This is a genomic window from Bradyrhizobium sp. ISRA430, from assembly GCF_029909975.1.
Classification (GTDB): Bacteria; Pseudomonadota; Alphaproteobacteria; order Rhizobiales; family Xanthobacteraceae; genus Bradyrhizobium.
In genome coordinates, this window is record NZ_CP094516.1 from 4,642,116 (window position 1) to 4,757,458 (window position 115,343).

At 63.5% G+C, this 115,343-nt stretch carries 99 protein-coding genes and 3 pseudogenes (2 of these 102 cut by a window edge); 43 read left to right on the top strand and 59 right to left on the bottom strand.

Annotated features, from left to right (window positions below; translation table 11 throughout):
• The 3 genes from MTX21_RS22155 to MTX21_RS22165 form a co-directional block, all read left to right on the top strand.
• Nucleotides 1-603 carry the 3' portion of an AI-2E family transporter gene (locus MTX21_RS22155; protein ID WP_280966808.1) on the top strand. 513 nt of this gene lie to the left of the window's left edge, so 603 of the gene's 1,116 nt are visible here — the last part of the coding sequence; the start codon falls outside the window, past its left edge; its stop codon occupies nt 601-603.
• A gap of 78 nt (nt 604-681) precedes the next feature.
• On the top strand, nt 682-1,053 hold the full coding sequence (locus MTX21_RS22160) for a DUF883 family protein (protein WP_280971133.1): 372 nt from the start codon (nt 682-684) through the stop codon (nt 1,051-1,053).
• 79 nt (nt 1,054-1,132) lie between these two features.
• Nucleotides 1,133-1,588, top strand: coding sequence for a hypothetical protein (locus tag MTX21_RS22165; RefSeq protein WP_280966809.1), 456 nt, complete (start codon nt 1,133-1,135; stop codon nt 1,586-1,588).
• 91 nt (nt 1,589-1,679) lie between these two features.
• On the opposite strand, the gene MTX21_RS22170 is transcribed toward MTX21_RS22165, so the two are convergent.
• The 3 genes from MTX21_RS22170 to MTX21_RS22180 form a co-directional block, all read right to left on the bottom strand.
• Complete coding sequence (locus tag MTX21_RS22170) at nt 1,680-2,072, bottom strand: hypothetical protein (RefSeq protein ID WP_280966810.1); 393 nt, start codon at nt 2,070-2,072, stop codon at nt 1,680-1,682.
• A 254-nt stretch (nt 2,073-2,326) separates the two neighbouring features.
• Nucleotides 2,327-2,947 carry a nuclear transport factor 2 family protein gene (locus MTX21_RS22175; protein WP_280966811.1) on the bottom strand — a complete coding sequence of 207 codons (621 nt, stop codon included), beginning with the start codon at nt 2,945-2,947 and terminating at the stop codon, nt 2,327-2,329.
• A gap of 177 nt (nt 2,948-3,124) precedes the next feature.
• The gene (locus MTX21_RS22180) at nt 3,125-3,931 is read right to left on the bottom strand and encodes a response regulator (RefSeq protein WP_280966812.1); all 807 of its coding nucleotides are present in this window, start codon (nt 3,929-3,931) and stop codon (nt 3,125-3,127) included.
• A 236-nt stretch (nt 3,932-4,167) separates the two neighbouring features.
• Between MTX21_RS22180 and MTX21_RS22185 the strand changes: the two genes are divergently transcribed.
• The gene (locus MTX21_RS22185; RefSeq protein WP_280966813.1) at nt 4,168-4,398 is read left to right on the top strand and encodes a NepR family anti-sigma factor; all 231 of its coding nucleotides are present in this window, start codon (nt 4,168-4,170) and stop codon (nt 4,396-4,398) included.
• On the top strand, nt 4,398-4,946 hold the full coding sequence (locus MTX21_RS22190) for a sigma-70 family RNA polymerase sigma factor (RefSeq protein ID WP_027521710.1): 549 nt from the start codon (nt 4,398-4,400) through the stop codon (nt 4,944-4,946). Before MTX21_RS22185 ends, MTX21_RS22190 begins: the two co-directional genes overlap by 1 nt.
• Before the next feature lie 238 nt (nt 4,947-5,184).
• Here MTX21_RS22190 and MTX21_RS22195 read toward each other — a convergent pair whose 3' ends face one another.
• The 15 genes from MTX21_RS22195 to urtA all read right to left on the bottom strand — a co-directional run bounded on the left by MTX21_RS22195 (nt 5,185) and on the right by urtA (nt 19,489).
• Entirely contained in the window at nt 5,185-6,843 is a 1,659-nt protein-coding gene (locus MTX21_RS22195) for an HWE histidine kinase domain-containing protein (protein ID WP_280966814.1), read from the bottom strand.
• Nucleotides 6,844-7,121: 278 nt separating this feature from the next.
• Complete coding sequence (ureG, locus tag MTX21_RS22200) at nt 7,122-7,772, bottom strand: urease accessory protein UreG (protein WP_280966815.1); 651 nt, start codon at nt 7,770-7,772, stop codon at nt 7,122-7,124.
• 165 nt (nt 7,773-7,937) lie between these two features.
• Nucleotides 7,938-8,666 carry an urease accessory protein UreF gene (locus MTX21_RS22205; protein WP_280971134.1) on the bottom strand — a complete coding sequence of 243 codons (729 nt, stop codon included), beginning with the start codon at nt 8,664-8,666 and terminating at the stop codon, nt 7,938-7,940.
• The gene (locus MTX21_RS22210; protein ID WP_280966816.1) at nt 8,647-9,264 is read right to left on the bottom strand and encodes an urease accessory protein UreE; all 618 of its coding nucleotides are present in this window, start codon (nt 9,262-9,264) and stop codon (nt 8,647-8,649) included. The genes MTX21_RS22205 and MTX21_RS22210 overlap by 20 nt, the downstream gene beginning before the upstream one ends.
• 13 nt (nt 9,265-9,277) lie before the next feature.
• The gene (locus MTX21_RS22215) at nt 9,278-9,577 is read right to left on the bottom strand and encodes a putative quinol monooxygenase (protein WP_063699041.1); all 300 of its coding nucleotides are present in this window, start codon (nt 9,575-9,577) and stop codon (nt 9,278-9,280) included.
• Nucleotides 9,578-9,717: 140 nt separating this feature from the next.
• On the bottom strand, nt 9,718-11,433 hold the full coding sequence (ureC, locus tag MTX21_RS22220) for an urease subunit alpha (protein ID WP_280966817.1): 1,716 nt from the start codon (nt 11,431-11,433) through the stop codon (nt 9,718-9,720).
• 37 nt (nt 11,434-11,470) lie between these two features.
• Complete coding sequence (locus MTX21_RS22225; RefSeq protein ID WP_280966818.1) at nt 11,471-12,010, bottom strand: HD domain-containing protein; 540 nt, start codon at nt 12,008-12,010, stop codon at nt 11,471-11,473.
• 290 nt (nt 12,011-12,300) lie between these two features.
• Nucleotides 12,301-12,606: an urease subunit beta gene (locus MTX21_RS22230; protein WP_025576653.1), complete on the bottom strand. Its 306-nt coding sequence runs from the start codon at nt 12,604-12,606 to the stop codon at nt 12,301-12,303.
• A gap of 9 nt (nt 12,607-12,615) precedes the next feature.
• Entirely contained in the window at nt 12,616-12,918 is a 303-nt protein-coding gene (locus tag MTX21_RS22235) for an urease subunit gamma (protein WP_172110074.1), read from the bottom strand.
• A 24-nt stretch (nt 12,919-12,942) separates the two neighbouring features.
• A complete protein-coding gene (locus MTX21_RS22240) occupies nt 12,943-13,788 on the bottom strand; it encodes an urease accessory protein UreD (RefSeq protein ID WP_280966819.1) in 846 nt (281 codons plus the stop codon).
• Between the two features lie 37 nt (nt 13,789-13,825).
• Entirely contained in the window at nt 13,826-14,521 is a 696-nt protein-coding gene (gene urtE, locus MTX21_RS22245; protein ID WP_280966820.1) for an urea ABC transporter ATP-binding subunit UrtE, read from the bottom strand.
• A gap of 3 nt (nt 14,522-14,524) precedes the next feature.
• A complete protein-coding gene (gene urtD, locus MTX21_RS22250; RefSeq protein ID WP_280966821.1) occupies nt 14,525-15,286 on the bottom strand; it encodes an urea ABC transporter ATP-binding protein UrtD in 762 nt (253 codons plus the stop codon).
• Complete coding sequence (gene urtC, locus MTX21_RS22255) at nt 15,283-16,461, bottom strand: urea ABC transporter permease subunit UrtC (protein WP_280966822.1); 1,179 nt, start codon at nt 16,459-16,461, stop codon at nt 15,283-15,285. The genes urtD and urtC overlap by 4 nt, the downstream gene beginning before the upstream one ends.
• Complete coding sequence (gene urtB / locus MTX21_RS22260) at nt 16,458-18,068, bottom strand: urea ABC transporter permease subunit UrtB (RefSeq protein ID WP_280966823.1); 1,611 nt, start codon at nt 18,066-18,068, stop codon at nt 16,458-16,460. The genes urtC and urtB overlap by 4 nt, the downstream gene beginning before the upstream one ends.
• A 98-nt stretch (nt 18,069-18,166) precedes the next feature.
• Complete coding sequence (gene urtA / locus MTX21_RS22265) at nt 18,167-19,489, bottom strand: urea ABC transporter substrate-binding protein (protein WP_280966824.1); 1,323 nt, start codon at nt 19,487-19,489, stop codon at nt 18,167-18,169.
• A gap of 504 nt (nt 19,490-19,993) precedes the next feature.
• On the opposite strand from urtA, the gene MTX21_RS22270 reads away from it, so the two are divergent.
• The 3 genes from MTX21_RS22270 to MTX21_RS22280 all read left to right on the top strand — a co-directional run bounded on the left by MTX21_RS22270 (nt 19,994) and on the right by MTX21_RS22280 (nt 22,302).
• On the top strand, nt 19,994-21,502 hold the full coding sequence (locus tag MTX21_RS22270) for a DEAD/DEAH box helicase (RefSeq protein WP_280966825.1): 1,509 nt from the start codon (nt 19,994-19,996) through the stop codon (nt 21,500-21,502).
• 26 nt (nt 21,503-21,528) lie between these two features.
• Nucleotides 21,529-21,819: a translation initiation factor IF-1 gene (gene infA, locus MTX21_RS22275; RefSeq protein WP_280966826.1), complete on the top strand. Its 291-nt coding sequence runs from the start codon at nt 21,529-21,531 to the stop codon at nt 21,817-21,819.
• A 270-nt stretch (nt 21,820-22,089) separates the two neighbouring features.
• A complete protein-coding gene (locus tag MTX21_RS22280; RefSeq protein WP_063699053.1) occupies nt 22,090-22,302 on the top strand; it encodes a cold-shock protein in 213 nt (70 codons plus the stop codon).
• 28 nt (nt 22,303-22,330) lie between these two features.
• Here MTX21_RS22280 and MTX21_RS22285 read toward each other — a convergent pair whose 3' ends face one another.
• The 3 genes from MTX21_RS22285 to MTX21_RS22295 all read right to left on the bottom strand — a co-directional run bounded on the left by MTX21_RS22285 (nt 22,331) and on the right by MTX21_RS22295 (nt 24,516).
• Nucleotides 22,331-22,978 carry a TadE/TadG family type IV pilus assembly protein gene (locus MTX21_RS22285; RefSeq protein WP_280966827.1) on the bottom strand — a complete coding sequence of 216 codons (648 nt, stop codon included), beginning with the start codon at nt 22,976-22,978 and terminating at the stop codon, nt 22,331-22,333.
• A 48-nt stretch (nt 22,979-23,026) separates the two neighbouring features.
• Nucleotides 23,027-23,530, bottom strand: a complete 504-nt coding sequence (locus tag MTX21_RS22290; RefSeq protein WP_280966828.1) for a pilus assembly protein N-terminal domain-containing protein — start codon at nt 23,528-23,530, stop codon at nt 23,027-23,029.
• A 158-nt stretch (nt 23,531-23,688) separates the two neighbouring features.
• A complete protein-coding gene (locus tag MTX21_RS22295) occupies nt 23,689-24,516 on the bottom strand; it encodes a sterol desaturase family protein (RefSeq protein WP_280966829.1) in 828 nt (275 codons plus the stop codon).
• 282 nt (nt 24,517-24,798) lie between these two features.
• Here MTX21_RS22295 and MTX21_RS22300 point away from each other — a divergent pair, with 282 nt between their 5' ends.
• From MTX21_RS22300 to MTX21_RS22345, 10 genes are all read left to right on the top strand, one after another.
• Nucleotides 24,799-24,963, top strand: a complete 165-nt coding sequence (locus tag MTX21_RS22300; protein ID WP_280966830.1) for a Flp family type IVb pilin — start codon at nt 24,799-24,801, stop codon at nt 24,961-24,963.
• Nucleotides 24,964-25,037: 74 nt separating this feature from the next.
• A complete protein-coding gene (locus tag MTX21_RS22305) occupies nt 25,038-25,181 on the top strand; it encodes a hypothetical protein (RefSeq protein WP_280966831.1) in 144 nt (47 codons plus the stop codon).
• Between the two features lie 129 nt (nt 25,182-25,310).
• On the top strand, nt 25,311-25,835 hold the full coding sequence (locus tag MTX21_RS22310) for a prepilin peptidase (RefSeq protein WP_280966832.1): 525 nt from the start codon (nt 25,311-25,313) through the stop codon (nt 25,833-25,835).
• A gap of 128 nt (nt 25,836-25,963) precedes the next feature.
• Entirely contained in the window at nt 25,964-26,764 is an 801-nt protein-coding gene (gene cpaB / locus MTX21_RS22315) for a Flp pilus assembly protein CpaB (RefSeq protein WP_280966833.1), read from the top strand.
• An 11-nt stretch (nt 26,765-26,775) separates the two neighbouring features.
• Nucleotides 26,776-28,251 carry a type II and III secretion system protein family protein gene (locus tag MTX21_RS22320; RefSeq protein WP_280966834.1) on the top strand — a complete coding sequence of 492 codons (1,476 nt, stop codon included), beginning with the start codon at nt 26,776-26,778 and terminating at the stop codon, nt 28,249-28,251.
• A gap of 21 nt (nt 28,252-28,272) precedes the next feature.
• Nucleotides 28,273-29,007 carry a CpaD family pilus assembly protein gene (locus MTX21_RS22325; protein WP_280966835.1) on the top strand — a complete coding sequence of 245 codons (735 nt, stop codon included), beginning with the start codon at nt 28,273-28,275 and terminating at the stop codon, nt 29,005-29,007.
• Nucleotides 29,004-30,272 carry an AAA family ATPase gene (locus MTX21_RS22330; RefSeq protein WP_280966836.1) on the top strand — a complete coding sequence of 423 codons (1,269 nt, stop codon included), beginning with the start codon at nt 29,004-29,006 and terminating at the stop codon, nt 30,270-30,272. The genes MTX21_RS22325 and MTX21_RS22330 overlap by 4 nt, the downstream gene beginning before the upstream one ends.
• A 21-nt stretch (nt 30,273-30,293) precedes the next feature.
• Entirely contained in the window at nt 30,294-31,757 is a 1,464-nt protein-coding gene (locus MTX21_RS22335) for a CpaF family protein (RefSeq protein WP_280966837.1), read from the top strand.
• Nucleotides 31,758-31,770: 13 nt separating this feature from the next.
• Nucleotides 31,771-32,748 (top strand): type II secretion system F family protein, encoded by a 978-nt coding sequence (locus MTX21_RS22340; RefSeq protein WP_280966838.1) that lies wholly within the window; start codon nt 31,771-31,773, stop codon nt 32,746-32,748.
• A gap of 9 nt (nt 32,749-32,757) precedes the next feature.
• Nucleotides 32,758-33,732: a type II secretion system F family protein gene (locus MTX21_RS22345; RefSeq protein ID WP_280966839.1), complete on the top strand. Its 975-nt coding sequence runs from the start codon at nt 32,758-32,760 to the stop codon at nt 33,730-33,732.
• 185 nt (nt 33,733-33,917) lie between these two features.
• Here MTX21_RS22345 and MTX21_RS22350 read toward each other — a convergent pair whose 3' ends face one another.
• Nucleotides 33,918-34,730, bottom strand: coding sequence for a tetratricopeptide repeat protein (locus tag MTX21_RS22350; RefSeq protein WP_280966840.1), 813 nt, complete (start codon nt 34,728-34,730; stop codon nt 33,918-33,920).
• A gap of 93 nt (nt 34,731-34,823) precedes the next feature.
• Entirely contained in the window at nt 34,824-36,314 is a 1,491-nt protein-coding gene (locus tag MTX21_RS22355) for a metallophosphoesterase (protein WP_280966841.1), read from the bottom strand.
• A 554-nt stretch (nt 36,315-36,868) separates the two neighbouring features.
• On the opposite strand from MTX21_RS22355, the gene MTX21_RS22360 reads away from it, so the two are divergent.
• On the top strand, nt 36,869-39,928 hold the full coding sequence (locus tag MTX21_RS22360) for an adenylate/guanylate cyclase domain-containing protein (protein ID WP_280971311.1): 3,060 nt from the start codon (nt 36,869-36,871) through the stop codon (nt 39,926-39,928).
• Between the two features lie 191 nt (nt 39,929-40,119).
• Here MTX21_RS22360 and MTX21_RS22365 read toward each other — a convergent pair.
• The 12 genes and pseudogenes from MTX21_RS22365 to MTX21_RS22420 all read right to left on the bottom strand — a co-directional run.
• Nucleotides 40,120-40,578 (bottom strand): annotated as a pseudogene (locus MTX21_RS22365) (transposase); the annotation flags it as partial.
• A gap of 78 nt (nt 40,579-40,656) precedes the next feature.
• The gene (locus MTX21_RS22370; protein ID WP_280965647.1) at nt 40,657-42,018 is read right to left on the bottom strand and encodes an IS1182 family transposase; all 1,362 of its coding nucleotides are present in this window, start codon (nt 42,016-42,018) and stop codon (nt 40,657-40,659) included.
• A gap of 71 nt (nt 42,019-42,089) precedes the next feature.
• A pseudogene (locus MTX21_RS22375) lies at nt 42,090-42,836 on the bottom strand (IS256 family transposase); the annotation flags it as partial.
• Nucleotides 42,837-42,976: 140 nt separating this feature from the next.
• Nucleotides 42,977-43,918, bottom strand: a complete 942-nt coding sequence (locus MTX21_RS22380; RefSeq protein ID WP_280966842.1) for a polyprenyl synthetase family protein — start codon at nt 43,916-43,918, stop codon at nt 42,977-42,979.
• A 61-nt stretch (nt 43,919-43,979) separates the two neighbouring features.
• The gene (locus MTX21_RS22385; protein ID WP_280966843.1) at nt 43,980-46,019 is read right to left on the bottom strand and encodes an FAD-dependent oxidoreductase; all 2,040 of its coding nucleotides are present in this window, start codon (nt 46,017-46,019) and stop codon (nt 43,980-43,982) included.
• Between the two features lie 26 nt (nt 46,020-46,045).
• Nucleotides 46,046-47,503, bottom strand: a complete 1,458-nt coding sequence (locus MTX21_RS22390) for an NAD(P)/FAD-dependent oxidoreductase (RefSeq protein WP_280971413.1) — start codon at nt 47,501-47,503, stop codon at nt 46,046-46,048.
• A gap of 1,230 nt (nt 47,504-48,733) precedes the next feature.
• On the bottom strand, nt 48,734-49,681 hold the full coding sequence (locus MTX21_RS22395; protein WP_280966845.1) for an MBL fold metallo-hydrolase: 948 nt from the start codon (nt 49,679-49,681) through the stop codon (nt 48,734-48,736).
• Nucleotides 49,682-49,965: 284 nt separating this feature from the next.
• Nucleotides 49,966-50,712 carry an SDR family oxidoreductase gene (locus MTX21_RS22400; protein ID WP_280966846.1) on the bottom strand — a complete coding sequence of 249 codons (747 nt, stop codon included), beginning with the start codon at nt 50,710-50,712 and terminating at the stop codon, nt 49,966-49,968.
• A 100-nt stretch (nt 50,713-50,812) separates the two neighbouring features.
• The gene (locus tag MTX21_RS22405) at nt 50,813-52,018 is read right to left on the bottom strand and encodes an NAD(P)/FAD-dependent oxidoreductase (RefSeq protein ID WP_280966847.1); all 1,206 of its coding nucleotides are present in this window, start codon (nt 52,016-52,018) and stop codon (nt 50,813-50,815) included.
• Between the two features lie 55 nt (nt 52,019-52,073).
• Entirely contained in the window at nt 52,074-52,904 is an 831-nt protein-coding gene (locus MTX21_RS22410) for an alpha/beta hydrolase (protein ID WP_280971136.1), read from the bottom strand.
• A 253-nt stretch (nt 52,905-53,157) separates the two neighbouring features.
• The gene (locus tag MTX21_RS22415) at nt 53,158-54,108 is read right to left on the bottom strand and encodes an AraC family transcriptional regulator (protein WP_280971137.1); all 951 of its coding nucleotides are present in this window, start codon (nt 54,106-54,108) and stop codon (nt 53,158-53,160) included.
• A gap of 1,258 nt (nt 54,109-55,366) precedes the next feature.
• A complete protein-coding gene (locus tag MTX21_RS22420; protein WP_280966848.1) occupies nt 55,367-55,570 on the bottom strand; it encodes a hypothetical protein in 204 nt (67 codons plus the stop codon).
• Between the two features lie 206 nt (nt 55,571-55,776).
• Between MTX21_RS22420 and MTX21_RS22425 the strand changes: the two genes are divergently transcribed.
• A complete protein-coding gene (locus MTX21_RS22425) occupies nt 55,777-57,153 on the top strand; it encodes a leucyl aminopeptidase family protein (RefSeq protein ID WP_280966849.1) in 1,377 nt (458 codons plus the stop codon).
• The gene (locus tag MTX21_RS22430; RefSeq protein WP_280966850.1) at nt 57,146-57,988 is read left to right on the top strand and encodes a C40 family peptidase; all 843 of its coding nucleotides are present in this window, start codon (nt 57,146-57,148) and stop codon (nt 57,986-57,988) included. Before MTX21_RS22425 ends, MTX21_RS22430 begins: the two co-directional genes overlap by 8 nt.
• Nucleotides 57,989-58,115: 127 nt before the next feature.
• Here the strand turns inward: MTX21_RS22430 and MTX21_RS22435 are convergent, their stop codons facing one another.
• The 7 genes from MTX21_RS22435 to MTX21_RS22465 form a co-directional block, all read right to left on the bottom strand.
• Nucleotides 58,116-59,204, bottom strand: coding sequence for a winged helix-turn-helix domain-containing protein (locus MTX21_RS22435; protein ID WP_280966851.1), 1,089 nt, complete (start codon nt 59,202-59,204; stop codon nt 58,116-58,118).
• A 344-nt stretch (nt 59,205-59,548) separates the two neighbouring features.
• Nucleotides 59,549-61,186, bottom strand: coding sequence for an ABC transporter ATP-binding protein (locus MTX21_RS22440; protein ID WP_280966852.1), 1,638 nt, complete (start codon nt 61,184-61,186; stop codon nt 59,549-59,551).
• A gap of 3 nt (nt 61,187-61,189) precedes the next feature.
• On the bottom strand, nt 61,190-62,368 hold the full coding sequence (locus MTX21_RS22445) for an ABC transporter permease (RefSeq protein ID WP_280966853.1): 1,179 nt from the start codon (nt 62,366-62,368) through the stop codon (nt 61,190-61,192).
• Entirely contained in the window at nt 62,368-63,477 is a 1,110-nt protein-coding gene (locus MTX21_RS22450; protein ID WP_280966854.1) for a microcin C ABC transporter permease YejB, read from the bottom strand. Before MTX21_RS22450 ends, MTX21_RS22445 begins: the two co-directional genes overlap by 1 nt.
• Nucleotides 63,474-65,354 (bottom strand): extracellular solute-binding protein, encoded by a 1,881-nt coding sequence (locus MTX21_RS22455; protein ID WP_280966855.1) that lies wholly within the window; start codon nt 65,352-65,354, stop codon nt 63,474-63,476. Before MTX21_RS22455 ends, MTX21_RS22450 begins: the two co-directional genes overlap by 4 nt.
• A gap of 14 nt (nt 65,355-65,368) precedes the next feature.
• Nucleotides 65,369-67,279, bottom strand: coding sequence for an extracellular solute-binding protein (locus tag MTX21_RS22460; RefSeq protein ID WP_280966856.1), 1,911 nt, complete (start codon nt 67,277-67,279; stop codon nt 65,369-65,371).
• Nucleotides 67,280-67,491: 212 nt separating this feature from the next.
• Nucleotides 67,492-68,046 (bottom strand): c-type cytochrome, encoded by a 555-nt coding sequence (locus MTX21_RS22465; protein ID WP_280966857.1) that lies wholly within the window; start codon nt 68,044-68,046, stop codon nt 67,492-67,494.
• A gap of 219 nt (nt 68,047-68,265) precedes the next feature.
• On the opposite strand from MTX21_RS22465, the gene MTX21_RS22470 reads away from it, so the two are divergent.
• Together MTX21_RS22470 and MTX21_RS22475 are read left to right on the top strand one after the other, a co-directional pair.
• The gene (locus MTX21_RS22470) at nt 68,266-69,006 is read left to right on the top strand and encodes a 3-deoxy-manno-octulosonate cytidylyltransferase (protein ID WP_280966858.1); all 741 of its coding nucleotides are present in this window, start codon (nt 68,266-68,268) and stop codon (nt 69,004-69,006) included.
• A 21-nt stretch (nt 69,007-69,027) separates the two neighbouring features.
• Entirely contained in the window at nt 69,028-69,885 is an 858-nt protein-coding gene (locus tag MTX21_RS22475) for a prephenate dehydratase (protein WP_280966859.1), read from the top strand.
• A 147-nt stretch (nt 69,886-70,032) separates the two neighbouring features.
• Here MTX21_RS22475 and MTX21_RS22480 read toward each other — a convergent pair whose 3' ends face one another.
• Nucleotides 70,033-71,049, bottom strand: a complete 1,017-nt coding sequence (locus MTX21_RS22480; protein ID WP_280966860.1) for an LLM class flavin-dependent oxidoreductase — start codon at nt 71,047-71,049, stop codon at nt 70,033-70,035.
• 385 nt (nt 71,050-71,434) lie between these two features.
• Between MTX21_RS22480 and metF the strand changes: the two genes are divergently transcribed.
• The 3 genes from metF (at nt 71,435) to MTX21_RS22495 (ending at nt 76,826) form a co-directional block, all read left to right on the top strand.
• Complete coding sequence (gene metF / locus MTX21_RS22485; RefSeq protein WP_280966861.1) at nt 71,435-72,370, top strand: methylenetetrahydrofolate reductase [NAD(P)H]; 936 nt, start codon at nt 71,435-71,437, stop codon at nt 72,368-72,370.
• Between the two features lie 6 nt (nt 72,371-72,376).
• The gene (gene metH, locus MTX21_RS22490; RefSeq protein ID WP_280966862.1) at nt 72,377-76,237 is read left to right on the top strand and encodes a methionine synthase; all 3,861 of its coding nucleotides are present in this window, start codon (nt 72,377-72,379) and stop codon (nt 76,235-76,237) included.
• 172 nt (nt 76,238-76,409) lie between these two features.
• Nucleotides 76,410-76,826 (top strand): PaaI family thioesterase, encoded by a 417-nt coding sequence (locus tag MTX21_RS22495; protein ID WP_280966863.1) that lies wholly within the window; start codon nt 76,410-76,412, stop codon nt 76,824-76,826.
• A 58-nt stretch (nt 76,827-76,884) separates the two neighbouring features.
• Here MTX21_RS22495 and MTX21_RS22500 read toward each other — a convergent pair whose 3' ends face one another.
• Nucleotides 76,885-77,769: a LysR family transcriptional regulator gene (locus MTX21_RS22500; protein ID WP_280966864.1), complete on the bottom strand. Its 885-nt coding sequence runs from the start codon at nt 77,767-77,769 to the stop codon at nt 76,885-76,887.
• A 121-nt stretch (nt 77,770-77,890) separates the two neighbouring features.
• Here MTX21_RS22500 and MTX21_RS22505 point away from each other — a divergent pair, with 121 nt between their 5' ends.
• Entirely contained in the window at nt 77,891-78,517 is a 627-nt protein-coding gene (locus MTX21_RS22505; RefSeq protein ID WP_280966865.1) for a pyridoxamine 5'-phosphate oxidase family protein, read from the top strand.
• Nucleotides 78,518-78,815: 298 nt separating this feature from the next.
• On the opposite strand, the gene MTX21_RS22510 is transcribed toward MTX21_RS22505, so the two are convergent.
• Genes MTX21_RS22510 through MTX21_RS22520 form a run of 3 tightly spaced genes read right to left on the bottom strand, consistent with a single transcriptional unit; the run spans nt 78,816 to nt 82,360 of the window.
• Nucleotides 78,816-79,547: an ABC transporter ATP-binding protein gene (locus MTX21_RS22510; protein ID WP_280966866.1), complete on the bottom strand. Its 732-nt coding sequence runs from the start codon at nt 79,545-79,547 to the stop codon at nt 78,816-78,818.
• The gene (locus MTX21_RS22515; RefSeq protein WP_280966867.1) at nt 79,544-81,313 is read right to left on the bottom strand and encodes a branched-chain amino acid ABC transporter ATP-binding protein/permease; all 1,770 of its coding nucleotides are present in this window, start codon (nt 81,311-81,313) and stop codon (nt 79,544-79,546) included. The genes MTX21_RS22510 and MTX21_RS22515 overlap by 4 nt, the downstream gene beginning before the upstream one ends.
• A gap of 6 nt (nt 81,314-81,319) precedes the next feature.
• The gene (locus tag MTX21_RS22520) at nt 81,320-82,360 is read right to left on the bottom strand and encodes a branched-chain amino acid ABC transporter permease (RefSeq protein ID WP_280966868.1); all 1,041 of its coding nucleotides are present in this window, start codon (nt 82,358-82,360) and stop codon (nt 81,320-81,322) included.
• Between the two features lie 176 nt (nt 82,361-82,536).
• On the opposite strand from MTX21_RS22520, the gene MTX21_RS22525 reads away from it, so the two are divergent.
• The 8 genes from MTX21_RS22525 (at nt 82,537) to nuoB (ending at nt 90,644) form a co-directional block, all read left to right on the top strand.
• A complete protein-coding gene (locus tag MTX21_RS22525) occupies nt 82,537-83,058 on the top strand; it encodes a MarR family transcriptional regulator (RefSeq protein ID WP_280966869.1) in 522 nt (173 codons plus the stop codon).
• Between the two features lie 174 nt (nt 83,059-83,232).
• Complete coding sequence (locus MTX21_RS22530; RefSeq protein WP_280966870.1) at nt 83,233-83,502, top strand: helix-turn-helix domain-containing protein; 270 nt, start codon at nt 83,233-83,235, stop codon at nt 83,500-83,502.
• A 40-nt stretch (nt 83,503-83,542) separates the two neighbouring features.
• A complete protein-coding gene (gene hyfB / locus MTX21_RS22535) occupies nt 83,543-85,543 on the top strand; it encodes a hydrogenase 4 subunit B (RefSeq protein ID WP_280966871.1) in 2,001 nt (666 codons plus the stop codon).
• A gap of 35 nt (nt 85,544-85,578) precedes the next feature.
• Nucleotides 85,579-86,496, top strand: coding sequence for an NADH-quinone oxidoreductase subunit H (locus MTX21_RS22540; protein WP_280971138.1), 918 nt, complete (start codon nt 85,579-85,581; stop codon nt 86,494-86,496).
• 3 nt (nt 86,497-86,499) lie between these two features.
• Nucleotides 86,500-87,162: a hydrogenase-4 component E gene (locus tag MTX21_RS22545; protein ID WP_280966872.1), complete on the top strand. Its 663-nt coding sequence runs from the start codon at nt 86,500-86,502 to the stop codon at nt 87,160-87,162.
• On the top strand, nt 87,159-88,598 hold the full coding sequence (locus tag MTX21_RS22550; protein WP_280966873.1) for a hydrogenase 4 subunit F: 1,440 nt from the start codon (nt 87,159-87,161) through the stop codon (nt 88,596-88,598). Before MTX21_RS22545 ends, MTX21_RS22550 begins: the two co-directional genes overlap by 4 nt.
• 3 nt (nt 88,599-88,601) lie before the next feature.
• Nucleotides 88,602-90,116, top strand: a complete 1,515-nt coding sequence (locus MTX21_RS22555) for an NADH-quinone oxidoreductase subunit C (RefSeq protein ID WP_280966874.1) — start codon at nt 88,602-88,604, stop codon at nt 90,114-90,116.
• 3 nt (nt 90,117-90,119) lie between these two features.
• Nucleotides 90,120-90,644, top strand: a complete 525-nt coding sequence (gene nuoB / locus MTX21_RS22560) for an NADH-quinone oxidoreductase subunit NuoB (RefSeq protein ID WP_280966875.1) — start codon at nt 90,120-90,122, stop codon at nt 90,642-90,644.
• Between the two features lie 188 nt (nt 90,645-90,832).
• Here the strand turns inward: nuoB and MTX21_RS22565 are convergent, their stop codons facing one another.
• The 10 genes from MTX21_RS22565 to MTX21_RS22610 form a co-directional block, all read right to left on the bottom strand.
• Nucleotides 90,833-92,116, bottom strand: coding sequence for a glycerate kinase (locus tag MTX21_RS22565; RefSeq protein ID WP_280966876.1), 1,284 nt, complete (start codon nt 92,114-92,116; stop codon nt 90,833-90,835).
• Nucleotides 92,117-92,376: 260 nt separating this feature from the next.
• Nucleotides 92,377-93,606, bottom strand: a complete 1,230-nt coding sequence (locus MTX21_RS22570) for an ABC transporter substrate-binding protein (RefSeq protein ID WP_280966877.1) — start codon at nt 93,604-93,606, stop codon at nt 92,377-92,379.
• Between the two features lie 180 nt (nt 93,607-93,786).
• Nucleotides 93,787-95,016: an ABC transporter substrate-binding protein gene (locus MTX21_RS22575; protein WP_280966878.1), complete on the bottom strand. Its 1,230-nt coding sequence runs from the start codon at nt 95,014-95,016 to the stop codon at nt 93,787-93,789.
• 266 nt (nt 95,017-95,282) lie between these two features.
• On the bottom strand, nt 95,283-96,509 hold the full coding sequence (locus MTX21_RS22580) for an ABC transporter substrate-binding protein (RefSeq protein ID WP_280966879.1): 1,227 nt from the start codon (nt 96,507-96,509) through the stop codon (nt 95,283-95,285).
• Between the two features lie 119 nt (nt 96,510-96,628).
• Entirely contained in the window at nt 96,629-97,864 is a 1,236-nt protein-coding gene (locus MTX21_RS22585; RefSeq protein WP_280966880.1) for an ABC transporter substrate-binding protein, read from the bottom strand.
• A 25-nt stretch (nt 97,865-97,889) separates the two neighbouring features.
• Nucleotides 97,890-98,909: a branched-chain amino acid ABC transporter permease gene (locus tag MTX21_RS22590; protein WP_280966881.1), complete on the bottom strand. Its 1,020-nt coding sequence runs from the start codon at nt 98,907-98,909 to the stop codon at nt 97,890-97,892.
• A gap of 2 nt (nt 98,910-98,911) precedes the next feature.
• On the bottom strand, nt 98,912-99,790 hold the full coding sequence (locus MTX21_RS22595) for a branched-chain amino acid ABC transporter permease (protein WP_280966882.1): 879 nt from the start codon (nt 99,788-99,790) through the stop codon (nt 98,912-98,914).
• A gap of 11 nt (nt 99,791-99,801) precedes the next feature.
• Complete coding sequence (locus MTX21_RS22600; protein ID WP_280966883.1) at nt 99,802-100,515, bottom strand: ABC transporter ATP-binding protein; 714 nt, start codon at nt 100,513-100,515, stop codon at nt 99,802-99,804.
• Complete coding sequence (locus MTX21_RS22605) at nt 100,512-101,309, bottom strand: ABC transporter ATP-binding protein (protein ID WP_280966884.1); 798 nt, start codon at nt 101,307-101,309, stop codon at nt 100,512-100,514. The genes MTX21_RS22600 and MTX21_RS22605 overlap by 4 nt, the downstream gene beginning before the upstream one ends.
• A 66-nt stretch (nt 101,310-101,375) precedes the next feature.
• The gene (locus tag MTX21_RS22610) at nt 101,376-102,242 is read right to left on the bottom strand and encodes an IclR family transcriptional regulator (protein WP_280971139.1); all 867 of its coding nucleotides are present in this window, start codon (nt 102,240-102,242) and stop codon (nt 101,376-101,378) included.
• 130 nt (nt 102,243-102,372) lie between these two features.
• Between MTX21_RS22610 and MTX21_RS22615 the strand changes: the two genes are divergently transcribed.
• The 6 genes and pseudogenes from MTX21_RS22615 (at nt 102,373) to MTX21_RS22640 (ending at nt 111,127) form a co-directional block, all read left to right on the top strand.
• A complete protein-coding gene (locus tag MTX21_RS22615) occupies nt 102,373-104,469 on the top strand; it encodes a 3-hydroxyacyl-CoA dehydrogenase NAD-binding domain-containing protein (RefSeq protein ID WP_280966885.1) in 2,097 nt (698 codons plus the stop codon).
• 193 nt (nt 104,470-104,662) lie between these two features.
• A complete protein-coding gene (pimA, locus tag MTX21_RS22620; protein WP_280966886.1) occupies nt 104,663-106,348 on the top strand; it encodes a dicarboxylate--CoA ligase PimA in 1,686 nt (561 codons plus the stop codon).
• A pseudogene (locus MTX21_RS22625) lies at nt 106,345-107,528 on the top strand (acetyl-CoA C-acyltransferase). Before pimA ends, MTX21_RS22625 begins: the two are co-directional and overlap by 4 nt.
• A 166-nt stretch (nt 107,529-107,694) precedes the next feature.
• A complete protein-coding gene (gene pimC / locus MTX21_RS22630) occupies nt 107,695-108,885 on the top strand; it encodes a pimeloyl-CoA dehydrogenase large subunit (RefSeq protein ID WP_280966887.1) in 1,191 nt (396 codons plus the stop codon).
• A 177-nt stretch (nt 108,886-109,062) separates the two neighbouring features.
• Nucleotides 109,063-110,205 carry a pimeloyl-CoA dehydrogenase small subunit gene (gene pimD, locus MTX21_RS22635; RefSeq protein ID WP_280966888.1) on the top strand — a complete coding sequence of 381 codons (1,143 nt, stop codon included), beginning with the start codon at nt 109,063-109,065 and terminating at the stop codon, nt 110,203-110,205.
• Nucleotides 110,206-110,353: 148 nt separating this feature from the next.
• Nucleotides 110,354-111,127, top strand: a complete 774-nt coding sequence (locus MTX21_RS22640; protein ID WP_280966889.1) for an SDR family oxidoreductase — start codon at nt 110,354-110,356, stop codon at nt 111,125-111,127.
• A gap of 13 nt (nt 111,128-111,140) precedes the next feature.
• On the opposite strand, the gene MTX21_RS22645 is transcribed toward MTX21_RS22640, so the two are convergent.
• Together MTX21_RS22645 and MTX21_RS22650 are read right to left on the bottom strand one after the other, a co-directional pair.
• Nucleotides 111,141-112,025, bottom strand: coding sequence for a hypothetical protein (locus MTX21_RS22645; RefSeq protein ID WP_280966890.1), 885 nt, complete (start codon nt 112,023-112,025; stop codon nt 111,141-111,143).
• Nucleotides 112,026-112,036: 11 nt separating this feature from the next.
• Complete coding sequence (locus MTX21_RS22650; protein ID WP_280966891.1) at nt 112,037-113,395, bottom strand: MBOAT family O-acyltransferase; 1,359 nt, start codon at nt 113,393-113,395, stop codon at nt 112,037-112,039.
• A 193-nt stretch (nt 113,396-113,588) separates the two neighbouring features.
• Here MTX21_RS22650 and glpK point away from each other — a divergent pair, with 193 nt between their 5' ends.
• Nucleotides 113,589-115,091, top strand: a complete 1,503-nt coding sequence (glpK, locus tag MTX21_RS22655; RefSeq protein WP_280966892.1) for a glycerol kinase GlpK — start codon at nt 113,589-113,591, stop codon at nt 115,089-115,091.
• 44 nt (nt 115,092-115,135) lie between these two features.
• Nucleotides 115,136-115,343: the beginning of a penicillin acylase family protein gene (locus MTX21_RS22660; protein WP_280966893.1), read on the top strand. 2,240 nt of this gene lie beyond the right edge of the window; the window shows 208 of its 2,448 coding nt (coding positions 1-208); the start codon lies at nt 115,136-115,138; the stop codon falls past the right edge of the window.

A 115,343-nucleotide genomic window follows, 5' to 3' on the forward strand; every position in this document is an offset into this window, starting at 1 on the left:
CTGTCACCGACCTTCACCGAATTCCTGTTGTTCTTCGCCACCCTGATCCTGTTCATCGCGAGCTGGCGCGACCTGCGGCGGGCGCTGATCATGACTTTCAGCGACCACGACGCGCGACTGCGCACGCTTCGGATCCTCAACGAGATCGAGATTCATCTCGGCAATTACCTCTTGACCGTGACCGTCATCAATATCGGCGTCGGCATCGCCACCGGGATCGTCTGCGCGCTCACCGGCATGCCCAATCCCGCCGGGCTCGGCGCACTCGCCGCGACGCTGAACTTCATCCCGATCATCGGGCCGATCGCGATGTTCGCGGTGCTGGTGGTGGTGGGGCTTGTCGCCTTCCCGACCATCGGCGGCGGCCTCGCCGCCGCGCTCGCCTTCGGCGGCATCACCTTCATGGAAGGGCACTTCGTCACGCCGACGATCATCGGCCGGCACCTGGCGCTGAACGCACTGGCCGTCCTGCTCGCGCTGGCGTTCTGGACTTGGATGTGGGGACCGGTTGGCGCCTTCCTGTCGTCGCCGCTGCTGATCGTCGCCCTGATCGTGAAGGAGCATCTTTTGCCGGCGGATTCGCCGCAGCTTCCGCAGGACTGACCGGTTTCCGGTAACGGAACTTACGCGATGGCGAAACGTTTCCCGGTCATCTCAGCCGCCAACAATTCGGAGCTCGTGATGTCGACGACCAATGGCGAAACCGGGATGAGCGACTGGACCGACAAAGCCACCAGAGAACGCCTCGAGAAGGATGTAGCAGCCGTGAAAAGCGATATCGCAACCCTCACAGAACAGATCACCGATGCGCTCAACACCTTCGCCAATTCCGCCGGCAAGCAGGCGCGGCGCGGCTATCGCCAGGCGCGCCAGAACATGGATTCGACGATGGAGGACATGTCGGACCGCGGCAGCGCGATGATGGACGCTGCACAGGACGCCTACGGCTCGATCGAGGAGACGCTGGAGGACGCGATCACGCAGCGCCCGCTCGCGACCGTCGGGCTCGCACTCGGCATCGGCTTCCTGATCGGCATCGCCTGGCGTCGCTGACGATGCGGAACGACCGTTCATTGAATTGATGGCGGCGCTCCGCGCCGCCGCCGGCGTGTGGGGGTTGAGGAGCAAGGCCATGTTTCAGCGCATCATCGACAGCATCAGCGCCTCGACCGGCACGACGCTGCGGCTGACCTCGCTTGCTGCAGGCGCCGCCCTCGCGCTCTTCATCACGACAAGCTTCCTGTGCGCGGCAGCGTTCATCGCGGTCCTGGAGAAATATGGTCCGGTGCAGGCGTGCCTCACCGGCGCCGGGGTCTTCTTCCTGCTCACGCTCGCAGCGGCCGGCACGTATTTGGGCTACAAGCGGGCCGTGGAGAATCGCGCCCGCATCGCCGCCGAGCGCGCAGCGAAGTCGGCGGCGCACAGCATGCTGGCCGATCCCATGCTGCTCGCAACCGGGCTTCAGATCGTCCGTGCCATCGGCGTCAAGCGCCTGCTGCCGATCCTGGCCATCGGCGGCGTCGCGCTCGGAATCTTGGCGAGCCGCGCTGGCGCGCCTGAAGACGCCTCGGCCGAGCCGGCCGAATGAACGCCAGAGCAAATTGAATACGACCTATTGCTCAGGTACCTCTCCCGAGCGGGAAAAGGTGAACCGCGTTCTTGGCTCGCAACGAGCGGTATCAGGTCACGCAGCGACCAGGCTGAAGCAGCTTTGCGACCTCGGTGAGCGAACTCACCATCGGCTCGCAGGCGACCGTCGGCTTGCTGCGACCCTGCTTCTGCAGCAGAAGCGAAGGCTTGGCGTTGCCGGTCTCGATTACCGCAGGAACCCGCAGCAGGATCGACGTGTCGGCGAGATCGTTGAGCCGCATCGAGACGGTCCGGGTGGAAACCGCCGCCGGCTTCGGCTCGGCGAGCCGATCCGCCTTGCCGGCACGATTGACGAGGTGGCCTGGCTTGTCGGAAATCGCCTGCCAGCGGTCGGCGAGATCATGGCCGGAGGCCAACTGCACTGCACCAAGCGTCGCGGCAATTGCGACGGCGCTCAAAAATACCTTTTGAATCTGTGACATGAGTGTTCGTCCCTCGCCCCATGGCGATCGACGGAACAACGCTGCCGGAATGTCCGAAGTTCTTGGCTGTTACGATCACTTAACCGTGTGCGAAAAAATCGCGGGGTGCAAAAAATCTTGGAATGGCTTGGAACGACTTTCGCGCCTGGGAGTCGTCTCAGCAGCCGGTTATTCCCCCCTGCCCCATAAACCGGCGACGTAGGGCGCGACTGTGGTGATGCCAGTCGCGCCTTACTTTTATCTGCGGCTGACTTTCATGTGCGGCCTACGTGGCCTTCCTTGGCCTTCGCGACAAGCCACTCGCGTCCCTCGGCATAAAGCTTCTCGACCTCGGCGCCGGTCAGGCCCGGCATGTCGCGCTTGACCTTGTAGCCGATCAGCTCCTGCATGTAGGCGAGGTGGCGGTAGCCCTCGGGCAGTGCCGCCAGAGCGTGCGCATCGAGGCGGAGCGTCGCCGACGGATCGACCGGATCGATCCGGTCTTTCTCGTAGATCGGCTGGCGGCGGACGATGCCCCATTTGCCTTGCCGCTTCTCCAGGAAATCATAGAAGCGCCCGGTGCAGACGACGTCGCAGAGCACGTCATGCACGGCCGCGCGCTGCGAGATGGTCATCTTGGTCTGCGCGACGGCGCGCTCACCGGAGAGATCGATGCTGGTGCCGCCGAGGAAATGCAGGATGCGTACGCCCTTCGCAAAGCCTTCCTGGCTGACGCGGATGAAATCCCTCGCCGGCCCCTGAAACCAGGTGGCGGACATCCAGCCTTCCTCATGCCAGACGGTGGCAAAGCGCTCCCAGTCGCCGGCATCGCGCCACACCGCCCAGTTCTCGACGAGGTCGCGGATGGCGAGGCGATCGAGCTGCGGCTGGTCCATGAACACGTCTCCGGTTGCCTAGCGGCCGCAACGCGGCTGCTCCACGAGGTATGAGCGATGCATTCGGTGGCCGTCAAGCGCGGTAAGCCGGCAACAAAAATCCGGCGCACCTTCGGCACGCCGGATCTGATCGTCATCAAGCGCCGAGGCGCCTTCCTTACGCTGCAGGCGCCTTCTCTACGCCGCCGGCGCCTTGGGCGTGCGGTTGCGCGAGTTGCGCTGGAAGAACAGCGCCTGGCTCGCCACTGCCGACACCATCGCTGGCTGGAACGGCTTTGAGATCAGGAACGCCGGCTCGGGGCGCTCGCCGGTGAGGAAGCGCTCCGGATAGGCGGTGATGAACACCACCGGCACTTCGAAAGTGCGCAGGAGCTCGTTGACCGCATCGAGGCCCGAGGAGCCATCGGCGAGCTGGATGTCGGCGAGGATCAGGCCGGGCCGCTTGTTCTTGGCGAGCGCCACCGCATCCGAATGGGTGCGGGCGACACCGACGACGTTGTGGCCGAGATTCTTCACCAGACTCTCGAGGTCCATGGCGATGAAGGTCTCGTCCTCGATGATCAGCACATCCGTAGCGATCTCGGCCGCCATCTCGCGTCCCGCGGCGTCGGCGAGCCGGCGTGTCTCCGCAACATCGGTATTGAGGATGTAGGCGACCTCCTCTTCGGAGAATCCTTCGAGCGACAGCAGCAGGAATGCCTGCCGCGGCAGCGGCGTGATGTTCGACAGCCGCCGCTCGGGCGGCATCGGCAAGGGCGTGACCTCGGCGTCGTCGTTGACGGAGACCGAATTCCATATCTGGGTGAACAGCCGGAACAGGCCGGCCCGTGGTCCGTGGCTCTCGTCGAGCACCGACGGATCCCCGAGCATGGCTTCCAACATGGCTGCGACGTAGGCGTCACCGGACGGCTGGCTGCCCGTCAGGGCACGTGCATACCGCCGCAATAACGGCAAGTGCTCAGCAACAAGCTGTGAACGGGACATCCCCACTCCATTCATCTTCGGGCCAATCCGCACGAGACCCACACAAGGGCGGCCCGGACCTCCCCTGCTCGCCCAGTCTACGCCCGAACTCAAGAAAAGTTCCGGGACGGCTGGAACTTTTCCTCCGCCCTTGCATTAGGCCTATCCAGGGAACGGCTCCCGGTTGAGAAAAAGCCTCTGTTTTGCAGTCACTTAACTCGGGGAAACGTGGAACAGGTCATGAAAGATCTCAGGTCATGAAAGATCTAAAGTCTCAAGCAAGCAAGAACACGACCCCCGGCAAGGGTGGCCTCACGCCGGAGATTCAATCTCGGATTGGGCACCAGTTGCGCGCCATGTACGACGATGTCGTGCGGCAGGGCGTTCCCGACCGGTTCGCGGAGCTTATCAAAAAGCTTGATGCGCCGGGAGCGACACCCCAGGTGGAAAACGATGGGGGAACCAATGACAACAATGGGAGGGACTAATGCCCCTCACGGAATCCCTGCGCGACGACATCCTGGCGGCCGTGCCGAGCCTGCGCGCCTTCGCCATCTCACTCAGCGGCAACGCTGATCGCGCCGACGACCTGGTGCAGGAAACGCTGCTGCGGGCGCTCGCCAACATCGACTCGTTCCAACCCGGCTCCAACCTGCCGGCGTGGCTGTTTACGATCCTGCGCAACCTGTTCCGCTCCGACTATCGCAAGCGGCGGCGGGAGGTGGAGGATGCGGAAGGCAACTACGCCAAGACACTGAAGACGCAGCCGTCGCAGAACGCGCATCTCGAGTTCGAGGAGTTTCGCGCGGCGCTCGACAAGCTTCCGCAGGACCAGCGCGAAGCACTGATCCTGGTCGGCGCCTCCGGCTTCTCCTATGAGGACGCGGCCTCGATCTGCGGCTGCGCGGTCGGCACGATCAAGAGCCGTGTCAACCGCGCCCGCTCGAAGCTCGCGGCCCTGCTCTATGTCGACGGCGCCGAGGATTTCGGCCCGGACGAGACCGTGCGCGCCGTGATCGGCGGCAGCGGCGGCTAGAGGCCGGCAGTCAGAACAAGCGCACGAAGGTAGAGGCGGCCGCTTGAGCGGCCGCCTCTACGCGCGTGTCTTCCCTTCTCGCCTTCTTGTGGGAGAAGGTGTCGCGCTAAGCGCGACGGATGAGGGGTCTCGCTCCGCGCATCAATCTCTCGATTTGAACTCGCGGATAAAGCCCCTCATCCGGCGCTTCGCGCCACCTTTTTTCGGAAAACCGCTCCACGCTTTTCCGGATCATGCTCTAGCGCACCGGCCGCACCGGTGCCGAAAATTTCTCGGTGCGATCGCGCTCCGTCATGTCGACGACCGTCTCCATCGGCGCGGTCAGCTCGTAGATGTAGGAGGCGTCGGTGAAGTAGCGCTTGGCGGTGCCGCCGAGTGCTTCAGGGGCGACTCGATCGAGCAGGATCAAACCGAAATCGGAATCGGGGCGGCGCGTCGCTTCGCTGGTGTTGAGCTCCTCCCAGCGGAAATGGAACATCTCCTCGCCCTCTTCGCCCGTCACCGTCCAGTTCGCCGTGATGTGCGGATGCTTGCCGACCAGCGACAGCCCCTCGTCGGAATGCGAAGCGAGCTCGAAGAACAGCAGCGAGAGGCTTTGCGCTGCGCGCGCACTCACCGCGATGTCGGGCCCGCTGACGGCAATGCGATCGGCATGCGGGATGGCGCGCGCCTCGAACAGGCCCTTCAGCTTGACACCCTGCCACTGGCTCTCGCTCAGCAGCGAGACGACGTTGGACATGGCGTGAATGCGGCCGATCAGCAGCTCGCGCGCGACGTCGATATCGGAGCCGTGGCGCAGCGTGCGCGTCACGATCGACTGGATCACAGCCAGGATGTTCTTGACGCGATGGTTCAGCTCGTCGATCACCGCCGTCAGCCGACGCTCGAAGCCGATCCGCACCTGGATTTCCCGGCTGAGCCGCAAATTGTTGTAGGCGACATATCCGAACAGGCCGCACACCATCGCCGTGATGGCGAAACCGATCGCCGCGACGATGATGGCTGTCTGCTCGGCGCGCCGTGCCGAATTGGTCTTCGCGTAATAGCTGAGCTGCCAATCGCGGCCGCCGAAGCTCAGCGTGCGCGTTGCCGACCGCGCCGGTCCGTCGGCTGAGGCCATGCGTGTGGAGACCACGCCCTGGTCATTGGCCACGAGCTCGCCGCCATCCTTGCGCGGATCCTTCAGCGCGACGGAGAACAACGACATGTCGTCGTTGGTCAGCATCAGCGAGGCGAGCTCGTAGGAAAACGTGATGAAGCCCGCCGGCTCGGTCGCGCCTTCGGGAATCACGGGCGCGGCCACGATGACTCCGACTGGCCCGTTGCCGCGCAGCAGCGGGACCGGGTCGGAGGCAACCGACCTCTTCTCGACCCTGGCACGTGCCAGCATGGCGCTGAGAACCGGATCCTGGTCGTAGCTGCGGCCAGGCAGCGCCTTGGTCTCGTCGCTCCGCGGCTCGAGGTCCAACAGCACGTCAATCGGCTGGGTGACGGTGGCCGGATCGATCGGCTTGTCATCGTAGGTGCGGATCTTCGCATTTGGAAAGCCCGCGCCCGCGATCGCCGCCTGCGCCGCGGCCAGCTCGTTCGGCTTGAGGCGGGCGATCCAGCCGGCCACCACGAAATCGGTCTTGAAGGCGTAAATGGCCGAGCGCAGCGGCTCCAGCATGTTGGGCTTGATCACGGACGGCGCGCGGAACAGGCCCGAGGCGACACGCGCAAGCAGCTCACGCTCGGTCAGCCGGTCCTGGACCAGGCTCGCGTGAACGTCGATTGCGCGCGCCAGCGCGATGCGGTCGAGCGCCAGCTCCTGGTCGTGAACGCGATAGGCCGCGAGCCCGGAGAGCAGGACTCCGAGCAGAGCGATGAAGCCGATGATGAAACCCAGCCGGACCACGCGACTACTCAGGAGAAGGTGGGAAGTCGGCAATAAACACGAAGCATATGAACGCCGCTCGAACGGCCAAGTGCCGAAACAGAGTGGACCTCAGTAGGGGAGATAATGAAGGAGGAGGCATCAGTACGCAACTTGGGTCGCCCGAAAAGCTTAATTCGCCCGGCCGATCGTCCGGCCAAAGAGGTTTGCTCCGGACACCAAGTGCGTTAATCGCTGTGCCGCAAATTTGTTCCGCGGATACAGTTTGGCCGCAGGTGTTAACGGCCATAAAGACTGCGCTATGTCGTCGCGCTCCGCAAGCCGTCCTTCAAGCCGCGCTCCAAGCCGCCCTTGGCCTCGATGAAGCCGACGATGCGGTCGAGCCCCTCGCTCTTCTTCAGGTTGGTCATCACAAACGGACGCTCGCCGCGCATCCGCTTGGCGTCCGTCTGCATCTTCTCGAGGGAGGCGCCGACATGGGGGGCAAGGTCGATCTTGTTGATGACCAGGAGGTCGGACCGGGTGATGCCGGGACCGCCCTTGGACGGAATCTTGTCGCCAGCGGCCACGTCGATGACGTAGATCGTAATGTCGGCGAGCTCCGGGGAAAAAGTGGCAGCGAGGTTGTCACCGCCGGACTCGATCAGCACCAAGTCGAGATCGGGAAACTTCGCACGCATGTCCGCAACCGCCGCAAGGTTCATCGAGGCGTCCTCGCGGATCGCGGTGTGTGGACAGCCGCCGGTCTCGACGCCGGCGATACGATCCGGCGTCAGCGAGCCCGAGCGCACCAGGAATTCCGCATCCCACTTGGTGTAGATGTCGTTGGTGATCGCAGCGATGTCGTAGCGCTCGCGCATGGTCTTGCAGAGCAGGTCCATCAGCGCTGTCTTGCCCGATCCGACGGGGCCGCCGACACCGACACGCAGGGGGCCATGAGATTTAGCCATTGTAGCTTGCTCTTTCCTATCGTCGTCCCGGCGAAAGCCAGGACCCATTACCACCGAACTTTGTTGTCGCGGCAGGCTGAGGCCATACGGACGCATAACCACGGGCATTTGTGGCTATGGGTCCTGGCTTTCGCCTGGACGACGGCGGAGTGCGCGGCGCAGCCCTCACGACCTGAACAGCCGCGTATATTGCGTCTCGTGTCGCATGCTGGCGAGATCGGCGCGAAACGTCGCGCTGCCGAGATCGTCCAGTAGCGCATGCAGCGCACGATTGGCAGTCGCGGCGACCGCAGCTTCCAGCATCACCAGCACGCGCTGGCAGTCGGTCTGGCCGAGCGGAATGAGCCGGCTTGCCGCGGAGATCCAGTTCGAGACCAGCGCGTGCAGGAAGGCGTGCAGCGTCGGCGGCAGCGGCACGCCATGGGCGGCCGCAACGACACCGACCGCGACGGGATAGACCAATGGCGTACGGCATGCCGCGACCATGGCATCCAACCCGTCGGCATCCCACGCCGCTCGCGCGATGTCGATGAAGGCGCGCCCCTGCGAGGTCGTCTCGAGCTGCCGCTCGCGCGAAGGCACGAAGGCCGCAGCGAGCTCCGCGATCTCGCATAGCGAGGCGCCCTCGACCGCCTCGGCGGCGCGGTAAGCATGGACCAGAAAGATCGCGTCGCAAATGCCCGCGCCGTCGCCGAGCATCGCACCGAGCCAGTCGGCGAGCGTCACGGTGTCGGTGATGTCGCCCGCCTCGACTGCCCATTCAATGCCGCTGGAATAGGAGAAGCCGCCGACTGGAAACGCCGGCGACAGCCAGGTCATCAACCGGTACAGCGCCGCCGCCTCCCGCTCGGTCAAGCAGCCGGACTCGACCGGCTCATTTGTGGTCATGAGCATGGCTATGGCCATGGTGATGATCGGGGTGGTCGCAATGCTCGTCGTGGCGATGGTGATGATCGTGGCCATCATGATCGTGGTGATGGTCGCCGTGATCGTGATGGTGATGTCCGTGATCGTGATGCGCATGGGCGTCATGTCCATGCGCGTGGTCATGTGCATGAGCTGCATCGGCATAGGCGCCGCCCTCGGGATCGAATGGCGCCTCGATCTCGATCACGCGCGCGCCTAACCCCTTCACCATCGTCTCGATGACATGGTCGCGGCGGATGCGCAGGCTCTTGGCCATGATCTGCGTCGGCAAATGGCGATTGCCGAGATGCCAGGCGACGCGGATGAGATGGTGCGGATCGCGGCCGCGGATTTCCAGCAGCGGCTCGGGCTCCGCGACCACCTCGATCAGCCGGCCGTCCTCCAGTTCCAGGGCATCGCCGCCGCGAAGCGCGACGGCGTTTTCGAGGTCGAGCAGGAATTCGAGCCCGCGCGTGCCCGTCATCGCCATGCGGCGCCGGTGCCGGTCGTCGAAATCGAGCACGACCGTATCCGCCGGCGCCTCCGTGAAGCGGTGCTGTCCCCGTACCTGCGTCGCCCGGATCATGCGCTTTACCCTATTACCTGGTCTCGACCTTTTCCGGCGTGATCACCTCGATCTTCGGCGGTGCCGTGAAGCACTTCACCGCCACGCGGCCGAACGTCTTCATATGCTCCATGGCACGATGCGGAACCAGCGCCTCGGCATTCTCCCACTGCTCGACGAACACCATCTTGGTGGGATCGGTGACGCTCTCGTGCAGATCATAGGCGATGTTGCCGGGCTCCTTCCGCGTCTCCTTGATGCAGGCGGTGGCGGCTGCGATGAATTCGGCGCGCGTTTCGGGCTTGATGGTCAAGGTGGCAACAACGTAGATCACGAGAAATCCTCCCGGCTTTTCTTTCTAAGGTAAGATACCGGGCGCGACATTAGACCAGGCGGGATCGAACGCAAAACCGGAAAAACTGCCCCCGGACATCGCTCGGGACCTATTCTTGGGACATGTGTCGAGGCGCTATTTCAGTACATGAAATATCGCTGTGCCATCGGCAGTACCTCGGCCGGCGCGCAGGTCAAAAGTTCGCCGTCGGCGCGGACCTCGTAGGTCTCCGGATCGACCTCGATATTGGGCGTCGCGTCGTTGTGGATCATGCTCTTCTTGGAGATCTTTCCGCGGGTGTTCTGAACCGCATAGAGCTTCTTGTCGATGCCGAGTTTTCGCGCGAGGCCGGCGGTGACGGCAGCCTTCGAGGTGAACACGACGGATGATGCCGTGCGCGCCTTGCCGAAGGCACCGAACATCGGCTGGTAATGTACCGGCTGCGGCGTCGGGATCGAGGCGTTGGGGTCGCCCATGGGAGCTGCCACGATCGAGCCGCCCTTGATGATGCAGTCCGGCTTGACGCCGAAGAAGGCGGGCGACCACAGCACGAGGTCGGCGAGCTTGCCCTTTTCCACCGAGCCGATCAGCTTTGAGACGCCATGGGCGATCGCGGGATTGATCGTGTACTTGGCTATGTAACGCTTCACGCGGAAATTGTCGTTGTCCTTGCCCTGGTCCTGCGGCAGCGATCCGCGCTGCTTCTTCATCTTGTCGGCGGTCTGCCAGGTGCGGATGATGACCTCCCCTAACCGGCCCATCGCCTGCGAGTCCGAGGACATCATCGAGAGCGCGCCGAGGTCGTGCAGGATGTCTTCGGCGGCGATGGTTTCCTTGCGGATGCGGCTCTCGGCAAACGCAAGGTCTTCCGCGATCGACGGATCGAGGTGATGGCACACCATCAGCATGTCGAGATGCTCGTCGATGGTGTTGCGGGTGAACGGCCGCGTCGGATTGGTCGAGGACGGCAGCACGTTCTTCAGTCCTGCGACCTTGATGATATCAGGCGCGTGACCGCCGCCGGCGCCTTCGGTGTGGAAGGCGTGGATGGTGCGGCCCTTGAAAGCCTTGATGGTGTCCTCGACGAAGCCGGATTCGTTCAGCGTGTCGGTGTGGATCATGACCTGGATGTCATGATCGTCGGCGACCGACAGGCAGTTGTCGATCGCGGCCGGCGTCGTGCCCCAGTCCTCGTGCAGCTTCAGCGCACAGGCGCCGGCCTTGATCATCTCGACCAGGGCCGCCGGCCGCGAGGCGTTGCCCTTGCCGGAAATGCCGAGATTGACCGGGAAGGCATCGAACGACTGGATCATCCGCGCGATGTGCCAGGGGCCGGGCGTACACGTCGTGGCGAAGGTGCCGTGCGACGGACCGGTGCCGCCCCCGAGCATCGAGGTGACACCGCTCATCAAGGCGTGCTCAATCTGCTGCGGGCAGATGAAGTGGATGTGGCTGTCGAAGCCGCCGGCGGTGAGGATCTTGCCTTCTCCCGCGATGACGTCGGTGCCGGGGCCGATGATGATGGTGACACCCGGCTGGATGTCGGGATTGCCGGCCTTGCCGATCGCGGAGATCATGCCGTCCTTGATGGCGACGTCGGCCTTCACGATGCCCCAGTGGTCGACGATCAGCGCATTGGTGATGACGGTATCGGCCGCGCCCTGGCGGCTCGTGACCTGCGATTGCCCCATGCCGTCGCGGATCACCTTGCCGCCGCCGAACTTCACCTCCTCGCCATAGGTGGTGAAATCCTTCTCCACCTCGATGATGAGATCGGTGTCGGCCAGCCGCACCTTGTCGCCGGTGGTGGGGCCGAACATGTCGGCATAGACGGATCGCTTCATCTTCACGGACATCACAAGCCCCGTTCGCGTTTCAATGTTGTGTGAGTGCTCACAGCGAGGCCCTCGCTCGTTGCACTGCATCGTCAAACTTCGTCTCGAGGTAGGAATTGCTTCCGCGGCAGCCAGCGACCACCTGCTCGGCCCAATCGGTATAGTCAATCAGGTCGGCGCGCTCCTCAGTAGTGGGGTTGGAACGAATCCGTGCCTCGATGTTGCTGATCTTGTCGGCGATTTTGATCAGCTTGGCGCCGGCCGACTTTTTCGGCGCATCGACGACTTGTCGTCGTCGCCGCTCGGCTTTCGGCAGGTTCATATCGTCGGTGCATTCGACCACGATGGAAGCGACGCGCTCGGAGAATTTTTTCGCCAGCTCCTCGCGCGTGGTGTCGGTATCCTCGATCGAATCATGCAGCCAGCCGGCCGCGACCAGCTCGGCATCGGCACCATCGGTCGCAGCCGCAAGCAGGTTCGCGACCTCGGCAAGGTGGTTGATATAAGGCTCGTTGCCGCGCGCCTTGCGCGCCATGCCGTTATGGCGCCGCGCAGCAAGCTCGGCAGCTTCAGAGATGAGGCGAATGGCGGGCAGCATGATCTAGGCCTCCTCGACATCGTTTGACGTATCGCGCGATGCGTTCCCTCCCCCCTTGCGGGGGAGGATCAGGGAGGGGGGTGCACCTTGCTCGGCTGCACGACGTATCGTGAGGACCGTACTCTCGACGTCATCGATGACGTTGCCAATTTCGGTTACCCGAGCGTGCGATACCACTGCTGCCGGAGCCCGGGGCTTACCCCCCTCCCCGGCCCTCCCCCGCAAGGGGGGAGGGAGCGATCCAGTTTCGCTCACCTCACAGTGAATCACTGCGCCCGCCTTAGCCTGCCTCACAGCTTCCCCATGACGTCGCCGCGGAAGCCGTAGATGGTCTTCTTGCCGGCGAGCGCGACGAGCTGGACGTCCCGGGTCTGGCCGGGTTCGAAGCGGACGGCGGTGCCGGCGGCGATATCGAGGCGCATGCCGCGCGCCTTCTTGCGGTCGAACTTCAGCGCCGGGTTGGTCTCGAAGAAATGGTAGTGCGAGCCGACCTGGATCGGGCGGTCGCCGGTGTTGGCGACCGTCAGCGTCACGGTCTTGCGACCGGCATTGAGCTCGATCTCGCCGTCCTGGATGAAGAGTTCACCGGGGATCATGTTGCGCTCCTACCTGATCGGCTCATGCACGGTGACGAGCTTTGTCCCATCCGGAAAGGTCGCCTCGACCTGGATGTCGTGAATCATTTCGGGAATGCCCGGCATCACCTGGTCGCGGGTCAGCACTTGCGCACCCGTCTGCATCAGCTCGGCGACGGTGCGGCCGTCGCGCGCGCCTTCGAGAATGAAATCGGAGATGATCGCCACCGCCTCGGGATGGTTGAGCTTGACGCCGCGCTCGAGCCTGCGCCGCGCCACGATGGCCGCCATCGAAATCAGAAGCTTGTCCTTTTCGCGGGGAGACAGGTTCATGCGACTTCTCTTCCGTTCACATCATCAATTCAGCCACAACCGCGGCAAGGCCGCATCCGTGCGCGCCAGCACCGCCATCATGTCCGCGCGCAAACGGGCCGCATCTTGGGCACAGAAGCGCGCCATTGCAAAGCCGTTCCAGGCGGATATCCCGACCTCGCCGGCAAACGAGTCGGCCGCCTCGCGGAGACACTCGACCAAGGCCTCATCACCCGGCACGATCAATGCGGTGCCGATGGCGGCGCCCCCCTTGGCGAATGCGGGCCGCGCGAGCTTCTTGCCGATATCGCCGTCGAGCCTGACGGTCTCGGCGAAGACCAGCTTGCCGCCGCGGCGCAGCCGCCAGCGATCGACGAACTCGCCCTGCTCCATCCGCTCGCCCATGGCGGTGCGGCCGAACACGACGATCTCGCCAAGCAAAAGCGACGCGGCCTCATCGAGCTCGATGTCGAAGCGGCGCTGCACGCGCGCACGATCGAACAGGATGGTCTCCTGCGGCAGCCAGGAAAGATGCGCACCGGTCCCGACCGTCAAGGCGATGTTGAGCTGCGCCGCCGGTCCCGGGGTACGGTAGACCTTCTCGGCTGCCGCCGTGGTCAGCGTCAGCCGAGCGGCATCAGTGGCTGCGATCTCGATGTCAAAGCGATCGCCGCCGGCAACCCCGCCGGCCGTGTTGACGAACACGCCCGATAATCCCTCGTCCTCGGGCGAGGGAAAGCGCACGCGCAGGGAGCCGGACTCATGCAGGGTGCCGCGGCGCGTGACGCCGTCCCTGGCATGGACGTCGAACCGCACCGCGCCGCGGGCACGGTTGGCCTCGAAGACCGACGACTCCAACTCCGACAAATTGCCTGATAGCTCGCTGCGCATCCGCCTCCCCCAGCCGGTGGCCGCAGAATTTCCTGGCCTACAGCGCCATCTGGCGGCTGATTTCGCTCGCGTCGAGATTGCTGCGATCGCAGGTGTACTTCACCGCGCCGCGATCCATCACCGCAAAACTGTCGCCGAGTTCGCAGGCAAAGTCGAGATATTGTTCGACCAGCACGATGGCGATATTGCCGAGATTGCGCAGGTAGGAGATGGCACGGCCGATGTCCTTGATGATCGAGGGCTGGATGCCCTCGGTCGGCTCGTCGAGCAGGAGCAGTTTTGGCCGCATCACCAGCGCACGCCCGATCGCGAGCTGCTGCTGCTGACCGCCCGAGAGATCGCCGCCGCGCCGGCCCAGCATGGATTGCAGCACCGGAAACAGCGAGAATACATCGTCCGGGATGTGCTTGTCCTCGCGCTTCAGCGGACCGAAGCCGGTCTTGAGGTTCTCCTCGACCGTCAGCAGCGGAAAGATCTCGCGGCCCTGCGGCACGAAGCCGATCCCCTTGCGCGCCCGCTCGTAGGGCTTGAGCGAGCTGATGTCGCTGCCGTCGAACACGATCGATCCCGATGCGATCGGGTACTGGCCGACCATGGCGCGCAGCAGCGACGTCTTGCCGACGCCGTTGCGGCCAAGCACGCAGGTCACCTTGCCCGGCTCGGCCGAGATCGAGACGCCGCGCAGCGCTTGGGCAGCACCATAGAAGAGATTGATGTCCTTGACCTCGAGCATGCGTCAGCGTCCCAGATATACTTCGATGACCCGCTCGTTGGACGAGACCTGGTCGATGGTGCCTTCCGCGAGCACGGAGCCTTCGTGCAGGCAGGTGACCTTGACGCCGAGCTCGCGCACAAAAGTCATGTCATGCTCGACCACCATGACGGTGTGGGTCTTGTTGATCTCCTTGAGCAGCTCGGCCGTGAGATGCGTCTCGACGTCGGTCATCCCGGCGACCGGCTCGTCGACCAGCAGCAGTTTTGGATCCTGCGCAAGCAGCATGCCGATTTCGAGCCACTGTTTCTGGCCATGGCTGAGGCTGCCGGCGAGGCGGTTGCGCGCGTCGGTGAGGCGGATCGTCTCCAGCACCTTGTCGATGCGCTCGGACTCCGCCCTGCTGCCGCGCCAGAACAGGGTGCCGCGCACGGAGTGATCGACGTTGAGCGCGAGCAGCAGGTTGTCCTGCACGGTCTGGCTCTCGAACACGGTCGGCTTCTGGAATTTTCGGCCGATGCCGAGTTCGGCGATCCGGGTCTCATCCAGCCGCGTCAGGTCGGTGACGCCGTCGAACAGCACCGTACCCTCGTCGGGCTTGGTCTTGCCGGTGATGATGTCCATCATCGTGGTCTTGCCGGCACCGTTCGGGCCGATGATGGCGCGCATCTCGCCCGGCTCGAGCGTCAGCGACAGGTTGTTGATGGCATGGAAGCCGTCGAACGAGACGTGCACGCCGTCGAGATAGAGCATTGCGGAAGTCGCGCGGGAATCCATCACGTTCATGACCGCTCCTTCGCCATGTTCGGTTCCGCGATGCCATCTTCGGCCGCAGCGCTCGCAGCGGTCTCGGCCGGGCGTTTTTCCTTCGCCGCCTCCCACCAGGAATTGAAGGTGCCGACGATGCCTTTCGGCAGGAGCAGCGTCACCAAGATGAACAGCGCACCCAGCATGAACAGCCAGTACGGTGCCAGCACGCCGGAGGTGAAGAACGTCTTGGCGTAGTTGACGACGACCGCGCCGAGCGCGGCACCGACCAGGGTGCCGCGGCCGCCGACCGCGACCCAGATCACCGCCTCGATCGAGTTGCCCGGCGCGAATTCGGACGGGTTGATGATGCCGACCTGGGGCACGTAGAGCGCACCGGCGACGCCGGCCATGCAGGCCGACACCGTGAACACGAACAGCTTGTAGGATTCGACGCGGTAGCCGAGGAAGCGCGTCCGCGATTCCGCATCGCGCACCGCGATCAGAACCTTGCCGAGCTTGGACGAGACGATGGCGCGGCAGACCAGGAAGCCGACGATCAGCGCCAGGCAGCTCAGCGCGAACAGCGCGGCGCGCGTGCCTTCGGCCTGGACGTTGAAGCCGAGGATGTCCTTGAAGTCGGTCAGGCCGTTGTTACCGCCGAAGCCGAAATCATTGCGGAAGAAGGCGAGCAGCAGCGCATAGGTCATCGCCTGCGTGATGATCGACAGGTACACGCCGGTGACGCGGGAGCGGAAGGCGAGCCAGCCGAAGCAGAAGGCGAGCAGTCCCGGCACCACCAGCACCATCAGCGCCGCAAACCAGAACATGTCGAAGCCGTACCAGTACCACGGCAGCTTCTGCCAGTTCAGGAACACCATGAAGTCGGGCAGGATCGGGTTGCCGTAGACGCCGCGGGTGCCGATCTGCCGCATCAGATACATGCCCATGGCGTAGCCGCCGAGCGCGAAGAAGGCGCCGTGGCCGAGCGAGAGGATGCCGCAATAGCCCCAGATCAGGTCGATCGACAGCGCCAGGATGGCGTAGCAGACATATTTGCCCCAGAGCGCAACCAGATAGGTCGGCACCTGCAGGAACGAGCCCGCCGGCAGCAGCATGTTGGACAGCGGGATGAGGATCCCGCAAGCCGCGACGATGGCGAGGAAGATCGCCGCGCCGCGGTCCAGCGATCGGGTGAGCATGTGAGGGGTCATGCTTCCACCGCACGGCCCTTGAGCGCGAACAGGCCGCGCGGGCGCTTTTGAATGAACAGGATGATCAGAACCAGGATCGCGATCTTGCCGAGCACGGCGCCCGCAACCGGCTCCAGGAACTTGTTGGCGATACCGAGTGTGAAGGCGCCGACGAGGGTGCCCCAGAGATTGCCGACGCCGCCGAACACCACGACCATGAAACTGTCGATGATGTAGCTCTGGCCGAGATTGGGGCTGACATTGTCGATCTGCGACAGCGCCACCCCGGCGATACCGGCAATGCCGGAACCGAGGCCGAAGGTCAGCGCATCGACGCGTGAGGTGGCGATGCCCATCGAGGCCGCCATGCGGCGGTTCTGCGTCACCGCGCGCATCTCAAGGCCAAGCGCGGTGTAGCGCAGCATGGCGAGCAGGATTGCGAACACGGCGAGCGTGAAGATGAGGATCCAGAGCCGGTTATAAGTAATGGTGATCTGACCGAGCTCGAAGGCGCCGCTCATCCAGGAGGGGTTGCCGACCTCGCGGTTGGTTGGGCCGAACACGGTGCGCACGGCCTGCTGCAGCACCAGCGACAGGCCCCAGGTCGCAAGCAGCGTCTCCAGCGGACGACCATAGAGGAAGCGGATGATGCTGCGCTCGATCAGGACACCGATCGCACCGGCGACCAGGAAGGCGAGCGGCACGGCGATCAGCAGCGAATAGTCGAACAGGCCGGGGTAGCGGGTGCGGATCACCTCCTGCACCACGAAGGTGGTGTAGGCCCCGATCATCACCATCTCGCCATGGGCCATGTTGATGACGCCCATCACGCCGAAGGTGATGGCAAGTCCGATCGCCGCCAGCAGCAGCACCGATCCGAGCGAGAGGCCGTACCAGGCGTTCTGCACCGTCGACCAGACCGCGAGCGTGTTCTGGATCGAGCCGATCCCGCTCGCCGCCGCCTTGGTCACCGAGGGCGGCTGGTCGCTGCCGATACCGGTGAGCAGGGCCAGCGCTTCCTGGTCCCCGCGCGCCTTGATGGTGGCGACCGCCTCGAGCTTCTGCAACTCGGTGGCGTCGGACTTGTAGAGCAGAATCGCGGCGCGGGCTTCGCCCAGCGCTGACTTGACCGACTTGTTCGTTTCCTTGGCGAGTGCGCTCTCGACGGCGTCGAGCGCCGTCTCCTCGTGCGACTTGAACACGGATTGCGCGGCCTGCAGGCGCGTCGCGACATCCGGCGACTGCAGCGTCAGGCTGCCAAGCGCGGCGTCGACGCTGCGGCGCAGCCGGTTGTTGAGGCGGACCGCGCTGGCGCTGTCGGGAACGCTGGCGACCGGCTGCCCGGTCGCGGCGTCGATCGACTTGCCGTCGGTGCCGGTGACGTAGACCTTCTTGCTGTCGGAATCGGCCATCAGCCGGCCGTCCTGGAGCGCGCTGATGATCGGAAAGGCCAGCGGGTTGCCGCTGCTCGCGACCACTCCGATCGCCTCCTCCGTGTCGGAGAATTCGTCGTTGGCAAATTTGGCGACCGCATCCTCGAACGGACCGGCGAAAGCCGGCAGCGCGAACGCGATCAGAAACAGCGAGAGCGCAAGCGAGCAGAGACGAGCGGACAGTTTGGCTGGCACTGTGAAAATCCCGGCAGAAATGGATGGAGAAGGCGGCGGGATCGCCGCCCTCTCCAAGTGTGCAATGGGCCGTCAGGCCTTGGTCGAGTGCTCTTGGATCAGGATCCCGAGCCGAGGCACTTGTTGGTCTTGACGTTGAAGTTGCCGCACTTCTTCTCGACCCAGTCGCCGATCAGGTCCTTGGAGCCGTCGAGCTCCTTCGACCAGGCGTCGCCCGGAACGAGGCCCGGGGTCTTCCAGACCACGTCGAACTGGCCGTTGCCCTTGATCTCGCCGATGAACACCGGCTTGGTGATGTGGTGGTTGGGCAGCATCTTCGACACGCCACCGGTCAGGTTCGGCGCCTCGATGCCGGGCAGCGCGTCGATCACCTTGTCCGGATCGGTCGACTTCACCTTCTCGACCGCCTTCACCCACATGTTGAAGCCGATCACGTGCGCTTCCATCGGATCGTTGGTCACGCGCTTCGGATTCTTGGTGTAGGCCTGCCAGTCCTTGATGAACTTCTCGTTCGCCGGAGTCTTGATCGACTCGAAGTAGTTCCAGGCGGCGAGATGGCCGACCAGCGGCTTGGTGTCGATGCCGGCGAGCTCTTCCTCGCCCACCGAGAACGCGACCACCGGGATGTCCTTCGCCTTGATGCCCTGGTTGCCGAGCTCCTTGTAGAAGGGAACGTTGGCGTCGCCGTTGATGGTCGAGACCACCGCGGTCTTCTTGCCGGCCGAGCCGAACTTCTTGATGTCGGCCACGATCGTCTGCCAGTCGGAATGACCGAACGGCGTGTAGTTGATCATGATGTCTTCCTGGGCGACCCCCTTCGACTTCAGATAGGCTTCCAGGATCTTGTTGGTGGTGCGCGGATAGACGTAGTCGGTGCCCGCGAGCACCCAGCGCTTCACCTTCTCTTCCTTCATCAGGTAGTCGACGGCGGGGATAGCCTGCTGGTTGGGCGCCGCACCCGTGTAGAACACGTTGCGCTCGCTCTCCTCACCCTCGTACTGCACGGGGTAGAACAGAATGTTGTTCAGCTCCTTGAAGACCGGGAGCACGGACTTGCGGGACACCGAGGTCCAGCAGCCGAACACGACCGAGACCTTGTCCTTGGTGATCAGCTCGCGCGCCTTCTCGGCGAACAGCGGCCAGTTGGAAGCGGGATCGACGACGACGGCCTCGAGCTTCTTGCCGAGCACGCCGCCCTTCTTGTTCTGCTCGTCGATCAGGAAGAGGATGGTGTCCTTCAGCGTGGTTTCGCTGATGGCCATGGTGCCGGACAGGGAATGAAGCACGCCGACCTTGATGGTGTCGTCCGCGGCCTTCGCGCCGGTCAATGAGGCCAGACCGAGCATCAGTCCGGCGGTCGCGGCGAGCACGCCGCGGCGGCTAAATGACGCCGCTATATCGTGAGTGGATTTGGTAAGCATGATTGTATCATCTCCCTGACGCAGACGTGGAAAGAACGCTGCGAAACGGCCCCACGGCCGCCTGCGATTAATGGAATCGCAAGAACCGTGCCATGGGTTGAGCACCCGGCAAGCCACTGGTTCTATTCAGGAATTTTGCAAAAATCGAAGTTTCATGGCGACGCGCCTGCTTAAAACTTGGGCGAATGAAATGTATGCCAATGCGGCAGTCAGTCTAATTTTTGAGCAAAAAGGTATTTCTGTCTAAATTTCCGGCATAACAATTTTTGCGCCGCAATCGATCTCCGCAACGTCCGCGCCTTGAAAGCGCCCCCTCGATGTTCCATATGGGGGCAGAGATCCCTTGCGAATCAAGGGATCGTAGCGAGCCGCGTGTTCTTAAGCCCTTTCGGGCCTCTGGCTTGCCCATATCTCCCAAGCCATCCGACACCCCAAACACGCAGGTGTCTTCTCGACACCTTGTTGCGCGCGCCCCGCCGACTGCGCCGGGCGTTCGCTTTTGACATGGAAAGAACCCATCTTTTGACTTCGTTTCAGGACTTCGGCCTCGCCGAACCCATCGCCCGCGCGCTTCGTGAAGAAAATTACGTTACACCCACGCCCGTCCAGGCCCAGACCATCCCGCTGGCACTGACCGGCCGCGACGTCGTCGGCATTGCCCAGACCGGCACCGGCAAGACCGCGTCCTTCGCGCTGCCGATCCTGCACCGCCTGCTCGAACACCGCATCAGACCGCAAGCCAAGACCTGCCGCGTCCTCGTGCTGTCGCCGACCCGCGAGTTGTCCGGCCAGATCCTCGACAGCTTCAACGCCTACGGCCGCCACGTCCGCCTCACCTCGGCGCTCGCCATCGGCGGCGTGCCGATGGGCCGTCAGGTCCGCGCGCTGATGCAGGGCGTCGAGGTCCTGGTCGCGACCCCCGGCCGCCTGCTCGACCTCGTGCAGAGCAACGGGTTGAAGCTTTCGAGCGTCGAATTCCTCGTGCTGGACGAGGCCGACCGCATGCTCGACATGGGATTCATCAACGACATCCGCAAAATCGTCGCCAAGCTGCCGATCAAGCGGCAGACGCTGTTCTTCTCGGCCACCATGCCGAAGGACATCGCCGAGCTGGCGGACTCGATGCTGCGTGACCCTGCCCGCGTCGCGGTGACCCCGGTCTCCTCGACCGCCGAGCGGATCAACCAACGCATCCTCCAGGTCGATTTCTCGGCCAAGCCCGCCTTCCTGACCAAGCTCCTGAAGGAGGAGCCGATCAACCGCGCGCTGGTCTTCACCCGCACCAAGCACGGCGCAGACAAGGTCGTGAAGACGCTGGCCAAGGCCGGCATCGCCGCGAACGCCATCCATGGCAACAAATCGCAGAACCATCGCGAGCGCACGCTGGCCCAGTTCCGCTCCGGCGAGATCCGCACGCTGGTGGCCACCGACATCGCCGCTCGCGGCATCGATGTCGACGGCATCAGCCATGTCATCAATTTCGACCTGCCCAATGTGCCCGAGACCTATGTGCACCGTATCGGCCGCACCGCGCGCGCCGGCGCCGACGGCACCGCGATCTCGCTGGTCGCGGGCGGAGAGGAACTTAGTTATCTCCGCGACATTGAGCGATTGATCCGAGTGGCGCTGCCGCGAGAGGATCACCGTACCGACGCCGGCCGCGAGGCCGCCCATGCTCCGTCCGCCGCGGCTGCGCAGCACCACCGGCCGGGCCGGTCCGGTCGCTCCGGCCAGCGGCCGCAGGGCGCAAGGTACGGTGACGGACGGCCTGGCGAGGGGCGTCATGTCGAGGGCAGACCTGTTGATGGCAGGGCCGCCGACGGCCACAAGGCATCGAAGGGGTCTCGCCGCGGCCGCCGTTCCGGTGGTAAGGTGAATTCCCCACCAAACGATCGGTCGGAACAGCGTCCCGCGCATAGCGCAGGCAAGCCTGATGGAATACAAGGCGTTGCCTTTTTGCGTCGCGAGAGTCGCCCCAACGGCCGACCGAACCGCAATCCGCATTCGCACTAGTCGTCCCACGACCTGGAGACAACCACATGGCTAAGGAAGAGCTGATCCAGTTCGAAGGACTGGTGACCGAAATCCTCCCCGATGCGCGCTACCGCGTCCAGCTCGACACTGGGCACGAGATCGTGGCCTACACCGCCGGCAAGATGAAGAAGAACCGCATCAAGACCCTCGCGGGCGACCGCGTCACGGTCGAGATGTCGCCTTATGATCTGGAGAAGGGCCGGCTGATTTTCCGCCACAAGGACGAACGTCCCTCGACGCCCGGCGGCCCGCCGCGGGGCGGCGCGCAGCGTGGAGGCCAGTTCCGCCGCCGCTAGCGAGCCCTCTGGCGCGGAAGGCGCGGAACTAAAATGCTGACCTGTATGCTGATCTGCCGCGTAAATCGCGGCGGATCAAAAAATCGTGCGCGTCAGGATTGTTTTGAGGCCCTATTTCCAATAAAATGAATTAATCGATTTTCGGCCGGACGACATTAGCATCCACCGGTACAGCCGGTTCAGACACGCTGACGACCCTTCCAAAAATTCGATCTAACCTGCCTGCGCGAGCGGGCTCAGACATTGTGTACTTGAGAAGGGACTACCCCCGTGAGCATGGGAACCGTGAAGTGGTTTAACGCGACCAAGGGCTATGGCTTCATTCAGCCCGATGATGGCGGCAAGGACGTGTTCGTTCACATCAGCGCCGTCGAGCGCGCCGGCCTCGGCACGCTGCGCGAAGGCCAGAAGGTCTCGTACGAGATCGTGGCCGACCGCCGTTCCGGCAAGTCGGCGGCGGACAACCTCCGCACCGCAGGCTGAGCTTTAAGGGCTTACCGCCCTGACCGGTTCAAGCGAACGAACCAAGGAAAAGGCCGTGCGCGATGCACGGCCTTTTTTGATTCCAGTATCCGCTCGCAGATTTCAGCACGACGACGGTACGCCGTTGTAGGGAACACAAGTGACCTGGCGCGGCCGCGTGTAGGAGAGATCGCTCAGCGGTATGCTCGACTTCAACACGTAGCCCACCGAAGGCGTGTACGTGTAGCTCGCCTCGCTGAGTATGAGGTAGCTCGACGGAATCAAGAGCGCCGACGGAATCATCGTGGTGACCTTTGTCGCCGGCCTTCCGAGCCGAGGTCGCCAGCGTCGCTTGCATCGCGCCGCTCGTGATGGTGCCGGTCTTGCTCCACTGGATCGTGGCAATGCTGTTGGCATCGATATAGATCTCGGAGATCGTGCCTTTCACGAAGGTAGCGTCGTAAGGCATGATAGCCGAGATGCTAGCCGTGAACGCGTTCTGCATGTCGGTATCGGCCAGCGTCGTTGACTGCGACGTCAAATCGGACAGAGTCCGTGCAATCAACGTGACTTTGCGATCGATCGCTATGGCCGACGAAAACTCGACCGTGCCGAAGAACATCACCAGCATCAGCGGCACGATGACCGCGAATTCAGTCGCAGCGAGTGCGCGCCGGTCGGCGACGAAATCGCGCACTGAGGGAAAACCGCAGGCGGACTTCCCGTCCCGCCAGCTCCGATCGTGCTAGTTCGCCTTGGCAGCAGCCGCCGCGCCGGCGCTGCCGCTGGCGGTGCTGCTCAGCGAGCCGGCCTGGCTCATCGCGGTGCTGAAGTATTTGTCGCTGTCGCCGAGCGTGACGCGGCGCTGGCAGATCGGCATGCAGCTATAGGACTCGCGCTCGATCCCGCGGTAGACGGTGACGAGCCGGTCGCTCGGGCCTTCGACCTGGATCTGACGATCGACCAGGATCTCGCCAGCCCTGTCGAGCGCAATGAAATTGGTGGCGCCGTAGCCCTTGCCGGTCACGACGATCATGCCGCCGGGCTGGAGCGTGACGTCGGCGATCAGGGGATTGCCGACCACGATGGTGGCCACCTTGCCGGGGAGCCTCACGAGCTTGGCCTGATCGACATTGACGGCAATGGTGTCGGCACTGGATTCGGCAAGGCCGGCAGCGGGTGACGCCAGCATGGCGGCCGCAACCAGAAGACCGATGCGCGCATGACGGCGCAGGAACTCTTTACGCATACTCTACTCCCGGGACGTCACATACCGGCAGAAGCGATACCGAAGCGGAGCCGGCGCCCGACCCCGCTAACCTGCACTTAATTCGTGAACGTTCCGCAAACTTGCCGACTATTGTTTGAATGGCCTTGCGCTGTTACGGCGCCTCGGCCGGACCATTGCTATTGACGGAACGGATAGGCGAGCTGGCCGGCGATCTCCTTCGGCATGGTCGCTTCGTCCTTGCCGTATCCCTGCGGCAGTTCACCCTCCGGCATCCGGAAGGTACCGAACAGCACGTCCCAGATCGGGAAAGTCCCGGCAAAATTGGTATCGCCCCCCTGCTCGAGCGAGGTGTGGTGCCAGCGGTGAAACACCGGCGTCGCCAGCACGTATCTGAACGGCCCGAAGGTCCAGTTCAGGTTGGCGTGCACGAACGCCGAGTGGAAGGTGGTGAACGGGCCAACCCAGATCATGACGTTCGGGGAAATGCCGGCCATCAGCAGCACGACATCCACGCCGATCGTGCCGAGCACGAGATTGACGGGATGGAAGCGAGCAGCGGAAATCCAGCCCAGCTCCTCCGAGGAGTGGTGGATCGCATGGTATTTCCAGAACCCGCCGCCGTGGAACAGCCGGTGCAGCCAGTACAGCATGAAGTCGGAGAGGATCAGGAACAGTGCGCCCTGCACCCAGAGCGGAAGCTGCGATAGCGGGCCGTGGCCGTTGTCGTAGAAGGCGATGAGCTCGTCGGCATCGTGGATGTTGAAGACGACGCCGGCGCCGACGATCAATAGCCCGATCCGCATGGTGCGGGCGAACACCGGGACGAAGAACCAGTAGCAGATGTCGGTCACGATCTCCCGCTTGCGCCACCACGGCGCGCCGGGATTGCACGCCCAGAAATGCTCGAGCACCGTGAAGACGAGCGCGAGCATGAGCGTGATGGGAACGACCTTCTCGATGGTTTCGCCGAGCATCAAGGCGACTTGCATGGGTAGGCTCGACATTCGTCGCCTTTCCTTCCAATTCGAGGCGCCTCCAGGCGTACTCCCCGAAATTTAAGGGAGGGTGAAGCCGCCCGCCGGCTCCGGCATCCATTCGGTGCACCGCGAATGGAGGCGGATTGCGAGCGACGTCTTAAGGTCAAATTCACCGTCGCGAAAAGCATCGCCCGGCATTCGAGTTTCCCCGATCGGATTAACTCTACCGAAAGAGCTCGGCTCTCATGTTCGAGCGCGTAGAGGACAGCGCCCGACCGCGGCCGCCCCACCCGAGATGGAGTTTTGCTCATGAAGAACTTGATTGCGCGTTTCGTGAAAGATGAATCCGGTGCCACCGCAATCGAATACGGTCTGATTGCTGCCGGCATCGCGCTCGCAATCATCACCGTGGTCAACAGCCTCGGCACGACGCTGAACGCGAAGTTCAGTGCGATCAGCTCCTCGCTGAAGTAAGCGGCCGGACAGACCGCAGCAAAAGCCCCGGATTGCCGGGGCCTTTGTTTTTCTGGACACATCGAGTTCCCGTCGTGTTGCGTAAGTACAGGACCGATGCCGCGTTCACGGCAAACCAGGCGGAGACGGTGCGGACCGACGCGCCGGCCTACTGGGTTTGTCTTGCGTTGCTGCTCGCGGTGGTCGCGCTCGCGGCGCGAATTGCCAGCATCTGGTGAAGCCGCCCGCCCCGGGTTTTCCCGGCGCCGAGGTCGCCATCGCCGTTGTCGGTTTGTTTAGCACTGGCCGGCTAGCGTGCGGCGACGCCCCGATCCCGCGACAGATGCGCTGATCCCAGGAAACAGCCCATGATTCTCGACCTCGCGCGCCTTCTGCTGTTCCCGGCCCTGATGGCGTTCGCGGCGGCGAGCGATCTCTTCACCATGACCATCTCGAACCGCGTGTCGCTGGCGCTGGTCGCCGGCTTCTTCGTGCTCGCCATTGCCGGTGGCATGGCACCTTACGACATGCTGGCTCATGTCGGCGCCGGCGCGCTCATGCTGGTCGTGGCCTTCACCTGCTTCGCGATGGGCTGGGTCGGCGGCGGCGACGCGAAGGTCGCGGCCTCGGTCGCGCTCTGGTTCGGCTTCGCACAGTTGATGAATTTCCTGCTCTACGCCTCGCTGTTCGGCGGGGCGCTCACGCTGCTGTTGCTGCAATTCCGGCAATGGCCGTTGCCTTACGGGCTTGCCGGCCAAGCCTGGCTCGCGCGGCTGCATGCCAAGGAGAGCGGCATCCCCTACGGCATTGCGCTCGCGACGAGCGCATTGATGGTCTACCCGGAGACCGAGTGGGTGAAGGCGATCGACCTCGCCCACCTCGCACTGCGCTGAACGCACGGGATACACCGGGCGTTAAGGCGATTTAGATACGCCTCATTAACCATGCTTTGACGAATAGCTGGTCAACTGCCGATCACGGCGGCGGCAGCGTCGCGGCGTTTTGTTGGAAAGTGAAGCGTATGAATAGGGCACGCATTGTCGTCCTGACGGTTGCGATCTGCGCCGGCGGTGTCGCCGCGTACCTCGCGAGCGGCTCGGACAATTCTGCGCCGCCTCCCGCTCCGGTCGCGCAGCTTCCGACCGTCGACGTGCTGGTGGCCAAGAACGACATCGGCCTCGGCCAGACCGTGAAGCCCGAAGACGTGCAGTGGCAGACCTGGCCGTCAGCGACCGCCAGCGCCACCTTCATCCGCCGCAATGAGCGTCCCGATGGCGCGACCCAGGTCACTGGTTCGATCGCCCGGGCGCCCTTCATCCAGGGCGAGCCGATCCGCGACCAGAAGCTGGTCAAGGCCGAGGGCTCGGGTTTCATGGCCGCAATCCTGCCGAGCGGCATGCGCGCCGTCTCCACCGAGATCTCGCCGGAGACGGGTGCCGGCGGCTTCATCCTGCCTAACGATCGCGTCGACGTGCTTCTCACTCGGCGCCTCAAGAATCCGGACGAGAGCGGCAGCGCGCCGGACATCGTCACCTCCGAAATCATCCTGGCCAATGTCCGCGTGCTCGCCATCGACCAGGCACCGAAGGAAAAGGACGGCCAGAACGCGGTGGTCGGCAAGACCGTCACCCTCGAGCTCAATCCCGCGCAGACCTCGACGCTTTCCGCCGCCCGCCAGAGCGGCACGCTGTCGCTGGCGCTACGCAGCATTGCCGACGTCAAGATGAGCGACAACACGCTCCTCGACGAGTCCGCGCAAAAGCGCGACGGCATTTCGATCATTCGCTACGGCGTACCCAGCCAGACGGCAAAGATACGATGAGGACTTGCGAGATGACATGCAGGGTCAACACGGCGAAGCTGCGGACCGCGGTGGTCCGCGCCCTGTCGTTTTCCGCCGTGGCCGCGCTGACGCTCAACCCGATGCTTACTCCCGTGCTCGCCGCCGACTACCGCCCCGTGACGCCGATCGCGGCCGACGGCCAGATGAACGCGCGCTTCCTCTCGCTCGGCGTCGGCAAGTCGGTCGTGATCGACCTGCCGCGCGACATCAAGGACGTGCTTGTCGCCGACCCGAAGATCGCCAATGCGGTGGTGCGCTCGGCGCAGCGCGCCTACATCATCGGCGCCACCGTCGGTCAGACCAACATCGTGTTCTTCGATTCCGCCGGCCAGCAGATCGCGGCCTATGACATCGCGGTCAAGCGCGATCTCAACGGCGCTCGCGCCGCGCTGAAGCAGATCCTGCCCAATTCCGACATCCAGATCGACGGCCTCGGCGACGGCGTCATCCTGACCGGTACGGCTGCCAACCCGATCGAGGCGCAGCAGGCCAACGATCTCGCCGCCCGGCTCGCCGGTGGCCCGGACAAGGTGGTGAACTCGATCGTGGTCCGCGGCCGCGATCAGGTCATGCTGAAGGTCACGGTCGCTGAAGTCGCGCGGAGCATCGTCAAGCAGCTCGGCATCGATCTCTCCGCGAATCTCAACTACGGCACGTCGGTGGTGACTTTCACCAACTCCAACCCGTTCACGGCCCTCGGCCGCAATCTCGTGGACGGCAACAATCTGACCGCGAAGTTCGGCGGAGGCCCGTCGGTGCAGGCCACTCTGCGCGCGATGGAGACCGCCGGCGTGATCCGCACGCTGGCCGAGCCGAACCTGACCGCGATCTCGGGTGAATCGGCGACTTTCGTCGCCGGCGGTGAATTTCCGGTGCCGGCCGGCTATGCGTGCGATCCCACCACCCATGTCTGTACTACCCAGATCAGCTTCAAGAAGTTCGGCGTCTCGCTCAACTTCACCCCGGTGGTGCTTACCGAGGGCAAGATCAGCCTGCGGGTGATGAGCGAGGTGTCGGAACTGTCCAACGAAAATGCGATCACGCTGTCGCAGGCCGTGACCTCGACCTCGGTGAACTCGCTGACGGTGCCCTCGATCAAAACCCGGCGCGCGGAGACCTCGCTCGAAATTCCGTCCGGCGGCGCAATGGCGATGGCCGGCCTGATCCAGGATCAGACCAAGCAGGCGGTCAGCGGATTGCCGGGCCTGATGCAGCTTCCGGTTCTTGGAACGCTGTTCCGCAGCCGCGACTTCGTCAACAATCAGACCGAGCTCGTCGTGATCGTGACGCCCTATATCGTGCGCGCGGTGGCGCAGAAGGACCTGTCGCGTCCGGATGACGGCTTTGCCGCACCCGCCGATCCGCAGGCCGAGCTGATCGGCAACATCAATCGCATCTACGGCGTGCCTGGCCGGACCGATCCGGCGCGGAATTATCGCGGCACCTACGGCTTCATCACCGACTGAGGCGGAAACGGGGACTTCGCTATGATCACAAGACCACCCCAGATTCGCAAAGGCGCCATCCGCCTCGGTGGCGCACTCGTCGGTATGGCGCTGGCGCTCGGCGGCTGCCAGCACGACGAGGCGGTCACCGCTTCCATTCCCGACGACTACAAGCAGCGCCATCCGATCGCGATCGAAGAGCAGAACCGCTCGATCGTCGTCTTCGTCGGCCATGCCCGCGGCGGCTTGACGCCGGCTCAGCGCGCCGACGTCATGGGTCTGGCGTCGGCTTGGCTGCGCGAGGGTACCGGCGCGATCCATATCGACGTGCCGGCCGGCACGCCGAATGCGCGTCCGGCGGCCGAAACGCTGCGCGAGATCCAGGCGATGATGGCGGCCGCCGGCGTGCCGCCACGCGCCGTCATGGCGCGCCCTTATCAGCCCGAGGACAGGCGCTTCCTGCCACCGATCCGGCTGACCTATTCGAAGATCGCGGCGGTCGCCGGCCCTTGCGGCGTGTGGCCCGAGGACATCGGCCCCTCGATGAAGAACAGGGGCTGGTTCGAGAACAAGCAGTATTACAACTTCGGCTGCGCCTATCAGCGCAACCTCGCCGCCATGGTCGACAATCCGTCGGACCTGGAGCAGCCGCGGCCCGAAACGCCGTCCTACACGGCACGGCGCACGACGCTTCTCGAGAAGTACCGTAAGGGCACTCCGACGGCGATCACCTATCCTGAAGCCGACAAGGCCAAACTCAGCGACACCGGCAGATGATCAGCTACGCTCGCCAGACTCAACAAGAGCAGCCGGAGGCCCCTCCTCCGCCGGTCGAGGAGCATATTGCGCCCGCGCCGCGCGTCTCGGTCCAGGCCTTCTGCGAGACGGTGGAGACCGCCGCCGCCGTCCAATCGGCCGGCGAGGATCGCCGTCTCGGCAAAGCCCATCTCAAGATCCAGATGGGCGGCATGGCGGCCGCCATCGAAGCCTACCGCTCCGCGCCAACGCCGAACGTCATCGTGCTGGAGAGCGACGGCCGCAGCGACCTCCTGACCGGCCTCGACCAACTCGCCACGGTCTGCGATGCCGGCACCCGCGTCATCGTGATCGGCCGCATCAACGACGTCATGCTCTATCGCGAACTGGTTCGTCGCGGCGTCAGCGACTACGTGCTCGCGCCGGTCGGCGCCATCGACGTCGTGCGATCGATCTGCAACCTGTTCTCGGCACCGGAAGCCAAGGCGGTCGGCCGCATCATCGCCGTGGTCGGGGCCAAGGGCGGCGTCGGCGCCTCCACCATCTCCCACAATGTCGCATGGGCGATCGCGCGCGACCTCGCCATGGACGCGGTCGTCGCCGATCTCGACCTCGCCTTCGGCACCGCCGGGCTCGACTACAACCAGGATCCGCCGCAGGGCATCGCAGACGCGGTGTTCTCGCCCGATCGCATCGACACCGCATTCGTCGACCGCCTGCTGTCGAAATGCACCGATCACCTCAGCCTGCTGGCGGCGCCGGCGACGCTCGATCGGGTCTATGACTTCGGCAGCGAGGCCTTTGATGCCGTGTTCGACACGCTGCGCTCCACCATGCCTTGCATCGTGCTCGACGTCCCGCATCAATGGTCGGGCTGGACCAAGCGCTCGCTGATCGGAGCGGACGACATCCTGATCGTGGCGGCGCCGGACCTCGCCAACCTGCGCAACACCAAAAACCTGTTCGATCTGCTCAAGGCCGCGCGTCCCAACGACCGGCCGCCGCTCTACTGCCTGAACCAGGTCGGTATTCCGAAACGGCCGGAGATCGCCGCCGCCGAGTTCGCCAAGGCGATCGAGAGCCAGCCGGTCGTCTCGATTCCGTTCGAGCCGCAGATCTTCGGATCCGCCGCCAACAACGGCCAGATGATCGCGGAGATCTCCGCCAACCACAAGTCGATCGAGATGTTCCTGCAGATCGCCCAGCGCCTGACCGGCCGCAGCGAGGCCAAGAAGCAAAAGTCGTCCCTGCTTTCACCCCTGATTGACAAGTTGCGGGGAAAATAGGCCGCCGCATGGAGTTGTTAAGTGTTCGGTAAGCGTAGCGGAACAGACACCGACTTTCGGGCCCCCAAGCCCGGTGCCGTGTCGCCAGAGCCTGTCCAGGCTTCGGCGCCCACGGTGTCGCGCGCGCCGCCCCCGCCGGCCGTCGTCTCGCCGCCGCTTGCTCCTGCCAAGCCCGCGCCGACCATCGAGACCCGCCGCTCGGACAACTATTACGAGGTCAAGGCGACCATCTTCGGCGCGCTGATCGAGGCCATCGATCTCGCTCAGCTCGCCAAGCTCGATTCCGAATCGGCACGCGAGGAGATCCGCGATATCGTCAATGAGATCATCGCGATCAAGAACATCGTGATGTCGATCGCCGAGCAGGAAGAGCTGCTCGACGACATCTGCAACGACGTGCTCGGTTATGGCCCGCTCGAGCCGTTGCTCGCGCGGGACGACATCGCCGACATCATGGTGAACGGCGCGGGCACGGTCTATATCGAAGTCGCTGGCAAGATCCAGCGCACTGGCATCCGCTTTCGCGACAACCAGCAGCTCCTCAACATCTGCCAGCGCATCGTCAGCCAGGTCGGCCGGCGCGTCGACGAATCCTCGCCGATCTGCGACGCCCGCCTCGCCGACGGCTCCCGCGTCAACGCCATCGTGCCGCCGCTGTCGATCGACGGTCCCGCGCTTACCATCCGCAAATTCAAGAAGGACAAGCTGACGCTCGATCAGCTCGTCAAGTTCGGCGCGATCTCGCCGGAGGGCGCGGAGATCCTCCAGATCATCGGCCGCGTTCGCTGCAACGTGCTGATCTCCGGCGGTACCGGCTCGGGCAAGACGACTCTGCTCAACTGTCTCACCAACTACATCGAGCACGACGAGCGCGTCATCACCTGCGAGGACGCGGCCGAGCTCCAGCTCCAGCAGCCCCATGTGGTCCGGCTGGAAACCCGCCCGCCCAACATCGAGGGCGAGGGCCAGGTCACCATGCGCGAACTGGTGCGCAATTGCCTGCGTATGCGTCCCGAACGCATCATCGTCGGCGAAGTCCGCGGACCCGAGGCTTTCGACCTGCTCCAGGCCATGAACACGGGCCATGACGGCTCGATGGGCACGCTGCACGCCAACAATCCGCGCGAGGCGCTCTCACGCTGCGAATCCATGATCACGATGGGCGGCTTTTCCCTTCCCTCGCGTACCATCCGCGAGATGATCTGCGCCTCGATCGACGTCATCGTTCAGGCCGCGCGACTGCGCGACGGCTCGCGCCGCATCACCCACATCACCGAGGTGATGGGCATGGAAGGCGACACCATCATCACCCAGGACATCTTCGTCTACGACCTCATGGGCGAGGACGCCAACGGCAAGATCATCGGCCGGCACCGCTCGACCGGCATCGGCCGTCCGCGGTTCTGGGAACGCGCCCGCTACTATGGCGAGGAGAATCGCCTGGCCGCAGCGCTCGACGCGGCCGAAGCGGCGGCGAAGGCGTGAGCAGGGTGCCACCATGAACATGCAGGTCCTCGCCTTCACCTTCCTTGCGACCGCCGCCGCCGGCGGCATCGCGTGGGTCTTCCTTTATCCGCTGTTGTCCGGCGAGCGGCAGGCGGAGAGCCGCCGTGCCTCGATCGCCCGCGCCGAGGCCCCCACGGCCCGCGCGGCCGAGAAGACCCAACGTTCGCGCCGCGAGCAGGTCGAGACCACGCTCAAGGATCTCGAGGCGCGGCGCCAGCAGGAGAAGAGCGTTCCGCTCAGCGTCCGCCTGTCGCAGGCGGGGCTCGACTGGACGCCGCAGAAATTCTGGATCGTCTCCGCCGTGTTGGGCGGCGTGCTGGGTGCAGTCGCACTGTTCGTCGGCGGAGGCCTGATCGGCGCCGCCGGTCTCGCCTTTGCCGGCGGCTTCGGCCTACCGCGCTGGGCGCTGAGCTTTTTGAAGAAACGCCGCGAAGACAAATTCCTGGCCGCCCTGCCCGACGCCGTCGACGTGATCGTGCGCGGCATCAAGGCCGGCCTGCCGCTGTTCGAATCGATCAAGGTCGTCGCCGCCGATTCGCCGGAGCCGCTGCGCAGCGAATTCCTGGCGATCATCGAGACGCAGGCGATCGGAATGCCGCTCGGCGAGGCCTGCGCGCGGCTCTACGACCGCATGCCGCTGCCGGAAGCCAACTTCTTCGGCATCGTCGTGTCGATCCAGCAGAAATCGGGCGGCAACCTCTCCGAAGCGCTCGGCAACCTCTCCAAGGTGCTGCGCGATCGCAAGAAAATGAAAGAGAAGATCCAGGCGATGTCGATGGAGGCCAAGGCCTCGGCCGGCATCATCGGCTCGCTGCCGCCGATCGTCATGTTCCTGGTCTATCTCACCACCCCGCAATACATCTCGCTTCTGTGGACCCATCCCACCGGCCAGCTCATGCTGGTCGGCTGCGTCGTCTGGATGTCGATCGGCATCATGGTGATGAAGAAGATGATCAACTTCGATTTCTGACGGTGCCGCATGGTCGAATTTCTCGTCGCGAAACTGCATGACGTCCGCTTCATGACCATGCTGCTGGCGGCCATCGCCGCCAGCGCCACCGTCTATACGCTGGTGATGCCGCTGTTCGCCGGCGAAGGCCTCGCCAAGCGCATGAAGGCGGTGGCGAGCGAGCGCGAGCGCATCCGGCAGCGCGAGCGCGAGCGCCTTTCCAAGGGCGAGAAGGTCTCGCTGCGCCAGACCCCCAAGCAGCTCGTCTCCAAGGTGGTCGAGGATTTCAACCTCACCAAATGGCTGGCGCAGGAAGCCGCGCGCGAGAAGCTGGTGATGGCGGGCTATCGCGGCCACGCGCCCTACATCACCTTCCTGTTCGCCCGCATGGTCGCCCCGCTGGTGCTGTTCATCGGCGCTATCCTCTACGTGTTCCTGATCGCCCATATGGAGAAGCCGATGCCGATCAAGATCGGCATCTGCATCGGCGCGGCCTATCTCGGCCTGCAGGCGCCGATGCTGTTTCTCAAGAACGCCATCTCCAAGCGCCAGCTCTCGATCAAGCGCGCCTTTCCGGACGCGCTCGACCTGCTGCTGATCTGCATCGAATCCGGCATGTCGGTCGAAATGGCGTTCCGGAAAGTGGCCACCGAGATCGTGGGCCAGTCGATCGCGCTGTCGGAGGAATTCACGCTGACCACGGCCGAGCTGTCCTACTTGCAGGACCGCAAGGTCGCCTATGAGAACCTGTCGCGGCGCACCGGTCTCGAGGGCGTCAAGTCGGTCTGTCTGGCGCTTCAGCAGGCGGAGCGTTACGGCACGCCGCTCGGCCATTCCTTGCGCGTCATGGCGCAGGAAAACCGCGACATGCGCATGAACGAGGCCGAGAAGAAGGCGGCCGCGCTGCCGCCGAAGCTGACGGTGCCGATGATCCTGTTCTTCCTGCCGGTGCTGTTCGTCGTCATTCTCGGACCGACCGGCATCAAGGTCGCTGAGCTGCACTAGGGCGCGATGAGGTCAGGCCCGGCCTGACTACGTGCGGCCGATCGCAAAATATCGAAAAACAACCCCATGCAAAGTAGCCGGCAACCGCCGGCTCAAGGCCTTGCGGATCCAGCGAACTAACTGATCCCCAGGGCAAAATCGCTGCGGCCGCGCACGCGGTCCGTGCCGTCTCGAGAAACGGCCGATCAGTCGGACTGGCTGAGGGAGGCGACCGGCGTGCGCTTGGCCGCGCCGCGCGGCGCCTCGTTGCGGTTCAGCATGTCCTTCAGGTAGGCGACGTTGGCCGCCGCCTGGTCCGGCGGCAGGTCCGCCTTCACGATGGTCTCGGCTTCCGCAAAGCGCCCCTGCAGGCCGACCACCAGAGCGAGGTTCTGCCGCACCCGGCCGCTCGCACGTGGCGAGGCATAGGCCTGCCGCAGCGCTTCCTCGGCCTTCGGCAGGTCCTTCGACAGCATGTAGGACAGACCGAGATTGGAGAGCACGCCGGGATCGCCCGGCATGATCTTCAGCGCGCTCGCATAATAGCTGCGCGCCTCCTCATGCCGGCCCATCTGATCGAGCGCGGTGCCCTGCACGGAGAGCAGGCGCCAATCCGGATTGTCGGGCGAGTGCGCCTTCGACAGCACGTCGAAGGCCTGCTGGAAATTGCCGTTGTCGGCGAGCGCGCGGCCGTATTGGGCCAGCAGCGCCTTGTTGCCGGGGTGGGCGATGGTCGCCTGCTCGAGCACGGCGGCGGCCTGCGCACGCTGGCCATTGGCACGCAAGGCCTGGCCATAAGCGAGCGCGACGTCGGCGTCCTTGGGATTTGCACGGTAGCGCTCGCCATAGGCTTCGACGGCGCGCGCGGGATCGGCGGGAGCGGCTTCCGCTCGCGATCCGACCGAGCCGGTGACGTCGGAGAGCTTCGACATGGCGGTGCAGCCGCCGAGGCTGACCGTCACCATCGCAACCAGCGACGTGGACGCAAGAAGCCGGGCTGGACTGAACCGTTGACGCATGACGCCTTGACTCTTGAGCCGATTGATCGAGCCGAACGCGTCAGCAATAGACTGTTAACCCTAACGGCCAGTTAACGACAGGCCGCCGCATCCTCAGTGCGGCGTTCCCGCTGGCGCCTCGTTGCCGAGACCCGGATCGAGGCCGAGCGCCTTCACCTGATCGTTCAGGTCCAGCAGCAGCCGCAGCCTCTGCCGGATCTGCTGCTGCACGTCGATGCCCTCGCGCGGCATCTTCGGAAGTCGGCGCAGCAGGTCGGCACGATTGATTAGCGGGTTCGCACGGAGCTCGTCGAGCTCGGCGCGATCGACGCCGAGCACATCCGCCGATTGCTCGACCAACGCGTTCAACAGCGCCCTCGCCGCACCCAGCGGCTTGCCCCCCGGCTTTGCGGACTTGCTGTCGAGATCATTCCACGCCTTTGACGTGACGAGATAGGTGTAGAGCGCGTCCGCCCAGCTCAGTTCGCGATCGTCGTAGAAGGCGCGCCGCGCCAGCAACCGGCGGGCCAGCGCCACGAGCAGATCCCGGTTCAACGTCGCGCATGAGGCGATCTCGATCGCCGACTGGAAGGCGGGATCGCGGGAGAAATCGCGCCCCGCCGGAAGCCTGATGATGCCGTCCGGCAGGTTGCTATCGAGCGGCTTGAAGGCACCATCATTGCGCAGTCGCGAATACCGGGTGATGGCGAACCGGTAATGCGGGCTGCCCGCATCGGGCGACGGCCCGAAATGGATGATGTTGAAGCCGGCCTCGTCGCCGCCCTGCCCAGTCGAGGATGGACAGGAGAGCACGTAGATCGTGCGCCAGAAATCCTCGCCGCCCTCGCTCGCTGTGGCGCGCGGATCGGGGACCGAATAGCGGGCGAGACCCTCAACATGCCGGTGACCGTGCAGGATCAGATTCACGTTGAGCGAGGTAGCCGCTTCGAGAAACGTCGCGGGCGCGGCCAGATACATCAGCGGTTCGTCAGGGACGCCGAGGAAGCGCTTTCCCTCGCCGGTCGCCTGCGGCAGCGGATGATGATGCAGCGCCAGCACGCGCACCAGGTTTTCTGCGGGCTCGGCATAGTCGGCGCGTCCGGCCGAGCCTAGATTCCCTGCGAGTTCGACGCTCAGCCGCGCGGAGCGGGACACCATCGCGTTGTAGGCGCTCGCATCGATCGTGCTGCTCTCGAGCGTGGAGAGGCTGGCGCTGTTGGAATCCAGCAGCACGAGGTCCAGGCCGGACTGGCGGTAGTAGATGCTCTTCGACGTCCGCGGCAGATGCAGGTAGTCGTAGGCGTCGTGCCGGCCGCCGCGCTGGCTCGGACGCTTGACGTCGTGATTGCCGGCGACCGCCTGAATGTCGGTGAATAAGCCGCTTTGCCGGAAGGACGCGATGACCGCGAGCGCCTCGTCGAGCGCGCGCGGCCTCGGATCATTCACGAGATCGCCGGTCATCAGCAGGATGCGATCTGGAACTGTCGAAAACTCCGGCATCCTCTCGCCCAGCGCAGCGGCGAGAGCATCGATCGCGGGAAGCAGCCGGCCCGATCCGTCCAGATGCAGGTCGGAAATATGCGCAATGACGAACGACCTATCCATTTGCGCCGCCTCATGGGAATGCTACGCGGCCAAAGCGATGAGAAAAATGCCTGCGACGAACCGGTCCAAGTCGGCATCGATCGGTATACCGTTGCGTTCTTAAGCTCCATCGTGCAGAACGCGCCATAATCACAATCTAAAATATTCTACGATAATGCCACAACCGCAGCGCTAGTAAACTACGACTGTCCATGCGCCGTCCTGTCGTGAGCGACCGTTCTCACGGCAAGATACGAGGTGGGTCCGCGAATGGTCCTGCCATCGTTATGGGGAATCTGTCTTTGCTCAAGAGCTTCGATCAATGGTAGGATAACCAAACAATTGCCGTGGGTGGAATTAAGGGTCGGCCCGAGTAGTTGCTTTGCCGCTGGGCTCGAACCAACATAAGTTGCGAGCGTGGCATGCGTTGTACAAAGTGCGGTGCGGCCAGTCAGCAAGCCAAGCGGTTTTGCGCCGATTGCGGTGCCCCTTTATCAATTCCCGCTTTGTCCGGATTGGGCCCGCACAGCATCGCCGGGTTCTCAACCGAACGCGTTCAGCGCGAGAGGCGCCATTTGACCGTGCTCTTTGGAGATCTGGTCAACTCGACCCGCCTTGCGTCCGAACGCGATCCCGAAGAGTGGCGCGACATCGTAACCGAGTGTCTTGAGGCAGCCGGGAGCGCTATCACGGGTTTGGGGGGCTATGTTGCCCGATACATGGGAGATGGCGTGCTTGCCTATTTCGGATGGCCAACTGCGAGCGAAGATGATGCAGAACGTGCGGTCCGTGCCGGCCTTGCGATCATCGAGACGCTCGAGCCGCTAAACAGGCAGCTTGCAGGAAAGATAAGCTCCGAACTCGCGGTGCGCGTTGGAATCCACAGTGGGTGGGTGGTCATTGACCAGTTGGGCACCAACAAGGTCGAAGTCTTCGGCGATACCCCCAACATCGCGGCGCGCGTTCAGGCCAAGTGCGCTCCCAACTCAGTCTTGATGACGAGTGCCGTGCACGATCTTGTATCGAGCCAGTTCATCGTGGAGGACTATGGCACCTCCGCACTGGCAGGCATTGCGCGTCCAGTCCACCTTTACCGGGCAGTCGCTCCGAGCGGCGTCGGTCGAAGCTGGCGGCAGGATGGTGTTCGCGGGGCAACCTTGTTTGTCAACCGCAAGCGCGAGTTCGATGCGCTGTCGTCGAGTTGGCTCTCTGCGCAGAAGGGCGCAGGACAGTACGTTCTTCTGAGCGGCGAGCCGGGGATTGGAAAGTCGCGTTTGGTCGGAGAATTCCGCGCCGGTATCAGAGATGCGCATATTTGGATGGACTGTGCCGGTGAGCGCTTCGCCGAGAGTACCCCATTCCATTCGGTTACCGGACTGCTGGCGCAAGCTTTGGACCGTACGAAAGACGAAAGGGCCGAAGGCCAGATGCGCCAGCTTGAGCGCGCGATCAGCTTCAATGGGCTCGATCCCACGGCGATGATGCCTCTCATTGCAGACATGCTGAATCTTCCGCCGGCGCAAGATCATCAGCCGGAACAGGTCCCGCCGGAAGAAGCAAGGGGACGACTATTGGCGGGCTTGGCCGAGTGGGTGCTGCAACTGGCGAAGCGCCAGCCGCTGATCCTTGCCATCGAAGATCTTCATTGGGTTGATCCCTCCAGCATCGAGCTGATTGGGATGTTGATCGAGCGGAGTGCCGACGTTCCACTGATGGTGCTGGCCACGGCGAGGAAAGGGTACAACCCGCCCTGGCAATTGCGCAAGACGGACAAGTCGATCGTCCTGGGAAGATTGAGCGACGACGAGATCGGCGAGATGATCGCTGGATCCTCGGATATCGATTTGACCGAGGATGTCATGGCTCGGGTCGTCAAACGCTCCGATGGCGTTCCAATTTTTGCGGAAGAATTGCTGTCATTCCTGTTGGAGGGCGATCAAGATCCGGCACCACACGATATTCCCGCGACTCTGCTTGATTCGCTAACCGCACGCTTGGATCGGCTTGGACCGGCGCGGAGGGTGGCGCAGGTCGCGGCCGTGATTGGACGCGAATTTGACTACCCGCTGCTTCGAGCGGTCATGCCGGGTTCGGACCACTTCGTACAGTCAGGACTCGATGCACTCGTTCGGGCGGATTTGATCTACATGCAAGGCAAACCTCCTAGAGCGACCTACCAATTCAGGCATGCATTGATTCGCGACGCGGCCTACGAAGGGTTACTCAAGAGCGAGCGGCGCGATCTGCATGCAGGCGTCGCGCGGACGATCGGTGAACAATTTCCCGCCTTGGCCGCGGCGCACCCGGCGCTACTTGCCCGGCATTGGTCAGAAGCGGCGGAAGCCGAGCCGGCAATTGCCGCTTGGAAAAATGCAGGACAGGCGGCTCTCGCGCGATGCGCGTTCAAGGAAGCGGAAGAGGGCTTCCGTCAGGCAAGTGCGCTGCTGGAGCGGCTGCCGCCATCCGAAGAGCGCGACAGGACTGAACTGGACCTCTGCAGCTCGCTTGTGCGCGTGCTGCAGGTGACCAAAGGTTATTCCGCCCCGGAGACTATGCAGCTTGGCGCGCACGCTCGGGCACTCGCGGAACGTCTCGGCGACGTCGCGCAACTCGTACGTCAGGGCGCGCGAACCTGGGCCTCGATATTCTTCACGGGCGACTACGCGACCGCCGCCTCGCTTGCGAAGGAGATCCTCGATATCGCCTTGACTGAAGGCCCGAACTCCAGCCACTTGTTTTTCGCCCACTATGCGCAGGTACAGGCGCGGTTCTACGCCGGAGACATTTCCGGAGTAGAGGAGTACTTCGCCAAGCTCTCTCCGATGCTTGATACCAAGTCGATTTCCGCCGCATCCTATCTCATCATCCCGATAGGCGTGGCGAGCCGCGCCGCCTGGCAGGCTGGTCGTCTTGATCTCGCGCGCGAGCGGATGTCCCGTGCGATGGATCTCGCCAAGAAAAGCGGTGATCCCTATGCAATGGCGATGGCGCTGCATTTCAAAGGCAATCTCCATTGGTGTCTCAGGGCCCCGCGACAGGTGGAGATTGTTGCCGAACGGCTTTTTGCCCTTTCACAGCAGCACGGGCTCAATTACGCCTCGGATCTGGCGCGTGTACTGCTCGGTTGGTCCAAATCGCAGCTTGGACGCGGCCTTGAAGGCGTGGAACTGATCAACCAGGCCCTGGCTGGCTTCGCCAGCTCAGGAGCGAAAGTCGCCATTACCTACTTCCTCACGCTGCTCTCGGAGGCGCACGCGCGAGCTGGCGATGTTGGAGCGGCGGTGCAAACCGTGGAGGACGCTCTGGTCGCGAACCCTCAGGAATTGATATGGCGAGCGCACACCTTGACTTGGCGCGGCGAGCTCAGGCTTGAACTAGGGCAGCCCGCGATGGCTGAGGCGGATTTTCGCAATGCTATAGAGCTGGCGCGATCGCTCGGGCACAAGGCCTGGGAGCTTCGTGCTGCCACGAGCCTGGCGCGGTTACTGTCGCGCGGCGGCGATCATGTCGCCGCACTGGAAATTCTAACGCCTATTTATTCCTGCCTCCGTCGAAGTTTCCAAACCGCCGACCTGCGGGAAGCCAAATCGCTCATGGCGGAGATTTCACGTCTTGCGCCCGTGGCTTCAGGCTAAAAGCTTGATGAGATCAGGCTCGGTCTGCCGTCCGGGGTTTACCTCTCCCTACGGCAGAGGTGTTTTGAGCTCTCGGCTCGCATCGATTCAACCAAAGCCCATCAGGCCTTAACGGCGCGACAGCGATCGTGTCCCTAGGCGTGGTGTAACTGGCGGTGGGACACCGCGTTCGCCGGCGAGGGCCGGACAGGTCAGCTGGCGATTGCCGGGAAGCTGACGGCGGGATCATCGCTCAACGGCGCGATGGTTTCCAGCGTCATGTAGCGGGCGCGCTGGACGGCCCATTCATCATTCTGCTCGAGCAGGATCGCACCGACGAGGCGAACGATGGCGTCCTCATTGGGGAAGATGCCGACCACCTCGGTGCGGCGCTTGATCTCGCCGTTGAGGCGCTCGATCGGGTTGGTCGAGTGCAGCTTGGTCCGATGCTGGGGCGGGAAGGTCATGTAGGCGAGCACATCGGTCTCGGCCTCGTCGAGGAAGCCGGCGAGCTTGGGGAGCTTGGGGCGGAGCTGGTCGGCGACCTTTCGCCATTGGGTCTTTGCGGCCTCGGCATCGTCCTGGGCAAACGCGGTGGCGATGAAGGCGGAGACGACACGCCGGCCGCTCTTGCCGGCATGCGCGAGCGCGTTGCGCATGAAGTGGACGCGGGGGTCGTTGAAGAAGTGGCCAATAGATTTCGCGCGATGCAGCGACCGGCCCCGTCGTGGCCCTCGCATCAAAACCCGCTACGGGGCGATCTGAAGCCGCAAACGCACTATGAGGACAATCCAAGGCAGAATAAGCGCAAGCAGAGCGGCTGCCAGCCGCTTCAGATTGATGGCGGCGGCCGTCAGGTAGGCTTGGATCTTCATGTTCGGTAGACCGCGCCGTATGGCGCGCGCTAGTCCGTGCCAGGTTTTGGCTTCGCCGTGGAAGCCCTCTGAGCGCCAGCGATGGCGTTGATAGAGCCGTCGATCCTGCTTACTCCATCGCTCGCGACGGCGGCGGGCGCGGAGCAGTGCCGGATAATCGTCACCGACAACGACCGCTTTGTTAACTCGCCCTTTGGATAGGCAATCGCCCTTGAGCGGACACCGGGCGCAATCCTTCGCCTTCGAGTAAAAGAAACGGCCGTGCTTGATGGGCCGCGCGGGGCGCAAGATACGTCCTCGCGGGCACTTCAAGATGTCGTTCTTGGCGTCGTACCGGAAGCGTCTGAGCGGTACGCGACTCTTGATTGGTTCGGCTTTAGCTGGGATCAGGGCATCGATGCCGCGCCGCTCGAGCGCACCGTAGACTTTAGCGTAGGCATATCCCGCGTCGGCGGTGACCACCTTGATGTCGATGCCCGCAATCGCTTCAACCTCATCGACTTGCGGCTCGATCATCTCCCCTTCGTTCGTTTGTCCAGTCGTGACCGCGACGTCCAGAATAACGCCGACCTTGTCATCGACGGCAGTGTGCTGCTTGTAAGCGGGCTCCAGCCGCCGGTTTCGGGCATTGGTGGCCATTGTCGCATCCGGATCGGTGGTGCAGATCTTCTTGTACTTGCCGCTTTGCCGGCCCTTCCTCTCAGCCTCGCTTTCATCTTCGCTTTGATTCTCGCTCAGCACATCCACCACATGCTGCTCGGTGAGGCTGTCCCAACTCACGTTGGCGCGGATCAGCGACGCATCGATGTGAACCACTTCGGCTGTTGCGATCTTGGCCTTCAGGCAGGCCTCGACCGTGCGTTTAAAGATCCTACGGAATCGCTCTTCGCCCCAGCGCTGGCGGATGCGCGTCAGGCTGGAATGGTGCGGTAGCTGCTCGTGCAGGCCATAACCAGCAAACCAGCGAATGGCGATGTTGACCTGAGCCTCACGCATCAGCTTGCGATCGTGTACGATGCCGGTGAGCAGACCCGCGAGCATCAGGCGTACCGCGGCTTCTGGATCGATGCCTGGCCGACCGTCGTTCGCGCAATAGCAGTCGGAGACCTCTTCCCTTAGCCAAGATAGGTCGAGCACACGATCGACCCGCGCCAGCACGTGCTCATCTGGGACGAGCTGTTTGAGCGAGCCAGTGATGAAGAGCTCCAACTGATCCCGCTCCTTGCGCCCCAGCATCTCGTTTGCTCCGCCGATCGCGAATCGCCGACGAAAACGAAATCAGCCAATTGCAGCTTTTTCAACGACCCCACGCGGCAACGCTGCCAGGAGGCGTTGAGCACCTTGGCGACGGTGGCCTTGATGCCCTCATGGGCATCAGACACGACCAGCTTGACGCCGCGTAGGCCGCGGCGCGCGAGCTTGCGCAGGAACGCGGTCCAGAACGTCTCGGCCTCGGACGGGCCAATATCCATGCCGAGAACTTCGCGCCGGCCGTCACTGTTGACGCCGACCGCGACAATCACCGCGACCGAGACGATGCGGCCCTGCTGGCGCACCTTCACGTAGGTGGCGTCGATCCACAAATACGGCCAGTCGCCCTCGATCGGACGGGCGAGGAACGCCTTCACCTTATCGTCGATCTCGGCGCAGAGCCGGCTCACCTGGCTCTTGGAGATGCCGCTCATGCCCATGGCCTGCACGAGATCGTCGACCGAGCGGGTCGAGACGCCCTGCACGTAGGCTTCCTGCACCACCGCGGTAAGCGCCTTCTCGGCCATGCGACGGGGCTCCAGGAAGCCGGGGAAGTAGGAGCCCTTGCGCAGCTTGGGGATGCGCAGTTCGACCGCGCCGGCGCGGGTCTCCCAAATGCGGTCGCGGTAGCCGTTGCGCTGGGCCAGGCGCTCGGGGCTCTTCTCGCCATAGGCGGCTCCGGTCTGGCTTTCCACTTCCAGCTCCATCAGGCGCTGGGCGGCAAAGCCGATCATCTCGCGCAGCAGATCCGCATCAGGGGTCTTCTCCACGAGCGTCCGCAGGTTCATCATCTCGTCGGTCATCGGTGGTTCCTCGAATCAGGTTGGTGTCAGCAACCCGACCCTACCGGCGAATCGCCGGTGACCACCGCAAAGCCGTCCGCCCGCTACGGCGCTATTGTAGGGCGCGCGTGCGGACGGCTTTGCTCTACCGAGCTACACCATCACTGGGGACACGACCGCGACAGCTCTCGAGTATGGTCGACAAGCGCGTACAAAGTTGCCGGGTTGGCGCTATGCAGATGTGCCTCCCATTTGGCCTCCGCCGCCAATTGGTCGAGTTGCTCCTCGGCGGCCGGTACGGCGGCCTTGATCGCCCGCGCGATTTGCTCCAGCTCGTCAGCAGATCGCTCTGGCTTGCAGAACAATTCTGCGATCACCTCGTCTTGGATGGCGATCGAGGCGGGAAGCGTAAGAATTCCATCCCTCAGGTCCTCTTCTCCGCCGCCGCCCAGTGACTCCAGCCCTTTGACATCGCCCACGTCGTCGCATCCGTGGTAAAGGACGCCGAGCAGCCCGCCAAATTTGCGAAGCCGATCGTCTCTGGTGGCGACGCATGCGCATGTCTCAAACATTGAGCCTGTATCTTCGCCGGCGATAACCAGCCAATCCTTGACCCCGAGCGGTTGTCGTCGGAGATTCCACTGCAGGCATTCGGCAGCCCCCAGACGCTTGATCAAGTCGGAAATCAGACGGATATCGATTCGGTCTCCCGCCGTCATCCGAAAGCCGTCGGCTACGATATAGCCGGAAGCCATAAGGGCCTGCAGGAGCCCGAACTGGCAATGCAGGGTCGGCCTGCCTCGGCGCGCTTCTGATCCGTCGACGATGTCGTCGATGATGAGCGTCATATTATGCATCATTTCGACCACGGCCGCGGAATAGATCAAACGGTTCGGAATCGGCTCGTCCGTGATGGCTCGATAAACGCTGAAGATAGTGAGAGGCCTGAAATATTTCGAGCTGGTTATGAATTGCCATTCCAGCAGCGGCTTGATCTGGCCGTCGGCGCCGCGAATCCAGGTGTCAAGAATTTCCCGAAGCTGCTGCATCTCCTCCCTGAAGCCAAGCTGAGCTATTATGTTTTCTGTCGTTGCCTTCGACATCGCGACATCTTCCCCCTTCGGTCGCCCGCGCTTCAACGATGCTGATCAAGCACCTCTTTGTTCAAGGCTTCACGCGATGCCTTCGAGCATAGTCAAAATTTGGCCGGTAGCGCCCTGAGCCGCGTAGGAGCCCACTGGTTTCCATGCGCGTCGTTCGCGGGCTGACCCTCTCGGCAGGCGCGACACGAGGTTCACTGATCCGAGTCCCCATCGCCCTGAGAACATCCGTCATCAGGGCGAAAGTGCGCTGCGTGTCGGCCGATCCCTCAGGGGCGGCATCGCGGAGGCGATCGCTTGCCGCGAGCAGGCGCCGGGCCACTGCTCCCGAAGCCTGCTGGAGCAGCCAGTTTGAACCGCTAGGCTCGTGACGCGAAAGCAAAGCAACTGCCAGATTCTCGAGGCTCACCACCATATCAGCCAGGTATCTTGGCGGGATCAACGCCAGCATTGAGAGAGGTGTCAGGCTCTCTTCCGGGTCCTTGCTCGCCAAATCACGGACGCCGGCATTCACCGCTGACCAGGCCAAAGCAGCATAGGCAAGAGGAAGCAAAACGAGCTTCGCCGCCGCAAATTGTGCCGAGCTGGGAAGGTCGCAGAGCGCGACAGAGATGTCGGACTTTCCATCCGTTTTTTTCACCAACTCGTGTGCCGCGTGGAGGCCGCTCAAGACTGCCGACTCAACCGTGGCCATATTCACGTCGTTGCGACAGAAATCGCCGGCGAAGAACACGTTCTGCAACTGCTCAGGATAATATGGTTCAACCAGCAATTGCTCGGAATTCATGTCATTGAGAAACAGTGGATGAGTGCGGTTATTTTGGGCAAGTGATTTCGAATAATCGATATTGCTTTTGGGGTCTCCCCATTCGTCACCCGGCTCTACCGAAGGCAGGTACCTTGCCAACTCTTGCAACATCAAATGGCCCCAAAGCTTGTCGTCGCCCGCGGGATAATGGCTCGCGTCAGATGCGGCCAGCACCAGAACCGTCCGTGGTTTCTCGCTCAAATCGGTCCACAGTTGTGAGATGTCGATGAAGGTCAGGTAACCACGAGACGCGGCCAACCCGACGTGCTCGCGAGGGATATCGGGAAGCCTCTCGTTGAAGACCACGGTCACAACGAGAATATTCGCCGTTCTCATGCGTTGGAGCTCGGACAGTTCCGGGATGCGATGAACGATAGTTCGTTCGGGCCTGCCCTTCATCACGAGGTTTGCAAGTTCGGGAGCAGGTACAGCCAACACGATATTCGCGTGCGTCGCCTTCTTGCCGTTCGCCAGGGTGAGCTCTATCTTGTTGTCATCTGCGAGCTCGACCTTGTCGACCGGAGCAGAGATCTCGACTTTACAGACCTTCTCCAGTTTGTCCCGCCAAGGTTTGATCAACTTCTCCTCGAGGCTTCCGCGCAACAGCCAGGCAAACGGCAAGCCGCGGCTGCCAAGCGAGTGTTTGACGAAGTCCTTGTAGGCTGCAGCAGATGTGTCGCTGCTCGAAGTGCACCAAATTTCGTTCAGAATGGTATTATGCAAATCGGCGCAGTCCTCAGTGGCGTAAGGGCGCGAGTACAAAAAGCCGTTCAAGGACTGTTGCTGAAGGATCGACGAACTAAACGGCTGCGAGACCAAGTCAAGAAGAGTGAAGCCGACCAGAAACATGTCGGGAGTGGGTAGTGCTCCTGACGAGAGATTGTCTATAACGTTCTGCGCCGTGGTTGGGTTCTTTAATTCCACGTACTTTGGTGCGCCGTTGTTCGAATCTCGGGAACCGCGAGGATCAAGCAGAAGCTTGACGCTGAATCGCGGCTCGAAAACATCCTCTCGTTTGATCTTCAGGTCGTCCTTTACGATTCGCCAAAAATTCACGTACCAGTCACAGAACAGATGGGTGTAGACGTCGTGGTACATGCCATCCTTTCCGCTCTTTTTGGAGGAGAGTTGGCCTCCCAACATCGCGTCCTGTTCATATAGCGTCACCTCGTAATTGCGCTCCGACAGGCGCAGCGCGCAGGTCAATCCTGCGATGCCGCCGCCTATGATCGCGACTTCCCTTTCGGACTTCGCCGCTTGGTCAGACTTCTTGCGCTGCGATGCACTGGAGACCACGGGCCTTCTCCTCGAAATCCTGATGGTTAGACCAACAATCCTCGAACTCTGGGATTCTCCCGGCTCAACAATGATGGGCCGAGTTTCGCAGCTCTCTTGGTGATATCGGCCACCCAGGCTGCGTGCCAGTCGGGATCGGCGTCGACCGAGCTTTTCCAGGCGCTCTGCCACACGACCAGGTCGTCGAGCATTGCTTGGTTGCCGATCGTCCCCTGGATGACGAGGTTTCGCAGAGCGTTCAGCGCGCCTTCGCTCAGGTAGTGGAGGATACTTGCCCCGATCTCTCGCAAAATGCCGAGAGGATGCACGTTCAAGCCTCCGAAGCCTGCGCCTGCAGTACGGGCAAAGTCTTTGCTGGCCATTGCCCTTTCGCAGCCGCGCATTGCCGACCGCATCCAAAATTCACGGAAGTGCCAATTCCGCATCACCGCGGCGCAGAAGCCGAGGAAGAGCATGCCCGGATCGAAGTAGGATCGAAATTCGCGCTCGAAGGTCGCCAGGAATGAGGCATCAAATTTTCCGAGCTCGAGGGATTTTAGTAAGGTCGAGGAGGCGATCAAAGCCGACTCCATGCCTTGCGTGATGCCTTCGCCGGTCATCGGATCGGCGAACGCACCGGCATCGCCGATCAAGACTCCGCCGTCGAAATAATTCGGACCGACCCCGCCATACATCTTCACAACACCACCGATCGGCTTGCTGACCAATTTGATGCCGGCGCAGCCGGGATGTCGGATCCTGAGTCTCTCGATTGACGCGGCGAAAGCCTTGGGCACGGAATGACCGTGCCGGCTGCAGGTCTCACTGAGCGTGCCGACTCCAATGTTCGCCCTGCCTCCAGCCATGGGGAACAACCAGCCGTAACCGGGCACGATGTCTTCATCGAACCAGACGGTTGCTTCACCATCCTGTACCGAAATTCCTTCGACATAGGCACGCTGGGCTATCGAGATGTGAGCGCGGTCGTTCGATTCGAGGTTGAACGCCCTGGCAACAAGCGATTCCGCGCCATCCGCACCTACGATCAGCCGTGATCTAAGTGTGAGGTCGGTGTCCTTGGCTCGCGCATTGACATGGATCAAACCATCTTCACGTCGGATTCCACCTGCGGCGTAGCCGGCATACACTTTGGCCGACATGGCTCGCGCGCGGTCTAAAAGATGCTGGTCCAGGATATGGCGGGGCACGACAAAGCCGTGGGGCGGTAACCCGTGGTCGGCTTGATAGTACGGGATCGCACCGCGAAAACCGAGCTTTGGGCCGAAGTAAATGCGGGTGGATGTTATCGGCGACAGCGACGCGACGTTCAGTGCCTCGCGAACTCCCATGCTCTCCAGGATTCGCAGTCCTGCGGGTTCGACAAAATCGCCACAGACCTTTTCGCGTGGAAAGATGGCACGCTCGATGACGGCCACACGCACGCCACGCCGAGCTAGCGACCACGCGACTGTGGAGCCCGCCGGACCGCCTCCAATGACGATCACGTCATAAAGGTCAGAATTCGACAAACGAAATCCCCCGATGACATCGAATCAGGATTTCAGAGCAAAGGTGGTGGCGTCAAGCGACGATTGTTAAAATGCAATTCCTTCGGGAGCAGTGCAAAAACGGCTGATCTGGTCGACCAAGTTAACACCGTGGCGACTTGCCCAACACCCGCTTAGGCTAAGGCCCGGCCGAATATGAGGGCGTAAGGCCGCTGAATGCAGCCGCCGCGGATGAGAGCAGGAAGCCGCTCAATCAAAATAGCTGACAGGCAGGACGTCGACAAGGATCGAGCAAAGTTCGCGTTGTCCTCGGGGGCAACGCCCGGGCGCGAGTGCGTTTGCGAAGGCACGCCGCGCATTCAGTCATTCGCCGCCGCCCGCTCTTCGATAAAGCTCAGATGATGAGGTGTAAGAGCTTGATTTTGCTGATCGAGCGCGACGTCCGCTTTCGGAGGCAGGACACGAGGCAGGTGAGGTCGAGATGTTCGCTTCAAGGTCCTTCACGACACATTGCGCCGCCGTGCGAACTCGATCGCTGACAGGCAAAGCGGACGTCGCCCTCGTCGCGACACGTCAATGGGTTTGCGTCCGCGGCCGAGCTCCGATCAATATTCGATGGCGAGACGATTGCGGATTTCGTCCAGGCGCTTGTCGAGCGCATCGATGGCGTGGCCGAAAAATGTGACCATGCTCCACACGACGTCCATTGCATTTCCTCCCGGCACGCCTGATCTTCGGTCGCCGACGATCTCCGCCGTGCCAGCGAGAAACTCAGGATTTGGAGAGTCCGCGACAATTCGCCATAGAAGCCGCCGAAGTCTTGAAACGGTTTCCTATGCCCGACACATCCTCGGCCGAAAAACGCAAGGGCCATTCCCTAAGGAGGTCCAGTCCCCTGAGCAAATCCGGCGGCGATTATCCCAGTTAATTTCCCGGCCAAGGAGCATCGGCTAAAAACGGTCTTTCCTTGTGACGAGGGGGTCACAATGCCACATCGTAAGTACCGCACACTAGAGCGCGACTGCCGTCTCCAAGCTGCCATCACAGGGCACAAGGAAACCAGAGAAGAGCTCGAAAAAATGGCGCGCGAGTACAAGGCCCTTGCTGACGGGCTGGAGGCGCGTCAGCGAGTGGACCAGCAACCGCCTTCCGGAGAGTAAGGCCGCCTGAGTTGGCGGCCTCTTCTGCTAACGTCACCTCGGCCCTTCCCGCCGTTCCGACGCGTGGTCAGTAGTCCCAGAAGACCGGGACCCAACGATAGGCGTCGCCATCGACCGCCACCCGGCCGACGGAGGGGAACGGCAGGTGAGTGGCCACCAGCATCTCGCCGGTCTCAGCCAGCTCCCGCAAAAGACGGACCCGGACGCGCGCCGCCTCCTCGGGGTCGTGCTCGAAACCGTTGTGCCAGTCGGGCTGGTCGAACCCGACGGTAAACACGGCGTCGCCGGCAAATGTCAGCGCGTCACCGCCGGACGCGAGGCGGACCACGCTGTGCCCGGGGGTATGGCCGCCGGTGCGGCGGACGACGACGCCCGGCGCCACCTCGTGCTCCTCATCGAACTGCCGCAGTTGATTGTGGTACTCTTTCACGAACCGCTTGGCGGCCGACCGAAGCGCGTCCGGGAATCCTGGCGGCATGGAAGTGCGGGAGAAATCGGGCGACTCCCAGAATTTGACCTCTGCGGCCGCCACGTGAATCTGCAGGTCCGGGCGCAGCCGGTCCTTCACCCCGTCGACGAGCAGCCCGCCGACGTGGTCCATGTGCATGTGGGTCAGTACCACGTCGGTCACGGACGCAAGATCGATCCCGGCGGCGTCCAGTCGCTTGATCAACTGCCCGGCCCGTGGCAAGTGCAAGTCGGGGTCGCCTCCCAATCCTGCGTCGATGAGGATGGTCCGACCGCCGCTGCGCACCAGAACCGCGTTCAGCGCCCAGTCGAAAGCGTCCTGCGGCAGGAACATGTCCTTCAGCCAGGCCGCCCGCACCGCCGGGTCGGCGTTGTGTCCCAACATCTTGGTGGGCAGCGGCAGCACCCCGTCGCTGACCACCAGCACGTCGATCTCGCCGACCTTCAGCGCGTAGCGCGACGGAACCAATTCGTCAGGCTTCGATCTAACTGCAGTATCTAGGCTCACGTTTGTCTCCTGCTGAGTGTTGCGGATCGTCTGGTTCATCTTTGAAAACTCCTGCGTTTGATCTGGACGTTCGATTCTGGACGGGTCGCGCTTCTCGCGTGCGAAGCGCGATCAACATTGGTGTTCAGAGATCGGTGACACGATCGGCGTGTCACCGTGATGGTCTATCGAACTTGACTTGCGACTGCCCCAGAGCGGTTGCGGTCCCTATAGGGCGATTGCTGCCAAGGATGCGCCTGCGCCAATCGCCCAGGCTTTCGCGGGACAAAGGCTCACTCGGGCAACAATGGTCGGCGTCGCAATGCGGCCGTACGGTCCTGCAATTAAGACAGTCCCAAGCCACCATCGATAGCGACCACCTGCCCCGTCATCCATTCCGAAGCTGGGCTGGCAAGCCGCACGATCCATTCTGCGACGTCGTCCGGAACGCCGCGCCGCCCGAGCGGGATGCGCGCGCGCTCCTGCTCCTTGATCGCCGCAGCCTGTTCCAAGGACAGCCCCATCATGCCGGTCAGAGCGCCTGATTCCGTTGGCCCCGCCGCGACGGCGTTCACCCGTATGCCAATTGGCGCAAGCTCCAGCGCCCAACAGTGGGTCAGGTGCTCCAAAGCCGCCTTACTGGCTGCATAGTGGGACAGTCCAGCCGCCGGCTTGTGACCGAAGGTGCTTGAGACATTGATGATCGTGCCCCGTGTTGCCTTCAGGTGAGGAAGAGCAGCGGCGGCGAGCAGACTTGGGCCGACCACATTCACGGAGAAAATGTCCATGATCCGATCGGCTGTCGCATCGGCCAGCGGGAGGATTGCCCCTGCGCCCGCGTTGTTGACCAAGGCGTCCACCTTGCCCCAGGTATCGACCGCCTTGGCGATTGTGCGCCTGGCATCTTCGGCCGAGGCGACATCTGCAACGAGACCGGCGATGTTCGCATGCTCGGCAATCGTTTCCTCGACGGGGCCGGGACGGCGGCCGGTCACGAGCACCTTGTCGCCTTGTCCGGCAAACCGTAGTGCCGCCGCCCGCCCGATGCCAGAGCTGCCACCCGTCACGATGACGACCTTTTCACTTTTCATCTTCGATCTCCTTCTTTGGTCTACTGGGCAGTCCAGCCGCCATCGAGCCAGGCTGCCGTGCGCTCGCGCGTGAGTTCGCGGCCGATGTCGTGTGAGACGCCTAGAGGTCAGTCACGCGCTCCGGATCGGCCGAGGCCAGCGCGGCGGCACGCTCGGCGCGCGGCGGATAGATCCAGACGGTGTTGATCTCCTGCTTGGTCTTCTTGGCGACGTCGCCGACCATCTCCACCTTGCGATCCCAGCCGCGGGTGAACAGCGCGCCTGCTTCGCCGAGATCGAGACAGGTGACGTAGGCCTTCTGGTGGTAGGGCTTGGTCGGAACACCCAGGAGCTCGGCGGCGGCATTGTTTCCGGCAAAGGCACCCATCCGCGTGGCGTGCTGGCATGACATCAGCGCGTAATTGCCGACCTCGTCGCATGCTGCCCTGGCGGCATCGCCGGTGGCGAAGACGCCAGGCACCGACAACACGCGTAGGTCGCGGTCGACCAGCAGCCGGCCGAAATTGTCGCGCTCGGCTGGGATCTGCGCGGTCAACGGAGCCGCGCGCATGCCGGCGGCCCAGATCACGGTCGCGCATTCGATGCGTTCGCCGTTCGAAAGCGTGACGCCGGACTTGTCCAGTTCGGCGACGCCAGCGCCAAGCCGGATCTCCACACCAAGCTTGCGCATTGCCTGTTCAATGATCGGACGCGGACCCTCGCCCATGTCGGGAGCGATCACACTGTTCCGATCGACGACGATGACGCGCGTCTTGGCCTCCTTGCCGAGGATCGCGCGAAGCCGCGCCGGCATCTCGGTGGCCGTCTCGATGCCGGTGAAGCCGCCGCCGGCCACAACGACCGTGTCGCGCCCGTTCCTTGCCGGTCGATCGGCCAGACTGTGCAGATGCCGGTCGAGGGCGATCGCGTCATCGAGCTGGTCAACGCTGAAGCCATGCTCGGCGAGACCAGGGATATTCGGACGGAAAAGCCGGCTACCGGTCGCCACAACCACTCGATCGTAGGAAAGACTCTTCTTGGTGCCCTTGGCCGTGACGATCTCCACCGTGCGGGATTTGGTGTTGATCGTCTCAGCGCTGCCTTGCACGTAGACAACATCGATGGCTCTAAGAACATCTTGGAGAGGTGCCGTCAGGGTCTCCGGCTTCGCTTCGTAGAGCCGTGGGCGGACCACCAGAGTCGGCTCTGGCGCGACCATCGCGATCTCGAGCTCTTCGGGTGATGCGCCTCTGATGTCGCGCAGGCGGGCAGCGGAAAGGGCGGCGTACATACCGGCGAAGCCGGCGCCGATGATGACGAGTCGCATATGATCTACTCCTGTGGTTGGGATGCTCGAACGCAAAAAGGCCGCCGGAAGACGACTAGGCCGAGATGAACGAGAGAAGCTCGGCGTTGATGATGTTGGCATGCGTCGTGCACAAGCCGTGCGGCAGCAGGTCGTAGATCTTCAGGATGCTGCGCTTCAAAAGCTTCGCCGAAAGAGGGGCAGAGTCTGCGACGGGCACGATCTGATCGTCCCCGCCATGCAGCACAAGCGTGGGCACGTTGATGTTCTTCAGATCCTCTGTGAAGTCCGTTTCCGAGAAGGCCTTGATGCCGTCATGGTGCGCCTTGGCGCTGCCCATCATCCCCTGGCGCCACCAGTTCCAGATGACCGCTTGCGACGCCTCCGTACCCGGTCGGTTGTAGCCGTAGAAGGGGCCGCTCGCGAAACCGAAATAGAACTGTGCACGATTCGCTGCGAGCTGAGCGCGCAGGTTATTGAACACTTCGATGGGCAAGCCGCCCGGATTGGCCTCCGTCTTCACCATCAATGGCGGTACGGCGCCGATGAGAACCAGTTTGGCTACGCGATCCCTGCCGTAACGCGCAACATAACGCGCGGCTTCACCGCCGCCAGTGGAATGGCCGACATGAATGGTGTTGCGAAGATCAAGATGCTCGACGACGGCTGCGGCATCAGCCGCGTAGTGATCCATATCATGGCCGTCGCTTGGCTGGCTCGAGCGCCCGTGACCGCGGCGATCATGGGCGATGACACGGTAGCCCTTGCCGACGAAGAAGAGCATCTGGGTCTCCCAGTCGTCGGAACTCAGCGGCCAACCGTGGTGAAAAACGATTGGTTGGGCGGACTTCGGTCCCCAGTCTTTGTAGAATATTTCCACGCCATCCTTGGTCGTGACGGAGGTCACGAGATTGGTCCCTCGAGCGCCAGATGTCGAAACATTGGTTTCTTTGCCGGCGGCCGAAGAGGAGCGAACAGTTAAGGAAGCCGCGTAGGTGAGCCCGCTCGCGAGCACGTTTCGCCGCGAGGCTTTTGCAAACTGACTGACGATCCAGGCCATTTGTTCATCTCCATGCAGTAGGCGTGGTCATGAAGATGATTTAGCTAATCAGGGTCCGCGCTGCCCCATAGCGATTGAGGTGTTTGCAGCGCGATTGCTGTTAACGCGATCGTCGCCGCCAATTGCTCGGCGTTTCGCCGGTCAGGCGCTTGAACGCGGCGGCGAAGGCAGTCTGGGAGCCATAGCCAAGCGCCGCTGCGACCGAGACCACGGATGCGTCGGGGTCACGCAGCATGTTCATGGCCTGCTCGAGCCGGTACTGGCGCAGCCAGGCATGGGGCGAAAGCCCGGTGCTTTCCTTGAAGGCGCGGCAGAAATGGAAGCGCGACAGGCCGGCATCGGAAGCCAGCGCATCGAGGGAGACGTCCGCATCGCTGTCCGAGCGCAACCGTTCGATGGCACGGAGCAGGACTTTCGGCGACAACCCACCGATGGTCGGCTGGAACGTGGTTGGCGAGCCGGCGTGCGCAACCAGGAGGCGCGTGGCCAGGAGATCCGTCAACTGATGCCTGAACAGCGTATCCAGGGCCCCATTGCCGTCTATGACATCGGCTGCGCTCAAGAGCAATCGAGATGTAAAGGGGTCGGGATGCGCCGTTCGCTCCATGAGATCGATCGGCGTGGCGATGTCGGCTTCGTTGGCGACGCGCTTCAGCGTTGCGTGAGGAAGATAGAGCTGGACGACATCAACAGGCTTGGGAATATCCCATCGGGAGCTTGATCCTTCCGGAATGATGATCACAACTCCGGGACGAAACGTTCCATTCGTAACTGATCTTCCCGACCGTCGCTCCATGCGCTGTATCATGCCGTTGTAAGCCATGATGACGTGGTGGTTCATGGCCTCGACGACGTCGTGCAATGGTTCATGTTTCCAGTGGGCGATCCCGGCACCGGAGGCGTCCAACGCCATGCGAAATGGTTCGGTCCCGAGCACGCGGGCCATCTCTGCATCGGCACGACGCCCGTCGGCAATCGGAACGTTGCTCGCGCGCGCCTCAGATGCGGCCGAAAGATTCTTCGAAACATCGGACAAGATTGGCTTGCTCATGCCGGTGCATTGTTCGCTTTGGGGGGAGGCCATGCGCTCGCTCGGCGCCGGCTGTCTGTGGGCCGGTACGAGGCCGTTGCTTCTTGTCTGCCCGTATTGGTCCGGTACACGCCGCGTTCTAGGCGCGTAGAACCACGTGATCTTTCCTAAAACGGCCATGCTTTGTCTGATTCTGCTCAAAGTCGCTGTATAGTGCCATGCGCGACTGAAGCCGTGATCAAGCGCGGCCAAGCCTGAAAGAACGCGTCTGCGCTTTCATAGGCGTTCGAGGTGATTGGCCTGAGATGTTGAGCGAACATCTCTCGAAACCGGGACGGGGCCCAAACGACTTTGAAACCGCTCCGAAAATCGTCTTGCAGCGATCGGCCCGGCGTGCTGTCAGGACTCCTTCCGAATCCTGGTGATGATTGTCGTCACAAAGCTACTGAACGCGATAGGCGATGCACCGGTCGACGGAGTTGATCGAGAAGGTCAAACCTAATTTCTCTCGCTGGTAGGTTGCGGATCGACGACGGTTATCGGGCTCTACGCTGTCAACCGCCTGCGACAATGGACAGGTCGGCTGTCGAATGAACAGCAGACCCAAACCGCTGCGATTGGAGACTTGCGATTTGACAGGAGCTGAATGACCACACGATGCACGAGGGATCGCGGAAATGTGTGATGGGAGGAGTTTGAGGTTACGCTATAGTTTAAGCACGCGCTCCTGGGGCGGATACACAGAGGAGCTGTTGCCATGACCAGAAGCATTGTCGTCGGTCTTGCTATCCTCACTCTCTCTACGTCCGTCGCTTTGGCCGCTCAGCGGACTCATCATCGCAACGTGATGAACGCACATGCCAGCATAGCCGCGACCCCAATCGTGGCGCCCGGTGGTGTCAGCAGCAGCGACCATGCCTTGTATCTCCGAAATCTACGTGAGTCCGGGTACAACCCGAAGAACGATTACGCGAACGGGCTCATGAGGACGCAATAGCGGCAGGTCTGGTCGTCCGCGACCACAAGGCAGCGCGACATCTAATCTAAACCAAGAGCCGCGATCATCGAATTTTCACTCTGCTGAGGGTGGCGCCTTGATCGCGCGGTCGTCGGACGACACCGACAAGACTTAAGGCCGCCTCAGTTGGCGACCTCTTTCATTTTGGAAGTCAGCTCATGACCCTTCGCGACATATTGCGCGGCCCCGCGCGCCCGATCGCTATTGGGGCGAAGCTGACGTAGCCACCAACGAGTTTATCGGTACACGGCCGAGCTCCGATCAATATTCGATGGCGAGACGCTTGCGGATCTCGTCCAGGCGCTTGTCGAGCGCGTCGAACCGCGCATGGACGGAGCGATCGTGAAGATAGAAGACGTAGCCGCCTGCCAGGAACGCGAAGATCCAGTGGTGGTGCTCGACATAGCCAAAGATCGCTTCGATGGCGTGGCCGAAGAATGTGACTATGCTCCACACGACGTCCATTGCATTTCCTCCCGGCACTGCTGGTCTTCGGTCGCCGGCAATCTCCGCGCCGTTCCGCGACCGTGCACGGAACCTAGCATGACGCCCCGGAGGCGAGTAGCGGCTTGCCGAGCGGTGCTCGCAAAGCCGATTGCAGGCGCGGCGAAACTCTGCGAAGTCTCTTGGCCGCCACACTGCCTCTTTGATCTGACGATCCGGACCTGCCAATGCCCTCCGTCTTCGAGACGTCCCCGACCGCCATCCCGATCACTTTCGTCACCAAGTCGACTTGGGACGCGGTTTGCGAGACGCTGCCGCCGGCGCAACGGCAGTTCGCCACCGCGAGCGCCTTTACCGCCAAGCCGGGGACCTATCTCGCGCTGCCCGCGCCGGACGGCGCGATTGCGCAGGTCCTGTTCGGCCTTGAGGACAACGGCGCCCGATCGCGCGATCTGTTCCGGCCGGGTGCCTTGCCGGGCCTGTTGCCGCCCGGCAGCTATCGCTTTGCCAATGCACCGCACGACGCACGGCTGGCGGCGCTGGCCTTCGCCCTCGGCAGCTACCGCTTCGCCCGCTATCGCAAGACGGACCGGCCCGACGTGCGCCTGGTGCCGCCGGACGGCGTCGACGCGGTTGAGATCGACCGGGTCGCCGATGCCGCGATGCTGGCGCGCGACCTCATCAACACGCCGGCCAATGACATGGGGCCGGAAGAACTGGCCGCTGCCGCGCAAGCGCTCGCGGCCGAGTTCGGGGCCAGCTTTGCCTGCACTGTCGGCGAGGATCTGAAGGCGAAAAATTTTCCGCTGATCCATGCGGTCGGCATGGCCTCGGGCCGCGCACCGCGGCTGATCGACATCGGCTGGGGCAATCCTGGACATCCCAAGGTGACGCTGGTCGGCAAGGGCGTTTGCTTCGATACCGGCGGGCTCGACCTGAAACCGTCGAGCGGCATGCTGATCATGAAAAAGGACATGGGTGGCGCCGCCAACGTGCTGGCGCTCGCGCGCATGGTGATGGATGCGAAGCTGAAGGTGCGGCTCCGCGTGCTGATCCCGGCCGTGGAGAATGCGGTCTCCGGCAACGCCTTCCGTCCGCTCGACATCTTCCCCTCGCGCAAGGGCATCAGTGTCGAGATCGGCAACACCGACGCGGAAGGACGCCTGGTGCTCGCCGACGCGCTGGCGCTGGCCGACGAGGAGGAGCCGGATCTGCTGATCGATCTGGGCACGCTGACCGGCGCGGCGCGCGTTGCCCTGGGGCCGGATCTGCCGCCGTTCTACACCAATGACGAGGCGCTCGCCGCCGACGTCGCGCGCTGCGCCGCGAAGGAGAACGATCCGTTATGGCGCATGCCGCTGTGGCCGGCTTACGATGCATGGCTGGACTCCAAGACGGCCACCATCACCAACGCACCGTCTGGCAGCTTTGCCGGCTCGATCACCTGTGCGCTGTTCCTGCAACGCTTCGTCGAGCACGCCAAAAGCTGGCTGCATGTCGACATCTACGGCTGGACGCCGTCGGCCAAGCCGGCGCGCCCGGAAGGCGGCGAATGCCAGGCCGCACGTGCCCTCTACACATTGCTGAGCCAGCGCTATGCATGATCCGCGGCTGACGCCGGCGCGGGGCGACCTCGCCGCCAAATATCTCGAAGGCAAGGTCCAGGCCGATCGCTTCGTCAGCGGCGAGGAATTCGAGGTGATCGAGGCGATCGCGCCGATGCGTGAACGCCCGTCATCGGACGCGATGCTGATGACACAGGCGCTGCGCGGCGAGCGCGTCACGATCTACGATCGCAACGGAGAAGGCTGGGCCTGGGGCCAGCTTGCCGACGACGGCTATGTCGGCTGGCTGCCGGATGCGGCGCTGGCGCGGCCCGGAACCGCGCCGACCCACCTGGTGAGCGCGCTGCGAACGTTCGCCTTTCCCGGTCCCTCCATCAAGCTGCCGCCCGCGGACACGCTCGTGCTGGGATCGAAGATTGCCGTGGCACGCGAGGACGGCGACTTCGCGGTGACGCGTGAAGGGACATATGTGCCGAAGACGCATCTTGCCGCACTCGATCATCGCGAGCCGGATTTCGTCGCGGTCGCGGAGCGTTTCGTCGGCACGCCCTATCTGTGGGGCGGCAAGAGCAGCCTCGGCATCGATTGCTCCGGTCTCGTGCAGGTCTCGCTGACATCAGCAGGCATCGGCTGCCCACGCGACAGCGACATGCAGCAGGCCGGCCTCGGCCGCGCGCTCGCGCCACACGAAGCGGACAGACTGCGACGCGGCGACCTGATCTTCTGGAAAGGCCATGTCGCGATCGTGCGCGACGACAGCACCATGGTTCACGCCAACGCGCATCACATGGCGACCGTGATCGAGGCGATCGAGCCGGCCATCGCGCGGATCAAGCAGGCGGGCAGCGAGGTCGCGGCGATCAAGCGGCTCTAAAGCGCGATGAGATCGGGACGAATCGTCATCGCTCTTTAGGTTATTGTTTGAGCATGATCTTTTCGCAAAGTCGCTTCACACTTTTCCGGATCATGCTTTAGGGCGTGCACATACCCGTAAGCCGAGATCAACTCATGTAAGCTTGAAAGGTCGCGCCGATATTTAACGAGCGGCTACACTGTTCGATGGCTTCTTCATATTGACGGAGGTGCAGGTGTGCAACGCAGAGAAGCCGCGCCGTGATGCTATCCTGCAAGACGGCCAGATTTGTTCGGTCGCCGTCGAACCGATCCGACCAGATGTCGCGGGTGGTCTGAAGATCGGTTAGCGATACGTTGATCCAGACCTGGTCTCCGTTGCGTCTCACCGCGCCGTGGACAGCCCAGCGGATGCCGAGATCCGTCCCGAGCTGCTTCAGATCAATCGGCTTGTTCTTGTAGGTCAAGGCGGTCTCGCGTCCAATGACGAAAGTGGCGGGCATTCGCGCGAGACCAGTCGTCAAATCTGTCGTGATGGCGTCGGCAAAGCGGTCCTGCTCCGGATCGTTGTTGAGGTTGACGAAGGGCAACACCACGAGAGAGAGACGAGGCGCGATCTCGGGCCTGGCCGTCGGTTGTCCCTGGATCTTTTGAGCTTCCCGAACGACGTCGGCACGGATCGCCATCCAGACATTCCAATAACCGGCAAAGCCGCCGGCAATCGCGCCGATGGCGGCAACCGACGCCAGCGCTCCGCCGACGAACTTCAAAGGACTTCTGAGGTGACCCAGCCAGTCACGGAATCGCCACTTGCCAGCTCCTTTTTCAGAGAGATCTCGGACCGAAGCCGCGGCCTTGCCGGCTGTGCGGGCAAGCTTTGGCGGTTCTGCGAGGGCGGCTGAGACCACCGCATTTCCCGAGCACCGATCCTCATCGTGTACAGCGCCCACGAAACGAAAGCCCTTTCGTGGAAATGTCTTGATGAGACGTTGTTGCTCGCCGGAGTCGCCGATCGCGCGTCGGACGGCGTTCAGCCGGGTCGTCAGCGCCGCATCAGATACGATGCGCCCCTTCCAAATCGCGTTGATGAGATCATCCTTGCTGACGACGCGATCCCTGCTTCTGATCAAAAATTCGAGCAGGTCGAGAACCTGCGGCGTCGTCCGCACAACAGCGGGCCCGCGCCGCAACTCGCGCCGATCGGTGTCCAACACACAGTCCTCGAAGAAATAGCGCATGGCACCATTCCCCAGGCTTGCCCTCCATCCACCGAGAGCGCGGCAGCGATTGACCGGCGAGAATAAGCCTTCGGGAGGGAAAATGTAAGCCGAATATCAAGTGGGACGGCTATGCCCGGCCATGATGCTGCGGAAGGTTCAACGCCTGGTAGCGGCTTTCCTTGCGGCCCATCCTTCGAGACGCCCGCTTTTGGCGGGCTCCTCAGAATGAGGTCTTGTTTCGCGGCGAGATCTCAGACCCCTCATGGTGAGGAGCGCCGACTTACGGCGCGTCTCGAACCATGAGACCGAGCACGCCGACAGCCTCCAAAGGGCCACATGCGATTTCCCGGAAATGACGGAGACTACGTCGCTACCGATCCATCCCCGGCCGTCTCCAGCCGGAACGCAGCCGCAAACAACGCGCGGGTGTAGTCGGTTTTGGGGTTCTTGAAGAGGTCCGCCGCCTGGCCTTCCTCGACCACCTTGCCGCCGCGCATCACGATGAGATGGCTCGCGAGCGAGGCGACGACGCGTAAGTCGTGCGAGATGAACATGTAGGTGAGATTGCGCTTGCGCTGAAGCTCGCGCAGGAGGTCGACCATCTGCGCCTGGAACAGCATGTCGAGCGCGCTGGTCGGCTCGTCCAGCACGATGAAATCGGGCTCGAGCACGATCGCACGGGCGATGCTGATGCGCTGGCGCTGCCCGCCGGAGAATTCATGCGGATAGCGGAAGCGCGTCTCCGGGTTGAGCCCGACATCCTCCAGCGCCTTGACGACGCGGGATTCGCGCTCCTCGCGTGACAGCTTGGGCTGATGCACCGACAGCCCTTCGCCGATGATGTCGGCGATCGACATACGCGGGCTGAGCGAGCCGAACGGATCCTGGAACACGATCTGCATGTCGCGCCGGAACGGACGCATCTCCTTGAAGCGGAGACCCTGGATGTCCTCGCCTAAGAACACGATCCTGCCGTTCGAGGAGATCAGCCGCAACAGCGCCAGCCCCAGCGTGGTCTTGCCCGAGCCGGATTCGCCGACGACGCCGAGCGTCTCGCCCTTGCGCACGGCGACGCTGACGCCGTCGACCGCCTTGATGTGGCCGACCGTCTTGCGCATCAAGCCGCGCTTGATCGGAAACCAGACCTTCAGCTCATTGGCCGACATCACCACCGGCGCACCCGGCTGCGGCGGCGCCGGGTCGGGCTTCGGCTCCGCGGCCAAGAGGTCGCGCGTATAGGGATGTTTCGGGCTCTTGAAGACCTGCTCGACCGGTCCCTGCTCGACGATCTTGCCGCCGTTCATGACGCAGACATGGTCGGCGATGCGGCGCACGATGCCGAGATCGTGGGTGATGAAGAGCAGGCTCATGCCGAGCCGCGAGCGTATCTCGGCGAGCAGCGTCAGGATCTGCGCCTGCACGGTGACGTCGAGCGCCGTGGTCGGCTCGTCCGCGATCAGAAGATCCGGCTCGTTGGCGAGCGCCATCGCGATCATCACGCGCTGGCGCTGGCCGCCGGAGAGCTGGTGCGGATAGCTCTTGAGCCGGGTTTCGGGGTCGGGAATGCCGACCTGCGTCAGCAGTTCCACCGTCCGGCGGCGCGCCTCCGCATTGCCGGTCGGATTGTGGAGCTGGATGATCTCGCCGATCTGCGCCTCGATCGTGTGCAGCGGGTTGAGCGAGGTCATCGGCTCCTGGAAGATGATCGAGATGTCGCTGCCGCGAATCTCCCTCATCTGCCGCTCGGACTGATCGATCAGCTCGTTCCCCTTGAAGCGGATGCTGCCCGAGGGATGCGAGGCATTCGGATAGGGCAACAGCTTCAGAATCGAGAGCGCGCTGACCGATTTGCCGGATCCGGATTCGCCGACCAGCGCCACGCATTCGCCGCGCTTGATCTGGAACGAGACCTTGTCGACCGCAAGCGTAGTGGCGCCGCCCTGGTGGAAGGCCACCGAGAGGTCGCGCACGGCAAGCAGGGGCTGGTTGATCGCGTCCATGGTCTACCTGAACGTCTTGCGCGGATCGAAAGCGTCGCGCACGGCTTCGCCGATGAAGATCAAGAGCGACAGCATGATCGCGACCGAGAAGAAGCCGGTGAAGCCGAGCCACGGCGCCTGCACGTTGGACTTGCCCTGCGACAGGAGCTCACCGAGCGAGGGCGATCCGGGCGGCAGGCCGAAACCGAGGAAGTCCAGCGCGGTCAGCGTCATCACCGAGGACGACACGATGAATGGCAGGAACGTCATGGTCGCCACCATCGCGTTCGGCAACAGATGCCGGAACATGATCACCGCGTTCGATACGCCGAGCGCGCGCGCGGCCTGGATGTATTCGAAATTGCGCCCGCGCAGGAATTCCGCGCGCACGAGGCCGACCAGCGATACCCAGGAGAACAGCAGCAGGATTCCAAGCAGCACGAAGAACCCGGGCACCAGCACCGAGGACAGGATCAGGAGCAGATAGAGCGAGGGGATCGCCGTCCATATCTCGATGAAGCGCTGGAAGGTGAGATCGATCCAGCCGCCGAAATAGCCCTGGATGCCGCCGGCTGCGACGCCGATGATCGACGATACGATGGTGAGACAGAGGCCGAACAGGACCGAGATCCGGAAGCCGTAGATCAGCCGCGCCACCACGTCGCGGCCCTGATCGTCGGTGCCGAGCCAGTTATATTCGAGATCGCGGCAGCTCTTCAGGCCTTTCTTCTCGACGACCGGCTGACACTGCTTCTCAGTGAGCATCCAGGTCGGCGGCGACGGCGCGGGCGTCGGCAGGTCGAGATTGTGGGTGTCGTAGGAGTAACGGATCAGCGGCCAGACGATGGTGCCGCCCTTGTCCTTGATCAGCTTCTGCAAATAGGGATCGCGGTAGTCGGCCGCAGTCTCGAAATCGCCCCCGAAAGTCGTCTCCGAATAGGTCACGAAGGCCGGCCAGTAGAGGTGGCCGTCATACTTGATCAGGAACGGCCGGTCGTTGGCGATCAGCTCGGCGAACAGCGACACCACGAACAGGACCATGAAGATCCAGAACGACCAGTAGCCGCGCCGATTCGCCTTGAAGTTCTGCCAGCGCCGCTTGTTCAGCGGCGATGGCGCGAACGACTTGCGGGTGATCGGCACGGCTTCGCCGAACGGCGATTTCGACGTGGTCTCGACCGGGGTTGGCGCGGTCAGTGTCATCAGACCTCCCGCGCCTCGAAGTCGATCCGCGGGTCGATCCACATATAGGTCAGATCGGAGACCAGATTGACCACAAGACCGACGAGCGAAAAGATGTAGAGCGTGCCGAACACGACGGGATAATCGCGGTTGAGCACGCTCTCGAAACTGAGCAGGCCGAGTCCGTCCAGCGAGAAGATGGTCTCGATCAGGAGCGAGCCCGAGAAGAAGGCGTGGATGAACGCGCCCGGGAAGCCCGCGATCACGATCAGCATCGCATTGCGGAAGATGTGGCCGTAGAGCACCTGGCCCTCGCCGCAGCCCTTGGCGCGCGCAGTCATGACATATTGCTTGCGGATCTCGTCCAGGAACGAATTCTTGGTGAGCAGCGTCATGGTCGCGAATGCGCTGAGACCCATCGAGATCAGCGGCAGGACCAGGTGCCAGAAATAGTCGATGATCTTCCAGTACCAGGGGAACTGCGACCAGCCGTCCGAGGTCAGGCCGCGCAGCGGGAACCAGTTGAAGAACGAGCCGCCCGCGAACAGGATGATCAGGAGGATCGCGAACAGGAAGCCGGGGATGGCAAAGCCGATGATGATCGCAGCCGACGTCCAGGTGTCGAAGCGCGTGCCGTCCTTCACCGCCTTGCGGATGCCGAGCGGAATCGAGATCAGGTAGGTGATCAGCGTCAGCCAGATTCCGAGCGAGATCGAGACCGGCAGCTTCTCCTTGATGAGCTGGATCACACTGACGTCGCGGAAATAGCTCTTGCCGAAATCGAAGCGGGCGAAATTCCACACCATCAGCGCGAAGCGTTCCGGCGCGGGCTTGTCGAAGCCGAACTGCGCTTCGAGCTTCTTGATGAAATCGGGATCGAGCCCCTGCGCACCGCGGTATTTCGAGTTGATGGCGTCACCACCTGCGCCGACCTGTCCCGGAGCCCGCTGCGCGAAGTCGCCGCCGCCCGAGATGCGCGAACTGCCGCCGGTATCGGCGCCGGAGAGCTGTGCGATCACGCGCTCGACTGGACCGCCCGGCGCGAATTGCACGACGACGAAGGACACGAACAGGATCCCGAGCAGCGTCGGGATCATCAGGAGGATGCGGCGGGCGATATAGGCGCTCATTGTGATTTCGCCTGATCGAGCTTGGCCGCCTTGGCTGAGTCGTGCCACCAGATATCCGGAGCGCCGACGCCGTTCGCATAGCGCGGCAGCTTCTGCGGATGATCGAACTGATCCCAATAGGCCAGCCGGTGCGTCTTGTTATACCATTGCGGCACCCAGTAGCGGCCGGCGCGGAACAGACGGTCGAAAGCATGGCAGGCGACGGTCAATTCGTCGCGACTCTCGGCCGCGATGATCTTCTCGATCATGGCATCAATTGCCGGGCTGGCGATGCCGGCAAGGTTGTACGAGCCCTTGGTTGCCGCGACCTGCGAAGAGAAGAACGAGCGCATGGCATCGCCCGGCGTCGCCGACATGCTGAAACGCTGGATCGTCATGTCGAAGTCGAAATCTTCCTGGCGCGCCCTGTATTGCACGGCATCGACGAGACGCACACTCGCTTCGATGCCGAGCGTCGCCAGGTTCTTGATGTAGGGCGCATGATGCGGCTGGAAGGAGGGCTCGTCCAACAAGAACTCGATCCTGAACACCTCGCCATTCGGCAGCGTCCGCTTGCCGTCCTTGATGGGCACTCCCGCTTCGTTCAGCAGGTGCTGCGCCTTGCGCAGCAGGCTGCGGTCTTGCCCGGAGCCGTCCGAAACCGGAGGCGCAAACGGTGCGGCGAAGACCTCGTCCGGCACCTGACCACGGAACGGCTCCAGCAGCTTCAGCTCTTCCGGTGAAGGAGGTCCGTTGCCCGCCATCAGATCCGAGTTCTGGAACGGCGACACGGTGCGCGCGTAGGCACCGTACATGATGGTCTTGTTGGTCCATTCGAAGTCGAAAGCGTTGATCAAGGCCTCGCGCACGCGCGGGTCCTTGAATTTCTCGCGTCGCGTGTTGATGAACCAGCCCTGCGCACCAGAAGGCGTGTCGTCAGGCACGACCTCGAGCTTGACGCGACCATCCTTCACGGCAGGAAAGTCGTAGCGCGTCGCCCAGATGCGAGAGGTGAATTCCTCGCGGTAGAGATAGTTCTTACCGGTGAAGCCTTCGAAGGCGACATCGCGATCGCGATAGAATTCATAGCGCACGACGTCGAAATTGTAGCTGCCCCGGCAAACGGGCAGATCGGCAGCCCACCAGTCCTTCACCCGCTCGAATTCGATGTAGCGATTGACCTCGAACTTTCCAACCTTGTACGGCCCCGAACCAAGCGGAGTATCCAGAGTCGATTCCTCGAATGTCCGAGACGCATAGTACGCTTGCGAGAAGATCGGCAAGCTCGCGACATAGAGCGGCACATCACGCGCGCGCCCCTTGGCAAAGGTAACAACCAGTGTCGCATCATCGAGCGCTTCGGCGCTGACCATGTCGCGCATCTGCACGATGATCAGTGGATGGCCTTTGGTCTTCAGCGCCGTCAGCGAAAATGCCGCATCGTGGGCAGTCAGCTTCGTCCCGTCATGGAATTTCGCCTCGGGCCGCATGGTGAAGCGATAGACCAGCTTGTCGGATGATATCTGCACGGACTTGGCGGCGAGCCCGTACATCGCGTCCGGCTCGTCACTCGCTCGCACCATCAGCGGCGCGAACGTCATGTCCATGCCTTGCGCGCCGTCGCCTTTCAGGATGAACGCGTTGAGCGAGTTGAAGGTCTGGTAGGACTGGTTGTAGGCGCGCACCGAGGGGATGAGGGAAAACGTGCCGCCCTTCGGCGCGCCGACATTGACGTAGTCAAAGTGGTGGAAGTCGGCGGGATATTTGAGATCGCCGAACGCCGAGATGCCATGGACCTCGGCGGGCGCCTCCGACGCCGCCGCGCCGCGCAGCCAGGCAGCGCTGAGCGCGCCGCCTGCGCCTAGGGCCAGCACATGCCGGCGTGAAAGCTGCGCCATGCGCAAATGCTTCCTCAAGAGCGTTTTCCGTTGCGGGCGGCCTTCTCGGCATCGTACCACCACAGCGTCGGCAAGCCGGACCGGCCATATTTCGGCAGCGGATCGGCATGACTGAAGCGATCCCAGCGGGCGTAGCGCGAGAAGCCGTAGGTGAATTGCGGCACGAGGTAGAAGTTCCACAGCAGCACGCGATCGAGCGCGCGGGTCGCGGCGACCAGCTCGCCACGGTTCTTGGCGTAGATCACCTTCTCGATCAGCGCATCGACCGCGGGATTCTTGATGCCGATGGTATTGCGCGCGCCTGGCATGTCGGCCGCCTGCGAGCCCCAGAACTCGCGCTGCTCATTGCCCGGCGAGAGCGACTCGCCCCACTGATCGATGATCATGTCGAAGTCGAAGCTGCGCAGCCGGTTCTGGTACTGCGCGTCGTCCACCACGCGGATCGAGGCGCTAACGCCGATGCGTTCCAGCGACGGCTTGTAGAACAGCGCGATGCGCTCCGACGAAGGATCCTGCACCAGGATCTCGACCGTGAGCGGCTTGCCGGAGGCGTCGACCAGCTTATGGTCGCGGACCTCGAAGCCGGCCTCCTTCAAGAGTTTCGCCGCCTCGCGCAAGTTTGCGCGCACGGCTTCCGGATTGCCGCCGACCGGGTTCTGGTAGGCCGTGGTGAAGACCTCAGGCGGCACCTTGTCCTTCACGGTCTCCAGGATCTTCAGCTCCTCGCCCTCCGGCAGGCCGGAGGAAGCGAGCTCCGTTCCTTCGAAATAGCTCTTGATACGGGTGTACTGCCCGTAGAAGAGCTGCTTGTTCATCTCCTCGAAGTCGAAGGCGTAGTTGAAGGCCCGGCGCAACCGCGCATCCTTGAACTGGGGACGCCGGATGTTGAAGACGAACGCCTGCATGCGGCCGGAGTCGTTGATCGGAAACTCTTCCTTGATCACCCGCTTCTCGGCCACCGCCGGGAAGTCGTAGGCGGTCGCCCACTGCTTGGCGGAGTTTTCCGCGATCCAGTCGGCCTGGTCGGCCTTGAACGCCTCCAGCGCGACGAGGTTGTCGCGGAAGAACTCGAAGCGCAGCTCGTCGAAATTGTTGGTGCCGATCTGACTCGGAACTTTGGCGCCCCAATAGTCCTTGACGCGTTCGAGCTTGATCGAACGTCCGGCGACGAATTCCTTGATGCGATAGGCGCCCGAGCCGAGCGGCGGCTCCAGCGTGGTCGCGCTGATGTCGCGCTTGCGCCCCTGGGCGTCGGCGCCCTCCCACCAGTGCTTCGGCAGCACGGTGAGTTCGCCCACGATGGTCGGCAATTCGCGATTGCCTGGCGCGTCGAAGGTGAACTTGACCTCGCGCTCGCCGGTCTTCTCAGCCTTCACGACGTGACGGTAGTAGGACGCATACATCGGCGACTGCTTCTTCAGCGTCTCCAGCGAGAAGATCACGTCCTCCGGCGTCACCGGCTTGCCGTCATGCCAGCGGGCCTCTTTCCGCAGGCGGTAGGTCACCCAGGAAAAATCGTCCGGATGCTGCGCGGCCTCGGCCAGTTCGCCATATTCGGTGCCGACCTCATCCTGGGCACGGGTCATCAGGGTTTCGTAGATCAGCGCCGCGGCCGGCGCGAGCGAGCCTTTGATGCCGGCAACCGCAATGTTGAAATTGTCGAACGTACCGAGCGAGATCAGGCGGGCGATGCCGCCCTTGGGCGCATCGGGATTGACATAGTCGAAGCGCTTGAAATCGGCGGGGTACTTGATGTCACCGAACAGCGACAGCGCATGGCGCCAAGGGAGCTCACCTGAAGACAATTCACCAGCCGATTGCGCCTCGGCCGGCCCGATGACGGGAACACCCGCGACGGAACCGAGAGCGGGAATCGCCGCAGCCGCGGCGCTGGTGAGCAAAAGGTCGCGTCGGGTAATGGCCAAATCAACATCCCTGTCTTGAAGGAGGGTCCTTCTTTAAGGTCCCAATATACGGCAAGGTTTCGACCGAATATGTTGCTTTTTCCTCATCTTGGAAGGTCGCCCGGGCCGCCCCCTGCGGCGAAACGCCCCGATAACACCGCCCTACACCCCCCAATATGGAAACGGCCAGGCTTTAAGCCTGGCCGCATATCCAAGATCGGTGCCGAGAAGCCTTACTTCGAGGCGGTCGGCAGCGGCTTCGGGTTGTCGGAGAGGCTGTTGAGATAGGCGATGACGTCGGCGCGCTCGCTGTCCTTCGGGATGCCGGCGAAGCCCATCGCGGTGCCAGGGATGTCGGCCTTCGGATTGGCGATGAACTTGTTCAGCTCGTCGATGGTCCAGGTGCCACCCTTGGCCTTCATCGCGGCAGAGAAGTTGAAGCCGTTGCGGCCCTCGCCCCGGTGGTCGTCAACGATGCCGTAGAGATTCGGACCAACCCGGTTCGGGCCGCCCTTCTCGAAGGTATGGCAGGCGGCGCACTTCTTGGCGGCGGCCGCGCCCTTCTCGACGGAGGCGGTCTGAAGCAGCTTTTCGATCGGCTCGGACGGTGCCGCAGCGGCAGCGGCGCCACCCTTGTCGCCGGCCTCTTCCTTCACGGCGATCTCAAAGCCCGGCTTTTCCGGCATCTTGGGCGAAAACAGCGCCTGGGCGGCGAAGCTCGTCACCAGCAGAATGAGACAGGTGCCGAGCACAGCACCGAGGATCTTATTGAGTTCGAAGGAGTCCATTTCCGGCCAGGCCCCACACCGCAAGAATGACACGGCGGCCCCAACGGCCGCCAGGACGAGCCTCGGGAGAATCAATCGTTCCTTTTTATCCCCCCGAGTTTCCGATTGAGATATCGGTTTGCCCGGGGTCTGGCAACCCGTATAAACGGCCCCGCTTTCACCCCATCCCCACCCCATTTCTCGGCGCGGAAAACGCCCCGTTTCCAGGCCCTTGAACCGATGATCGATCCCCGCATCCTGGTGCTGATCCCGGCCCGCATGGCGGCCACCCGCCTGCCCGGCAAGCCGCTCGCCGATATCGCAGGACTGCCGATGATCGTGCATGTGCTGCGGCGGGCCGAAGCCGCCGGCATCGGCCGGGTCGCGGTGGCAACCGATACGGACGAGATCGCGTCCGTCGTGACCGCCCATGGCGGCGAGGCCGTGATGACCCGCCCCACACACCCTTCCGGCTCCGACCGTATCCACGAGGCCATGCAGAAGCTCGATCCGGACGGCAAGGCCGAGATCGTGATCAATCTCCAGGGCGACTTCCCGACCATCACACCGCAGACCATCCGCGAGGTGCTGCCGCCCTTTGACGACCCTGTGGTCGACATCGTGACGCTGGCCTCACAGATCCACACCGAGGAAGAAGACCTCGCCCCGAGCGTCGTAAAGGCCATCGGCTCGCCGATCGGGCCGCGGCGGCTGCGGGCGCTCTATTTTACCCGCGCCACCGCCCCCTACGGCGACGGACCGCGTTACCATCATATCGGTCTCTATGCGTACCGCCGCGCAGCGCTAGAGCGCTACGTCTCGCTGCCACGCTCCCCCCTGGAAGTTCAGGAAAATCTGGAGCAGCTCCGGGCGGTGGAAGCCGGCATGCGCATCGACATCATCATCGTCGACAGCGTGCCTCGCGGCGTCGACACGCCGCCCGACCTCGAAACCGCCCGCAGCATCCTTTCCAAATCCTGAGCCGCTGTTAGAAGACCGATCATGAGCAAGCTGAAAATCGCATTCCAGGGCGAGCCCGGGGCCAATTCCCACATCGCCATCGTCGAGGCCTATCCCGACGCCGAGCCGATGCCCTGCGCCACCTTCGAGGACGCGCTGTCGGCGATCTCGTCGGGGGAAGCCGATCTCGGCATGATCCCGATCGAGAATTCGGTGGCGGGCCGCGTCGCCGACATCCATCACCTCCTGCCGGCCTCCGGGCTCTTCATCATCGGCGAATGGTTCCTGCCGGTCCGGCACCAGCTCATGGCGGTGAAGGGGACCAAGCTTTCGGACATCAAGAGCGTCGAGAGCCACGTCCATGCGCTCGGCCAATGCCGGCGCATCATCCGCAAGCTCGGCATCAGGGGTATCGTGGCTGCCGACACCGCCGGCAGCGCCCGCGACATCTCCGAGCGCAAGGACAAGACGGTCGCCGCGATCGCCTCGCGCCTAGCGGCGCAGATCTACGGTCTCGACATCCTCGCCGAGGACATCGAGGACGAAGCGCACAACACCACCCGCTTCGTGGTGCTGGCGCGCGAGCCGAAATGGGCCGCCCAGGGCTCCGGCCCGCTGGTCACCACTTTTGTCTTTCGGGTGCGCAACCTGCCGGCCGCGCTCTACAAGGCGCTCGGCGGCTTTGCCACCAATGGCGTCAACATGACCAAGCTCGAAAGCTACATGGTCGACGGCAATTTCTTCGCCACGCAGTTTTATGCCGACGTCGACGGCCATCCCGACGACAAGGGGCTCGCCTTTGCGCTGGAGGAGCTGAAATTCTTCTCGCGCGAATTCCGCATTGTCGGAGTTTATCCGGGGCACCCGTTCCGCGCGACGTTCAGCGAGCAGATGGAGTAATTGTCGCCCTGGCGAAGGCCAGGGCCCACAACCCCAGGGAGCGGTTGTGGCACGAGCTGGTGGTTGTCAGTCTTCGTCAAACCACTTCCTGTGGTTATGGATCCTGGATCTGCGCTCCGCTTCGCTGCGCTTGTCCAGGACGACGACTCAGACCATCTGCTTCACCAGCCCGAACGCCTCGGCCAGCAGCGAATACGACTTCTTCCGCGCGCTGTGGTCGTACACCGCGGTGATGACCATCAGCTCGTCCGGCTTACTGGCATCGATCAGCGGCTTCAGCTTGTGCTGCACGGTGGCGGGATTGCCGACGAACAGGCGCGACCGGTTGCGGGCGATCGAGGCGCGCTCGGCGTCGGTATAGGGATAGGCCAGCGCCTCCTCGACACTCGGCAGCGGCAGATATTGACCGCGGTCGCGGCGCAAGCGGTTGAGGTCGAACGACGAAGCGAGTTTTTCCGCTTCTTCATCGGTGCCTGCGGTGATGACGGCGACCGCGAGGATCGCGTGCGGGGTCGCGCGCCAGGCCGAAGGCTGAAAGCGATTGCGGTAATGCACCATCGCGTCGATCGCATCGTGCGACGCGAAATGATGCGCGAAGGCGAAGCCCATGCCGACCTGCGCGGCCAATTCCGAGGAATAGTCGCTGGAGCCTAGCAGCCAGATCGGCGGCAGGCGGGTGTCGTCCGGCATCGCGACGACATTGTTGTAGGGATGGCCCGAGGGGAATTCGCGGGTCTCCCACAGGATCAGTTCGTGCAGCCGCTCCAGGAAGTCGTCGCCCTCGCGGCGGTCGAGCCGGCTTCTGAGCGCGTAGGCGGTGGCGCCATCGGTGCCCGGGGCGCGGCCGAGGCCGAGGTCGATGCGGCCGGGGAACAGCGCCTCCAGCATCTTGAAGCGCTCGGCCACCACCAGCGGCGCATGGTTGGGCAGCATCACGCCGCCGGAGCCGACGCGGATGTGTTTTGTCACCGCCGCGATCTGGCCGATCATCACGTCGGGGGCCGGGCTTGCCACCGAGGCGAGGTTGTGGTGCTCGGCGAGCCAGTAACGGGCATAACCGAGTCCATCGACATGGCGCGCCAGATCAATGCTGTTGCGCAGCGCTGCGGCAGGTTTTGTGCCCGTGGTGACGACGGAGAGGTCGAGAACGGAAAGCGGCATCATGGCCGGTTGAAAGTAGTGCGCTGCGCGGAGGCGGCAATGGCCTGATGCAGCAGGGCTGGCGTGTGCCAGCCGCGACGCGACGAAGGTTTGGCCGAAAGCTGGTTGGGACGCTGCCGGTCATAATCATCATACTTTCACATTGCCCACAGATATCTGCAAAGCTTTCGGCGAGCCGCATCAAACTTATAATACTGATATATAACATATTTATCGAATAAAAGGTTTCCCACAAAGACAGAAGATGGCACGAAAGTACAGCCATATTCTGCGATAGTGGGCCATTTCCCACCAGCGATGGGCTATGGAGCGAGGCTGGTTTGGCCTATGTTAGGGGCTTCGAACCAAACCTGCCGCAGTTGCGAAGAGATCTGGAGTGAGTGGGGCCATGACCGAGCCGACGACGACGGCCCAGGACAACGGAAAAGATACCGGGCAAAACGAGCAGCTCGCGAAGCGTCCGGCGATCTCCTTCGAGTTCTTTCCGCCCAAGACCGAAGAGATGGAGCGCAATCTCTGGGCGACCATCAACCGCCTGGCGCCGCTCGAGCCGAAATTCGTCTCGGTGACCTATGGCGCCGGCGGCTCGACCCGCGAGCGCACCCACGCCACCATCACGCGCATCCTGAAGGAGACCGCGCTGCTGCCGGCCGCGCATCTGACCTGCGTCGGCGCCTCGCGGGGTGAGATCGATGAGATCGTCGACCGCTACCACGAGGTCGGCGTCCGGCACATCGTCGGTCTGCGCGGCGATCCGCCCGGCGGCATCGGCACACCCTACTCCACCCATCCCGACGGCTACCAGACCTCCGCCGAACTCGTCGCCGGCATCAAGAAGCGGCACGCCGACATCGAGGTCTCGGTATCCGCCTATCCCGAGAAGCATCCCGAAGCCCGCGACTTCGATGCCGATATCGACACGCTGAAGGCCAAGGTCGATGCGGGCGCGACCCGCGCGATCACGCAGGTCTTCTTCGATAACGACCTCTACTTCCGCTATCTCGATCGCGTGCGCGCCCGCGGCATCGATATACCGATCGTGCCGGGCATCATGCCCATGCATAATTTCAAGCAGGCCCGCAATTTCGTCACCCGCGCCGGCACGAGCGTGCCGGACTGGCTGGCGGAGAAATTCGACGGCCTCGACGATGATCCCGATACAAGGAAGCTCGTCGCCGCGACGGTCGCCGCCGGCCAGGTGCACAAGCTGGCCAAGCACGGCGTCGACACCTTCCATTTCTACACCATGAACCGTGCTGATCTCGTGTTCGCGATCAGCCATTTGCTCGGCATTCGCGCCAAGAGCGCCCAGAAGGCTGCGTAAGACCAGATGACCGTACCCGTCTCGCCCAAGCGTAACGCCCTGCTCGCCGCCGCGCGCGAGCGCATCCTGGTGCTCGACGGCGCCATGGGCACGATGATCCAGGGCCTGCAGTTCGACGAAGCCGCCTTCCGCGGCGAGCGCTTCAAGAACTTCCACCGCGACCTTCGCGGCAACAACGACCTGTTGATCCTGACCCAGCCGCAGGCGATCGAGGACATCCACGCCGCCTACTTGCGCGCCGGCGCCGATATCGTCGCCACCAACACCTTCTCGACCACCTCGATCGCGCAGGCCGACTACGACCTCGCCGACGTCGTCTACGAGATGGCTCGCGAGGGCGCACGCCTTGCCCGCAACGCCGCCGAGCGCGTCCAGGCAGAGGATGGCAAGCCGCGCTTCGTCGCCGGCGCCATCGGGCCGACCAACCGCACCGCCTCGATCTCGCCCGACGTCGCCAATCCCGGCTACCGCGCCGTCACCTTCGACGATTTGCGCGAATCCTATGGCGAGCAGATCAGGGGCCTGATCGACGGCGGCGTCGACCTCCTGCTGGTCGAGACCATCTTCGACACCCTGAACGCCAAGGCGGCGCTCTATGCGATCGCCGAGATCACAGAAGAGCGCGGCATCGACGTGCCCGTGATGGTGTCGGGCACCATCACCGACAAGTCCGGCCGCCTGCTCTCCGGCCAGATGCCGGAGGCATTCTGGAATTCGGTTCGGCACGCAAAACCCGTCACCATCGGCTTCAACTGCGCGCTCGGCGCGGAAGACCTGCGCGCGCACATCGCCGACATCGGCCGCGTCGCCGACACGCTGGTCTGCGCCTATCCCAATGCCGGCCTGCCCAACGAGTTCGGCCAGTATGACGAGAGCCCGGAGTACATGGCGCGCCTGATCGGCGAGTTCGCGCGCGACGGCCTCGTCAACATCGTCGGCGGCTGCTGCGGCACCACGCCGGAGCATATTGCGGCGATTGCCGCCGCCGTCGCCCCGCACAAGCCGCGCATCGTGCCTGAGATCACGCTGCGCTTAAGGCTCTCCGGCCTCGAGCCGTTCGTGCTGACGGACGCTATTCCCTTCGTCAATGTCGGCGAGCGCACCAACGTCACCGGCTCGGCCCGTTTCCGCAAGCTGATCACCGCGGGCGACTATACGGCCGCGCTGCAAGTCGCGCGCGACCAAGTCGAGAACGGCGCGCAAATCATCGACGTCAACATGGACGAGGGTCTGCTCGACTCGGAAGCCGCGATGCGGACCTTCCTCAATCTCGTCGCCGCCGAGCCGGATATCGCCCGCGTGCCCGTGATGGTCGACTCCTCGAAATTCTCGGTGATCGAGGCCGGCCTGAAGTGCGTACAGGGCAAGCCGGTCGTCAACTCGATCTCGCTGAAGGAAGGCGAGGAGAAGTTCATCCACGAGGCCAGGATCGCGCGCCGCCATGGCGCGGCGGTCGTCGTGATGGCTTTCGACGAAACCGGACAGGCCGATACCTTCAAGCGCAAGACCGAAATCTGCAAGCGCGCCTACGACATCCTCGTGAACACGATCGGCTTCCCGCCGGAAGACATCATCTTCGACCCGAACATCTTCGCGATCGCGACCGGCATCGAGGAGCACAACAATTACGGCGTCGACTTCATCGAGGCGACGCGCTGGATCCGCCAGAACCTGCGTGGGGCGCACATCTCGGGCGGCGTTTCCAACCTGTCGTTCTCGTTCCGCGGCAACGAGCCGGTGCGCGAGGCCATGCATTCGGTGTTCCTGTATCATGCCATCAAGGCTGGCATGGACATGGGCATCGTCAATGCCGGGCAGATGATCGTCTATGACGACATCGATCCGGAGCTGCGCCAGACCTGCGAGGACGTCGTTCTCAACCGCGATCCGGGCGCGTCCGAACGCCTGCTCGCGCTCGCCGAAAAATTCCGCGGCAAGAAGACCGAAAGCAAGGAAGCTGATCTGGCCTGGCGCGAATGGCCGGTCGAGAAGCGGTTGTCCCATGCGCTGGTGCACGGCATCACCGAGTTCATCGAGCAGGATACGGAAGAAGCTCGTGCCGCCTCCGCGCGGCCGCTCGACGTCATCGAAGGCCCGCTGATGGCCGGCATGAATGTGGTCGGCGACCTCTTCGGCGACGGCAAGATGTTCCTGCCGCAGGTCGTCAAATCCGCGCGCGTGATGAAGCAGGCGGTCGCCTATCTGATGCCGTTCATGGAAGAGGAGAAGGCGCGCAATCTCGCCAGCGGCATCGGCGGCGACGCCAAATCGTCCGCCGGCAAGATCGTGCTCGCCACCGTAAAGGGCGACGTCCACGACATCGGCAAGAACATCGTCGGCATCGTGCTCCAGTGCAACAATTTCGAGGTCATCGATCTCGGCGTGATGGTGCCGGCCGCCAAGATCGTCGAGACCGTGAAGGCGGAGAAGGCCGACATCGTCGGCCTGTCCGGCCTGATCACGCCCTCGCTCGACGAGATGGCGTTCTTCGCCGGCGAATTGCAGCGCGAAGGCTTGAAGCTCCCACTGTTGATCGGCGGCGCCACCACGAGCCGCGTGCATACGGCGGTGAAGATCGACCCGAGCTACCAGGCGGGGCCCGTGGTGCACGTCAACGACGCCAGCCGCGCCGTCGGCGTCGCCTCCTCCCTGCTTTCGCCCGACAAGCGCGAGGCTTACGCCGCCGAGGTGCGCGCGGAATACGCCAAGATCTCCGAGGCGCATCTGCGCGCGCAGGCCGACAAGAAGCGCCTGAAGCTTAGCGATGCCCGCGCCAACCGCGTGCCGATCGATTTTGCCGCGGCAAAGCCGATGAAGCCGACCTTCCTCGGCACCAAAACGTTCGACGCGTACGACCTCGCCGAGCTCGTCGACTGCATCGACTGGACGCCGTTCTTCCAGACCTGGGAGCTCGCCGGCCGCTTCCCCGCCATCCTTGACGACGCCAAGGTCGGCGAGGTCGCGCGCTCGCTCTATGACGATGCGCGCAAAATGCTCGACACCATCGTCAAGGAGAAATGGTTCCGGGCGCGCGCGACGATCGGCTTCTGGCCGGCGAACGCACAAGGCGACGACATTGTGCTCTACGCCGACGAGAGCCGGACGAAGACGATTGCGACGCTGCATACGCTGCGTCAGCAGCTCGAGAAGCGCGAGGGCCGCTTCAACGCGGCGCTGTCCGACTTCATCGCGCCGGCCGGCACGGGCGTGCCCGATTATATCGGCGGCTTCGTGGTCACCGCCGGCATCGGCGAGGACGCGGTCGCCGATCGCTTCAAGAAGGCCAATGACGATTACTCGTCCATCCTCTGCAAGGCGCTCGCCGATCGCCTTGCCGAAGCCTTCGCCGAGCGCATGCATGCCCGCGTGCGCCGCGAGTTCTGGGCCTATGCGCCGGATGAGGCACTCTCCAACGAAGAGCTGATCCTGGAGAAATATCAGGGCATCCGTCCCGCGCCCGGTTATCCCGCGCAGCCCGATCACACCGAGAAGGCGACGCTGTTCGCACTGCTCGACGCCGAGAAGACGGCCGGCGTGAAGCTGACCGAGAGCTTTGCGATGTGGCCCGGCTCGTCCGTGTCGGGGCTCTATTTCGCGAACCCCGAGAGCTACTATTTCGGCGTCGGCAAGATCGAGCGCGACCAAGTCGAGGATTACGCCGCGCGCAAGGGCATGGATGTCGCCGAGGTCGAACGCTGGCTTGCACCGGTGTTGAACTACATCCCGGCGCAGCAGGGTGCGGCCAAAGCTTCATTCGCGGCGACGCCAGCGAACGACGTATCTTCGGACGATCTTGCCTCCCATCCCCCGGGCTGCACCTGCGCGGTCCACCTCGTCTGGCAGAAAAAGCGCGTGGGCGCGGGATAAATATCCCTTCTCGCCAACATGCTCCGCTCGAAAGTGATGACCGCCTCGGCAATTTGGCGGTCGTCGCATTTCAAACATCCGCGCAAATTCCGTTTCAAACTTTGTAGGCGGTGAAACCGTCATCGAGATCGCGTTCAATGGGGCCAACCCAACTCCAGCACGCGAGCCGACCATGACCGCCATCATTCCCGAAGGTTTTGAACCGCATTTCCGCAAGAGTCCGCTCACTGAGCCCTGGGAGCCTCTGTACGCCAAGAAGACAGACAAGGCCGTGATCCTCGGCCTGCGGCTGGCAAAGCCGCACACCAATGGCCGCGGCTTGATTCATGGCGGGCTGATCGCGGCATTGTCCGACAACGCCATGGGCTATAGCTGCGCGCAGGCGACGGGTTGGACGACGTCATTCGTGACGATCTCGCTGTCGGTCGATTTCGTCGGCTCGGCCGAGATCGGACAATGGCTGTCGATCGAGAGCGAGGTGATCAAGACCGGCAGCACGATTTGCTTCGCGCAGAGCCTGATCAAGGCCGACGACACCGTGATCGCGCGCGCCAGCGGCACGTTCCGCGTGGTGCCGAAGAAGGGGTAGCCTCTCGTGGCTCTGCGCAAGGGCGCTTCACGCTGCAGCGCGTCCAGGACACGAGCGCCTACCCAAACCTCCACGCGGTCGTCTCCACGACGAGATCGATGAACGCCCGCACCTTGGCCGAGAGCAGGCGCGAGGTCGGGTAGACGACGTGGATCGGCAGCACCGGCTGTTCGTACTTCGCCAGCACGATTCTGAGCCGCCCGCGCCTTAAGCCCTCAGCAGCCTGGTAGGCCAGCACGCGCGTCACGCCGCCGCCGGCCTCGGCATATTGCAGGGCGGCGTCGGCACTGTTGCTGATGAAGCGGGGGTGAGGTGCCACCTCGATGTCGCGGCCGTCGCGGAGGAAACGCCATTCGGACGCCGGGCCGAACTGGATGGTCTGGTGCGAGGTGAGCGCTTCCGGCGTCTTCGGCTCGCCATGGCGCTTCAGATAGGTCGGCGCGGCGACCACGATCCGCCGCATGGCGCCGACCTGGCGCGCCATGAGCGAGGAATCGGCGAGGTGGCCGATGCGTACCGCGGCGTCGACGGCATCTTCCACGAGGTTGACGAGATGGTCCGACAGCCGCAGCTCGCAGGCAACGTCGGGGTAGCGCTTGAGATAGGCGGCCATCACCGGCCCGACATGCAGCCGGCCGAAGCCGACCGGCGCCGACACCACCAGTTTTCCGCTCGGCCGCTTGCGCTCCTCCCGCGCGGAGCCGTCCGCCTCCTCAACATCGGCGAGAATGCGCCTGGCACGCTCCAGGTAGCGCGCGCCGACGTCGGTCAGCGCGACCTGCCGCGTGGTCCGCTGCAACAGGCGCGCGCCGAGATGCTCCTCCAGCGCCGCGATCTGCCGCGTCACCGCCGAGGGCGACAGCCGCAGCTTGCGCGCGGCCGGCGCGAAGCCGCGCAAATCGGCGACGGTAACGAAGACCTGCATGGCATCGAGGCGGTCCATTTCATTATTGCATATATCGCAACGATGAAGTGTCAAGAGACGCGATTGTTTTAACCGCCAGAAGCTCCATTCTTAAGGCCCGAAAGACGCGAAATGCGCCGGGATTCTCAGGAGATGTTCCATGACGGCAGCGCACACCCATGCGAGCGACGTGGCGTTCACGCCGGCGGTGAAATCGATCCAGACCCGAAAGGGGTCGCGCGAGGCCTATGCCCGCGCCGAGCAGCGCGGCTGGCGCACCGAGGTCGACGAGAACCTGGCGGCGTTCCTCGCCGATGCCGACAGCTTCTATCTGGCCACCGCCTCAGGCGATGGCCAACCCTACATCCAGCACCGCGGCGGGCCGAAGGGCTTTCTGAAGGTGCTGGACAAGCAGACGCTTGCCTTTGCCGACTACGCCGGCAACCAGCAATATCTCACCCAGGGCAATCTGTCGGAGAATCCAAAGGCCTACATCTTTGTGATGGACTATGCCCATCGCCGCCGCGTGAAGATCTGGGGGGAGGCGCGCGTCGTCGAGGACGACGATGCGCTGACGCAGGCGCTGATGCCGAAAGGATATCGGGCACGGCCCGAGCAGGTGATCCTGTTCAAGATCGCGGCATGGGACACGAACTGCCCGCAGCACATCCCGCAGAAGTTCGATGCGGCGGATGTGGCCGCGGCGCTGGCGGCACGCGATCAGCGGATTGCGGAGCTGGAAGCGGAAGTGGGGGCGCTGAAGGCGAAGGCGCCGGCTTCGCGTTGAGGGGCCCTCTTCGCTTCTCCCCGCTCGCGGGGAGAAGCCGGAATCCGCGCAAAGCGCGAACTCCGGGTGAGCGGGAGCCTCTGCGAATCCGGCTTTCATCGTCCCCCGAAACTTCCGGGTCAATTTCTCGCATGTGGTCATGCCCCGCGAAGGCGGGGCATCCAGTACGCGGCAGCCTATCCGTATGCGTCACTGCCTCTGGAATACTGGATCGCCCGGTCAAGCCGGGCGATGACAGCGAGAATGCAGCGGCGACCGTCGCTAAGCCACCACCACCCGCCTCGGCTCGACGAGCTCATCACAGCACACTCGCCCCTTCGTGCTGGAAGCCGAGATAGCTGGCCGCGACGCGCTCGTTGGCGGCGATGTCGCTGGCCTTGCCGCTGAGCACGAACTCGCCGAGCTCCATCACATAGGCATGGTCCGCGATCTTCAGCGCGGCCTGCGCGTTCTGCTCGACCAGGAGCACGGAGACGCCGCTGGCGCGCAGCTCGGTGACAATGCGGAAGATGTCGGCCACGATGATCGGGGCGAGACCGAGGCTCGGCTCGTCCAGCATCAAGAGTTTCGGCTCTCCCATCAGCGCGCGGCCCATCGCCAGCATTTGCTGCTCGCCGCCGGACAAGGTGCCGGCGAGCTGCTTGCGACGCTCCTTGAGGCGCGGAAACAGCGCATAGACCCGCTCGATCGAGGCCTTCGCCCGGCTCTTCTCGATGCGGAAAGCCCCGAGCTCGAGATTGTCCTCGACATTCATGGTCACGAACAATTCGCGGTGCTCCGGCACGAGGCCGAGGCCCATCGCGACGCGGTCCTCGATGTCGAGCCGCGCGAGATCTTGCCCGGCAAAAGTGACGCGGCCCTTCAGCGGCAGGATGCCCATGATGGCGGAGAGCAGCGTGGTCTTGCCGGCGCCGTTGGCGCCGACGATGGTGACGATCTCGTTCGTGCCGACTTCGAGCGAGACCGAGCGGACGGCCTCGACCTTGCCATAGGCGACATGCGCGTCGGTGACGGACAACAGCGCGCTCATGCCGCCACTCCGAGATAGGCCTTGATCACTTCGGGATTGGTCTTGATCGTGGCCGGCGTGCCCTCCGCAATCTTGGTGCCGAAGTCGAGCACAACGATGCGATCGGCGAGATTCATCACGAAGCCCATGTCGTGCTCGACCAGCAGCACCGACATGCCGCCGTCGCGCAATTCGCGCAAGAGCGCCGCGAGCCGCTGCTTCTCCATGTGGCGCAGGCCCGCGGCCGGCTCGTCGAGCAGGAGCAGCATCGGATCAACGCACAGGGCACGCGCGATCTCAACGATGCGCTGCTGGCCCAGCGACAGGCTGCCTGCGAGCTGATGCATCTGGTCGGCAAGGCCGACGCGCTCGATCTGGCGCGCGGCTTCGGCGAGCAGCTTGGCCTCATCAGTGCGGTCGAGCCGCAGCATCGAGGAAATGGGGCCGGAATGACCGCGCAGATGCGCGCCGATCGCGACGTTCTCGAGCACGGTCATGTCCGGCACCAGCTTGACGTGCTGGAAGGTGCGGGAGATGCCAAGCTCCACGATCTCCTGCGGCGGCGCATTGTCGACCTTTTTGCCAAGCACGGAGATCGAGCCCGAGGTGGCCGACAGCACGCCGGTGATGAGATTGAACGTCGTGCTTTTTCCCGCGCCGTTAGGCCCGATCAGCGCGACGATCTCGCGGGCCCGAACGTCGAAGGAGACGTTGTTGACGGCGATCACGCCGCCGAACTGCTTGCGCGCCTTCTCGACCTGGAGCAGCACTCCGGTCTCACCGGCGGCGCGGACGCGTGCCGGCAAGGTCAGCGACGTATCCGGCTTTTTACCGCTGGTCTTCTGCGGCAGGAACGACATCAGCCAGGGCCAGACGCCGCCAGGCGCGAGCTGAAGCAGCAGCACCAGCATGATGCCGAACACGATGGTCTCGACCTGGCCCGAGCCCGGCAGAATCAGCGGCAGGTAGCTCTGCAGCACCTCCTTCAGGATCACGACGATCGCAGCACCAAGCACGCCGCCCCAGACGTAGCCGGCGCCGCCGACCACGGCGATGAAGAGATATTCGATGCCGGCCTGGGCGCCGAATGGCGTTGGGTTCACCGCGCGCTGCAGGTGCGCGTAGAGCCAGCCCGAGAGGCCGGCCAGCACCGCGGCGTGGATGAAGACCAGGAGCTTTGCACGGGGCGTATGCACGCCGAAGGCCTCTGCCGCAACATGTCCGCGCCGGAGCGCGCGGATGGCGCGTCCGGTGCGTGAGTCCAACAGATTCATGGTGAGCAGCGCGGAGAGGATGACCGCAACCCAGACCGCATAATAGATCGAGCCGGGATCGAGCATCCTGAACGAGCCGATCGACAGCGGCGGAATCGCCGAGATGCCGTCGTTGCGGCCCAAGAATTCCAGCTTGCTGAAGAGGTAGAACAGCCCCAGCCCCCAGGCGAGCGTGCCGAGCGGCAGATAATGGCCGGAAAGCCGGACCGTGATGAGGCCGAGCAGCACCGCGAACAAGCCGCTGACCAGCAAGGACAGCGGCAGGGTGAGCCAGGGCGACAGGCCATAGGCCGTCGACAGCACCGCCGTGGTGTAGGCGCCGAAGCCGACGAAGGCCGCCTGCCCGAACGAGGTGAGGCCGCCGACGCCGGTCAGCAGCACGAGGCCCATCGCGACCAGCGCCGCGAGGCCGATATTGTCGAGCAGCACGATCCAGAACGGCGGCACACCCGGAACAAACGGGATCGCCGCCATGAGAAGTGCGAAGACGATGGTGGGAAGCCGGGTCTGCATCGCGCGTCAGTCCTTCTCTTCCTCGACCGCGGGAGCTGCGAGCGAGCGCAGCAGCAGCACGGGGATCAAGAGCATGAAGACGATGACCTCCTTGTAGTTGCTCGCATAGAAGGACGAGAACGCCTCGACGATGCCGACGACGAGGGCCGCGGCCGCGGTGAGAGGATAGCTGACGAGGCCGCCGATGATCGCAGCGACGAAGCCTTTCAGACCGATCAGGAAGCCGCTGTCGTAGTAGAGGGTTGTAATGGGAACGATAAGTATGCCCGAGAGCGCGCCGATGACGGACGCCAGCAGGAAGGCGATCTGCCCCGACAGCGTCGTGCGGATGCCGGCAAGGCGCGCACCGAGCCGGTTGACGGCGGTCGCGCGCAGCGCCTTGCCGTAGAGCGTCAGGCCGAAGAACAGCCACAGGCCGACGATGAAGGCGATGGTGATGGCGTAGACCGTAATGCTCTGGCCGGTGAAGCGCAGCGAGCCTGCGGTGAACGCGGCGGACAGCACGGCCGGTCCGCGCTGGCCTTCGGCGCCGAAGAACAAGAGGCCCAACCCCTGGAGCGCGAGGTGGACGCCGACGGAGGCGATCAGGAGCACCAGCACGGAGGTGTGGGCGAGCGGCTGGAACACGATGCGATAGAGCGACAGGCCGATCAGCGCGACGATCACCAGGGACAATGCCATTGCGACCGCGACCGGCGGCTTCTGGCCGGCGAAATAGAGCGTGACGGCCAGCACGAGTCCCGGCAGCACGATGTTGGTGAGGAAGGTCCGCGCAACCAGCCGCCCGTGCAGCGCCTTGCGCGCGGCGACGAGGTCGAGGACGAAGGCGACGATTCCCATGGCGAGCGCGAGCTTGGCCGTGCCCGGCATCTGCCCGGAAGCGAGCGAGGCATAGGTCAGCGCGCCATAGGTGACGAATTCGCCCTGCGGGATCAGGATGACGCGGGTGACTGCGAACACCAGCACCAGCGCCAATCCGAGCAGCGCGTAGATCGCGCCATTGGTGATGCCGTCCTGCACCAGGAACAGCATGATGGTGGTGTTCAAGACCGGACGCTCCCCCTAAAGATCCGGACCCGGTCCCGCGATTGGGGTGGATGGTCCGCTCACAGCCATTGAAAAACGCTGACGATATTTGATATGGTCAATAACAATTATCAAATATAATCTCAAGGGCGACAAACGACCCGTCCCGAATTTAGCGGGATTGCGAGCATGAGGCGATGACCGTTTCCAAAACCGCTGAAAAATCCGCGGAAAAAACTGCGGAGGCGACGAAGGGCCGCAAGGACCCGCCCGAGGCGCCCGCCGAGGCCCTCCAGCTCGGCGAGCTCTCCGAGCAGCTCGGCTACGTGCTCAAGCGCGCCCAGCTCAAGGTGTTCGAGAATTTCCTGCGCTGCGTCGCCTCGCTCCAGCTCACCCCGGCCCAGTTCTCGGTGTTGCTGCTGGTCGAGAAGAATCCGGGGCGCAATCAAACCGAGATCGCCTCCACCCTCGGCATTCTCCGTCCGAATTTCGTGGCCATGCTGGACAATCTCGAGAGCCGCGACCTGTGCGCGCGGATCCGCTCGACCAACGATCGCCGCTCGCACATCCTGGTGCTGACCGACAAGGGCAAGGCGGTGCTGACCCGCGCGAAGAAGCTCGTCGCCACCAAGCACGAGGCGCGGCTGAACGACCTGCTCGGGACCGCCAATCGCGAGGCCCTGATCGCGATGCTTTCCAAGATCGCCAACGAGTTTTGAGGCGGGCAGTCATTCTTGGCTGCGCGAGCGCGAACCCGGAATCTCGCGCCGTGGCATGCGCTGCCGGTCGAACGGAATGACGCGCCGCATATAGAAAATGATGCTTGAAGCATCATTTAGCATGCCTTAGGCTTGCCAAATCAATCAACGTAACTGCCACGGACGTTCCGCCCCGTGATCACCGCAGCGCAGCTTCGAGCCGCCCGCGCCTTGCTGGGAATCGACCAGCGCGAACTTGCCCAGCGCAGTTCGTTGTCGCTGCCGACGATCCAGCGCATGGAGGCCTCCGAAGGGGTGATCCGCGGCAATGTCGATTCCCTGATGAAGCTGGTCGAGGCGCTGTCGGCTGCCGGCATCGAGCTGATCGCCGAGGGGGCGACGTCGAGCGCCGGGGGCCGCGGTGTGCGGCTGAAGCCTCGCCCCCCGAGCTCAGGCGACCAATAGCGATGACGACGCGCGCACAGATCATGATCCGGGAGCGGCCATGATCGCGGTGGCGCTATGGTCAGTGGCGGCTCTGCTGGCGCTGGCGCCTGCGGGAGTCCTGCTGTCGACGCGCCCGCACGGCTCGATCATCCTTTACGGCGGATGCCTGATCGCCACATCGACGCTATGTCTCACGGCGCTGTCCGATCTGCTCTATTTCCCGCATCTGACGCCGAGCGCGACACTGCCGATCGGCCTGCCCTGGCTCGGTGCCCATTTCCGGCTCGATGCGCTGTCCGCCTTCTTCCTCGTCGTCGTCAATCTCGGCGGCGCCGCTGCGAGCCTGTTCGCGCTCGGCTACGGCCGGCACGAGGACTCCCCCGGCCGCGTGCTGCCGTTCTATCCTGCCTATCTCGCTGCGATGAACGTCGTCGTGCTGGCAAACGATGCCTTCAGCTTCCTGGTCGCCTGGGAATTCATGTCGCTGACCTCCTGGGCGATGGTGGTGTCGCATCACCGGGAGGCCGAGAATGTCCGCGCCGGCTATGTCTATCTTCTGATGGCAAGTTTCGGCACGCTGGCGCTGCTGCTCGCCTTCGGCCTGCTCGCGAGCGACGCCGGTTACGATTTCGATGCGATCCGGGCCTCGCATCCTTCCGCTGCGCTGACCGGCATGGTGGTGATCCTCGTGCTGCTGGGTGCTGGCTCCAAGGCTGGCCTGGTGCCGCTGCACGCTTGGCTGCCGCTCGCCCATCCCGCGGCACCCAGCCACGTCTCCGGCCTCATGAGCGGCGTCATGACCAAGGTCGCCGTCTACGGCTTCGTGCGCATCGTCTTTGACCTTCTGCCCGAACCGGTGTGGTGGTGGAGCCTGGTGGTGCTGCTGGTCGGCGGTCCGACGGCGACGCTGGGCGTGCTCTATGCGCTGATGCAGCGCGATATCAAGCGCGTGCTCGCCTATTCAACGATCGAGAATATCGGCATCATCTTCACCGGCCTCGGGCTGGCGCTGGCTTTCAAGGCGGAAGGGCTCGACTGGGTGGCCGCGCTCGCTTTCACCGCGGCGATGCTGCACGTCTTCAATCATGCGCTGTTCAAGAGCCTGTTGTTCTTCGGCGCCGGCGCGGTGCTGGGAGCAACCGGCGAGCGCGACATGGAGAAGCTCGGCGGGCTGATCCATCACATGCCGAAAACGGCGTTCGCGATGCTGGTCGGCTGCGTCGCGATCTCGGCGTTGCCGCCGTTCAACGGCTTCGTTTCGGAATGGCTGACCTTCCAGGCGATCCTGCTCTCACCGCAACTGCCCTCCTGGGGTCTCAAGCTGGTCATTCCGGCGGTCGGCGGCTTGCTGGCGCTCGCGGCCGCCTTTGCCGCGGCCTGCTTCGTCAAGCTCTATGGCATCAGCTTCCTCGGCCGGCCGCGTTCGGATGTTGCGGCGTCAGCGCGTGAGACCGACCGCTTCTCGCTGGCCGCGATGCTCATGCTTGCCGCCCTCTGCCTCGTTGCCGGAATCCTGCCCGGGCTGTTCATCGATGCGCTGGCGCCGGTGAGCAAGAATATGGTCGGCAACATCATGCCGAATCAGGTCGGATTGCAGTGGCTCACCATCGTGCCGATCGCGGAAAGCCGCAGCTCCTATAACGGCCTTCTGGTGTTCCTGTTCGCGGCACTGTGCGGCACGGTGGCGGCGTCAGCCATTCACCGTCTCGCCTCCGACCGCTTACGCCGCGCGCCGGCCTGGGATTGCGGCTATCCCGATCCGAACCCGGCGATCCAGTACTCAGCCTCCAGCTTCTCGCAGCCGATCCGCCGCGTGTTCGGCAGCGTCATCTTTGCCGCACGCGAGATCGGCGAGATGCCGCCGCCGTCCTCGCCGCTTCCTGCGCGGCTCCGGGTCGAACTGCACGATCTGATCTGGGAGGCGCTGTACGCGCCGGTTGCGAAGGTCATCGGCTTTGCGACGGACCGCATCAATATCCTGCAGTTCCTCACCATCCGCCGCTACCTCACGCTGGTCTTCGTCGCGCTCATCGTGCTGCTGCTGGTGGTGACACTGTGAGCGCGCTGCGCGACATCCTCTCCCAGGGCGCCCAGATGTCGCTGGTGCTGGGGCTCGCGCCGCTGCTGACGGGTTTCGTACGGAAGGTGAAGGCCCGGCTGCTACGCCGGCGCGGGCCGCCACTGCTCCAGCCCTATCGCGACCTCATTCGCCTGATGCGCAAGGACGTCGTGCTCGCGGACAACGCATCCTGGCTGTTCCGCATCATTCCCTATCTGATCTTCGCGGGCACCTGGGTCGCCGCCTCGCTGGTGCCGACTTTCGGCAACGGCCTGTTGTTCTCCTGGACCGCCGATCTCATCGCCATCATTGCGCTGCTCGGGAGCGCCCGTTTCTTCCAAGCGCTCGCAGGCATGGACGTCGGCACCGCCTTCGGTGGCATCGGCTCCAGCCGTGAGGTCATGATCGCCTCCCTCGCCGAGCCCGCGATGCTGATCACGGTGTTCTCGGTTGCGATGATCGCCGGCTCGACGCAGCTCTCCTACGTGGCCGAGTTCATGGGCTCTGACGCGGTCGGTCTGCGTGTGTCGCTGGGCATGGCGTTCGTGGCACTGACCATCGTAGCGCTGGCGGAGAATGCTCGTATCCCCGTCGATAACCCCGCCACCCATCTCGAACTCACCATGGTGCACGAGGCCATGGTGCTGGAATATTCGGGGCGGCATCTCGCGCTGATCGATCTGTCGTCGCAGCTCAAGCTCCTGCTCTATGTCTCGCTGATCGCCTGCGTGTTCATGCCATGGGGTACGGCGACTGCGGACGCGAGCATTGCGAGGCTCGTCTTTGGCGCGCTGCTCTATTTCGGCAAGCTGATGGTACTTGGCTTTTTGCTCGCCGTGTTCGAGACCGCAATCGCCAAGATGCGCGTGTTCCGGATTCCCGAGTTCTTGGGCGCGGCGCTGATGCTGGCGTTGCTTGCCACCCTTGCGCGCTTCGTGTCGGGGAGCCTCTAAGAGATGAGCAGCCTGCAATTCGACATCGCCCACCTGCTCGCCGGCTCCCTTGTGCTGGCGAGTTTCATGATGCTCTACCAGGACCGGCTCTATGCGCTGCTCAATGTCTATGCGCTGCATGCCGGCGTGCTGGCGCTGTCGGTGGCCTGGCAGGCCTATGTGCAGCAAGCGCCGCATCTCTATCTCACGGCGCTGATCGCGCTCGTCTTCAAGGCCATCATCATCCCGGTGGCGCTGCACCGGATCATCAGGCGACTCGGCATCCACCGCGAGATCGAGAACGTGATCGGCATCGGGCTGACCATGCTGGCCGGCATCGGCCTCGTCGCGCTGTCGATGGTGGTGATGTTGCGGGTGACGCCAGGTGCCGATGCACTCGCGCGCGAGGACCTTGCCTTCGCGCTGTCGGTGGTGCTGCTGGGGCTCCTGATCATGGTCACCCGGCGCAACGCCGTGAGCCAGGTCGTCGGCTTCATGTCGCTGGAGAACGGGCTGGTTCTGGCGGCAACCGGCGCCAAGGGCATGCCGCTGGTGGTCGAAATCAGCGTCGCCTTCTCGGTGCTGATCGCCTTCATCGTGATCGGCATCTTCCTGTTCCGCATCCGCGAGCGTTTTGACAGCGTGGACGTGCAGGCGCTTGATCGTTTTCGCGGAGAGCGGCGATGAGCATCGACGCCCTCAGCGCCATCCTCCTGATCCCGGCCGTCTCGGCCGCGCTGCTGGCCATTTTGCCCGGCTACCGGCAGACGGCGAAGCTGAACGTGGTGGCAGCGCTCGCGACCTTCCTTACTTCGCTCTCGCTGTTCGTGGTCGAGCCGGTGTCCGGGCAGTATCTGCTGGTGGACGACCTCAACAAGGTCTTCATCGTGTTGACCACCTTCGTCAGCTTCACCACATCGGTGTTCAGCGCGAGCTATATCCAGCACGAGATCGAGACCGGGCGCCTGGCGCCGGCCTTCCTGCGCTTCTACCACGCGATGTACCAGACGCTGATGCTCGCGATGAACCTCGCGCTCGTCGCCAACAATATCGGCCTGATGTGGGTTGCGGTCGAGGTGGCGACGCTGACGACCGTGCTGATGGTCGGCATCTACCGCACCCACGAGGCGCTGGAAGCCGCCTGGAAATATTTCATCCTCGGTAGCGTCGGCATCGCGCTCGCGCTGTTCGGCACGATTCTGGTCTATATGGCGGCTCGCCCCGTGGTGGGCGAGGGGCTGGACGGCATGGTGTGGACGGTGCTGGTGAAGCACGCCGCACAGTTCGACCCGGCGTTGCTCAACGTCGCATTCGTCTTCCTCCTGCTCGGGTACGGCACCAAAGTCGGCCTCGCACCGCTGCACGCCTGGCTGCCGGATGCGCATGCCGAGGGCCCGACGCCGATCTCGGCGGTGCTGTCCGGCCTGCTGCTCAATGTCGCGCTCTATGCGCTCCTGCGCTTCAAGATGATGCTCGCGGTCAACTCCGCGGCGATCGCGCCGGGTCCGCTGATGGTGACCATGGGCCTGATCTCGGTGATCTTCGCCGCGCTGATGCTGTACCGGCGCCGCGACATCAAGCGGATGTTCGCCTATTCCTCGATCGAGCATATGGGCATCATCGTCTTCGCCTTCGGCATGGGCGGGCCGCTCGCGAATTTCGCAGGGCTGTTGCACATGACCATGCATTCGCTGACCAAGTCGGCGATCTTCTTCGCGGTCGGCCATATCGCACAGGTCAAGGGCACACAGAAGATCGCCGATATCGGCGGGCTCACGGCGACCAACCCCGCGCTCGGCTGGGGCCTGATGCTCGGCGTCATCGCCATCGTCGGGCTGCCGCCGCTCGGCATCTTCATGAGCGAGTTTCTGGTGGTGAGCTCGACTTTCGCCCGCGCCCCCTGGCTGACGGTAATCCTGGTACTCGGCATCATCATCGCGCTCGGCGGGCTCTTCTTGCGGGTCGGCGCGGTGATGTTCGGCGAGGCGAAAGGCAAGACCGCGCCCGCGGAAGCCTCCTATGTGCCAATGTTCACGCATCTCGGATTGGTGCTGATGGCCGGCATCTATCTGCCGCCGGCGCTGGTCACCGGATTCCAGAACGTCGCGAAGCTCCTGGGGTAAGCGATGGGCATCCTCGACGGCATCCCCCATGTCAGTGCGGCGTTGTCGCACCGGCCCTGGCCGCGCGCGGTCGTGACGGAGGCGGGCTGGCAGGCGGCGATCGATCGACTGGTCGAGGGAGGCCTCACACTGCTCGGCTTCTGGGGCGAGCCGACCGCGGTGCATATGGCAATGCTCGATGCAGGCTCGGCCGAGATCGCGGTCGTCAGCTATGAGTGTACGGCCGGCACATTTCCGAGCGTCGCCAGCCGTCATCCGCCGGCGCTGCGGCTGGAGCGGACCATCCATGATCTGTTCGGCCTTGCTCCAACCCTCGCCGACGATCTGCGGCCATGGCTCGACCACTATGCCTGGGGCAAATCCTATCCGCTCTCCGGCCGCAACACATCGCGCGACGCACGGCCGTACCAATTCCTGCCGGCCGAGGGCGAGGCGTTGCATCAGGTGGCGGTCGGCCCCGTCCATGCCGGGACCATCGAGCCCGGCCATTTCCGCTTCACCGCCAATGGCGAGCATGTGGTGCGGCTGGAGCAGTGGCTCGGCTACACCCACAAGGGCATCGAGTCGCTGATGCAGGGCGCGAGCCTCGAGGCCGCGGCAAAACTCGCCAACCGCACCTCCGGCGATAGCGCCGTCGCCTATGCCTTCGGCTTTGCGCGTGCCGTGGAAGCGGCACTGCAGATCGAGGCGCCGAGACGGGCGACCCTTTTGCGGGCGCTGATGGCGGAACTGGAGCGGCTCGCCAATCATCTGGGCGACATCGGGGCCATCTGCAACGACGCTTCGTTCGCGCTGATGCATGCCCAGACCGGCATTTTGCGTGAGCGCTGCTTGCGCGCTGCGAATGTCGCGTTCGGCCATCGCCTGATGATGGATGTCATCGTGCCCGGTGGCGTGACGCGCGACATTGCGGCGGACGGCGTATCCGCGCTACGCGCGCTGCTCGCGGAACTACAAAAGGTCTTTCCGCGCTTGATCGAGCTCTATGACAACACGGCGTCCCTACAGGACCGCACCGTCACCACGGGCATCGTGAAGGCGGAATATGCGCGCCAGTTTGGCGCCGGCGGTTATGTCGGCCGCGCCTCGGGCCGCGATTTCGATGCGCGGCGGGCGACTGCCTACCCGCCTTACCACGCGTTATCGTTCGAGGTGCCGGTCCTGCAGGCCGGTGACGTGAACGCGCGGGTCTGGATCAGAATCCGCGAGGTCGAGCAGAGCATCGTGTTGATCGAGCAGATCCTCGACCAACTTGGGCCGGGAGAGCTCGAAACAGCGCTACCTGCCAGGATCGGCCACGGTGCTTGTGAAGGCATGACGCTCACTGAGGCCTTCCGCGGCGACGTTCTGGTGTGGCTGCGGCTCGATGGCGCGTTGCGCGTGGAACGCTGCCACCTGCGCGACGCGTCGTGGTTCCAGTGGCCGCTGCTGGAAACCGCGATCGAGGGCAACATCATTGCCGACTTCCCGCTCTGCAATAAGTCGTTCAACTGTTCCTATTCGGGCGTGGACCTCTAAACCATGCGCAAGACCCTGCTCGAAAGCCTCACCCATGGTTCGCTGACGGAGCCCGCGCCGGCGCCGGACGATTCGGCGCTGGCAGAGCTTGCAACGAAGGTCGACCGCGCCGCCCAGGCCAGGCTTGGGCGTTCTCTTGCCATTCGCCAGGTCGATGCCGGGTCCTGCAACGGCTGCGAGCTGGAGATCCACGCGCTGTCCAACGCCTTCTACGACATCGAACGTTTCGGCCTGCGCTTCGTCGCCTCGCCGCGCCATGCCGACGTGCTGCTGGTCACAGGTCCCGTGACCAAGAACATGCGGCAGGCGCTGGAGCGGACCTACAACGCGACGCCCGATCCGAAATGGGTCGTCGCGGTCGGCGGCTGCGCGATCGATGGCGGCATTTTCAAAGGCAGCTACGCGAGCGTCGGCGGCGTGTCCGCGGTCGTGCCGGTGGATCTGCACATCAACGGTTGCCCACCGTCGCCGACGGACTTGTTGAAGGGCCTGCTCGCGCTGCTCGAGCACGTCGGCGGGAAGGGGTGAGCGGCTCGCAATGACGCGGCACGCTTGCCACATTCCCGGCGTCATCGCCGGACCTTGATCGGGCGATCCAGTATTCCAGAGACAGTGCGAGGATACGGAGACGCCGCGGCGTACTGGATTCCCCGCTTTCGCGGGGAACGACAGCGCGTCGAGGGCTGGCCCCGCGACGACGCCGGATCAAGCGCGCTTCAATCCACCAAAATCACCCTGATGTCGTTCACGTTGGTCAGCGTCGGGCCCGGCAGCAAGAGGTCGCCGGTCGCTTCGAAGAACGCGGAGGCATCATTGTTGGCGAGGTAGGCCTGCGGCTCCAGCCCCTGCGCCCTCATCTTCACAAATGTCGCCGCGTCGATCAGCGCGCCGGCAGGATCAGTGGGCTTACCAGCGCCGCCGTCGGCGCCGTCGGTGTCGCCGGCCAGCGCCGCGATGCCGGTGGTGTCCTTCAACAGATCCGCAAGCGCCAGCGCGTATTCCTGGTTCGGGCCGCCGCGCCCATTGCCGCGCACGGTCACCGTGAGCTCGCCACCGGAGAGGATCGCGACGCGCTTGCCGGCCGCGCGCGCCTGCAGCGCGCGTTTGGCGTGATCGGCCGCGACTTCGCGCGCCTCGCCCTCGAGATCGGCACCGAGATCGATCGTCTCAAAGCCCGCCTCTTTCGCGAGCTTCACTGCTGCGTCGAGCGATTGCTTCGGGCGGGCGATCAGCTCGAAATGCGCGCGCGCGAAGGCTGCGTCACCCGGTTTGCAGCTTTCATTGCCGGCATCGTCGAGCGCGCGGCGCACGGCTTCGTCGATCTGAAGCCCGTACTTCGCCACGATGGCACGCGCATCCGCAAGCGTGGTCGGATCCGGCACCGTGGGCCCGGAGGCGATCGCGGAGGCCTCGTCATGCGGCACGTCGGAGATCGCGAGCGTCACGATCTCGGCGGCGTTCCGCCCCGCACGCGCGAGCCGGCCGCCCTTGATGCGCGACAGGTGCTTGCGCACCGTGTTGACCTCGCCGATCGGCGCGCCGGAGCGCAACAGCGCTTTGTTGACCGCCTGCTTCTGCGCGAAGCTGATCCCCTCGACCGGCGCGATCCAGTTTGCCGAGCCGCCGCCGGTGAGCAGCACCAGGAGAAGATCGTCCGGCCCGGCCTGTCGCGCGAGCTCGAGGGTATCGGCGGCGCCCTTGAGGCCGGCCTCGTCGGGCACGGGATGTCCAGCCTCGACCACCCGGATGCGCCGCGTCGGCACGCCATAGCCGTGGCGGGTGGTGGCGATGCCGACCAGCCGCTCCGGCGCAAGATGGAGTTCGTCGAGATAGTGCCGCTCCGCAGCCGCAGCCATGGCGCCAGCGCCCTTGCCGGCGGCAAGGCAGATCACGCGCCCCTTGGGGATGGGCCGCAGGTGCGGCGCCAGAACCACGTCGGGATGGGCGGCGGCGACGGCAGCATCGTAGAGCGCACGGAGAAGAGGACGTCGATCGGTCATTGGCGAGGGCCTTCGGCGGACTGGAGTGACCGGCGAGTGCGCGATGCGGCTCGCCACTCACCTGCCTAGCGCATCATGCGGGAAAGCGTAAGCGGGCTTTGCGATCATTCGATTGTGCAATCGCGTGACGATAATCCGCACGCAACTGAAAGCCCCGCGCGGCGGTCCCGCGGGGGGCTTCCAGCCTTGGTCTTTCAGACCGCTAGCTCTGCTGCGTCACAGGCACCCACCCTCATCCTGGATGTTGTGACGCGGCAAGTCTAGCCGCCTACATCGGCGCTGATCACGTCACCGAACAGCTCCCACCGCTCGCCCTTGAACTTCTCGAGCCGGAGCTGGCTGATCGGCGCGAAGTCGTTCGGTCCGGTGTTGATCTGGATGCCGGGCAGCAGCGCCTCCGTGCGGAAGTCCTTCAGGCTTGCCGCCTGCTTCATGATGTTCTCGCGCGTGAGATTATCACCGCACTGCTTCAGCACCTGCACGAGCGTCTGCGCCACGGCGTAGCCGACGATCGTGCCCTTATCGAGCTTGTCGCCCTCGGGGAAGTATTTGCTCATGAAGGCCAGAAAATCCTTCATGCCGGGATCGTTGGCCCATTCGGGATCCGAGACGTCCTTCAGATAGTCGGCTGAGATGATGTCCTGACCGTTCTCGAAGCCGGCGGGCTTCATCACGCTGCCGACGGAGGCCGAGACGTTGTTGAGGAAGTGCAGCGGCTTCCAGCCGATTTCGGCGTTCTTCTTGATCGCCTGCGCTGCGAATTTCGGCGTCGTGATGTTCATGAAGACGTCGGCGCCGGTCGACTTCAGCTTGACGATGTGGTTGTCGATGGTCGGCTCGGAGGTCTCATAGCTCTCTTCGGCGATGATCATCGAGGAGGCCTTGGAGCCGAGGCCGTCCTTGAGACCCTTCAGATAGTCCTTGCCGTAATCATCGTTCTGGTAGAGCACGGCGATCTTTGCATCGGGCTTGTTCTTGAGCAGCCACTTCGCGTAGATCTGCGTCTCGCTCTGATAGTTGGGCTGCCAGCCCATCGTCCAGGGGAAGTCTTTCGGATCGTTCCACTTGGTGGCGCCCGTCGCGACGAAGAGCTGCGGCACCTTCTTCGAGTTCATGTACTTATGGATCGCCGAGTTCGGCGGTGTGCCGAGCGAGTTGAAGATGAACAGCACCTCGTCGCTCTCGACCAGCTTGCGCGCCTGCTCCACCGTCTTCGGTGGCGAATAGGCATCGTCATAGCTGATGTAGTTGATCTTGCGGCCATTGATGCCGCCTTCGTCGTTGATCTTCTTGAAATAAGCGGCTTCGGTGCGGCCGATGATGCCGTAGGCGGAAGCCGGTCCGCTGTAGGGCATGATGTTGCCGATCTTGATCTCGGTATCGGTCGCGCCGGTATCGTATTTCTTTTGCGCCGATACAGTGGAGGTCGAGGCCGCAATGAGCGCGAGCGCCAGTGACGCGGCCGCAAGTTTGCCGGTGACAGCGGGCATTCCTATCTCCCTATTTTCTTGGTGTGTGCGTTCCTTTTCTTGACTTGAGTGTTTTTGGCGACGCGGCCGCAATTCAATACGATTTGGTTGGCGCCTTCAAGAAAAAGCCCCTGCGATGACGCCGCAGGGGCTGCTTCTTTAGTATGCACCGAGGCCGTATGCGCCTAAGTCGCTCTCCGGCTAGCCACTCACATCGGCGCTGATGACGTCGCCGAACCGTTGCCAGCTTTCGCCCTTGAAGCGCATGAGCTGCAATTGTGAAAGCGGGGCAAAGTCGGTGGGGCTGGTATTAACCTTGACGCCCGGCAGCAGACCTAACGGTTCGTAGTCCTTGATGCTGGCCGCCTGTTTCATGACGTTCGCACGGGTCAGATCGTCGCCGCAGTTCTTCAACACGTGCACGAGGCCCTGGGCCACGATGTAGGCATACATCACGAACACGTCGGTTCGGTTGGCCTCGGGGTAGTACTTGTCCAGGAACTCGTTCCAAGCCTTGATCGCGGCATCATCCTTCCATTCCGGTTCGGTCGGGTCCTTGAGGTAGATCGAGGAGATGATGTCCTGCGCATTCTCAAAACCGGCAGGCTTGATCACGCTGCCGAGCGACGCCGAGACGTTGTTAAGGAAATGCAGTGGCTTCCAGCCGATCTCGGCGTTCTTCTTGATCGCCTGCGCCGCAAACTTCGGCGTGGTGATGTTGAAGAACACGTCGGCACCGCTCGCCTTCAGCTTGACGATGTGGGAGTCGATGGTCGGCTCGGAGACTTCGTAGCTTTCCTCCAGCACGATCATAGAGGCTGCCTTGGCGCCGAGACCATCCTTGAAGCCCTTCAGATAGTCCTTGCCGTAATCATCGTTTTGGTAGAGCACGCCGATCTTGGCGTTCGGATGGTTCTTCAGGATGTATTTCGCATAGATGATGGATTCGCTCTGGTAGTTGGGCTGCCAGCCCATGGTCCAGGGAAAGTCCTTGGGGTCGTTCCATTTGGTGGCGCCGGTGGCGACGAAGAGCTGCGGCACCTTCTTCGAGTTCATGTATTTCTGGATCGCCGTGTTCGGCGGCGTACCGAGCGAGTTGAAGATCAGCAGCACCTCGTCGCTCTCGACGAGCTTGCGTGCCTGCTCCACCGTCTTCGGCGGCGAGTAGGCGTCGTCATAGCTGATGAAGTTGATCTTGCGGCCGTTGATGCCGCCCTCCGCATTGATCTTGCGGAAGTAGGCCTCTTCGGTTTTGCCGATCACCCCATAGGCCGACGCCGGCCCGCTATAGGGCATGATGTTGCCGATCTTGATCTCGGTGTCGGTCGCGCCGGTATCGTATTTCTTCTGCGCCGGGGCTGCCGTCGAGAGCGTAGCAGCCAGCGCGAGGGCGGCCGAGAAGGCCCCCAATCGCACATGCATTGCAGGCATCTTGATCTCCCTAGGATCCGGTTGAATGTGTCGCTTTTTGTTGATTGGGAGCGGCGGTTTGCCTCTCGCTCCGGGGCAGATTGAATACCCTTCAGGGTTCGCCAGCAAGAAAAACGCCCCCTGCGGAACTGCGCAGGGCGCGCGATTTATTCGGTGCGATGGGGAATATTCCGGCAGATGAGATCCTGCCGCGGAGCCGACAAGTTGATCTTTAGTTGCGTTGGCTCAATCCATCCGTACTCTTGGTTGTACAGATGCAAGGCCTGCTAGTGGCCGAGTTCGCTGGAGATGACATCGCCGAAGAGCTCCCATCCCTTGCCCTTGAACCGCATCATCTGGAGCTGCTCGATCGGGGCATAATTGTCCGGCGCGGTGTTGATCTTGATACCGGGCAGGAGCGTGTCGGGCTCGAAATCCTTCAGACTCGCCGCCTGCTTCATGATGTTTTCGCGTGTCAGGTCGTCGCCGCACATCTGAAGCACCTTCACCATGGTCTGTGCCGCAGCATAGCCGAACACCACGGCCGCATCGAGCTTGTTCGCCTTCGGATCAAATTTTGCGAGGAAGTTGTAAAACTTCTTCATGCCGTCATCGGCGTTCCACTGCGGGTCGGAGGCGTCCTTGAGATAGGTCGCCGACAGAATGCCTTGCGATATCTCCAGACCCGCCGGCTCGAGCACGCCACCGACCGACGCCGAGACGTTCGAAACGATGTGCATCGGATGCCAGTTGATCTCGGCCGCCTTCTTGATCGCCTGCGCCGCGAATTTCGGCGTGGTGATGCTGACGAGGACGTCGGCGCCCGCGGCCTTCAGCTTCACGACATGCTCGTCGACGGCCGGCTCCGAGGTGTCGTAGCCCTCCTCCAGCACAATCATCGACGCTTTGGCCCCGAGGCCGTCCTTGAGCCCCCTCAGATAATCCTTGCCGAAATCATCGTTCTGGTAGAGCACGCCGATCTTGGCGTCCGGCTTCTCCTTCGAGATGAACTTGGCATAGATGTGCGCCTCGCTCGCGTAGCTGGGCTGCCATCCCATGGTCCAGGGATACTGCTTGGGATCGTTCCATTTCGAGGCGCCGCTCGCCACGAACAATTGCGGCACCTTCTTCTCGTTCATGTACTTGCGGATGGCACCGTTGGTGGAGGTGCCGACCGAGCCGAAGATCAGCAGCACGCCGTCGCTTTCGACCAGCTTGCGCGCCTGCTCCACCGTCTTCGGCGGCAAGTAGCCGTCGTCGTAGGAGATGAACCTGATCTTGCGGCCATTGATTCCGCCCTCGGCGTTGATCTTGTCGAAATAAGCCTGCTCGGTTTTGCCGATCACGGCATAGGCCGAGGCCGGACCGCTATAGGGCATGATGTTGCCGATCTTGATCTCGGTATCCGAAGCGCCGCTGTCGTATTTCTTTTGCGCCAGCGCGGGGCTGCTCATCGCAGTGCACAACGCGACCACGGCCGAAACGGCCGCAACCTGAAAACGAACGGCAGTCATTGTTCTCCCACCCCGGTTGGATCGGCGCCGCATTGAACAAGATTGGCGCCTGACGTCAACAAAAAGCCCCCGCGATCGGTCGCGGGAGCTTTGCAAGGCCGGACTGTTACGCCAGCGCCTTATTCGGATGCGACGTCGCCGCTGATGATCTCGCCGAAGAGTTCCCACTTCTCGCCCTTGAAACGCTGCATCTGGAGCTGGGAAATCGGCGCGAAGTCGGTCGCGCTGGTGTTGATCTTGACGCCGGGCAGGAGGGTATCCGTCGCGAAATCCTTCAGGCTCGCCGCCTGCTTCATGAGGTTGGTGCGGGTCAGATCGTCGCCGCACATTTCCAGGACCTTGGCGAGCGTCTGCGCTGCGCCGTAGCCATAGACCATGCCGGTGTCGGTCTTGTCGGCGCCCGGCATGTACTTGTCGACGAACTCGTTCCACTTCTTCATGCCAGGGTCGTTGTTCCATTGCGGATCGGTGGAGTCCTTGGCATAGGCTGCCGACAGCACGCCCTGGCCGTTGTCGAAGCCGGCCGGCTTCATCACGCTGCCGACCGAGATCGAGACGTTGGTAAGGATCTGGAGTGGCTTCCAGCCCAGCTCGGCGGTCTTTTTGATGGTCTGGGCCGCGAACTTCGGTGTGGCATAGATCAGGAGCACGTCGGGATTCGCGGCCTTGATCTTGACGATGTGACCGTCGATCGACGGCTCGGACACCTCATAGCTCTCCTCCAGCATGATCATGGACGAAGCCTTGGCACCGAGTCCGTCCTTGGTGCCCTTGAGGTAGTCTTTGCCGAAATCGTCGTTCTGATAGAGAATCGCGACCTTGGCGTCAGGCTTCTCCTTCATCAGCCACTTCGCGTAGATCTGCGCTTCGCTCTGGTAGGACGGCTGCCAGCCCATGGTCCAGGGGAAGTTCTTCGGATCGTTCCACTTGGTGGCGCCGGTGGCGACGAAGAGCTGCGGGATCTTCTTGGCGTTGAGATATTTCTGGATCGCGGTGTTCGATGGTGTGCCGAGCGGATTGTACACGGCCAGCACCTCGTCGCTCTCGACGAGCTTGCGCACCTGCTCGACCGCCTTCGGCGGCGAATAGGCGTCGTCATAGGTGACGAAATTGATCTTGCGGCCGTTGATGCCGCCCTTCTCGTTGATCATCTTGAAATAGGCTTCTTCGGTCTTGCCGATGATGCCATAGGCCGACGCCGGACCGCTGTACGGCATAATGTTGCCGATCTTGATCTCGGTGTCCGAAGCGCCGGTGTCATATTTCTTTTGGGCGAGTGCTGCGCCGGAGGTGAAAGTGATGACCGCCGTTGCCGTAACCAGCGCGGCGGTTCGCAGTGTTCTTCCAAGAAGCAATTTGGTCTCCTTCACTAAAGTTTCTTCAGTTCTTTCTGAGTTTGCCAGCGAGCTGCTGGCCCAGGATCGCGGCCTGCCTTGCGCCATGCGGCACGAGGTAGATCACGAGGAACAGGAGCACGCCGAACACCGCGCCGGAGAGGCCCTTGGAGATGCCCTCGGCGATGTTCGGGACGAAGATGATGAACGCGGCGCCGACGATCGAGCCGGGCAGCCAGCCGACGCCGCCGACGACCATGCCGAGGAAGAGCTGGATCGCGAGCGTGATGGTGAAGCTGTCCGGTGCCACGAACTGCACAGCAATCGCGCTGAGGCCGCCGGCGACGCCGGTGATGCCGGCTGAGACGCCGAAGGCGAGCGTCTTGTAGAGCGCGACGTTGACGCCCATCGCGGAGGCGGCGATCTCATTGTCGCGGATCGCCATGAAGGCGCGGCCCGACCGGGAGCGCAACAGGTTCACCGACAAAATGTAGATCGCCAGCGTGACGACGAGCGTGAAGTAGTAGAGCCACATGTCCTGCGACATCGGCAGGCCGAACGGCGCATCGGGCTTGGTGACGACGAGGCCCTGTACGCCGCCGGTCCAGTGCTCGAGGAAATTCAGCTTCAGAAGCTGCGGCATGGCGGTTGCGAGCGCGAAGGTCGCAAGCGCCAGATAGACGCCGGAGAGCCGCAGCGCCGGCTGGCCGAACAAGAAGCCGGCCCCGAAGCAGAGTACGCCGGCGATCGGCAGGCACAGCGCGTAGTTGACGTTGAACTGCTCCATCAGCACCGCGGTGACGTAGGCACCGATGGCATAGAACGCGCTCTGGCCGAGCGAGAACTGGCCTGAGCCACCCGTCAGGATGTTCAACGCCAGCACGGCAAGCCCCAGATACAGCAACTGGGTCAACTGGAAGATGATGAAGTTCTTGGCGAACAGTGGCACGGCCAGGAGCAGCAGCAGCACCACGATGGAGGTGCCGGTACCCAGCGTCATGGCTCGCTTCGGAACGGCCTCGACCGCCTGATGGCCTTCTGCGACGACTTCTTCTGCGGCGCTCATGATCAAACTCGCTTGACGATGTGCCGGCCGAACAGGCCAGCGGGTTTGACGACCAGGACGGAGATGATCAGCGCGAGCGCGATCGGGAGCTTCAGCTCATTGCCGACGCCGGGGATGTAGGTGCCGGCGAGGTTCTCGAAGATGCCGACGAGGAAGCCGCCGACCACGGCGCCGAACGGGCTCGACAATCCGCCGAGCACCGCGGCGGCAAAGCCGTAGATGAGCACGCCGCCCATCATGTTGGGCTCGAGGAACACGACCGGTGCGATCAGCATGCCGGCGATCGAGCCGATCGCAGCCGCCATGCCCCAGCCGAGCGCGATCATCCAGCTCGTGTTGATGCCGACGAGGCGGGCCGATTCAGGCAATGAGGCGGCGGCCCGCATGGCGAGACCGATGCGCGTGTACTGGAAGAAGAAGTAGAGCCCGACCAGGAGCAGCAGGGTGACGCCGATCATACCAGCCTGGTGGGTCGAGATGAGCTGACTGCCCAGGAACGGCGCCGAGCCGAACGGGGTCGGATACTGCTTGATGGTGAAATCCCAGATCAGACCGGCCGAGGAGTTGATGATCGCGAACAGCGCGATGAAACCGGCGACGTTGGTCAGCACCGGCGCTTTGGCGAGCGGCTTGAACAGGATGCGCTCGATCGCGATGCCGCCGACGAAGGAGAGCGCCAGCGTGATCACGAAGGCGCCCCAGTAAGGCACGCCCCACTGCATCAACTGCCAGGAGATGAAGGTCGAGAACATCGCCATCTCGCCTTGCGCGAAGTTGAGATGGTCGATCGCCTGGTAGATCATGACCACGGCGAGCGCCATGCAGGCGTAGATGGCGCCGGTGGCAATCCCAGCCAGGATTTGGTTGGTGAAAAGCTCCATCGTGCCGCTCCTCAGTAACCCAGGTAGGATTTGCGGATTTCTTCGTTGTTCGCGACGTCCTTGGCATTGCCCGACATCACGATGCGGCCAGTCTCGATCACATAGGCATGGTCGGCGAGCTCGAGTGCGAGCTGCGCGTTCTGCTCGACCACCAGGATCGACACCTTGTCCTCGCGATTGATCTTGCCGAGGATCCCGAAGAGGTCCCGCACGACCAGCGGCGCGAGCCCGAAGGACGGTTCGTCCAGGAGCATCAGCCGCGGCCGCAGCATGAGCGCGCGGGCAACCGCCAGCATCTGCTGTTCGCCGCCGGACAGCGTGCCGGCCTGCTGGGTATGCCGCTGCTTCAGCACGGGGAAATGCGCGTACATGCGCTCGATGTCCGCGACGATGCCGGCATTGTCCTTGCGGGTGATCGCTCCCAACTGCAGGTTTTCCTCCACGGTCATGTTAGTGAAGGTGCCGCGGCCCTGCGGAACGTGGGCGATGCCGAACCGCACGATGCTTTCCGTGGAGCGATTGTTCAACGGCTTGCCGTCGAACTCGATCGCGCCGGTGGAGCGCACCATGTTGCAGATCGCGCGCAGCGTGGTGGTCTTGCCGGCGCCGTTGGCTCCTAGCAGCGTCGTCAGCGAGCCCTCGTTGAGCGAGAAGGACAGGCCGTGAAGGGCCTGGACCTGGCCGTAATAGGCGCGCAGATCCTTGACGTTGAGCAGCGTCGTCATTGGTCCTTGCTCCCGAGATAGGCCTTGATGACATCGGGATCCGCTTGCACCTGGGCGGGCGTGCCTTCCGCGAGCTTCTTGCCGAAATTCAATGCGACGACGTGGTCCGCGATCGACATCACGAGGCCCATGTGATGTTCGACGAGGAGCACGGTCATGTGGCGATCGTCGCGAATGCGGCGGATGAGATCGCCGAGCACATAGACTTCCTCATGATTGAGGCCGCCGGCCGGCTCGTCGAGCAGTAGGATCTTCGGATCGGCAGCTAACGCCCGTGCCAATTCGACGCGCTTCTGCGTGCCGAACGGCAGGCCCGAGACGACCGTGTGGGCGACTTCCTCGAGATTGAGATAGGCGAGGATCTCGTGGACCTTCTTGTTGACGTCGGCCTCGCTGCGCCGAACCCAAGCCAGCCGAAGCGAGTCGCTGATGATGTCGCTGGAGGTCTTCGAATGAGCGCCGACGCGGACGTTGTCCATCACCGAAAGGTTCGGAAACAGCGCGACGTTCTGAAAGGTGCGGCCGATGCCGATCTCGGCGATCCGGTGCGGAGGGCGCGACAGGATGCTCACGCCCTCCATCAGGATGTCGCCGGACGACGGCTGATACAGCCGCGAGAGGCAGTTGAAGAGCGTGGTCTTGCCGGCGCCGTTGGGGCCGATCAATCCGAGGATCGCACCCTTGTGCATGTTGAAGGACACGCCGTTGAGCGCGACGATGCCGCCGAACACGACGCTGACGTCGCGAACCGCGAGCAGAGGCGATGTCCCCTGCGCGAGCTGTGCCTGCGTCATCTCGTCTCGCCCACACCATTCAGTGGGCTGAGGGACGGCGCGAGCCGTTCCCGGCAATGACAATGGCTATCTGATCCCCTCGGCCACACGCGCAACTTTTCCTCCTGATTTCAGCTTTTTGCTGTCTTGTTTTTTTGAATGCGGCACCAGACCCCCGAGCGCCGCTTCGATGTTCCTTACCATTGCGAGCAGACGCGGTCCAATGTCGTTGATCAAACGCTCTTCCGTGAAACGGAATGCGGGCGCACCGCAATTGAAAGCATAGGGACCGGTTCCGTCGTTCAGCTTGAGCGCGACGCCTGCGGCGCCGATGTCGTCGTGCCAGTCGCCGACCGAGATCGCAAAGCCGTGCTTCGCGACGATCTCGCCGGCGCGTTCGAGCCCCTCGCGCAGCTTGGGCCAGCGGCTGCCGTAATGTTCACGCAGATCGCGCAGCAGTTCCGCGCGCTCGTCTTCCTCAAGCGCCCAGAAATAGGCGCGGCCCATCGCGCTGGTTGCAATCGGCACGCGGGAGCCGACGTCAAGTTGAACGCCGACCGTCTCGCTGCCGCGACTCTGCCCGAAATAGATCATGCTGTGGCGATCGCGGCCGCCGACAGCGACCGCACCGCCCGTCGCGCGCATGACTTCCTCGCGGAATGGTTCGGACAAATGCCGAACACCCAGATTGGCCAACGCGGTGTAGCCGAGCGCCATCGCGGCCGGCGCGAGCTGATACTTCTCGAAACGGGGAACCGGAGTAAGATATCCGAGCTTCGTCAACGTGTAGGTCAGCCGTGATACCGTCGGCTTTGGCAGGTTGGTGCGGGCCGCGATCTCCTGATTGCCGAGAAGTCCGTCGCTGGGTTGGAATGCGCGCAACACATCAAGTCCGCGGGAAAGCGCGACGACGAAATTTCGATCGGTCGCAGTCTTCTTTCCTGTACGCTTCATCCCTGATCTGCTTCTTGCGCGGAGTCGTTGACAAGGCTCGTGCTTCAAAATAACCCTGCCGTCAAGATGCGGAATTAAATTCCGCACCGCGAAATCGAACAAAAGTGAATCCCCACCAAGGAGGGAAGCCGTGAGCGAAGTGGTCAAGCTTGAGCGTCATGACGAAGTCGGGATCGTCACGGTGAACAGTCCTCCGGTCAATGCACTGAGTGCCGCAGTCCGTGGCGGTATCCTGGAGTGCATCAAGGCCGCGGTCGCCGATCCCGCGATCAAGGGCATCGTTCTGACCTGTGCCGGGCGCACCTTCATCGCCGGTGCGGACATCACCGAATTCGGCAAGCCGCCGAAGCCCCCCGCCCTCAACGACGTGCTCTCGGAGATCGAGAATTCGCCGAAGCCGGTCGTTGCCGCGATCCATGGCACCGCACTCGGCGGCGGTCTCGAGGTCGCGCTGGCCTGTCATTTCCGCGTGGCCGTGAAAGAGGCCAAGCTCGGCCTTCCCGAGGTGAAGCTCGGCCTTCTGCCGGGCGCCGGCGGCACCCAGCGCTTGCCGCGCGCAGTGGGGCCGGAGCTCGCGGTCAAGATGATCGTCGGCGGCGATCCGATCGGGGCGACTGAGGCGCTGAAGAACGGTCTCATCGAGGAGATCGTCGACGGCCCCGCCTCCGGCGGCGAAGCCTTTGTCCGCAAACTGCTCGCCGAGAAGCGTCCGCTGCGCCGCCTGCGCGACGACGACTCCAAGCTCGCCGCCGCCAAGGCCGACCGCTCGATCTTCACCAATGCGGTCGCCGCCATGACCAAGAAGTCGCGCGGCCTGGAAGCGCCGTTCGCGGCGGCCGATGCCGTCGGCTATGCCATCGACCTGCCGTTCGACGAGGGTCTGAAGAAGGAGCGCGAAGGCTTCCTCAAGCTCGTCGCCAGCGACCAGTCCAAGGCGCAGCGCTATGCGTTCTTCGCCGAGCGCGAGGCCAACAAGATCGCGGGCGTGCCCGAGGGCACCAAGTCGCGCACGGTGAACCGCGTCGCCATTCTCGGTGCCGGCACCATGGGCGGCGGCATCGCGATGTCCTTTGCCAACGCCGGCATTCCCGTCACCCTGATCGAGACCGGCGAGGAGCAGCTCAAGCGCGGCATGGGCATCATGCAGAAGAACTGGGAGGCGACCGCGGCGCGCGGCGGCATCCCGGCGGATGCGCCCGCCAAGCGCATGGCGCTGATCAACGGCGTCGTCGGCATCGAGAATGTCGGAGATGCCGACCTCGTCATCGAGGCGGTCTTCGAGACCATGGCGGTGAAGAAGGAAGTGTTCGGCAAGCTCGACCAGTTCGCCAAGCCTGGCGCGGTGCTCGCCTCCAACACCTCGTATCTGAACATCGACGAGATCGCAAAATCGACCAAGCGTCCGCAGGACGTTCTCGGCATGCACTTCTTCTCGCCGGCCAACGTCATGAAGCTGTGCGAGATCGTGCGCGCCGACAAGACCGCGCCGGATGCGCTGGTCACGGCCGTCTCGATCGCGCGCAAGATCGCCAAGGTGCCGGCCGTGGTCGGCGTCTGCGACGGTTTTGTGGGCAACCGGATGCTGGCACAGCGCAGCAAGCAGTCCGAGAAGCTGCTGTTCGAAGGCGCGCTGCCGCAGCAGGTCGACGCTGTGGTGACAAAATTCGGCATGCCGATGGGGCCGTTCGCGATGGGCGACCTCGCAGGCCTCGACATCGGCTGGCGCTCGCGCAAGGACCGCGGCATCAAGTCGGAGATCGCGGACGCGCTGTGCGAGGCCGGCCGTTTCGGCCAGAAGACCGGCAAGGGCTACTACAAGTATGAGGCGGGCTCGCGCGCGCCGCTGCCCGATCCGGAGGTCGAGAAGCTGATCGACGAGACGCTGCTGCGCTTGGGGCGCAAGAAGCGCGTCGTCAGCGACGAGGAGATCCTCGAGCGCATGATGTATCCGATGGTCAACGAGGGCGCGAAGATCCTGGAAGAAGGCATCGCGGCGCGTCCCTCCGATATCGACGTGGTCTGGCTCTACGGCTATGGCTGGCCGATCTACCGCGGCGGCCCGATGTTCTGGGCCGATACGGTCGGCCTCAAGCACATCGCCGATCGTCTCGCCTTCTACGCCAAGGAGACCAACGACCCGAGCCTCGAGCCCGCGCCGCTGCTGAAGAAGCTCGCGGCCGAAGGCAAGACGTTCGCCTCGCTGGCGGCGGCATCGAAAGCGGCGTGATGTCGACTGGCACACTCTCTCCGTTCCCTCCCCCCTTGCGGGGGAGGGCCAGGGAGGGGGGTAGCCCCAGGCAACGCCGGCGTTCGTGGCACCCCCTTCCCCAACCCTTCCCCGCAAGGGGGAAGGGAGCCCTTCCGCTGGCGCCCACCTCACGCGACATCGTTGCACCCGCTTTGCAGAGTATCGATCGTCAATGACCCATCCCGGCGAACAGTTTTATCCCGAGGGTGTGCGGTGGGACGACACCATCGTCCAAGGCACGCTCCCTGACCTGGTGTCGAGGGCCGCCGCCGATCACGGCGCACGCACTGCGCTGGAGTTTCGCGACCGGCAGATCGGCTACGCCGAGCTGGCGGCGATGGCCGAGCGCGCGGCTGCGGCCTTCCTGCGCGCCGGCTGCGGCAAGGGCTCGTCGGTCGCGCTGTTCCTCGGCAACACGCCCGACCATCCCGTCAATTTCTTCGGCGCGCTGAAGGCCGGCGCCCGCGTTGCGCATCTCTCGCCGCTCGACGGCGAGATCGCACTGACGCACAAGGTCGCTGACTCCGGCTCGCGGGTGCTCGTCACCTCGAACCTCCAGGCCTTGCTGCCGACCGCGCTAAAATTCCTCGACAAGGGCCTGATCGACCGCCTCGTCGTCTGCGAGGACGACAATTGGGGTAAGGTCGGCACGCCGCAGGCGGCGATCCCGAGCGATCCCCGCATCGTCACCTTCAAGACTTTCACCGATGGCGCTACCGCGCCGGCGGAGTGGCCGGTCGTCACCGCCGACGACGTCGCGCTGCTGCAATATACCGGCGGCACCACCGGCCTGCCCAAGGGCGCGATGCTCACGCACGGCAATCTCACCTCCGCCGTCTCGATCTACGACGTCTGGGGCAAGCCGGCGCGCGCCGCGCGCGGCGACGTCATCGAGCGCGTGATCTGCGTGCTGCCGCTGTTCCACATCTACGCGCTCACCGTGGTGCTGCTCTCCTCGCTCCGCCGCGGCAATTTGATCTCGCTCCATCAACGCTTCGACGTCGAAGCCGTGATGCGCGACATCGAGGTCAAGCGCGCAACCTATTTCCCCGGCGTGCCGACGATGTGGATCGCAATCGCCGCCCTGCCCGATCTCGCCAAGCGCGACTTCTCCTCGCTGAACGCGATCGGCTCCGGCGGCGCGCCGCTGCCGGTCGAGGTGGCGAAATTCTTCGAGAGCAAGGTCGGCAAGAAGTTGCGGAGCGGCTGGGGCATGACCGAGACCTGCTCGCCCGGCACCGGCCATCCGCCGGAAGGTCCGGACAAGCCCGGCTCGATCGGCCTGATGCTGCCCGGCATCGAGCTCGACGTCGTCGCGCTGGACAATCCCACGAAGGTGCTGCCTCCGGGCGAGGTCGGCGAGATCCGCATCAAGGGCCCGAACGTCACCAAGGGCTACTGGAACAAGCCGAAGGAATCGGCCGAGTCCTTTGCCGACGGTCGGTTCCTGACCGGCGACATCGGTTATATGGATGCAGACGGCTATTTCTTCCTGGTCGACCGCAAGAAGGACATGATCATCTCGGGCGGCTTCAACGTCTATCCGCAGATGATCGAGCAGGCGATCTACACCATTCCGGGCGTGCACGAGGTGATCGTGCTCGGCATTCCCGACCAGTATCGCGGCGAGGCCGCAAAGGCCTTCATCAAGCTCAGGCCGGATGCAAAGTCGTTCTCGCTCGACGAGCTGCGCGCGCAGCTCACCGGCAAGGTCGGCAAACACGAATTGCCGGCCGCGGTCGAGTTCGTCGACGACCTGCCGCGCACGCCGGTCGGAAAGCTGTCGCGCCACGAACTGCGCCAGCAGCAAAAACCCTCACAATCCATGCAGCAACTCGCATCAGGAGGTCGCTCTTGACCGACGCCGTCATCGTTTCCACCGCCCGCACCCCGATCGGCAAGGCCTATCGCGGCGCGCTCAACGTCACCGAGGGCGCAACCCTGCTCACGCCATCGGCGAAGCGGTCGCACGCGCAAAAATCGATCCGAAGGAGATCGAGGACGTCGTCATGGGCGCGGCCCTCCAGCAGGGTGCGACCGGCGGCAATATCGCGCGCAAGGCACTGCTGCGCGCCGGCCTGCCCGTCACCGTGGCCGGCACCACCATCGACCGGCAATGCGCTTCGGGCCTGCAGGCGATTGCGCTCGCCGCGCGCTCTGTGATCTTCGACGGCGTCGAGATCGCGGTCGGCGGCGGCGGCGAGTCGATCAGCCTCGTGCAGAACGACAAGATGAACGGCTTCCACGCCCAGGATCCGGCGTTGCTCAAGATCAAGGGCGAGGTCTACATGCCCATGATCGACACGGCGGAAGTCATGGCCAAGCGCTATGGCATCTCGCGCGAGAAGCAGGACGAGTATTCGCTGGAGAGCCAGCACCGCACCGCGGCCGCCCAGCAGGGCGGCAAGTTCAAGGATGAGATCGCGCCGATTGCGACCAAGATGGCCGTGACCGACAAGGCCACCGGCGAAGTCTCCTTCAAGGACGTCACGCTGTCGCAGGACGAAGGCCCGCGTCCCGAAACCACGGCCGAAGGCCTCGCCGGCCTCAAGCCGGTGCGCGGCGAAGGTTTCACCGTCACGGCCGGCAATGCCAGCCAGCTCTCCGACGGCGCCAGCGCCTGCGTGATCATGAGCGACAAGGAAGCCGCCAAGCGCGGGCTGAAGCCGCTCGGTATCTTCCGCGGCTTCGTCTCCGCCGGCTGCGAGCCGGACGAGATGGGTATCGGTCCGGTCTTCGCCGTGCCGCGGCTGCTCAAACGCCACAGGCTGAAGGTCGATGACATCGGTCTCTGGGAATTGAACGAGGCTTTCGCCGTGCAGGTGCTCTACTGCCGCGACAAGCTCGGCATCGACCCTGACAAGATCAACGTCAATGGCGGCGCGATCGCGGTCGGCCATCCCTACGGCATGTCGGGCGCGCGCCTCACCGGCCACGCCCTGATCGAGGGCCGCCGTCGCAACGCCAAGTATGCGGTCGTCACCATGTGCGTCGGCGGCGGCATGGGCGCGGCGGGACTTTTTGAGGTGTTGCAGTAAGTCACTGTCGTCCTGGCGAAAGCCAGGACCCATTACCCCGTGTCTCGGTAAGAGGCGCAAATGGCAGCCACCGCCCGACACAACGAAGGCCTGTGGTAATGGATCCTGGCTTTCGCCAGGATGACGAAGAAAAGAAGAAACTGGGTTTCGCTCACAGGAGGATCCGATGGATCTCGCATTCACTAGGGAAGAGCAGGCGTTTCGCGAGGAGGTGCGGCAGTTCTTCCGCGACAACGTGCCGCCGGATACGCGGCGCAAGCTGGTCGAGGGCCGCCATCTGTCGAAGGACGAGATGGTCGCCTGGTGGCGCATCCTCAACAAGAAGGGCTGGGGCGTCAGCCACTGGCCGAAGCAGTATGGCGGCACGGGCTGGACATCCGTGCAGCACTACATCTTCAACGAGGAGCTGCAGTCCTATCCGGCACCGCAGCCGCTCGCCTTCGGCGTCAGCATGGTCGGCCCGGTCATCTACACCTTCGGCAACGAGGAGCAGAAGAAGAAGTACCTGCCCCGCATTGCCAACGTCGACGATTGGTGGTGCCAGGGCTTCTCGGAGCCGGGCTCGGGTTCGGACCTCGCCTCGCTGAAGACCAAGGCCGAGCGCAAGGGCGACAAGTGGATCATCAACGGCCAGAAGACCTGGACCACGCTGGCCCAGCACGCCGACATGATCTTCTGCCTGTGCCGCACCGACGCCAGCGCCAAGAAGCAGATGGGCATCTCCTTCATCGTCTTCAGCATGAAGTCGAAGGGCGTTACCGTGCGCCCGATCCAGACCATCGACGGCGGCCACGAGGTCAACGAAGTCTTCTTCGACGACGTCGAGGTGCCCTACGAGAATCTGATCGGCGAGGAGAACAAGGGCTGGGACTACGCAAAGTTCCTGCTCGGCAATGAGCGCACCGGCATCGCCCGCGTCGGCGTCTCCAAGGAGCGCATCCGCCGCATCAAGGACCTGGCATCGAAGGTCGAGTCCGCTGGCCGCCCGATCATCCAGGATCCCGCCTTCCGCGAGAAGCTGGCGGCCTGCGAGATCGAGCTGAAGGCACTCGAGCTGACGCAGCTCCGCGTCGTCGCCGATGAAGGCAAGCACGGCAAGGGCAAGCCCAATCCGGCCTCCTCCGTGCTGAAGATCAAGGGCTCGGAGATCCAGCAGACCACGACCGAGCTGCTCATGGAAGTGATCGGGCCGTTCGCGGCTCCGTATGACATCCATGGTGACGACGGCTCGAACGAAGCCATGGACTGGACCGCCCAGATCGCGCCGAGCTACTTCAACAACCGCAAGGTCTCCATCTACGGCGGCTCCAACGAGATCCAGCGCAACATCATCGCCAAGGCGGTGCTGGGGCTGTGAGCGACTGAGTACACGAAGGACGCTGTCGTCCCCCGCGAAGGCGGGGGACCCAGTAAGCCGCGGCAGCCGTGGTTACGACAGGCGGCAGTGTCTACTGGATCCCCGCCTTCGCGGGGATGACATCAGAGGGTAAGGCGACGGCAGGGGCAAACGCCACCGTCGATTTTGGAGAGAAACATGGATTTTGATCTGTCCGAGGAGCAGCGGCTTCTCAAGGAAAGCATCGACGGCCTGCTGACCGATTCCTACGATTTCGAGCAGCGCAAGAAGTACATGAAGGAGAAAGGCGGCTGGAGCAAAGCCGTCTGGGGCAAGCTGGCCGAGCAGGGCTTGCTCGGCCTGCCCTTCGCGGAGGCCGACGGCGGCTTCGGCGGCGGCGGCGTCGAGACCATGATCGTGATGGAAGCACTCGGCAAAGCGCTGGTGCTGGAGCCCTATCTCGCAACGGTGGTGATCGGCGGCGGCTTCCTGCGCCACGCGGGCAGTGATGCGCAGAAGACCGCGCATCTACCCGGCATCATCGACGGCAGCAAGACGCTCGCCTTTGCCCAGCTCGAGAAGAACTCGCGCTACGACCTCTTCGACGTCACCACGACGGCGAAGAAGAAGGGTGACGGCTGGGTCATCGACGGCGAGAAGTTCGTCGTGCTCAACGGCGAAAACGCCGACACGCTTGTCGTGACCGCGCGCACCAAGGGCGACCGCCGCGACAAGACCGGCATCGGCGTGTTCCTGGTCCCTGCGGGCGCCAAGGGCGTCAGCAAGAAGGGCTATCCCACCCAGGACGGCCTGTACGCCGCCGACATCACCTTGACCGGCGTCGAGGTCGGCGCGGATGCTGCGATCGGCAATCCCGAGGATTCGCTCGCGCTCATCGAGCGCGTGGTCGATGAAGCCCGCGTCGCGCTCTGCGCCGAGGCGGTCGGTCTGATGGACGAGTCGCTGAAGACGACCGTCGAATACATCAAAACACGAAAGCAGTTCGGCGTCGCAATCGGCTCGTTCCAGAGCCTCCAGCATCGTGCCTCCGATATGTTCGTCGCCGCCGAGCAGGCGCGCTCGATGTCGATGTTCGCCACCATGGCGAACGACTTCGAGGATGCCAAGGAGCGCTCGAATGCAATCGCCGCGGCCAAGGTGCAGATCGGCAAGTCGCTGAAGTTCGTCGGCCAGCAGTCGATCCAGCTCCACGGCGGCATCGGCATGACCATGGAGGCGAAGATCGGCCACTACTTCAAGCGCCTGACCATGATCGAGAACACGTTCGGCGACACCGAGTATCACCAGCGCCGTGTTGCCGATGCTGGCGGGTTGATCTGATCCACGATGACTGTCATCCCCCGCGGAAGCGGGGGATCCAGTACGCCGCGGCTTCTCGGTTCTAGCCGCGCCGCCTCTGCAATACTGGATCGCCCGGTCGAGCCGGGCGATGACGCCTGAACAAGCGGAATCAGCGAGGCCAACACCAATGAAAAACACCCCGTTCGATCTCACCGGCAAGGTTGCCGTCGTCACCGGCTCGAGCCGCGGCATCGGCCGCTCGTCTGCCGAACTGCTGGCGAAACTCGGCGCCAAGGTCGTGATCTCCTCGCGCAAGGCGGATGCCTGCAAGGAAGTGGCCGACAGCATCAACGCTGCCGGCGGCGATGCCATCGTCATCCCCTGCAACATCGCCCGCAAGAACGAGGTCGAGGCGCTGATCGCGGGCGCCACCAAGCATTTTGGCAAGATCGACATCCTCGTCTGCAACGCCGCGGTGAATCCGTATTACGGCCCGCTGCTCGACATCACCGATGAGGCCTTCGACAAGATCATGGGCTCGAACGTCAAGAGCAACATCTGGCTCTCGGCGCTCGCGATCCCGCAGATGGCGGAGCGCGGAGGCGGCTCGGTCGTCATCATTTCCTCGATCGGCGGCCTGCGCGGCTCCACGGTGATCGGCGCCTACGGCATCTCCAAGGCGGCCGACTTCGCACTATGCCGCTCGCTCGCCGGCGAATGGGGTCCCAAGGGCGTGCGTGTCAACTGCATCGCGCCGGGCCTTGTGAAAACCGATTTCGCCCGCGCCCTCTGGGAGGACGAAGCCCTCCTCAAGCGCCGCACCGCCACCACGCCACTCCGCCGCATCGGCGAACCCGACGAGATCGCCGGCGCGGTAGCCTACCTCGCCTCCGACGCATCGAGCTTCATGACCGGCCAGACTATCGTCATCGACGGCGGCGTAACCACGGCGGCGGTGTAATCGTCAGCGGCGATCACGATGGGCGTTCGCCGCGCTCGGCCAGGGCCTTTTCGATCGCGCGCACTACGAGAAGCGCAGATCGCTCGTCGAGATGAATTCCGTCGGCCCACCGCAAGTCGACGTGCGGCGGATCGATTGGCAGCCAGCGGTGGGAGTCCGGGAACGCACCGTGGACAATGTCCTTGGTGATCCGAGCGAAGCGCGATCCTTCGATTTCGGGTGAGTACGGAACCTCGATCAGCAAGGCCCGCGCTCCGCGCCGTTCGATGTCTGCGATGAGTTCCTTGATCAGAGCGACGTTGTCGCGGGTCGCCAGCGTCGGATCTTCAGCATTCATTTGTTCCAGCGCACGATCGGCATAAGCCGTGTTGTCGAACGTCGCGGGAGGCTGTCGCAACACCTGCTCAAGCTCTGCGTGAACCTGCGCGGGACTGGGCGACGCATGGCGCCAGCTCTCATAGGCGGCAATCACCGTTCGAATTGGGCGGAGAAACAAGGCGTCAGGACGAACACCGCCGGAGAATTTCTGGACCAACGCGTTATCGACACGACGCGACAACACGTTCGTCTCGATCAGCACAATCCGCGGCAGGCGGCGCTGCTTCGCAACGATCTCAAGGCCAGTCAGCGGAGAGCCGCCCGCCAGTCCAAGATTGCGCACGCGCGGATGCGCGAAATACTCTTCCTTCAGGCGCCACGTGACCGAGCTGCCCACCAGCACAACATCAGGCAGCGGCTCCTGGATATAGCGATTGAGTGTGATGAGGCTGCCATCGCGGGTCGTCACCGCGGGCTGTTGCAGGGCTGTGCCGATCCACGCCGTCGCAACCTGGCACGCGAGCAGCAAGGCCGCCGCGACCACCGCACATCTGGCCAGCCATGACAGTGCCGCCGACAATCGCCTCATGTTCAGAACTGAAAGTAGATGAACGCCGCGTCAGGCCCCGCCTCAAGATAAGCGAGCGCCCCGAGCGCGCCGTAGAGATAGGGCTCCCATCGTCGCCATTTGCCGTCGACAAGGCCACTGATGCCGAGATGCTGGATGATCACTGGAAGGCTGTAGAGCAGCGCGAGATTGTAGAACAGCTTTGTCGGATTTGGATTGGTCGTCGGCACGAACATCCCCTGCAGATAGGCAAGCGCATGATCGAAGTTCGGCAGCTTGAAGAAAATCCACAACATAGTCACGCACAGGAACACGATGCCCATGCGCAGGATCCGGATCGTCGGTCCGGCCTCGTCAAGCAGCTTGAGGAACGGGCGCTCGATGACAAGAAAGGCCCCGTGCAGCATACCCCACAGCGCGTAGCTCAGGCTCGCGCCATGCCAGAGTCCGCCGAGCGTCATCACGATCATCAGGTTCAAACAGGTTCTCGCTGGACCGCCCCGGTTGCCGCCGAGCGGGATGTAGAGGTAGGTCCTGAGCCAGTTTGACAGCGAGATGTGCCAGCGCGTCCAGAACTCGGAGAACGATGTCGAAATGTAGGGCAGGTTGAAGTTGACCGGCAGGCGATAGCCGAACAACAGCCCAAGGCCGAGCGCGATCGCCGAATAGCCGAAGAAGTCGGCGTAGATCTGGTAGCTGTAGAGGAACACCAGGAGCCAGCGATCCTGCGTGCGCAGCGTCTCGTAAAGCGGGAAGTCCATATAGGACGTCATCTCGTTGAGATTGTTGGCGACGTACAGCTTGAAGAAGTAGCCGGCCAGGATCCATTTGGCCGCCTCCACAAAGGCGACGTCGGCGATCCGTTTGGGCACGATCTGCGGCATGAACTGGCCGGCGCGTGTGATCGGGCCCGAGACAAGCTGCGGAAAGAAGATGATGTAGAGAAAGACGTTCTTCAGCGGCGGCCGCTGCTTCTCCCGCGTCAGGTCGACCAGAAGGCTGATGTTGTGGAACACAAAGAACGAGATGCCGATCGGCAGCGGCAACCGCAGCATGAAATCGAGCGGCGCAACGCCGGTCGGATGGAGTGCGGCAGCCTCGATAAACAGGAACTTGTATTTAAAGAACGCGAGCAGCGCGAGGTTGAATACGATGCCTGCGGGCATCCAAACCGCGCGATCGTCGAACGCCAGTACCAGGAAGGCATAGGTCCCCAGCACCGCGACGAGCAGCAGTGGCAACAGATCCGGCTGGCCAAAGCCGTAGAAGAACACGCTGGCTAGTACCAGGATCTGAACCTGCACGTTTCGGAACAGCGGCAAGTAATAGGCGCCGAAGACAACAGCGACGTAGGCGCCGAACTCTGGAGATGTGAACGTCATGCAGCCCCGTTTTTGCCGCTGGCATGTAGCATTTGCGTCGATACGGTCCTAGTGCCCTGACCCGGCTCGCCTTTGCCGTCCCGAGTTTTCGCCATGGCGGCTGCAGATGATATTGACCTTCCTTGTTCAATCCCTTTTCTTGGACGGGAACACAATAACCTTCCCGATCAGGGAAAACGCCAAGGTAGCTTCCATGTCTTTCGTCCTCGCCATCGACCAGGGCACCACCTCCTCGCGCGCGATCGTGTTTCGCAGCGATATTTCCATCGCGGCGACGGCGCAGCAGGAGTTTCCGCAGCATTTTCCGGCCTCGGGCTGGGTCGAGCACGAGCCGGAGGACATCTGGACCTCGACCGTGGCGGTCTGCCGCGACGCGATCGGGAAGGCAGGGATCACCGCAAAGGACATCGCCGCGATCGGTATCACCAATCAGCGCGAGACCACGGTGGTGTGGGACCGTGCTACGGGACAAGCCGTGCACCGCGCCATCGTCTGGCAGGACCGCCGCACCGCCGACATCTGCGCGAAACTGAAGCACGACGGCCATGAGCCGGTGATCTCACAAAAGACCGGCCTGATCATCGATCCCTATTTCTCGGGAACGAAGGTTGCCTGGATCCTCGACCACGTCCCGGGCGCCCGTGCCCGCGCCGCGCGCGGCGAGCTGATGTTCGGCACCATCGATTGCTATCTGCTCTGGCGCCTCACCGGCGGCAAGGTCCATGCGACCGATGCCACCAACGCCTCGCGCACGCTGCTGTTCAACATCCATACCGGCCAGTGGGACGACGAGCTCCTGGAGATCATCGGCGTGCCGCGCTCGATGCTGCCCGAGGTGAAGGACTCCTCCGCCCGCTTCGGCGAGAGCACGCCCGACCTGTTCGGCGGCGCGATCGCGATTGCCGGCATCGCCGGCGACCAGCAGGCCGCGACCATCGGGCAGGCCTGCTTCCGCCCGGGCATGATGAAGTCGACCTACGGCACCGGCTGCTTCGCGCTGCTCAACACCGGCACCACGCCGGTCGTCTCCAGGAATAAGCTACTCACCACCATCGCCTATCAACTCGAGGGAAAACGCACCTACGCGCTCGAAGGCTCGATCTTCGTCGCAGGCAGCGCGGTGCAGTGGCTGCGCGACGGCCTTGGCATCATCAAGCACGCCGCCGAGACCGGACCGCTCGCCGATCAATCCGATTCGATGCAGAGCGTCTATCTCGTGCCGGCCTTCGTCGGCATGGGCGCGCCCTACTGGAATCCGCGCGTGCGCGGCGCGCTGTTCGGGCTCACCCGCAACACCGGCCCGGCCGAACTCGCCCATGCCGCGCTGGAGAGCGTCTGCTACCAGACCTTCGACCTCTGGGCCGCGATGCGCGCCGACTGGCCGAGCTCGGAGACGGCCAGCGTCGTGCTGCGCGTCGACGGCGGCATGACCGCGTCCGACTGGACCATGCAACGCCTCGCCGATCTCCTCGACGCTCCCGTCGACCGCCCCGTGATCCAGGAGACGACGGCACTCGGCGCCGCCTATCTCGCCGGCCTCAATGCCGGCGTCTATCCCGAGCCGACCAAGTTCGCCGACAACTGGCGCCTCGAGCATCGCTTCAAGCCCAACATGAGCCAGGCGACGCGGGAGCGGAAGCTCGCCGGCTGGGCGCGCGCGGTGAAGGGCGTGCTGGCGAGCGACGAGGGGGAATGACGGGCGCGCCGCGGGCGCCCAATAACGACAACGGAGGAACGATAATGAACGCGGATTTCAACCGGGTCGTCTCGAGGCTTTGTGGCGTGGCGATCTGCGCCGCACTGCTGACTTCAACCGCCATAGCGCGCGAGAAGGAAAACCCGCTCGAAAGCGCGCGCCAGGTCAAGACTGATGTCGCCGGCCTCAAGGCGCCCGCCCAGATCCTGGTCGATGTCTGGGGCATCCCGCACATCTATGCCGGCAACGAGC

Excerpts from the sequence above, each read along its gene's own strand:
- cpaB (WP_280966833.1), top strand. The coding sequence starts at position 25,964 with ATGAATAGGGCACGCATTGTCGTCCTGACGGTTGCGATCTGCGCCGGC.
- MTX21_RS22235 (WP_172110074.1), bottom strand. The coding sequence starts at position 12,918 with ATGAACCTGTCTCCCCGCGAAAAGGACAAGCTTCTGATTTCGATGGCG.
- urtC (WP_280966822.1), bottom strand. The coding sequence starts at position 16,461 with ATGACCCCTCACATGCTCACCCGATCGCTGGACCGCGGCGCGGCGATC.
- MTX21_RS22425 (WP_280966849.1), top strand. The coding sequence starts at position 55,777 with ATGCCCTCCGTCTTCGAGACGTCCCCGACCGCCATCCCGATCACTTTC.
- pimD (WP_280966888.1), top strand. The coding sequence starts at position 109,063 with ATGGATTTTGATCTGTCCGAGGAGCAGCGGCTTCTCAAGGAAAGCATC.
- urtA (WP_280966824.1), bottom strand. The coding sequence starts at position 19,489 with ATGCTTACCAAATCCACTCACGATATAGCGGCGTCATTTAGCCGCCGC.
- ureC (WP_280966817.1), bottom strand. The coding sequence starts at position 11,433 with ATGTCCGTGAAGATGAAGCGATCCGTCTATGCCGACATGTTCGGCCCC.
- MTX21_RS22355 (WP_280966841.1), bottom strand. The coding sequence starts at position 36,314 with ATGGATAGGTCGTTCGTCATTGCGCATATTTCCGACCTGCATCTGGAC.
- MTX21_RS22450 (WP_280966854.1), bottom strand. The coding sequence starts at position 63,477 with ATGAGCGCCTATATCGCCCGCCGCATCCTCCTGATGATCCCGACGCTG.
- MTX21_RS22510 (WP_280966866.1), bottom strand. The coding sequence starts at position 79,547 with ATGAGCGCGCTGTTGTCCGTCACCGACGCGCATGTCGCCTATGGCAAG.
- MTX21_RS22545 (WP_280966872.1), top strand. The coding sequence starts at position 86,500 with ATGAGCAGCCTGCAATTCGACATCGCCCACCTGCTCGCCGGCTCCCTT.
- MTX21_RS22185 (WP_280966813.1), top strand. The coding sequence starts at position 4,168 with ATGAAAGATCTAAAGTCTCAAGCAAGCAAGAACACGACCCCCGGCAAG.
- MTX21_RS22565 (WP_280966876.1), bottom strand. The coding sequence starts at position 92,116 with ATGACCGATCGACGTCCTCTTCTCCGTGCGCTCTACGATGCTGCCGTC.
- nuoB (WP_280966875.1), top strand. The coding sequence starts at position 90,120 with ATGCGCAAGACCCTGCTCGAAAGCCTCACCCATGGTTCGCTGACGGAG.
- MTX21_RS22570 (WP_280966877.1), bottom strand. The coding sequence starts at position 93,606 with ATGCCCGCTGTCACCGGCAAACTTGCGGCCGCGTCACTGGCGCTCGCG.
- MTX21_RS22190 (WP_027521710.1), top strand. The coding sequence starts at position 4,398 with ATGCCCCTCACGGAATCCCTGCGCGACGACATCCTGGCGGCCGTGCCG.
- MTX21_RS22225 (WP_280966818.1), bottom strand. The coding sequence starts at position 12,010 with ATGCTGCCCGCCATTCGCCTCATCTCTGAAGCTGCCGAGCTTGCTGCG.
- MTX21_RS22470 (WP_280966858.1), top strand. The coding sequence starts at position 68,266 with ATGATCGATCCCCGCATCCTGGTGCTGATCCCGGCCCGCATGGCGGCC.
- MTX21_RS22500 (WP_280966864.1), bottom strand. The coding sequence starts at position 77,769 with ATGGACCGCCTCGATGCCATGCAGGTCTTCGTTACCGTCGCCGATTTG.
- urtE (WP_280966820.1), bottom strand. The coding sequence starts at position 14,521 with ATGCTCGAGGTCAAGGACATCAATCTCTTCTATGGTGCTGCCCAAGCG.
- MTX21_RS22405 (WP_280966847.1), bottom strand. The coding sequence starts at position 52,018 with ATGCGACTCGTCATCATCGGCGCCGGCTTCGCCGGTATGTACGCCGCC.
- MTX21_RS22320 (WP_280966834.1), top strand. The coding sequence starts at position 26,776 with ATGACATGCAGGGTCAACACGGCGAAGCTGCGGACCGCGGTGGTCCGC.
- MTX21_RS22400 (WP_280966846.1), bottom strand. The coding sequence starts at position 50,712 with ATGAAAAGTGAAAAGGTCGTCATCGTGACGGGTGGCAGCTCTGGCATC.
- MTX21_RS22480 (WP_280966860.1), bottom strand. The coding sequence starts at position 71,049 with ATGATGCCGCTTTCCGTTCTCGACCTCTCCGTCGTCACCACGGGCACA.
- MTX21_RS22330 (WP_280966836.1), top strand. The coding sequence starts at position 29,004 with ATGATCAGCTACGCTCGCCAGACTCAACAAGAGCAGCCGGAGGCCCCT.
- MTX21_RS22575 (WP_280966878.1), bottom strand. The coding sequence starts at position 95,016 with ATGCCTGCAATGCATGTGCGATTGGGGGCCTTCTCGGCCGCCCTCGCG.
- MTX21_RS22380 (WP_280966842.1), bottom strand. The coding sequence starts at position 43,918 with ATGTCGAAGGCAACGACAGAAAACATAATAGCTCAGCTTGGCTTCAGG.
- MTX21_RS22210 (WP_280966816.1), bottom strand. The coding sequence starts at position 9,264 with ATGATCCGGGCGACGCAGGTACGGGGACAGCACCGCTTCACGGAGGCG.
- MTX21_RS22475 (WP_280966859.1), top strand. The coding sequence starts at position 69,028 with ATGAGCAAGCTGAAAATCGCATTCCAGGGCGAGCCCGGGGCCAATTCC.
- MTX21_RS22505 (WP_280966865.1), top strand. The coding sequence starts at position 77,891 with ATGACGGCAGCGCACACCCATGCGAGCGACGTGGCGTTCACGCCGGCG.
- MTX21_RS22610 (WP_280971139.1), bottom strand. The coding sequence starts at position 102,242 with ATGAAGCGTACAGGAAAGAAGACTGCGACCGATCGAAATTTCGTCGTC.
- urtD (WP_280966821.1), bottom strand. The coding sequence starts at position 15,286 with ATGAACGTGATGGATTCCCGCGCGACTTCCGCAATGCTCTATCTCGAC.
- MTX21_RS22340 (WP_280966838.1), top strand. The coding sequence starts at position 31,771 with ATGAACATGCAGGTCCTCGCCTTCACCTTCCTTGCGACCGCCGCCGCC.
- MTX21_RS22430 (WP_280966850.1), top strand. The coding sequence starts at position 57,146 with ATGCATGATCCGCGGCTGACGCCGGCGCGGGGCGACCTCGCCGCCAAA.
- MTX21_RS22640 (WP_280966889.1), top strand. The coding sequence starts at position 110,354 with ATGAAAAACACCCCGTTCGATCTCACCGGCAAGGTTGCCGTCGTCACC.
- MTX21_RS22180 (WP_280966812.1), bottom strand. The coding sequence starts at position 3,931 with ATGTCCCGTTCACAGCTTGTTGCTGAGCACTTGCCGTTATTGCGGCGG.
- MTX21_RS22345 (WP_280966839.1), top strand. The coding sequence starts at position 32,758 with ATGGTCGAATTTCTCGTCGCGAAACTGCATGACGTCCGCTTCATGACC.
- MTX21_RS22230 (WP_025576653.1), bottom strand. The coding sequence starts at position 12,606 with ATGATCCCCGGTGAACTCTTCATCCAGGACGGCGAGATCGAGCTCAAT.
- metH (WP_280966862.1), top strand. The coding sequence starts at position 72,377 with ATGACCGTACCCGTCTCGCCCAAGCGTAACGCCCTGCTCGCCGCCGCG.
- MTX21_RS22540 (WP_280971138.1), top strand. The coding sequence starts at position 85,579 with ATGTCGCTGGTGCTGGGGCTCGCGCCGCTGCTGACGGGTTTCGTACGG.
- infA (WP_280966826.1), top strand. The coding sequence starts at position 21,529 with ATGGCTAAGGAAGAGCTGATCCAGTTCGAAGGACTGGTGACCGAAATC.
- hyfB (WP_280966871.1), top strand. The coding sequence starts at position 83,543 with ATGATCGCGGTGGCGCTATGGTCAGTGGCGGCTCTGCTGGCGCTGGCG.
- pimA (WP_280966886.1), top strand. The coding sequence starts at position 104,663 with ATGACCCATCCCGGCGAACAGTTTTATCCCGAGGGTGTGCGGTGGGAC.
- MTX21_RS22590 (WP_280966881.1), bottom strand. The coding sequence starts at position 98,909 with ATGAGCGCCGCAGAAGAAGTCGTCGCAGAAGGCCATCAGGCGGTCGAG.
- pimC (WP_280966887.1), top strand. The coding sequence starts at position 107,695 with ATGGATCTCGCATTCACTAGGGAAGAGCAGGCGTTTCGCGAGGAGGTG.
- MTX21_RS22455 (WP_280966855.1), bottom strand. The coding sequence starts at position 65,354 with ATGGCGCAGCTTTCACGCCGGCATGTGCTGGCCCTAGGCGCAGGCGGC.
- MTX21_RS22600 (WP_280966883.1), bottom strand. The coding sequence starts at position 100,515 with ATGACGACGCTGCTCAACGTCAAGGATCTGCGCGCCTATTACGGCCAG.
- MTX21_RS22650 (WP_280966891.1), bottom strand. The coding sequence starts at position 113,395 with ATGACGTTCACATCTCCAGAGTTCGGCGCCTACGTCGCTGTTGTCTTC.
- MTX21_RS22270 (WP_280966825.1), top strand. The coding sequence starts at position 19,994 with ATGGAAAGAACCCATCTTTTGACTTCGTTTCAGGACTTCGGCCTCGCC.
- MTX21_RS22165 (WP_280966809.1), top strand. The coding sequence starts at position 1,133 with ATGTTTCAGCGCATCATCGACAGCATCAGCGCCTCGACCGGCACGACG.
- MTX21_RS22555 (WP_280966874.1), top strand. The coding sequence starts at position 88,602 with ATGGGCATCCTCGACGGCATCCCCCATGTCAGTGCGGCGTTGTCGCAC.
- MTX21_RS22370 (WP_280965647.1), bottom strand. The coding sequence starts at position 42,018 with ATGCTGGGGCGCAAGGAGCGGGATCAGTTGGAGCTCTTCATCACTGGC.
- MTX21_RS22595 (WP_280966882.1), bottom strand. The coding sequence starts at position 99,790 with ATGGAGCTTTTCACCAACCAAATCCTGGCTGGGATTGCCACCGGCGCC.
- MTX21_RS22350 (WP_280966840.1), bottom strand. The coding sequence starts at position 34,730 with ATGCGTCAACGGTTCAGTCCAGCCCGGCTTCTTGCGTCCACGTCGCTG.
- MTX21_RS22175 (WP_280966811.1), bottom strand. The coding sequence starts at position 2,947 with ATGGACCAGCCGCAGCTCGATCGCCTCGCCATCCGCGACCTCGTCGAG.
- MTX21_RS22445 (WP_280966853.1), bottom strand. The coding sequence starts at position 62,368 with ATGACACTGACCGCGCCAACCCCGGTCGAGACCACGTCGAAATCGCCG.
- MTX21_RS22495 (WP_280966863.1), top strand. The coding sequence starts at position 76,410 with ATGACCGCCATCATTCCCGAAGGTTTTGAACCGCATTTCCGCAAGAGT.
- MTX21_RS22435 (WP_280966851.1), bottom strand. The coding sequence starts at position 59,204 with ATGCGCTATTTCTTCGAGGACTGTGTGTTGGACACCGATCGGCGCGAG.
- MTX21_RS22170 (WP_280966810.1), bottom strand. The coding sequence starts at position 2,072 with ATGTCACAGATTCAAAAGGTATTTTTGAGCGCCGTCGCAATTGCCGCG.
- MTX21_RS22290 (WP_280966828.1), bottom strand. The coding sequence starts at position 23,530 with ATGCGTAAAGAGTTCCTGCGCCGTCATGCGCGCATCGGTCTTCTGGTT.
- glpK (WP_280966892.1), top strand. The coding sequence starts at position 113,589 with ATGTCTTTCGTCCTCGCCATCGACCAGGGCACCACCTCCTCGCGCGCG.
- MTX21_RS22295 (WP_280966829.1), bottom strand. The coding sequence starts at position 24,516 with ATGTCGAGCCTACCCATGCAAGTCGCCTTGATGCTCGGCGAAACCATC.
- metF (WP_280966861.1), top strand. The coding sequence starts at position 71,435 with ATGACCGAGCCGACGACGACGGCCCAGGACAACGGAAAAGATACCGGG.
- MTX21_RS22205 (WP_280971134.1), bottom strand. The coding sequence starts at position 8,666 with ATGCTCATGACCACAAATGAGCCGGTCGAGTCCGGCTGCTTGACCGAG.
- MTX21_RS22300 (WP_280966830.1), top strand. The coding sequence starts at position 24,799 with ATGAAGAACTTGATTGCGCGTTTCGTGAAAGATGAATCCGGTGCCACC.
- MTX21_RS22605 (WP_280966884.1), bottom strand. The coding sequence starts at position 101,309 with ATGACGCAGGCACAGCTCGCGCAGGGGACATCGCCTCTGCTCGCGGTT.
- MTX21_RS22325 (WP_280966835.1), top strand. The coding sequence starts at position 28,273 with ATGATCACAAGACCACCCCAGATTCGCAAAGGCGCCATCCGCCTCGGT.
- MTX21_RS22395 (WP_280966845.1), bottom strand. The coding sequence starts at position 49,681 with ATGAACCAGACGATCCGCAACACTCAGCAGGAGACAAACGTGAGCCTA.
- MTX21_RS22525 (WP_280966869.1), top strand. The coding sequence starts at position 82,537 with ATGACCGTTTCCAAAACCGCTGAAAAATCCGCGGAAAAAACTGCGGAG.
- MTX21_RS22240 (WP_280966819.1), bottom strand. The coding sequence starts at position 13,788 with ATGCGCAGCGAGCTATCAGGCAATTTGTCGGAGTTGGAGTCGTCGGTC.
- MTX21_RS22310 (WP_280966832.1), top strand. The coding sequence starts at position 25,311 with ATGATTCTCGACCTCGCGCGCCTTCTGCTGTTCCCGGCCCTGATGGCG.
- ureG (WP_280966815.1), bottom strand. The coding sequence starts at position 7,772 with ATGGCTAAATCTCATGGCCCCCTGCGTGTCGGTGTCGGCGGCCCCGTC.
- MTX21_RS22420 (WP_280966848.1), bottom strand. The coding sequence starts at position 55,570 with ATGGACGTCGTGTGGAGCATAGTCACATTCTTCGGCCACGCCATCGAA.
- MTX21_RS22440 (WP_280966852.1), bottom strand. The coding sequence starts at position 61,186 with ATGGACGCGATCAACCAGCCCCTGCTTGCCGTGCGCGACCTCTCGGTG.
- MTX21_RS22580 (WP_280966879.1), bottom strand. The coding sequence starts at position 96,509 with ATGACTGCCGTTCGTTTTCAGGTTGCGGCCGTTTCGGCCGTGGTCGCG.
- MTX21_RS22160 (WP_280971133.1), top strand. The coding sequence starts at position 682 with ATGTCGACGACCAATGGCGAAACCGGGATGAGCGACTGGACCGACAAA.
- MTX21_RS22465 (WP_280966857.1), bottom strand. The coding sequence starts at position 68,046 with ATGGACTCCTTCGAACTCAATAAGATCCTCGGTGCTGTGCTCGGCACC.
- MTX21_RS22415 (WP_280971137.1), bottom strand. The coding sequence starts at position 54,108 with ATGAGCAAGCCAATCTTGTCCGATGTTTCGAAGAATCTTTCGGCCGCA.
- MTX21_RS22550 (WP_280966873.1), top strand. The coding sequence starts at position 87,159 with ATGAGCATCGACGCCCTCAGCGCCATCCTCCTGATCCCGGCCGTCTCG.
- MTX21_RS22515 (WP_280966867.1), bottom strand. The coding sequence starts at position 81,313 with ATGCAGACCCGGCTTCCCACCATCGTCTTCGCACTTCTCATGGCGGCG.